The sequence below is a fragment of the Qipengyuania sp. ABI-127-1 genome (assembly GCA_022953095.1).
Taxonomy (GTDB): domain Bacteria; phylum Pseudomonadota; class Alphaproteobacteria; order Sphingomonadales; family Sphingomonadaceae; genus Qipengyuania.
Map to the genome: position 1 here is coordinate 283,432 of JALJCR010000003.1, position 114,378 is coordinate 397,809.

Sequence of the window (114,378 nt, forward strand, 5' to 3'; positions counted from 1 at the left end):
GATCGCGATGTCAGCACGCTGGCGATATGCGACGATGACGGGCGCTTGCAGGGAATTTTTACCGACAAGGATCTGCGCAATCGCGTAGTGGCCATGGGCCATGGTCTCGACCGGCCCGTTGATGAGGTGATGACGCCCAATCCGCGAACCCTGCCGGAAAGCGCCAGCATATCGGAAGCCATGGCGATCATGGCGGCAGGCGGATTCCGGCACATTCCCACCATAGCTCCCGATGGGGAGCTTGGCGCAATCCTCAGCGCGACCGATATCCTTGCCCATCTCGGTGACAGCGCGATCGATACCGGCATGCTGGTTGCCAAGGCCGCCGAACCGCAGGCGCTGATTGCCGCCGCGCGGCGGATCCCGGAAGGGTTTGCACGAATGCAGGCCGGGGGCTTCCATGCCGATCATACGATGCGCTTCACCTCGGCGCTGGGCGAAGCGGTGCATCGCCGAGCCGCCGAACTGGCAGAAGCGGAGCTTGGTCCGCCCCCCGTCCCCTACGCCCTCATGGTGTTCGGTTCGCTCGCCCGGGGTGAACAACTGGTCGGATCTGACCAGGATAACGGGCTGGTCATCGATGATGCCGTCGATGATGCCGGAAGGCGCTATTTCGAGGCTTTGGGCACCCGTATCTCGGATCTGCTGGACCAGGCCGGTTTCGTCTATTGCAGGGGCGGGATCATGGCGAAGAATGCCGAGCAGCGCCTGACCGCAAGCGAATGGCGTACCCGCTATGCGCGCTGGATTCACGATCCCGATGAAGACCGGATTTTGCGCGCCACCATCTTCTTCGACATGCGCGCCGTCCATGGCAAGGTGGACCTAGAGCACAGTGTGCGCAGCGAGGTTCTCGCCCAGGCGCGGGCCAATCCCCTGTTCCTCAGCTATCTGGCACGCGATGCGCAGCGCAGCCGGGTTCCCCTGGGCATTTTCCGCAATCTCGTGCTGGAAAAGGCGGCCGATGGGCATAAGGTTTTCGATGCCAAGGCGCAGGCCATCCTGCCGGTGATCGACATTGCCCGCACATTCGCGCTGGCGGAGGGAATCGACGCTGTAGGCACGCTTGAACGGCTCGAAGCGCTTGCCGGAAGCGGCAAGATGGCGCGGGGCGATGCGGAAAGCCTCAAGGATGCTTTCCTGCTCGTCAACGAACTGCGCATTTCCCACCAGGCCGGACAGATCAGGTCGGGGACGGAACCGGACAACGAAATTGCACCCGATGCCCTGTCTCCGCTGGAACGCGCCTATTTGAAGGATGCTTTCTCGGTCATCAGGGCGGGTCTCGAATCGCTACGGCGCAATCTGGCAGGCGGCATTGCGTGAACGGTTCGGCAGGTGGCGTTTCGAACGCGGGCTCAAATCCTGCCGCGCGGCGGACATCGACCTGTTGCGAACCTATGCCGACGCCGAATGGCCATCGCGCGATGCGCCCATGGACGAAGCGCGGCTCATCGCACTCGATTTCGAACTCGATGGGCTGGGGCCGCGTGCCCATGTCCTCCAGGCCGGCTGGCTCCCCTTCACGACCCGCGGCATCGAGATCGGCGGCGCGTGTTCAATCGATGTGCGCAGTATGCGACGGCTCGATGCGGATGCAGTCACGGTGCACGGCATCGGGGAGCAGCGGGCGCAATCGGGTGAGGCTCTGCAGGATGTCGCAAGTCGGTTTCTCCGTGATCTGGCGGGGCGAGTGGTCGTGGCCCACGGGGCTTCGATCGAAATCGAGGTGATCCGCCGGATCTCGAAGGCGCTGTTCGGCGTCGCGATTCCGGTACGCTCCATCTGCACATTGGCGCTGGAACGGCGGCTGAGCCCCAACCGGATCGGCAATGACGGCTATCGGCTCGCCGCCGCACGCAGACGTTACAATCTGCCCGATTATCAGCAACATGATGCTCTGTCCGATGCCCTGGCGGCGGGCGAACTGTTCCTGGCCCAGCTAACCCGCATGACGCCTGCGCCGCGTCTGGGTTCGCTCGAAGCCTGGTAGCCGCTTGCCCCATTAGACTTATGTCGCGCTCGTTCTCGCGCGGCCATACCCATAGCCTGCTTGCGCGACGCTCCCGAATCTGCGGGCGCTCGAAAACGATATGGAAGGGGGAGGCGATGGCCGACGAAAGCGAAGTCCACGAAACCAGCGAGGCGGAGGGCGCCTACTGGCGCGACAATATCCGATTGCTGGTCAGCCTGATGGCGATCTGGTTCGCCTGTTCCTTTGGCGCGGGGATCCTGCTGCGCGACTGGCTCGATCAGTTCATGCTCGGCGGATACCCGCTCGGCTTCTGGTTCGCCCAGCAAGGCTCGATCTACATCTTCATCGCACTCATCGTCTTCTACGTCGTCCGGATGAAGAAGCTCGAGCGCAAATACGATCTCGACGATTGAGGAGGCGATCATGGATACACAGACCCTGATCTATATTTTCGTCGGAATCAGCTTTGCGCTGTATATCGGCATCGCGATCTGGTCGCGCGCCGGGTCGACGAAGGAATTCTACGTTGCCGGCGGCGGGGTCAACCCGGTCGTCAACGGCATGGCAACGGCGGCTGACTGGATGAGCGCCGCCAGCTTCATTTCGATGGCGGGCCTGATCGCTTTCCTCGGCTATGATGCATCGGTCTATCTGATGGGCTGGACCGGCGGCTATGTGCTGCTGGCGCTGCTGCTGGCGCCCTATCTGCGCAAGTTCGGCCAGTTTACCGTGCCCGATTTCATCGGCACGCGGTACTATTCCAAGGCCGCGCGCGTGGTGGCGGTGATTTGCCTGATTTTCATCAGCTTCACTTACATCGCGGGCCAGATGCGCGGCGTGGGGATCGTCTTCAGCCGCTTTCTCGACGTGCCGATCACGCTGGGCGTCATCATCGGCATGGCAATCGTCTTCGTCTATGCCGTGCTCGGCGGGATGAAGGGCATCACCTATACGCAGGTGGCGCAATATTGCGTGCTGATATTCGCCTATATGGTTCCGGCCTTCTTCCTGAGCTTCATGATAACCGGCAATCCAATCCCGCAGATCGGGCTGGGTTCCACGGTGAACGATGGGTCGGGGCTGTATGTGTTGCAGAAACTCAATCTGGTGCTCACCGATCTGGGCTTCGGGCAATATACCGACGGGTCGAAGAGCATGATCGATGTGTTCTGCATCACGCTGGCGCTGATGGTCGGTACGGCGGGGCTCCCGCATGTGATCGTGCGGTTCTTCACCGTGCCCAAGGCATCCGATGCCCGCAAATCGGCCGGCTGGGCGCTGGTGTTCATCGCGCTGCTTTACACCACTGCTCCGGCCGTCGGTGCCTTCGCCCGCCTCAACTTCATCGATACGGTGAACGAGACGAGCTATTCCGAGGCGCCCGGCTGGTTCAAGAACTGGGAACGCAATGATCTGATCGCTTTCTACGACAAGAACGAAGACGGTGTGATGCAGTATCGCAGCGGAGATTCGATCATCGGTGCCCCCAGCTATGCCGAAACGACGGCGGCTGCGGGTCAGCGCGCGCTCAACAACGAACCCGACATGACCAGCGAAAACGAGGTCTATGTCGATCGTGACATCATGGTGCTGGCCAATCCGGAAATCGGCAATCTGCCGGGCTGGGTGATCGCGCTTGTCGCAGCGGGCGGCCTTGCGGCGGCCTTGTCCACGGCGGCAGGACTGCTGCTGGTGATATCGAGTTCGGTCAGTCACGATTTGCTCAAATCGACCTTCAAGCCGAACATTTCGGAGAAGGGCGAGTTGTTGGCGGCGCGTGTCGCGGCGACGGCGGCGATCGTGGTTGCGGGCTATCTCGGCATCTATCCGCCGGGATGGGTGGCGCAGGTGGTCGCCTTCGCCTTCGGTCTGGCTGCGGCCAGCCTGTTCCCGGCCATCTTCATGGGCATTTTCTCGAAATCCATGAACAAGGAAGGGGCGATTGCGGGCATGGTGACGGGCCTGGCCTTCACCTTCGGCTACATCTTCTACTTCAAGCTGGCGAACCCGGCGGCGAATGTGGCGGAGAACTGGCTCTTCGGCGTATCGCCCGAAGGGATCGGCGTGGTCGGCATGGTGCTGAACTTCGCCGTCGCGATCGCGGTGTCGAAGGTAACGGCGAGCCCGCCAATGGAAATCCGCAAGCTGGTGGATTCGATCCGCGTGCCGCGCGGTGCGGGTGATGCCCACGCGCACTAGGCTCGGGCCGGAGTGAAAGGAGGGGGCGGCGCTTCAAGGTGCCGCCCCCTTCCTTGCATTGCGCGGCGACTGGGATAGTCTGTCTGCGGGAGGGCAATCGGCCATGCTGTTCGGGACGGCGATCGCTGCCGCGACGCTATATCTTGCTGGCCTGTTCTGGCTGGCCGCGCGCCAGGACCGCGCAGCCGATGCGGGCAGGACGCTGCCGCCACGCCAGCGCGACTGGGTCTATGGGCTGAGCCTTGCGGTCTATTGCACCAGTTGGACCTTCTTCGGCGGCGTGGGCACTGCGGCCACTGCCGGCTGGCACTATCTTTCGATCTATCTGGGGCCGATTCTGGTGTTCACGCTGGGGTTCGGCCTGGTGCGCCGTATCCTGGCGCAGGCCAAGGCGCAGCATTCCACCTCGATCGCCGATTTTCTATCCGCCCGCTACGGCAAGAGCGCCGTGGTCGCCGCGCTGGTCAGCCTGATCGCAACGGTAGGTTCGCTGCCCTATATGGCGCTCCAGCTCCAATCCGTCGGTAGCTCTCTGCTCGCTCTCGATCCGGGCCTGGAGGCCAGCGTTACGACCGACGAGCTGGTTCTTCTCGTGGCGGGCAGCATGGCGCTGTTCGCGATCCTGTTCGGTTCGCGTCGCGGTGACCGGTCGGGTGACAATAGCGGTCTCGTGATAACCATCGCGGTCGAATCGATAGTGAAACTCGTTGCCCTGGTGGCGCTTGCCGCCTTTGCGCTGGTTTTGCTGATGCCGACGCCGGAGGCGCCCACGCAGGTGGCATCGCCCTTTTCGGCTTCCCAGCTCGACGCGCGTTTCGCGATCCTGACGCTGATCGCCGCATGCGCTGCCTTATGCCTTCCCCGCCAGTTTCACATGGCATTCGTCGAGGCGCAGACCGATCGGGCGACACCGACCATGCGCTGGCTGTTTCCGGCCTATCTGGTCGTCACATCGCTGGTCATCGTGCCGATCGTACTGGCCGGACTTTCGATCCTGCCGCAATCGACCAATGCGGACATGATCGTGATGGCTCTGCCGCTTGCCGGTGGCAGCGATGCCCTTGCACTGCTGGTGTTCATCGGCGGCTTTTCCGCTTCCACCGGAATGATCGTTGTCGCCAGTGTCGCCTTGTCGACGATGATTACCAACGATCTGATTTCGCCGCTGCTGTTCAGGCGCGAACTGACCGGCAGCGGCGATCGCACTCGCCTTGCTGCACGACTGCTCATGGTCCGGCGCCTGGTCATCGCCGGCCTTCTGTTCTTCGCCTATCTCTTCTATCTGGGGTTCGGAGCAGCGGCCAATCTGGCCGGCCTTGGCACGCTGGCCTTTGCCGCCACGGCGCAGTTCGCCCCGGGGCTGGTGATCGGCATGACCAATCGCCATGGCAACAAGGTCGGCATGGTTTCCGGTCTCGCGGCGGGTTTCGCCTGCTGGCTGGTGCTGCTGATCTACCCTGCGGCGACCGGTCAGGCTCCTATCTTCTCGATCCACCCAGATATGTTGGTGTCGGGTGTTATCCTCAGCCTTGGGGCGAATGTCGCGGCCTTCTGGTTCGGCTCTGCCGTCGGACGCGAAACGCTGGTCGATGCGGCACAGGCCGCAGCTTTCGTCGGCGCAGCCGCGCCAGGTGGGAGGCCTGCCTTCACAACCGCCAAGCGGATCGCCGATATCCGCCTGCTGCTCGCTCAATTCGTCGGGAAAAGGCGCGCGCGGGCTTCGCTCGAGGCCATGGGAACCGGCCTGCGCGACAGCGATCCGGCGAGCCCGGAGATTTTGGGCATGGCCGAACGGCTCATCGCCGGTGTGGTCGGCAGCTCTTCGGCCCGCATGTTGATGACCAGTTGGTCGCAAGGCGACCCCGTGCCGCTCGAACAGGTCGTGGCGATGTTCGACGAAACGAACCGCCGCCTGACTTTCAGCGGCGATCTCCTGCAACTGGCGATCGAGAACATCGATCAGGGGGTGGCGTTGGTCGATGCGGAGATGAAACTGGTTGCCTGGAACAGCCGGTATCAGGAAATGTTCGCCTTACCCGATCATCTGGCCAGCGTCGGCACATCCATTGCCGACCTCATTCGGTATAATCTCCAGCAGAGCGGGATGTCCGAAGTGGAGATCGAGGAGCAGGTTGCCCGGCGCCTCGACCACATGCGCGCCGGCCGCCAGCATCGTCTCGAGCGGGAGCAACCCGACGGGCGGATCATGCGCATCGTCGGCAATCCGGCACCGGGTGGCGGGTATGTGACCAGTTACAGCGATGTCACAGCCGATCGCAGGGCCGAACAGGCGCTGGAACAGAAGGTTGCGGACCGGACGCGCCAGTTGAGCGAAGCGAACGCCGCCCTGGAAGCCGCGACACGCTCCAAGACCCGCTTCCTTGCGGCGGCCAGCCACGACCTGATCCAGCCACTCAACGCCGCGCGTCTGTTCGCGTCCGCGCTAGGCGAAGAGGTGCGCGGACGCGATCAGCTCGTCCGGCTGGTGCGGGATCTCGATGGCTCGATCAGCTCCGCCGATCGCGTCATTCGCACCTTGCTGGATATTTCGAAACTCGATGGGGGCGGCATCAAGCCGCGGCCCGAACCCGTTGCGCTCAATGATATTCTCGACGAAATGGAACGCGAATTCGCCGTCCAGGCACGCGACAAGGGCCTCGATTGGCGGCGTGTGCATACCAGTGCCTGGGTGACAACCGATCGCGGGTTGCTGACCAGCGTGGTGCGCAATCTCACCAGCAATGCCATCCGTTATACGCGCAAGGGAGGTGTTCTCCTGGGCGTGCGGCGCTCTGGCGAGGAGGTGGAGCTATGTGTCTACGACACCGGGCCGGGCATTGCGGAAAACGATGTCGAGCGCCTGTTCGGCGAATTCCAGCGGGGCGAGTCCGGCGATCGCGAAGGCCTGGGTTTGGGCCTGGCCATTGTCAGGCGTATCGCATCTCTGCTCCGCGTCGAGGTGGTGACCCGTTCGGTCCGGGGATCGGGCAGCCGGTTCGCCGTGCGGTTGCCGGTGTTGCGCTGGGGGACGCGCGCGGCGCCCGAACGTATGCGACGGGCATCGACTTTGCTCGATGCGAATGTTCTCGTCGTCGACAACGATCCTTCCGCACTCAGCGCCACCGCTGCATTGCTCGGCAAATGGGGCCTTCGGGTCGTCTGCGCATCGGGCAAGCAGGAGGCGCTGGCGGTTGCGCCCACCGCGCCCGATGTGGTCATCATGGATTTTCGTCTCGATGGCCCCGACCGCGGCGACGGCGTGTTCGAAGAGTTGTGCAAGGTCTGGAAAGCGCGCCCACCGGCTATTCTGCTGACCGCCGAGGCGGGTGAGGAGACGGGGCAGGCCGCCGCGCGCATGGGGGCCAATCGCCTGCTCAAGCCGTCCTCGCCCGCAGCCTTGCGCGCGCTGATTTCCGACTGCGTGGCCCGCCGTTCGGCCACAGGTCAGTCCGAAGCGGGTTCGGCCTTTTCCTGATCGACATCCAATTTGGCGGCCATCAGCACCGCCTGGGTCCGGTTGACCACGCCAAGCTTGCGGAAAATGGCGGTGATGTGGGCCTTCACCGTCGCTTCGCTGATATCGAGCTCATAGGCGATCTGCTTGTTCAGCAGCCCTTCGCTGAGCTGACCGAGAATACGCCTTTGCGCGGGGGTAAGGCTGGCGATCTTCGCCAGATCGTCATCGGTTTGGGCATCGTTCGGCGGAAACCAGGGATCCCCTTCGCGAACGCAGGCGAGTGCTTCGCGCATTCGATCCAGGCTGGCCGACTTGGGAATGAACGCGGCTGCGCCGAGCTGATTGGCAGCCGCATAGACGCGCGGTTCCTCGCTCGCCGAAATGATCGCCACCGGCAGGGCGGGAAAGTCCTGCCGGAAATCCATCAAGGCGGTTAGCCCGTTGGAATCCTCCATATGCAAGTCGAGCAGCAGGGCTTCGGCCCCGGCCTCGACTTCGCGCCGTGCCTCGCTCGCGCTCGAAGCTTCCACGATCGTCGCATCGGGCCAGACCTTTGTCACCGCATGAGTCAGTGCCGTGCGGAACAGCGGGTGGTCATCGGCGATGATGATGCGTTGGGCCATAAACTCAGTTGTTTTGCCTGCCTTCGATCAATCGATCAACCAGGCTGGGGTCGGCGAGCGTCGATGTATCCCCCAATGTGCCGTAATCGTCTTCTGCGATCTTGCGCAGAATCCGGCGCATGATCTTGCCGCTGCGGGTCTTGGGCAGTCCGTCGGTAAACTGGATATGGTCGGGTGAAGCGATCGGTCCGATTTCGCTGCGCACATGGCCGCGCAGTTCCGCATAAAGAGCATCGCCGCCTTCCTCGCCCGCGTTGAGCGTGACGTAGCAGTATATACCCTGCCCCTTGATATCGTGCGGATATCCGACCACCGCGGCCTCGGCGACCTTGGGGTGCAGAACCAGCGCGCTTTCCACTTCGGCGGTACCCATGCGGTGCCCGGATACATTGATGACGTCGTCGACGCGGCCGGTGATCCAGTAATATTCGTCCTCGTCGCGGCGGCAGCCATCGCCTGTGAAGTACTTGCCCTTGTAGGTGCTGAAATAGGTTTGTTCGAAGCGTCCATGGTCGCCATAGACCGTGCGTGCCTGGCCGGGCCAGCTATGCGTGATACACAGATTGCCCTCGGTCGCCCCGTCCAGAACCTCGCCTTCGTGGTCGACCAGTTGAGGGCGTACACCGAAGAAGGGCTTACCCGCACTGCCCGGCTTCATGTCATGCGCCGAAGGCAGGGTCGTGATCATGCAGGCGCCGGTTTCGGTCTGCCACCAGGTATCGATGATCGGACAGCGTTTTTCTCCAACCACATCGAAATACCAGCGCCACGCCTCGGGATTGATCGGTTCCCCGACTGTGCCCAGCAGCCGTATCGAGGAGCGATCATGCGCGGTGACGAAGGCATCGCCTTCGCGCATCAGGGCGCGGATCGCGGTCGGCGCGGTATAGAGGATGTTGACCTTGTGCTTTTCCACCGTCTGCCAGAAGCGCGAATGGTCGGGATAGCTGGGTATGCCTTCGAAAATCACCTGCGTCGCCCCGTTGAACAGGGGACCGTAGGCGATATAGCTGTGGCCGGTGACCCACCCGATATCCGCCGTGCACCAGAACACCTCACCGGGCTGATAATCGAAGATGTAATGAAAGGTGGTGGCGGTCCAGACGCCATAGCCGCCGGTGGTATGCACCACACCCTTCGGCTTGCCGGTCGATCCCGACGTATAGAGGATAAAGAGCGGATCTTCCGCTTTCATAGGTTCGCAGGGGCATTCGGCATCGCTTGCCACCTCGTGATACCAGTGGTCGCGGCCCGCCGTCATGTCGATGTCCGCGCCGGTGTGGCGAACCACCAGCATCCCGTCGAGCGGCGTATCGTGATCCGGTTCGGCCAGAGCGGCGTCGACATTCGCCTTGAGCGGGATGTGCTTGCCACCGCGCAGGCCCTCATCGGCGGTGACCACGAAGCGGCTGCCGCAGCCTTCGATGCGTCCGGCGAGCGCTTCAGGCGAGAAACCGCCGAAGACCACCGAGTGGATCGCGCCAAGACGCGCACAGGCAAGCATGGCGAGCACGCCTTCCACGATCATGGGCATGTAGATCGTCACGCGATCGCCCTTGCCGACGCCGATAGCCTTGAGCGCATTGGCCATGGCAACGACCTCGCGGTGCAATTGCCGATAGGTCAGCGTGCGGCCGGGGGATGCGGGATCGTCCGGCTCGAATATCAACGCGGTCTGATCTCCACGCGTCTCCAAGTGCCGGTCCACCGCATTGTGGCACAGGTTCAGCTCGCCATTGGCGAACCAGGCGATGTCGACCGGATCGAAGGACCATTCGCCCGCCTTGGTGGGAAAGGTCGACCAATCGAGGCGTTTCGCCTGGTCGAGCCAGAATTCATCCGGCTGCTCGACCGATCGCCGGTACAGCTCCTCATACTCTTCCGAGGTGCAGTGGGTTGCATGGCTGGTTTCTAGGCGCTGGACGGAATCGAGCATCGATGATCTCCCTTCATCCTGTTCAATAGCACTCTGCCCCCCATGCGCGCTTTCAGACGAAGGTCTTACGACCATCTGCCCATTCCCGGCCGGTGCCGGGCGCCGCATACTCGCGACAAAATAGCAGCGAGGGAGGTTGGGATATGGCACTGAAGGATATCGGAAAATACACCCGTGCGGCACTGCTTGCCGCGACGTGTCTTACGGCAACGCCGGCGGCGGCCCAGGATGCGAGCGTCGAGGAGCGGCTCGACCGGCTGGAGGCGTTGGTAACAAGCCTGCTCGAACGGATGGATGCCGAACAAGGGCGAATGGATGCCCGCCAGGCCGAAACGCTCGCCGCGACCGAACAGGCGCTCGCCGAAACGCGCGCCTTGCAGGAACGCCAGGTGGAACTGGCCGCGCAGATCGACGAGCCGAAGAAACAGGAAGACAAGGGCTTTCGCGTCGGCAACACCACCATCGCCTATGCCGGATATGTGAAGCTCGATGCGATCTCGCAGCGTACCAGTGGCGGGCAAATCGGCACCGGCAGTATTGTGCGCGATTTCCTCATTCCCGGTGCTATTCCGGTGGGCGGCCCCGCGTCGGGATGGGATAGCGATTTCAGCGCGCGGCAATCGCGCCTGATCTTCAAGACCGCCACCGATGTCGGCAACGGGCACGAACTCAACTCGCAGATCGAGCTCGATTTCATGATTACCCCGGGTGGCGACGAGCGCGTGTCGAACAGCTACCAGCCGCGCCTGCGACAGGCGTTCATAACCTACGACAACTGGCTCTTCGGCCAGACCTGGTCGACTTTCCAGAATGTCGGCGCGCTGCCCGAGAGCCTGGATTTTGTCGGAACCACCCCGGGCACGGTGTTCGAACGCCAACCGATGATCCGTTACACCAAGGGCGGGCTCATGGTCGCCGCCGAACAGGCCGAAACCACTGTCACCGCGCCAGGGGGCGCCCGTGTGCTGGCGGGCGACGATACGCTCCCCGATTTCGTGCTCCGCTACAATCTTGCGCGTGACTGGGGCTCGTTCAGCGCCGCCGGGATCGTCCGCAATCTGCGGATTACCGACGATGATTTCGGCACGGGTACCGACAGCGCCCTGGGTTATGGGGTCAGCCTGTCGGGCAAGGTCAAGCTCGGCGAACGCGACGACCTGCGCTTCATGGGCACCGTCGGCGATGGCCTCGGGCGGTATATCGGGCTGAATATCGTCAACGACGCCGCATTGGACCTCAATGGCGATCTCGACCCGATCTTCACCTATTCGGGATTTGCCGCCTACCGACACGTTTGGTCGGACAAGCTGCGTTCGACGATCGCCGGTTCCTATTTCAAGGCCGACAATCCGGTTCTGCTGACTGGCGGAACCGTGACCGATGAGAGCTGGAACGTGCTCGCCAACCTGATCTTTTCGCCCGTGCGTCCGGTCGATATCGGCATCGAATACATGTATGCGGAGCGCTCGCTCGAAAACGGGCTTTCGGGCAATCTGCAGAAAATCCAGGTGTCGACGAAATACTCTTTCTAGCGCGGGCCAGCCGCCGGTCGATCATCTCATCGGCGACGACTTGGCCAGCCTGGCGGTCACCTTTCGTCGACCGGCGCCAGACCGTCGCTCTCGCTCGGCCAGTCCTCTTCCTCGTCACCGCGTGTCTTCCATAGCGAATAGAGCACACCGGCAGCGATCAGGGCGGCGGTCACACCAAGGCTGACCCAGGCAGGGAATTTCTCTCCGCCGAGCAGGAAATCGGCGACAAAGATCTTGCTGCCGATGAACACCAGCACGGCTGCCAGGGCATATTTCAGATAGTGGAAGCGGTGAACCATCGCGGCAAGCGCGAAGTAGAGCGCCCGCAGGCCGAGGATCGCGAAAATATTCGAGGTGTAGACGATGAAGGTGTCGGTCGTGATCGCGAAGATCGCAGGAACGCTGTCGACCGCGAAGACCAGATCGGCCAGGTTGATTACCACCAATGCCAGCAGCAGCGGGGTTGCGGCGCGGACCATGCGTCCGGTCTTTTCGTCGCGCACCTTGACCAGAAATTTCTGTCCATGGAGTTCGGGCGTCACACGCATGTGGCGGCTGATCCAGCGGACTACCGGATTGTTGCCCACGTCCATGGGCTGATCTCCGGCGAAGAACATCTTGATACCGGTGAAAATGAGGAAGGCGGCGAACAGGTAGAGCACCCAGTAGGCTTCGGCGAGCAGGGCAGCGCCACCCGCGATCATCAGGCCGCGCAGCACGATTACCGCCAGGATGCCCCACAGCAGCGCGCGATACTGGTACTTCGCGGGAATGGCGAAATAGGTGAAGATCAGGCTGATCACGAAGACATTGTCGATCGACAAAGCCTTTTCGATGAAGAAGCCGGTGAAATATTCCATACCCGACTGCTCGCCGCGCTCGAACCAGACCCACACGCCGAACAGCAGCGCGACGCTGATATAGAAGCCCGAAAGCTTGAGGCTTTCGCCGATGCCGAGCTCGCGGTCTTCCTTGTGGAGGAAGCCGAGGTCGAAGGCGGTCAGGACAATGACGATGCCGAGGAAGGCCGCCCAGAACCAGACCGGCGTGCCGAGCCAGTCGGCCAGGAAGAGATCAGGCATGAAGGGGGTCTTTGCCAATGATGCGGCCGACCCGAGGCGTACCGGCAAGTACGGTCATCCCGATCACAGCAGATACCAGCGATCCGGACAATACGCCCATCTTCACGGCATCGACCTGAGCCGGATCGACGAAAGCGAGGCCGCCGATGAACAGGCTCATAGTGAAGCCGATACCGGCCAGACACGACAGGCCATAGACATGCCTCCAGGTCACTTCCGGCGGCAGTGTCGCCATTCCGGTCTTGGCCGCGATCCAGCAGGCCCCGAAGATGCCGATCTGCTTGCCCACCACAAGGCCTGCCGCAATGCCGAGCGAGAGCGGCGCGAGGAGCGCTTCGAGCCCGGCCCCGCCAAAGGATACGCCTGCATTGGCAAATGCGAAAATTGGCAGCACCAGGAATGCGACCCAGGGGTGAAGCGTGTGTTCGAGCCGCTCGAGCGGGCGTTCTTCGCCGGTCGCGATGGGGACGAACATGGCCGTCACAACGCCCGCCAGCGTCGCATGGACGCCCGACTTGAGAACGCAGATCCACAGGAAGGCGCCGAGCAGGAAATAGGGGATGGTTCGCGCAACGCCGAAGCGGTTGAGCAGCAGCATTCCGGCCGCCGGAAGGAGCGCGAGCGCCAGTGCGGAAAGGTTCATGTTCTCTGTGTAGAACAGGGCAATAATCGCGATCGCACCAATATCGTCGATGATCGCGATGGCGAGCAGCAATGCTTTGAGCGCTACCGGCACACGGCTGCCGAGGAGCGCGAGCAGGCCCAGCGCGAAGGCGATATCTGTCGCGGCCGGGATGGCCCACCCACGGATGTTCTCGGGCGATCCGGCATTGATGGCGACGAAAACCAGAGCCGGGACCGCCATCCCCCCGATCGCGGCATAGACGGGCAAGGAAGCCTGCTTCCAATTGCGTAGCTGCCCGGTGATGATCTCGCGCTTCACTTCGAGCCCGATCAGGAAGAAGAACAGCGCCATCAGGCCGTCATTGATCCACAGCACCAAAGGCTTGTCGATCGTGACCAGATCACCGGCGGTGAAGTTCACCGGAGTGGCGAGAAAGCCTTGATACTGGGAGAGGAGAGGCGAATTGGCGATGGCCAGCGCGATTGCGGCGGCCACGATCAGCATGATGCCGCCGGCACTTTCGCTGGAGATGAAGGCGCGGAGGCGCTCGGTGGAGGTTGGCTGGGTCATGAAATGATGGGGCGACGACCGGGGGGGAGGATGGGGATGGGGGTTCCGGCCGCCGCCCTCTGGGTCAGCCTGCGAGGCTGCGCCCGTAGTAATGCCGCTGGAGGGCGATGATCTTGTCCTTGAGGCGCAGACGCAGTCGCTTCAGCGCCTTCAGCTCGTCGCGTGCGATCGCCGATTTCGTAGTGTCGATCAGGCGGTTTAGCTGGCGATGCTCACGCATGAGCTTGCGCAGGTAGGGTATCATGATCGTCTCATCGGGTGACTTGCGAGTCATCTTGCTCTCCATTGTCTTGGACAGAGATATGCGCGATAGCGATGCGATAATCTAATTCAAATCCTGTTCCCTGCTCAATAAGATATGCTAATGGAGGCGCGTGCCTACGCTCAGACAGTTCGAGATCTTCGTCAAATTGGCCGAAACAGGTAATATGGGCGAAGCTGCCGGGGGGCTTGGCCTCACCCAGCCTGCCTTGAGCCAGCAATTGCGTGCGCTTGAGGACAGGCTGGGCCTGCGTCTGTTCGAACGGGTCCCCAAAGGCATGCAGTTGACACCTGCCGGCCGCGATCTTGTCGCCGGGGCGCGTAGCGTGATCGCCGCCGCCCGCGATTTCCGCGATGCTGCGGATCATGTCGCCGCAAAGCCCGCCGGTTCGATCCGCTTCGGCGTCAGTCCGACGATCGGACCTTATCTCTTGCCCGCTGTCATCAAGATCCTCCACGAACGCTACCCCGATCTACGCCTGTTCATGCGCGAAGGTATCCCGACCGCGCAGCATGCGGCGCTCGCGGCGGGCGAGCTCGACATGGTCCTGTCCCCCCTGCCGATCGCCGGGCGCGGGCTGCAGGTCGAACCGCTGTTTCGCGAGCCCTTGCGGATTGTCGCGCCTCCCGACGACCCGCTGCATGACAAGACCTCGCTCGTGCACGAAGACTTCCGCGGTCGGACCTTCCTCACGCTCGATCACCGGCATCACTATCATCGCCAGCTCATGGACATCTGCGACAAATTGGGTGCCTCCGTGCTGTCGGATTACGAGGGCACGAGCCTCGATGCCTTGCAACAGATGGTCGGTTCCGGCGTCGGGCTGGCGATCCTTCCCGAACTTTACATTCGGTCGGATGCAGGGGGGCTGGATATGGTGCGAATTGCCGAACCGGACGACTGGACGGAGTATCGCAGCCTCGCCGCAGCCTGGCGCCCCAGCGCCGCCTATGCCGATCTGTATGCCGAAGTGGCGCAAATCATCGCCGACGAGGCCCGCAAGCGTGCGCGCCTTCAATTGATTTAGGGGTGCCGCGCTGCTGGCTGCACTCTCCGGCACGATCCAATACGATTGACTTCTTTCGGGCAGCCGGACACGCCCGATGTCGATGCGGAAGACCGGACCAGTTCTGCTGCTCGTCGGGGGTGGGCATGCGCATCTCGGGGTGCTGGCGGACTGGATAAAGCATGGCAGCCCGCGCGGCCGGATCATTCTGGTCACGCCGCACCGCCATGCACGCTATTCGGGGATGATCCCCGGAACCGTTGCGGGCGAATATGCGATCGACGAGGGAACCATCGACCTTGCCGCGCTGGCCGAGCGGGCCGGAGTGGAACTGGTGCTCGACCGGTGCACGGCGATCGATCCTTCGCACTGCTCGGTCGAAACGGAAAAAGGCGGTCGCATCGAATTCGACTATTGTTCGATCGATATCGGCAGCGTTGCGCAGGCGCGAGGGGTGCTGGGAGAAGACCTGCGCCTTCTCGACGTCCGACCGATTGCAAGCTTCATCTCGCGCCTTTCCGAAAAATGCGAAGGGGCGGGTTCGGAACCCAACCATATTGCAGTGATCGGGGGCGGTGCCGGAGGCGTGGAGCTGGCTTTCGCCATGCGCCGCCGCTTCGAGGATCGTGGCACGCGCGTGACGCTGATCGCGGGCAGCGCAGGTTTGCTCGACGGCTTTTCCCGCCGCGCCAGGACACTGGCCAGGCGCGCGCTGCGGCGTCATGACATTGCCTTTATTGAACAGGACGCACGCCTGGAGGCGGGCCGCCTGTTCGCCGGGACGCGATTGCTCGAGCCGGTCGACCTTCTCATTGCATCGCTTGGCGGGGCTGCTCCGACATGGCCCGGCAGGGGCGGGCTCGCCGTAAGCCGTGGCGGCCTCATCGTGGTCGATCGCCATCAGCGATCTGTGTCCCACCCGCACATTCTGGCAGCGGGCGACATCGCCATGCGACAGGACAAAGCAGTACCCCGCTCGGGTGTTCATGCGGTGCATAGCGGCCCCGTGCTTGCCGCCAATTTGCGTCGATTGCTGGGCGGCGACGGTGCGCTGCGCAGCTACAGGCCCCGGCCTGCCAGTCTCTACCTTGTCTCCACCGCAGACGGAAAAGCGATAGCCAGCTACGGCCTATTCGCCGCCCATGGCCGCTGGGCGGGATGGCTCAAGCGCTGGATAGACACGCGCTGGATAGCATCTTTCGCCAAGCTGAGCGGGGGAGTGTAACCGGCAGGCAGTGGCGCACGAACAGGCGATCGACGGAAGGAATCCATGAAGAAAATCCTCATCATCCTGGCTCTTGCGGCGCTGATCGTGGCCTATTTCGCGTTCGGTCTCGGCGACTATCTGACAGTCGAGGGCATCAAGCAGATCGCGGATGACGTCGGCGGTTACTACGCGCGCAATCCGGCGCAGGTGATCGCCTTGTTCTTCCTAGTCTATGTCGCGGTGACGGCGGCCTCGCTTCCGGGCGCGGCCGTGATGACGCTGGCGGCAGGCGCGCTGTTCGGCGTGTTCGTCGGCACGGTAGTGGTGTCTTTCGCCTCGACGCTGGGCGCCACGCTGGCCTTCCTCGCCTCGCGCTATGTGCTGCGCGACACTGTCGAGGCGCGCTTCGGCGAGCGGTTGAAAGCGGTCAATCAGGGGCTCGAGCGGGATGGGGCCTTCTACCTCTTCACCATTCGCATGATCCCGCTGTTCCCCTTCTTCGTGGTGAATCTGGTGATGGGGCTCACGCGGATCCGGGCGTGGACCTACGCCTGGGTCAGCCAGGTCGGCATGCTGCTCGGCACGATCGTCTATGTGAATGCGGGGACCCAGCTTGCGCGGATCGACAGCCTGGCCGGGATCGCTTCGCCTGCCGTGCTCGCCTCCTTCGCACTGCTCGGCGTCGCGCCGTGGTTCGCCAAGGCGATCATCGCCTGGATCAAGCGGCGCAAGGTCTATGCGGGCTTCGACAAGCCCAAGCGCTTTGATCGCAATCTGGTTGTGATCGGCGCCGGGTCGGCGGGGCTTGTTTCCGCGCTGATCGCGGCAACGGTGAAGGCCAGGGTCACGCTGGTCGAAGCTGACAAAATGGGTGGCGATTGCCTCAATACCGGCTGCGTGCCGTCGAAGGCGCTGATCAAGAGCGCCAAGGTGGCCGAGCAGATGCGGCATGCCGACCGTTACGGGCTGGAGGCGGTTGAGCCCGAGGTGCCCTTCGGTAAGACCATCGAGCGCGTCATGGGCGCGATCAAGACAATCGAGCCGCATGACAGCATTGAACGTTACGAAGGCCTCGGTGTCGATGTGGTAGAGGGCTTTGCGAAGATCGTCGATCCGTGGAGGGTCGAGATAACGTGCAAGGATGGCGGCGTGCAGCGCCTGACGACCCGGGCGATCGTAATTGCCGCAGGCGCCGATCCCGTCATACCTCCGATCGAAGGCCTGGAAGGTACCGGCTTTCTGACCAGCGATACCATGTGGGATGCCTTTGCGCAGATGGATGAGCCACCTGCGCGCGTCGTCGTGCTCGGCGGCGGTCCTATCGGATGCGAACTTTCGCAGGCGCTTGCCCGGCTCGGTTCGCAGGTGACGCAGCTCGAAATGGAAGACCGCGTCTTGGGCCGGGAGGACACCGAGGTCTCGGCACTTGCGAAGGCATTCCTGGAAGCTTCGGGCGTTCGCGTACTCACCGGCCACCGTGCGGCCCGCGTCGGTAAAGGCCAGCTCGTCGCCGACCACAAGGGCGCGGAAGTGGCCATCCCCTTCGACACGCTGATCGTCGCCGTGGGCCGCGCCGCGCGGCTCAGAGGCTATGGACTCGAGCAACTGGGGATCGATACCGAAAAGACCGTCGTCACCGATGATTTCCTCGCGACGAAGTTCCCGAACATCTACGCTGCGGGGGATGTCGCAGGGCCGTTCCAGCTCACCCATGTGGCCAGCCACCAAGCCTGGTTCGCCAGCGTCAACGCGCTGTTCGGCCAGTTCAAGCGCTTCAAGGCGGATTACCGTGTGATCCCCGCCGTGACCTTCCTCGACCCCGAAGTGGCGCGCGTCGGCATCAACGAGAGCGAGGCGAAAGAGCAGGGGATCGATTACGAGGTCACCCGATACGACCTCGACGATCTCGACCGGGCGATTGCCGAAAGCGAGACCAAGGGCTTCGTCAAAGTGCTCACCCCACCGGGCAAGGACACGATCCTCGGCGCGACCATCGTCGGTGCGCATGCCGGTGAGTTGCTGGCCGAATATGTGCTGGCGATGAAGCACAAGCTCGGCTTGGGCAAGATCCTCGGCACGATCCATTCCTATCCGACCATGGCGGAAGCGAACAAATTCGCTGCGGGCGAATGGAAGAAGAAGCACAAACCGGAAGGCCTGCTCAAGCTGGTCGAGAAATATCACGCCTGGCGCCGCGGATAGCCGCGCCCAGGCCAAACGGAGACTTTGGGATGCTTGCCAAGATGTCGCTTCTGGTCATGCGCATAGGCACCGGCATGCTGCTCGTCCTGTGGGGCAGCGTGCGGCTGCTGGGCGACGGCATGGGTACAAAGCTGGCGGAGAAATACTATGGCGGCGTCGGTGCGGCCAATTCCTTCCAGCTCGCCTTCGCCAGTGTCGAAGTGGTGATCGGCGCGCTCGTAGTCCTGGGGCTGTTTCGCCGCTTTTCGCTGATCGGTTCGGCGATCATTCTCGTCGGCGGAGCCTTTCCGATCTGGCGCCATTTCCTCGACCCGTTCGGGCGCTACCTCTTTGCCAATCCCGACGATGCGAACCTGCTGTTCTTCCCTTCCATCACCGTGGCTGGCGCGGCGCTTGCGCTGATCGCCTTTCGCGAACATGACACGCTGGCGCTGGACAGCCTGTTGCAGCGCAAGGACTGATCGGCGAGGGGCGCACTTGGAGATATTCGACCAGTTTCGCGGGCTTGCCGGCATTGCCTTGCTGGTATTGCTCGCGTGGGGATTGTCGGAGAACCGTTCCGGGCGTCCGTCCTTGGGCTGGATCGCGGGTGCGCTTGCGCTGCAGGCTTTCCTAGCGCTCCTGATCGTGCGGGTGCCGATCGTCTGGGATGCCGTGACCTTGGCGAACGATGCGGTCGCGGCAATCGAACGCGCCACGCTCGACGGCTCGTCCTACATGTTCGGCTATCTCGGCGGCGCGCCGCTGCCATTCGAGCTGAAAGAAGGCACCGAGGCGCCGGTCGTCATCGCTTTCCAGATCCTGCCGCTGGTGATCGTCTTCTCCGCGCTTGCGGCGCTGCTGTGGCACTGGGGTGTGCTGCGCTGGCTGGTGAACGGCCTGTCCTACCTGCTGCGCCGCACGCTTGAGGTCAGCGGTGTGGTCGGTCTGTCGGGCGGGGCGAACATGTTTCTCGGCGTGGTCGAAAGCCCGCTGGTGGTGCGTGCCTATTTCGCCAAGATGAGCCGCGCAGACCTGTTCCAGGTCATGGTGCTGGCGATGGCGACGATCAGCGGCGCGATCCTGATCCTGTACGCGACGACGCTGTCGCGGACCGTGCCCGATGCGGTGGGACATATGATCTCCGCTTCGCTCATCTCTCTCCCCGCCGCGCTGCTGGTCGCGAAGCTGATGGTGCCGGGGGAAGGGGACAATGCCGACAGCGAAGAACCGACCCGCAACGAGGCCGGGCTGAAATACGAATCGAGCATCGATGCGATCATCAAGGGTACGATGGACGGCATGCAGCTATTCCTCGCCGTGATCGCTGTGATTATCGTGGTCTTCGCACTGGTTTCGCTGACCGATCAGGTGCTTTCACTGTTGCCGCTGATCGATGGCGATCCGCTGACGTTGAAACGCCTGTTCGGCTGGGCTTTCGCGCCGCTGATGTGGCTGATCGGCGTGCCCTGGGGCGAAGCGCAGGCGGCGGGCAGCCTGATGGGAACCAAAGCGATCCTCAACGAATATGTCGCCTATCTCGAGCTTGCGGCGCTGCCCGATGGCACTTTCGCGCCGCGCAGTTTGCTGATCGTGACCTATGCGCTGTGCGGCGTGGCCAATCTCGCCAGTATCGGCCTGCTCGTTTCGACCATCGGGACGCTGTGCCCCGAACGGCGCGGGGAAGTCGCCGGGCTTGGCATACGCAGTTGGATCGCGGGCAATATGGCCACGGCGATGACCGGTGCGTGGATCGGCCTGATAAGCTGGGGCTGATACGACCATGTTCGACGCCAAGCTCCGCCCGCTGATCGACCCGCCGCTCAACCGGGTCGGCCTTGCGCTGGCGAAAGCGGGTGTGTCGGCCAATCTGCTGACCTTCACCGGCCTCGCGCTGGGATTGTGCGGTGCACTCGCCATCGCTTTCGGACAGCATGGCCTCGGGCTGCTGCTGATTATTGCCAACCGCCTGCTCGACGGGCTCGACGGGGCAGTCGCCCGCGCCAATGGGCCGACATCGCTGGGCGGCTATTTCGATATCGTCGCGGATTTCGCCTTCTACGTTTCGATCCCGCTCGCTTTCGGCATTTTCGATCCGGCGAATACCCAGGCCGCGCTGGTATTGGTCGCGAGCTTCGTGCTCACCGGAGTCAGCTTCCTTGCGTACGCCGTGATCGCCGCAGAACGCGGCGAGGAAACCGCAGCGCATGGCAGGAAGAGCTTCTTCTATTCGACCGGGCTGGCGGAGGGGGGCGAGACGATCGCCGTCTTCCTTGCCTTCACCCTGTTTCCCGGCTGGTTCGTGCCGATCGCCTATGGCTATGCCGCGCTGTGCGTGCTGACCGTATTCCAGCGCAGCGCACTGGCCGTTATCCAGTTCAGGAATTGAGCCGCGCGGCAACGGCCGCGCGCAATTCCGCAATCCGCGCCGCATTTGCGCCGAGATCGCTGACGCCGACGCGTGAGACCGAGCGGAAATCGATCCGCCCATCGGCAATGCGGGCCACGACATCGTCCTTGAAGCCGAACCAGAAGGTTTCGGCAACGCCTTCAACGCGGCTGTTCGCTATATCCGAAGTGACGTCGTCGAAGCCCATTTCCATCATCGCCGCAGCCACGGCGACCATGGCCTCGTCTTCGCTCGCCGAACCGATCGGCAGGGGCGCGAGGTCGGGATAAGCCTCGACGATCACCTGTGCATGCGACTGATCCGCGAGCGGCGCTTCGCTGTTCACCCACATCTCCAATTCGCCCAACGGTGTGCGATAATCGTTTATCGGATTGGCATCGCTGTTCGCCCGCGCATCCAGCGTTACTTGCGAAAAGGCCGGCGGGTTATCGACATCGGTCGCGATGTCGTGAATCGGTGGGATATCGGCGGCCTGCCCACGGACGTAGGCCAGCGTGCCGAAGATACCCAGCGGGACCAGCAGCGCGAGCAGGGACATCAGCCAGCCGGTCCGCGGTTGGCGGATCAGCACGACGATCAGCGAAACCAGCGCGATCAGGGCGACAATGCCGAGCAATACCGGTCCCGCCTGTATCGTCAGGGTGATCAGGCCCGTGCGCCAGCCCCACAGGCCGAATTTCGTGCCCAGCGCCGCGACGGCAAAATAAACCGGAAGCAAAAGCGCGAGAACAAGGGCGAGACGGCTATGCCAAGGCGAGTGTGTCATGCCGACCTTGTAGCGCGCGGCAGGTGGGCTGCAAACCGGCGCGCACGCGCTTGCTTTCAGGCGAAGGCCGCCGCCTGCGCTCCAGCCTGGCCTCCGGTCCTGCTTTTTCGGCAAGCGACCGCGCCGAGCATGGCGGATCAATGGCTATCCGACGCTGCGAAGCTTGCCGAAGAGGGCGGGGAGGGGTTCGGAGGCGAGGTCTCTGCTCATCGCTTCGACAACGGCGCGGGGCACCGAAATCTGCTCCGAGAGGGCGCGACTCTCGCTGAGCCCCACCGAGATTTCGTAAGCTCCGGGCTCGACGGTGAATTTGCCGTTGGTCTCGAAGTGGCCCAACTGATTGCCGCCAAGTTCGAACATCAGATTGCAGCTCTTCCCGGCGCCCAGAGATATTCGCTGGAAATCCACCAGGGTACGTTCGGCGGCGCCGCGATCGATGGGGCGCCGGAGATAGAGTTGGACCGTCTCCATCCCTTCGCGTTCGCCGACATTATGCAGGATACCGGTCACCACGATACGGTTGTGACCAAGCTCTATTCTCGGCTCTTCGATGCGAAACGTGGAAAAGCCCAGCCCGTGACCCAGCGGGAGACCTTCGCGGGAATTGTCGATCAAGGCGACGGGCAGGCGCCCACGCGGCGCGAATGCCCCGGTCAGCACTTCGGCGATGGCATGGCCGGACATGCTGCCCAATTGCCCCGCATGAAGAACGCATGGCAGTTTACTTCCCAGTATATCCGGATCGAGCGGATGCGATCCGAGAGTGACCAGAACGGTATTGCGATTGGCGGAGCGCAGTCCCTCGAGCAGGCTACGTTGTGCCTCACCCAGCTCTGCCATGGCGCCAAGCACGGCAATCACCGTTTGCGATCGGCGCGCGGCTTCGCTCGCCAAGCCGATCGCCATTCGGTCGGCGGGCGCCAACCGGCCGGAATCGGAACCACCCTGGCGCAATGCCAGGCCGGGAACATATTTATAAGCGATCCCCAGGGCATCGAACCCGTCCGTCAGGCTGGCCCCTTCCCTGCCGGAGGACCCGGTCGGCAGCGCACGATCGGTAGCCGCCGGGCCAACCACCACTAGATCCCCCGAATCGATCCCCAGCGGTAGCAGAGCGGGATCGTTGCGTAGCAACACGATGGCATGGCGCGCCGCGTCCAGCGCCAGCGCGCGGGTTTCCTCCGCCTCTATCGCCCGGTCGGTGTGCCGATCCAGTCCCTCGCTGCTGAACAGGCCGAGATCATATTTGGCCCCGATGACCTTGCGTACCTCGTCGTCGATCTGAAACGGCGCGATACGTCCGTCTTCAACCGCTGCCACCATGGCGCCGTGAGGCAGCCCCTCGAGTGGTCCGGACGCCATTTCGAGACCGGCTGCCGCAGCGATCTTCGACCATCCGGCAAGGTCCAGCCCCTCATAGCCCCCGGGCTCGCCGATCGACAGGGAGTGTTCGCGGGAGCCATCGGCGAAATCGGGGAAGCCATGCGCCATGGCCCCCAGCGCGACACTGCCCGGATTGGAATTGCGCAGGACGCCGGCGATCAGACGAAGTTTGTCGCGCATTCGCCGCGCATCGCGCCGGACAGTCCAGGAAGGATCGTCCAGCCTGAGACAGGCGAGCAGCCCCGGTTCCCGCACATCTTCCGACTGGAAGCCACGCACCCAGGCCGCAGCCATCCGACGGGCGAGCAATTCCACCGATCCCCAGCAATTCGCAAGATCGCTGTCGGCAACACTCGTGCAAAGCGACACATCCGGCCCCAGCAGCCAGTTCCGTCCGGCCGCCTGCGCCTCTCCCGCGATCAAGCGGGCAGCGCGCTCTGCCAGCTCGCAATCCCAGCTCGATGCGAAAGCGAAGGGTGATGGCAATACCGCCGTTTCGCCGCGTCCGGGAACGTCGGCGATGAACAGGGGAATGCCCAGACGGGTTTCCTCCACGGCGATCCGTTGGAAAGCGGCATATTCGCTCGACAACCCCCATCCGACGAAGCCGCCCAGATGTCCGCGCCGCAATTGATCGCGTATCTGGTGATTGTGGCTCGAATTCCCTGCAACCGGCGGACGTTGCAACACGAGCTGACCGACTTTCTCCTCCACCGTCATGATGGCGAGCAAGTCTTCGACGAAACGCTCGCGCTCGGCGGCGTGATCGGAGCGACGGCGGGGCATGACAGCCCCGCATCGCACGCAGTGGTAAATAACCCGTGTGGATGTGCAGGATTATTGTCCAAGCATCTCTATGGGTCGATTTAGCTGAGCTGTGATTTACAGATATAAAAATACCTTTATATCTCCGCCTGGAATGCGAACCGAAACCATCTTTCGTGCCCTTGCCGACCCCACGCGCCTGAGGATCATGCGCCTGCTGGGCTCGATGGAGCTTGCCGTGGGCGAGGTCGCACAAGTGCTCGGCCAGAGTCAGCCCAGAGTTTCAAGGCATATCGGTATCCTGTGCGATGCGGGCCTCGCCGAAAGGCGCCGAGAAGGCAGTTGGGTTTTTCTGCGGGCCTGCGCCAACGCAGTCGAGGTGCCACCGCTCTGCACGGCGATCGCCGAATTGCTCATGGAAGCGGAGCGGGCTGACGCCCAATTCGCCGAAGAGTGCGAACGGGATCGCCGCAAGCTTGCCGAAATCCGGCACCATCGCGAGAGCGAGGCGCAGGCCTATTTCAGCGAGCACGCGCATGATTGGGACGAACTGCGTCGCCTCCATTCTTCCGACGAAGCCGTGGAAGCCGCGTTGGCCGAGGCCCTTGGCGATGGCCCGCTCGGCCGCTTGCTGGACATCGGAACCGGCACCGGGCGCATGGCGGAGCTGTTTGCCGCGCGTGCCGAGCGTATCGTGGCGCTCGACAAGAGCCTGGCCATGCTGCGGGTCGCGCGCGCCAAGCTGCAGCATCTGCCGACCGAGACGGTCGAGCTGGTGCAGGGCGATTTTTCCTCCCTGCCGTTCGCGCCGGACAGTTTCGATACCACCCTGTTTCATCAGGTGCTGCATTTCGCCCAGAATCCCGGATCGGCGCTGGCCGAGGCAGCACGTGTGACGCGTCGGGGCGGCCGGATCGCGATTGTCGATTTCGCCGCACACCAGCGCGAAGAGTTGCGCGACCGGCATGCCCATGCCCGCCTGGGCTTCGAGGACGGCCAGATGGGCAACCTGCTGGATGAAGCGGGTTTCGATGCCCTGGCCCCGACCTCGCTCGGCAATGGGGAACTGGTGGTCAAGATATGGATCGCGCATCGGCGCACCGAAAACAGGAAAGCAGCCTCGTGAGCCCGACAATCGACCAAATGCGCGAGGCCCAGCGCGCGCTCGAAACGCCGCTGTTTTCGGGCCTGTCCGGCGATATCGAAGTGAGCTTCGAGTTTTTTCCGCCCAAGACCGACAAGATGAACGAAACGCTGTGGCACAGCGTTGAAACCCTTGCGCCTCTGGGGCCGCGTTTCGCGAGTGTAACCTATGGTGCTGGCGGGTCCACGCGCGAGCGCACGCACCAGCAGGTCGTGCGGATCCAGAATGAAGCCCACATCCCTGCCGCAGCGCATCTGACATGCGTCGAGGCCACGCGCGAACAGGTCGACGAGGTCGCCCGCCATTATTGGGAGGAAGGCGTCCGGCACATTGTCGCCCTGCGGGGCGATCCGCCCGATGGTGCGAGCAAGTACACGCCGCATCCGGGCGGTTATGCCAATGCCGTCGAACTCATCGCCGGCCTCAAGAAGGTCGCCGATTTCGAGATTTCGGTTGCCGCCTATCCCGAAGTTCACCCGGATTCCCCCGATGCGCAGGCCGATATCGACAATCTCAAGGCCAAGTTCGATGCCGGTGCCACGCGCGCGATCACCCAGTTTTTCTTCGATCCGCAGTGCTTCTTCGAATTTCGCGACAAGGCCGCGGCGGCGGGGATCGAGGGCGAGATCGTGCCCGGCATCATGCCGGTGCTCAGTTTCGCCGCTGTTCAGCGCATGTCGGGGCTATGCGGCACCGCTATTCCGCACTGGATGGAAGGGCTGTTCGACGGCCTCGACGACCGGCCCGAAGCGCGCAAGCTGGTCAGCGCGACCATTGCCGCGGAATTGTGCCGCCGCCTCTATGCGGGCGGTGTGCGCCAGTTCCATTTCTACACTCTCAACCGCGCCGAGCTGAGCTATGCGATCTGCCATATGCTCGGTCTGCGCCCGAAGGTCTGACAATGTCCAAGCGCGAAGACTTCGTATCCGCTGCGAAGCGAGGCATCCTCATCAAGGACGGGCCTTACGGGACCGAGATCCAACGTGCGAAACTTTCGCCCGAGGATTATTCCGCCGGCACCTCGCTGGAGCAGGACCAGAAGGGCAATAACGATCTCGTCAATCTGACCCAGCCGCAGGTGATCCGCAAAATCTGCGACAGCTATATCGATGCCGGGGCGCATATTCTGGCAACCAACACCTTCAACGCCAACCGGATCAGCCAGGCAGATTACGGCGCCGAGGGGCTGGTCCATGAAATCAACGTCGCGGCTGCGCGCATCATTCGCGAAGCGGTCGATGCGCGCACCGATGGAGTGCCGCGCTTCGTCGCCGGGGCCGTGGGGCCGACCAACAAGACGCTGTCGCTTTCGCCCGATGTCGAGGATCCGGGTTTTCGCGAGGTGAGTTTCGACGAGATCGTGGAGGTCTATGTCGAACAGGGCCGCGCATTGGTGGAAGGCGGGGCCGATTTCATCCTGATCGAAACCGTGTTCGACACACTCAATTGCAAGGCGGCGATCATGGCGGTCAGGCAGCTCGAGCGCGAGCTCGGCCGCGACATCCCAGTCATGATCTCGCTCACCCTGACCGACCTTTCGGGACGCAACCTGTCGGGCCACACCGTGGAGGCCTTCTGGCATACGGTGCGCCATGCGAAACCGCTGACGATCGGGCTCAATTGCAGCTTCGGTGCGGAGCAACTCGGGCCGCATGTGCAGCTTTTGTCCGACATCGCGGATACCTGGCTGATGGCCTATCCCAATGCGGGATTGCCGAACGATCTCGGCGAATATGACGAGGTGCCGGAAACCACCGCCGCGCTGACGAAAGTCTGGGCGCAGAATGGCCGTGTGAATGTTCTGGGCGGATGCTGCGGCTCGACGCCCGCTCATATCGCGGCCATGGCCAAGGCCGTCGAAGGTCTCTCTCCGCGCGTGCTGCCAAAGGTCCCTCCCGACATGCATCTTGCCGGCCTCGAACCTTTTGCACTTGCCGCATGACGGCGTACGATCCGACGAAGGCGGTGATCCGCGAAGCCTGTGCCGACGACGTCGGCAGGTTGTCGCTGGTCGCCGATGCCACTTTTCTCGAAACCTTCGCAGGGATGATCTGCGGCGACGCGCTGGTGGCGCATTGCGAACGGGCACATGATCCCGGTTTTCTGCGCGACCTTCTGGCCGCGGGCGCGCGGGCATGGCTGGCGGAAATCGACCGCGCGCCGATAGGTTACGCCCTGCTTACCGAGCCCGAACTCGAAGCCGCGCACGACGGCGATATCGAACTCAAGAAGATCTACCTCCTGTCCCGCTTCCATGGCAGCGGGATCGCCCGCCGGCTGTTCGATGCGGCGCTGGCCGGGGCGGCGGGCCGAAAACGTCTGCTGCTCGGGGTGAAGAACGACAATCATCGCGCGATCGCCTTTTATACCAAACAGGGTTTCCGGCAGATCGCCACGCGCCGTTTCGATGTCGGCGGAACCCTTTATGACGATGTCGTGCTGGCGCGCGCCATCGAGCGGATCTGACACCATGAACGATCTCTCCACTGCCCGTTTCGTCAATATTGGGGAACGCACCAATGTCACCGGCTCCGCCCGGTTCAAGAAGCTCATCATGGCGGACGATTACGAAACCGCCGTGGAAGTCGCGCGCGATCAGGTCGAAAACGGCGCGCAGATAATCGACGTCAATATGGACGAAGGCCTGCTCGACGCCGAAAAGGCGATGACGACCTTCCTCAAGCTGATCGCCGCCGAACCCGACATCGCGCGCGTGCCGGTGATGATCGACAGTTCCAAGTGGGACGTGATCGAAGCCGGGCTGAAATGCGTGTCCGGCAAGCCGATCGTCAATTCGATCAGCATGAAAGAGGGCGAGGAGGAGTTCCTTGCCCATGCGCGGCTGTGCATGGATTATGGCGCGGCGGCCGTTGTCATGGCTTTCGACGAGAGCGGGCAGGCCGACACCAAGGCGCGCAAGGTCGAAATCTGCACCCGCGCTTACGAGCTGCTGACAGGCATCGGCTTCCCACCCGAGGACATTATTTTCGACCCCAATATCTTCGCCGTGGCGACGGGGATCGAGGAGCATGACCGCTACGGCCTCGACTTCATCGAGGCGGTGCGCGAGATCAAGACGGCCTGTCCGCATGCCAAGACGTCGGGCGGCCTGTCCAACCTCTCCTTCAGCTTTCGCGGCAACGAGACCGTGCGCCGCGCGATGCATTCGGTGTTTCTCTATCACGCGATTCCCGCCGGGCTCGACATGGCGATCGTCAATGCCGGGCAGCTCGATGTCTACGACCAGATCGACCCGCAACTGCGCGAAGCCTGCGAGGATGTGATCCTGATGCGGCGCGCGGACGCGACCGAGCGGCTGATCGAGCTTGCCGAAAGCTACAAGGGCAAGAGCGCTGCGGACGAGAAGGCGGCGGAAGAGTGGCGCGGCTGGGACGTCAAGCGCCGACTGGAACATGCGCTGGTCAAGGGCATCGATGCCCATGTCGTGGCCGATACCGAAGAGGCGCGCGAATTGGTGGCAGCCTCCGGCGGGCGTCCGATCGAAGTCATCGAAGGTCCGCTGATGGACGGGATGAACGTGGTCGGCGACCTGTTCGGTTCGGGCAAGATGTTTCTGCCGCAGGTGGTGAAGTCGGCCCGCGTGATGAAGAAGGCTGTCGCGCATCTGATCCCCTTCATCGAGGCGGAGAAAGAAGCATCGGGCCTCGCCGACCAGTCCAAGGGCAAGATCGTCATGGCCACGGTCAAGGGCGACGTTCACGACATCGGCAAGAACATCGTCGGTGTGGTCCTCCAATGCAATGGGTACGAGGTGATCGACCTCGGGGTGATGGCGCCCTGGCAGAACATCCTTGCCGCCGCGAACGAGAACGGGGCCGACATGATCGGGCTTTCCGGCCTCATCACCCCCTCGCTCGACGAGATGGTGACGGTTGCGGAAGAGATGCAGCGCGCCGAAATGACCATGCCTTTGCTGATCGGAGGGGCGACCACCAGCAAGGTCCACACCGCGCTGCGCATCGAACCGGCCTACGAAGGGCCGGTGATCCACGTGCTCGACGCGAGCCGCGCGGTGGGGGTTGCCAGTCGCCTCCTTTCCGACACGCAGCGCGACGAATTCGTCGAAACGACCGCGGCGGAATACGAAAAGGTGCGCGCCGCGCGTGAAGGCAAGGGGCAGAGCGTGCTCCTGAGCCTCGAGGAAGCGCGGGCGAATTTCTTCGATGCCTATCTCAGCGACAAGGCCGCGCCCCCGCTCAAGCCCGGTGTCCATGCCTTCGATGACTGGGACCTCGCCGAGCTGCGCGATTATATCGACTGGACTCCGTTCTTCCGCGCATGGGAACTGCACGGCAATTATCCCGCCATCCTGACCGACGATGTCGTGGGCGAGACCGCACGGCAATTGTTCGACGATGCCAACGCCATGCTCGACCGGATCGTTGCGGAGAAATGGCTGGTAGCCAAGGGGGTGGCAGGATTCTGGCCCTGCGCGCGCGACGGAGACGATGTGACCATTCACCGCGTCCGGCGCGAAGAGCATGTCGTCCTTCCCTTCCTGCGCCAGCAGGTGAAGAAATCGCGCGACCGGGCGAATATGTGCCTTGCCGATTTCATCGACCCGGCCGGCGACTGGATCGGCGGCTTTGCGGTCGGCATCCACGGGATCGAAGACCATTCGAAGCGCTTCATCGCCGATAAGGATGATTATTCGGACATCCTCCTGAAGGCGCTGGCCGATCGCTTCGCCGAAGCCTTCGCCGAGCGGCTGCACCAGCATGTCCGCACCGATCTGTGGGGCTATGCTCCGCAGGAACAGCTTACCAACGAGGCGCTGATCAAGGAGCAGTATCGCGGGATTCGTCCGGCGCCGGGCTATCCCGCCTGCCCCGATCACAGCCTCAAGCCGATCCTGTTCGACCTGCTCGATGCCGAAGCGAACACCGGCATCACGCTGACCGAAAATTTCGCCATGTATCCCACGGCGGCGGTCAGCGGGTTCTATTTCGGCCATCCCGAAGCGGAGTATTTCGGGGTGGCGCGGATCGGGCGCGACCAGTTGGAAGACTATGCGCGGCGACGCGGCGTGGACATGGCGACGGCGGAAAGATGGCTCAGGCCCAATCTCGACTGACGAACGGCGCTTTGCGCCCATATTCGGCCCAGGCTCAGATCGAAGCATAGCGTCCTGGGCCGACGCGCGGGATGGCGGGAGAGCAATGGCCCGGATTATCGTGTCGGACTGCCATTTGCTGTGCTGCGAACCGCGTGCGATCTCAACTCGCGATTGACCGCAGGCGTACAATCGCGCAGGGCATACCGCGTCGGCTGTGGGAGCGATTCTGCGGCGGGCACGCACGGGAGAGATCGGGTGGCAGCGGCCATCCGGCGCCGAAGGAGCAACCGCCCCGGAAACTCTCAGGCTACACGGACCGTGCGGGCCATCGACACTCTGGAAAGCGTCCGGCGTTCGCCGGGCCACCGAAGGGGTAAGCGTGCTCATCTGCGCGTCAGTCTCTCAGGTTTCCCGACAGAGGGGGCATGGGTTTTATGTGCGCGCACCTGCACGGGGCGCACCCATGCTTGCGAGGGACGGGACTTGAGCGACGATACCGAAGACCAGATTGCCGACACCGAAACGCTGCCGCTGGATGCCTGGCATCGCCGCAAGGGCGCGCGCATGGTGCCCTTCGCGGGCTATCACATGCCGATCCAGTTCGAAGGTATCGTGGCCGAACACAATTGGACCCGGCAGCAGGCGGGTCTGTTCGACGTCAGCCATATGGGCCAGTTGCTGGTCAGCGGAGAAAAGGCCGCCGAAGAGCTGGAAAAGTTGCTGCCCGGCGCGATCGCCTCGCTGAAGCCCGGCAAGGTGCGTTACTCGCTGCTGATCGATGAAGAAGGCGGCATCCTCGATGATCTGATGGTGACCAACGCGACCCCCTGGATCGAAGGCGACGAAGAGGAAGGCACCGAAGGGCATTGGGGCGAACCGGCCTATTACCTCGTGGTCAATGGCGCGACCAAATGGGACGATATCGCCCATTTGCGCGAACATCTCGATGACGATGTTACGCTCACCCACATGGACGACCATGCGCTGATCGCGGTGCAGGGGCCGAATGCGGCGACCGCGCTGAACCGGGTGATGCGCAATGTCATCGACGACATGGTCTTCATGGAAAGCGTGGTTCACGATTTCGGCGAATGGCCGCTGCGTATCACGCGTTCGGGCTATACCGGCGAGGACGGTTTCGAAATCTCGGTCCCTGCCGAATTCGCCGAGAGCCTTGCCGACCGTCTCTGCGCCGAAATCGAGGTGCGCCCGATCGGCCTGGGCGCGCGCGACAGCCTGCGCCTCGAAGCGGGCCTGCCGCTCTACGGCCATGACATCACCACCGAAACCGATCCTGTGTCGGCCGATCTTGGCTTTGCGCTGACCAAGCGCCGCCGCGAGGAAGGCGGCTGGATGGGGCATGAGGCGGTGATGAAAGTGCTCGATCGCGGCCCGGTGCAGAAACGCGTCGGTCTCGCCATCGAAGGCCGTATGCCCGCGCGCGAAGGCGCATCGATCTATTCCGGCGATACGCAGGTAGGCCGCGTGACCAGCGGCGGCTTCTCGCCCACGCTCGAACGGCCCATCGCCATGGGCTATGTCGACACTGCGCACGCCGAGGAGGGAACCGAACTCGAAGTCGAGGTTCGTAACAAAAGATTACCGGCGAAGGTGGCCAAGCTTCCTTTCGTCCCCCACCGCTATCACAGAGGAAAGTGAGAGATGGCCCGATACTTCACCGACGAACATGAGTGGATCGATGTCGAGGGCGACACGGCCACCGTGGGCATTACCGATTATGCGCAGGGACAGTTGGGCGATATCGTCTTCGTCGAACTGCCGGGTTCGGGCACCACGCTCAGCAAGGGTGGCGATGCGGCGGTTGTCGAGAGCGTCAAGGCGGCAAGCGACGTCTACGCTCCGATCGATGGCGAAGTCACGGAAGCCAACGAGGCGCTGGAAGACGATCCGGCATTGGTCAACACCGCGCCGGAAAGCGATGGCTGGTTTTTCCGCATGACCATTGGCGACAAGTCGCAGCTCGAAGGGCTGATGGACGAGGGCGCCTATAAGAGCTTCTGCGACGGGCTCTAACATTCGTCATCCCAGCGAAAGCTGGGATCGCTGTCCGCCTGGTCGGACTTCGCTGCACCAGATCCCAGCTTTCGCTGGGATGACGGGATTCTAAAATGCGCTACCTACCCCTGACCGATATCGACCGTTCGGACATGCTCGAGAAAGTCGGCGCGCCCGACATCGATGCGCTGTTTTCGGACGTGCCCGAGGAAGCGCGGCTTTCCGGCCCGATCGAGGGCCTGCCGATGCATGCCAGCGAGATGGCTGTCGAAAAACATATGCGACGGCTGTCGAAGAAGAACCTCGCGGCTTCCGATGCGGCGTTTTTCCTGGGGGCAGGGGCTTACAAGCATCACATCCCGGCCAGCGTCGATCACATCATCCAGCGCGGCGAGTTCCTGACCGCCTACACGCCCTACCAGCCGGAAATCGCGCAGGGCACGCTGCAGATGCTGTTCGAGTTTCAGACGCAGGTCGCGCGGCTTTATGGCTGCGCGGTGGCCAATGCTTCGATGTACGATGGCTCGACCGCCTGCTGGGAAGCGGTGGCGATGGCCGGACGCGTGGCCCGCGGCAAGAAACGCAAGGTCGTGCTCTCCGGCGCGCTTCATCCGCACTATGCCGAAGTTGTGCGCACCATGGCGAAGTTTACCGAGGACGAGATCGCCGATGCCCCGCCGAGCCTGGCGGCGAAGCCCGATGACGACGGTCTGATCGCCCGGATCGACGAGAACACGAGCTGCGTCGTGGTGCAGTATCCCGACATTCTTGGCCGCTTGCCGGACCTCGCCAAAATCGCCGAGGCGGCGCATGAAAAAGGCGCGTTGCTCATCGCGGTCAATACCGAACCCGTCGCCCTGGGCGTGGTCAAGTCGCCGGGCGAACTCGGCGCGGATATCGTTGTTGGCGAAGGTCAGTCTATCGGCGTCGGCCTCCAGTTCGGCGGCCCCTATCTCGGCCTCTTCGCGGTGCGCGACCCAAAACACGTTCGCATGATGCCCGGGCGGCTGTGCGGCGAGACGGTGGACGCGGAAGGCAAGCGCGGTTTCGTGCTCACACTTTCGACCCGCGAGCAGCACATCCGCCGCGAGAAGGCGACCAGCAATATCTGCACCAATTCGGGCCTCTGCGCGCTCGCCTTCAGTGTTCACATGACTCTGCTGGGCGAAAAGGGCCTGCGCCAGATGGCAATGGAAAACCATCGTCTCGCCTGCCTTGCCGCCGACAGACTGGCCAGGGTGCCCGGCGTGACGTTGCTCAACGACAGTTTCTTCAACGAATTCACCATCAGGCTCGGCACGGATGCCCGCAAGATCGTGCGCGCGCTGGCCGATAAGGGTGTGCTGGCGGGCGTCTCGCTCGGTCGGCTCTTCCCCGACAATCCCGAACTCGCCGACGGCCTGCTCGTCGCGGTGACCGAGACCACGAGCGAAGACGATATCGAAACGCTCGCCTCCGCTCTTGAAGGAGAACTGGCATGAACGCGCCCAACGCCTCCGGCTGGAAGCCCGGCACCCCGGTCGAAGGGCACAATGCGATGAGCGGTCCTGACACCGCCACCGGCAACCGCGCGCTGATGCTCGAAGAACCGCTGATCTTCGAGATCGGTCATGCTGAAACGACCGGCGTAGACCTGCCCGAACCGCAGGGCGGCGCGAACCGCCTCGGCGGGTTCGACCGGGCCGAGACCATCGGCTTGCCCGGCCTCTCCGAACCCGAAACGGTACGGCATTACACGCGCCTCAGCCGCCAGAACTATGCCATCGACCTTGGCCTCTTCCCGCTCGGCTCGTGCACGATGAAGCACAATCCGCGCCTCAACGAGAAAGTCGCGCGCATGCCCGGCTTTGCCGATGTCCATCCCTTGCAGCCGGTCGACACGGTGCGCGGTGCGCTCGAAGTCATCAACGAGCTGGCCCGCTGGCTGATCGACCTCACCGGCATGCACGGCGTTGCGATGAGCCCCAAGGCGGGCGCGCATGGCGAGCTGTGCGGCATCCTGTGCATCCGTGCTGCTCTCGAGGCGCGTGGCGATGCGCGCGAGGTCATTCTTGTGCCCGAAAGCGCGCATGGCACCAATCCGGCCACCGCCGCTTTTGCAGGCTACAAGGTCGAGGACATCCCGGCGACGCCCGCGGGCCGGGTGGATCTGGAAGCATTGAAGGCGCGGCTCGGCCCCGATGTTGCCGGGGTGATGATCACCAATCCCAACACGTGCGGCCTGTTCGAGCCCGACATGAAGGCGATCTCCGATGCGGTCCACGAAGCGGGTGGCTTCGTCTATTGCGACGGGGCGAATTTCAACGCCATCGTCGGCAAGGTGCGCCCGGGCGATCTCGGCGTCGATGCCATGCACATCAACCTGCACAAGACCTTCTCCACCCCGCATGGTGGCGGTGGGCCGGGTTCCGGCCCGGTGGTGCTGTCAGAGGCGCTCGCGCCCTACGGACCCCTGCCATTCACGGCGCGTGACGGCGACGGCGTGGTTCATCTCGTCGAGGAAGAGAACGCGGCCGAGTTCGAGCATACCAAGGCGTTCGGCCGCATGACCGCCTTTCACGGACAGATGGGCATGTTCACCCGCGCACTGGCCTATATGCTCAGCCACGGCGCCGACGGGCTGAAGCAGGTTGCCGAGGACGCGGTGCTCAATGCAAATTACGTGCTGCGCAGCCTGGAAGATGTGCTCGACGCGCCCTTTGGCCATAGCGGGCCGTGCATGCACGAGGCGTTGTTCAGCGACAAAGGCTTCGCCGAAGGCCTCTCCACACTCGATCTCGCCAAGGCGCTGATCGACGAGGGCTATCACCCGATGACCATGTACTTCCCGCTGGTGGTGCATGGCGCGATGCTGGTCGAGCCGACGGAGACCGAGAGCAAGGCGGCGCTCGACCAGTTCATCATGGCCCTGCGCAGCGTTGCCGAACGGGTCAAGTCGGGGGATGAAAGCCTCAAGACCGCGCCGCATTATGCGCCGCGGCGCCGCCTCGACGAAACGCAGGCGGCGAGAAAGCCGATCCTGGCCTGGAACGATCCCGACATGGTCTGACGCGAGGGGGCGCGCGGCTGGCGCCCCCTGTCTGCCGCGTTGGGCCAGCAAGGCAGGATCGGTTTGTCCGATCGCCGCAACCCGGGCCGCAACCCGTCCTCGGCCATCCCCTAGGCTTTCGGCGGGAGATCGGCCTTCGGTTTGACGGTGATGGTGATCTGCGAAAGCGAGATGATCGCCACCCAGAAGCCGATCACCGACAGGGCGGAGGAGCCGAGCACGGTGAAGGCTGCACCCTTGGTTCCGTTCCAGCCCATGGCCACATCGAGCAGCGCCAGCCCGATAAGCGTGGGAACCGCACGGATGAAGAATGCCGTCCCCGCCCGGCCCGCGCTGACCAGAAGCGATTCCAGGCTTGCCCCGACCAGTTCGATCGCCCCGGCAATGGCGAGGATGACCATCGTCCAGAATACGCGGAATTCCGGCCCGGCGATCAGAGCCAGGGCGGTCCGGCCGAAGAACAGCGTTACCAGAACCGCGAGCACCCCGGCGATCAGGGCGATGTTCGCCATACGCCGGGCCATGTCGTGCGCGTTATCCTGGGCGTGAACCAGCTCCGGGTAGATGGCCTTCGATACGGTTTGCGCCAGGCTGACGAGCGCCTGTCCCAACTGGCTGGCGACACGGAAGCCGCCCGCGGCCGTTTCGCCGCCTATGGCGCCGACCAGCAGGATCAGGACCTGCTTCGATCCGACGTTGAGACTGCCCGACATATTGGTCGACCAGACAAACCGCCAGGCGCCGGGATGCGCGCGCGGAATGCGGGTGAAGCTGATACGCGACAGGTCGATCTTTTCCTGTTTCGAAGCCGCGATCCACAGCGCCGTCGCCACCGCGATTTCTGCCGCCGCCCAGGCCAGAACGAAGCCCGTGACCGTGGGCATGGCCACCGCCGCGATTCCGGCACCGGCTGCGCGCACAATCGGCTGAACCGATTCCGCCGCCGTAGCCCTTGCATAGGCAAAGCGCAGGCGCAGCAGCCCCGTGGGCGTGGTTCGGATCGACAACAGGGCGACCACGCAATAGCCGAATGCGACCGGAAGCAATTCCGCAGGCAGGGGCAGCCATAATGGGGCGCTCCAGACCAGCGCAGCCGCCAGCACCAGGCCAAGCGCGACCGACAGCATATCGAGCGCGATCGCGAAGCCGGTTGCATCGCCGGGGCCGTCTTCGCCGACGCCCCAGCGCACCACGAATTGCCAGGTCTGGAAATTGGCGAGCCCGGTCACCGTCTGGCCGAGCGCCAGAATGATGGCGAAATAGCCGAAATGATCGAGGCCCAGCGTCCGTGTGGCCAAGGCGAGATAGACGATGCTCAGCACGGCATTGACACCGCGCCCCGTCAGGAGCCAGCCGATATTGCGGATCAGACGGTGCATCGGTCCGGTGTGGGTATCAGGCAGTCGCCAGCCGCTTGACGAGCAGCTTTTCCGTCACTTCGAAGGTGCGTTCGTTATCGACGTCGATCGCACAGTAACCGTGGTTCATCACCAGCGGCTTGAGTTCGAATCCGAACCGGCGCGAGACTTGGGCGAACAGCTTTTCCTTCGTGCCCCAGCCGAGGAAGAAACGGATCAGATTGACCACGCCGAAAGCCTTGGCGATGCGGCCGGGAAATTTCACGAACTGGCCGCCGCCCCGCATGATCTCCGCGGCGGAAAGCGCCTTGGCATTGCCGATCCAGTAGGCGTTGCAGTTCGAATACCCGCCATCGGAGAATTCATAGAACTTGGCCTGTCCCTGCGGATCGGCCGCGATCACGTCTTCCTTGCGCGCCAATGCGGCGGCCGCACCGGCGCCGCTGGCGCTCGCCTTGTCGGCGAACTCGGTAAAATCCTCGGGCAGCCACAGGCAATTGTCGGCCGTGGTGATGAGGATCGGATAGCTTGCGCCCTCGGCTCCGGCGAAAACGCTGTCGACGAGGTTGAAGGCACCCGGCTTGAATACCAGACGGCCTTCATCGACCAGCTTGGCGATCGAGGGAATCGCTGCGATTTCGTCCGGCTCGTGCGCGACCACGCGGATTTCGCCGATGCGCGGGCTGGCCGCGACGTTCATCACCACGCGCTCGATCATTGGCATGCCGCCGACCGGAACCACGCATTTCTGGGCCACGCCGGCACGCTCGGCAAGCGGATCGAGCACACCCGAACGCTTTCCCGCCATGATGAGTGCGGTGACCTTGCCCTTGTTCTCGTCAGTCATGGCCGGGCAGATAGGCCCGAATCGCGCGGTTGTCACGGTCTGGCAGTTGCGGCACGAGGCGCCGATGCGGATCATCTTTTCTCGCAAGGGCTTCGACAGCGCGGCGGGCGGCGGGCCTTCGCCGATCGTCGCTGGCCGTCCGGTGAGCCTGCCGATCCCGGCAGGGGCTGCCTCGCGCACCACTTATGGCGATCTGGGACTGGGCGCATATGCCGCGACGGCCAGCCGCGGGCGCCTGGGCGCGGAGGATTTGTGCCACCACGATCCGATGTTCCTTGCGGACGGCACCTGCCTGTTCGGCCAGTGCGGTGCGGCGCAGACGCATCTGGCCAATCAGGGCGTCGGGATAGGCGATGTGTTCCTGTTCTTCGGCCTGTTCCGCGAGGAAGGCGGTGAGCCGCATCACCGCATATTCGGCTATCTCGAAGTCGAGGAGATTGCCGTGCTCGGCGACGGTGTGCCCGGCCATCTGGTGGAGCATGGCCACCCGCATGCCCTCGCGCTGCACGCTGCCAATGATGTCATCTATGCCGGATCCGGCGAGGAGGCGCACCATGCCAGTGATGGATTGCGACTGACCGTGGCAGGCGGTCCGCCGTCGCTGTGGAACCGCCCCGGCTGGCTGAAACGGGGTGGGCTCAGCTATCACGACCGCGCCGACCGCTGGCTGCGCGGCGGACGCCTCAGAAGTGTCGCGCGCGGGCAGGAATTCGTCGCCGATGTCGGGCGCCGCAAGACCCCGCGCGAATGGCTCGCGCGGGTGCTGGCAGAGATCAGAGCGTCTCGATGATCGCCGAAAAATCGAGCCCGGCGTTTTCCTCGGCAAACCGTTCGTAGAGCTCCTTGGCATGGCGCCCGAGCGGAGTGGAGGCATTGGCGGTTTCTGCCGCTTCCATCGCCAGGCGCAAATCCTTGAGCATCAGCCCGGTGGCGAAGCCGCCCTGGTAATCCTTGTCCGCCGGGCTTTCGACGCCGATGCCGGGCATGGGCGTGTAGGCGTTCAAGGACCAGCAATAGCCCGAGGACTGGCTGGAGATTTCGTAGAATTTCTGCGGGTCGAGGCCCAGTTTCTCGGCCATCTTCATGGCCTCGGCAGTGCCGATCATGCTGATGGCGAGCAGCATGTTGTTGCAGATCTTGGCGGTCTGGCCCGCACCGGCATCGCCTGCATGGATCACCGCCTTGCCCATCGCTTTGAGCACCACCTCGGCGCGAGAGAAGGCTTTTTCGGTGCCGCCGACCATAAAGGTGAGCGTGCCGCCATTGGCCGCCGCGATCCCGCCCGACACCGGAGCATCCACCATGTCGTATCCGGCTGCTTCGGCAGCAGCGATAACCTCTTTCGCGGTTGCCACGTCGATCGTCGAGCAATCGAGCAACACCGCGCCAGCGGGCGCCTTGCCGATCACGCTGCCTTCATAGACCGATTTCACGATCGCGCCATTGGGCAGCATGGTGACCACACCGTCGACACCCTGCACGGCTTCGGACGCATCGGTGAAAGTCGCGCAGCCATTGGACTTGGCGGTGGCGAGCGCCTCTTCTGACAGGTCGAAGGCGTTTACCGCGTGTCCCGCCTTCACGAGGTTCGCGGCCATCCCGCCGCCCATATTGCCGAGGCCGATAAAGGCGATTTTCATTCTCGTTTCCTCTCGCAAACTGTTTATCCGCGCTGCTGTAGGTGACACAAGGTTACACCGGTGTCCGCCAAATCCAACAGCTCAAACCACTGAATTCAAGTATCATTTCCTGCCCAGGGTGACAGGTTGGGCCGATTTGGGCGGGGGGCTGTTCCTCCCATACGCCCCTTAACCCAAGTAGGGCAGGTGCACCGCGAAGCTAGCAGGGGTGGCGCGCTGTAGGAAAGGTCGGACGCCGGATTGCTTCGTCGCTATGCGCCTCGCAATGACGAGGGGAACGGAGTGGGATTACCGCCCCTTCCACTTGCCCTCGCGCTTTTCGACGAAAGCAGCCATGCCTTCGGCCTTGTCCTCGCTCGCGGCAAGGATCTGGAAGATGCGGCGTTCGACGATCAGACCTTGATCCAGGCTGGTTTCGAAGGCGGCGTTGACCATTTCCTTGTTTGCGATCGCGGCCATGGGCGGCATTGCGGCGATCTGCGCTGCGGTCTTCATGGCTTCGTCGAGAAGCTGCTCATGCGGGACGACCCGCGCGACCAGATTGCTGCGCTCGGCTTCCTCGGCGTCCATCATGCGGCCCGTCAGGCACATTTCCATAGCCTTGGACTTGCCCACCGCCTTGGTCAGCCGCTGCGATCCGCCCATGCCGGGGGCCACGCCCAGCTTGATTTCGGGCTGGCCGAATTTTGCGTTCTCGCTCGCGATGATGAAATCGGCCATCATCGCCAGCTCGCACCCACCGCCCAGCGCAAAGCCATTGACCGCCGCGATCCACGGCTTGCGGGTCTTCTTCACGATCTCGCTGGTCCAGGGGGCGAAGAAGTCGTCGAGATAGAAATCCGCTGCCGCCTTCTCGCTCATTTCCTTGATGTCGGCGCCGGCGGCAAAGGCCTTGTCGCCCGACCCGGTCAGCACCGCGCATAGCTGGCTGCTATCCGCCTGATAGGCGGCGAAGGCGTGGATCAGTTCGTCGAGCACCGTGCTGTTGAGCGCATTCAGTGCCTTGGGACGGTTGAGGGTAATCAGCGTAACCGCGTCACGCTGTTCGACGGTGATGGTTTCGTAAGTCATTCAATTCTCCGTCATCCCAGCGAAAGCTGGGATCGTTTTCGGTCGTGTCCGACTAGGCGGACAGCGATCCCAGCTTTCGCTGGGATGACGCTTACTTCAACGGCGTCCATTCCTCGCCATCGGGAAGCGGCGCGAAGATGCTGTCGATCAGCTCCTCGCTGACCTCTTCTGCCGTCGCGGGGTTCCATTTCGGGTCATGCGTCTTGTCGACGATCACCGCGCGCACGCCTTCGGCGAAATCGGGGCGGGTCAGCACACGGCTCGCAATGCGGTATTCCATGCGCATATTGTCGGCGAAATTGGCCAGCTTTTCGCTCTCGGCAAGCTGGCGCAGCGCGACCTTGCAGGTCTGCGGGCTCTTGGTGCGCAGGGTGGCGAGTTCCTTCGCCGCCCATTCGCTGTCATCGGCCTCGAGGCTGGCGAGGATATCCTCGTAGCGATCGGAGGCGAAATGCTTGTTGATCCGGTCGCAATTCTCCTCGACCCGCGCCTTGGGCGGGGTGACGGACAATTCAGACAGGATGCCCCCAATCCGATCGGGGTTTTCGGCGATGCGCGCCTTGGCCTCTGCGAGCTTGTCGGCTGGCAGGTAATGCGTGGCGATCCCGGCAAAATGGCATTCCGCCCCGTCCAGCCGCGCGCCTGTCAACGCGAGGAACTGGCCCAGCCGTCCGCCAAGCCGCGCAAGATGCCAGCCACCGCCGACATCGGGAAACAGGCCGATGCCCGATTCCGGCATGGCGAAACGCGTGTTCTCGGTCGCGACGCGGTATTTGCAGGGCAGGGCAATGCCCACGCCGCCGCCCATTGTGATGCCGTCCATGAAGGCAACGATGGGCTTGGCATATTCGAACATCTGGTGGTTGAGCTGATATTCGTCGTGGAAGAAGGCGCGTCCGCTTGCCCCGTCATCGTTCAGCGCGGAATGGCGCAGCAGGTTGATGTCCCCGCCGGCGCAGAAGCCCCGGCCTTCGGCATGGTCGAGGATCACGGCCTCGATCGCATCGTTGCCGGTCCAGTCGGCCAGCGCCGCGCTCATCGCGTGGCACATGTCGAGCGTCAGCGCATGCAGCGCCTTGGGCCGGTTGAGCGAGATATGGCCGGTGCGGCCATGCGAGTGGATGTTCACTTCGTCAGACAAATCAACCTCCGTTCGTGTCGAGCGAAGTCGAGACACGTTGGCGCGAACGGTTCTCGACTTCGCTCGAACCGAACGGGGACAGGGGGGGCAGCCATGATCACTGGCGCAGCAGGTCCCGGCCAACGATCATGCGCATGACCTGATTGGTGCCTTCGAGGATCGAATGCACGCGCAGATCGCGCCAGAAGCGTTCGATCGGGTATTCCTTGAGATAGCCGTAGCCGCCGAAGAGCTGCAGCGCATTGTTGACGACATTGCTGCCGCTGTCGGTCGCCAGCCGTTTCGCCATGGCGGAGAACTTGCTTTTGTCGGGCGCATTGTCGGTGACCTTGGCCGCAGCGAGATAGAGCAGGGCGCGCGCCGCCTCCAGCTCCGTCGCCATGTCGGCGAGCATGAACTGCGTATTCTGGAAATCGGCGATCGGCTGGCCGAATTGCTGGCGTTCCCTTGTATAGTTCACCGCCTCGTCGAGGCAGCGCTGGGCGCCGCCGAGCGAACAGGCCCCGATATTGAGGCGCCCGCCATCGAGACCCATCATCGCATAGCGGAAGCCGTCGCCTTCCGGGCCGACGCGGTTGGCCACCGGAACGCGGGCATCCTCGAATATGACCTGAGCGGTGGGCGAGGCATTCCAGCCGAGCTTCTTCTCCGGCTTACCGAAGGAAACGCCCGGCGTGTCCTTGTCGATCACCAGGCAGGTGATGCCCTTGGTCTTGTGTTCACCGGTGCGAACCATGGTGACGTAGATGTCGTTGAAGCCGCCACCCGAGATGAACTGTTTGGTGCCGTTCAGAACGTAGTGGTCGCCATCGAGCTTGGCGCTCGTCTTCAGACCGGCCGCATCCGAGCCGCTGCCCGGTTCGGTCAGCGCATAGCTGGCGACCTTTTCCATGGTCACGAGGTCGGGAAGGTATCTCGCCTTCAATTCCTCGCCGCCGAACCGGTCGATCATCCATGCGGCCATATTGTGGATCGAGATGAACGAGCTGGTCGCGGGGCAACCATAGGCCATGGCTTCCATGATCAGCGCCGCTTCCAATCGGCCGAGGCCGATCCCGCCCGATTCTTCGCTGACATAGATCGCGCCGAAGCCCAGCTCGGCGCTCTGTTTGATCACGTCGATGGGAAAGTGCGATGTCTCGTCCCATTCGCCCGCGAAGGGGGTGATGTTGTCGGCGGTGAAGCGCTGCGCCATTTCCTGGATCTGCAGCTGCTCTTCGGTGAGCTGGAACTGTCCTGCATTCGTAGTCATGCCGCGGGCTCTAGCGCTCCGTGTGACGCTAGGGAAGGGGGCGCGGCGGTCAATCCGGCAGGATCGCTTCGGCTTCGATCTCCACCTTCCATTCGGGGCGGCACAGCCAAGCCACGCCCGCCATGGTCGCAGCGGGTTTTGCGTCACCGAAAAAGCGCGCATGGACCGCGCCGACCGCGTCCTGGTCTGCCGGATCGGTCAGCAGCATTCGTGTGCGCACGAGGTCCGCAGCGCTGCCGCCGAGTTCCTCGATGGCGCGCATGATCAGGACGCAACACCGCTCTGCCTGTGCGGCGGCGCCCCCGGTGGTGGAAGAACCGTCATCCTCGACCGGGCCGGTTCCGGCGACAATGATACGATTGCCCTCGCGCACGGCGCGGGAAAAGCCGAACCGGGCTTCGTAGGGCGAGCCGGTGAAGGCGCGGCGGCGGCTCACCCGCAGGTGATTTCGGTGATTGTCATCGCCTCATCATACTGCACGTTCACGCGGTCCGAACGATAGTCCATCGTCCAGACCGAATTGGGCGGACCCCAGCGCAGGGTTTTGGCGCCGCTTTTATCGACGATCTCCTCGCCGATTTCGTCGCTCGCCTCGCGGCCCAGATAGCCCTGCACGGCATCCGCATCGCATGTGCCGCCCGTGAGTTGGCGCATCCGATCGGTCGGTGTTTCGGCGGGCTCGGCATATCCAGCGCAGGCGGCCAGCGGCAAGGCAAGACTGGTAAGGATCGGGATGCGCATGGTACTGCCTCGCTATTCGCATTTCTTCAGGGGCATGGGCTCGAACTGCTCTTCGTCGACTGCCGACGGCGTGAGTGTAGTCTTGTCTTCGGAAAGCGTGAACCTGCGCGTCATCTGCCATTTTTCGCCTTCGCCTTCCATGGCGAGGCTTACGACGATGCGCTGCGGGCTGTCGACTTCGACACGCGTCACTTCGCCATAGGATTCGTAGAATTGCATGCCACGCGGGGTAATTTCCACGCGCAGGTCGGATGCGGGGTTACAGGTGCCCTCGACATAGTCCCAAACCCCGAGAAAGGCGGCGGGGATCGTGTCCGCTTCCACTTCCAGCGGCCCTGCCCCATCGCCGATTCCCCCATCGGGTTCGACGGGTAGCATGGTCTCGCCGGGGGTCGGTTCGGCAGGTTCGCCTGGTTCAGCGGAACATGCCGCCAGAGCAAGCGAGGCCGGTAGAGCGATGAAGAGGTATGTGCGTATCATCATTGCTCTTCAACGCTCCGGCCGCCTTTCCTATCCCATTGTCGGGATGACAAACGCGTTCGAGCCATCGCCGCCGCCATCGGGCCAGCGCTGGGTAATCTTCTTGGATTTGGTCCAGAAGCGCAGGCCTTCCATGCCGTATTGATCGATATCGCCGAAGCCGCTGCGCTTCCAGCCGCCGAAGCTGTGATAGCTGACAGGCACCGGGATCGGCACGTTGATGCCGACCATGCCGACATTCACACGGTTGGCGAATTCGCGCGCGGCATGGCCGTTGCGGGTGAAGATGGCCACGCCATTGCCATATTGATGCTCGCTGGGCAGGCGCACCGCCTCTTCGAAATCCTTGGCGCGCACGATCTGGAGGACCGGGCCGAAGATTTCTTCCCGATAGCTTTCCATGTCGGTGGTCACACGGTCGAGCAGCGTCGGGCCGACGAAGAAGCCGTTTTCATGACCTTGCAGGCTGAAGCCGCGCCCGTCGATGACGACTTCGGCACCTTCCTTCTCGGCCGTGTCGATCCAGCCTTCGACGCGCGCCTTGTGCTCTGGCGTGACGACGGGGCCGTAATGCGCATCCGCGTCGTTCGAGACGCCGACGCGCAGGGCGTTGATTGCGGGGATCAGCTTGTCGCGCAGCTTGTCCGCCGTATCCTCACCCACGGGCACGACGACCGGCAGCGCCATGCAGCGTTCGCCCGCTGAACCGAAGGCGGCCCCGGCAAGATCGTTCACCACCTGGTCCAGATCGGCATCGGGCATGACGATACCGTGGTTCTTCGCGCCGCCGAACGCCTGCACGCGCTTGGCGTTGGCCGAACCGCGCGAGTAGATATATTGCGCGATATCGGACGAGCCGACGAAGCTGATCGCCGGGATATCCGGGTGGTCGAGGATCGCATCGACCATTTCCTTGTCGCCATGGACCACTTGCAGCAGCCCCTCGGGTGCACCCGCCTCCAGGAACAGTTCGGCCAGGCGCACCGGAACGCTGGGGTCGCGCTCCGACGGTTTGAGAATGAAGGCATTGCCCGCCGCGATCGCCATGCCGAACATCCACATCGGGATCATCGCCGGGAAGTTGAACGGGGTGATCCCTGCGCCGATGCCGAGCGGCTGGCGCATCGAATAGACGTCGATGCCTGGGCCTGCGCCCTGCGTGTACTCGCCCTTCAGCGCCTGCGGGATGCCGCAGGCGAATTCGATGACCTCGAGCCCGCGCTGCACATCGCCATGCGCATCGTCGACCACCTTGCCATGCTCGCTCGACAGCAGCTCGGCAAGCTCCTGCTTGTTGGCTTCGACCAGCCGCTTGAATTCGAACATCATGCGGGCACGGCGCTGGGGGTTGGTCGCCGCCCATTCGGGCTGGACTTTCTTGGCCGCCGCGACCGCCTGTTCGAGCAGCGCCGCATCGCCCAGCGCGACCTCGGCCTGGACCTCGCCGGTGGAGGGGTTCCAGATCTTGTGAGTGCGGCCCGTGGCGGGGCTATCGCCGACGATGAAATGGTCAACTTGGCGCATGATAAATCCTCTCGTGTCTTGCCAACGGCCAATAGCCGCGAGGGGTCCGAAATCAACCGGTTTCAGGTGAAACCGGCACGGCTCGCGGCTAGCCGACCGCAGCCATCCATTGCGCGCACAATATCGCGCCATACGTGCCCAGAGCATAGCCGAGCACGGCGAGTAAGACGCCGACCGGGGCAAGGGCAGGGTGGAAGGCGGCCGCAACCACCGGAGCCGATGCCGCCCCTCCGACATTCGCCTTGCTGCCCACCGCGACGAAGAAGAACGGGGCCTTGATGATCTTGGCAACCACCAGCAGCAGAATGACGTGGAACAGCATCCAGATGAAGCCGATCGCCATGAAGGCGGGGGCATCGGCGATCTTGGTCACATCCATCCGCGTACCGATCACCGCGACCAGCAGGAAGATGAACACGACGCCGAATTTGCTCGCCCCGATCCCCTCGAGTTCGCGCGCGCGGGTGAAGCTCGCAAGGAGCCCGGCGGTGGTCGAGATCACCACGACCCAGAAGAATTCGCTCGCCAGCGTCGCTTCCTCGCCCTGCAATTCGGCGAAGAATTCACCGAGCCAGGTGCCGAGCAGGTGCGACAGGCCGACAACCGCGAAAGTCACGCCAAACAGCAGGACATAGTCGTTGGCCTTGGCGACACGCTCGATGCTTTCGGTATAATCCGCCATCTTATCGCGCAGCTTCGCGATGGAGGAACTGTCCGCGCCAAGCCATTTATCGACCCGCTCATGCGCGCCCGCGCCATACAGCAGGAAGATCATCCAGATTTCGGCGACGATGATGTCGACCGCGAGCAGCGCGGCGAAGCCTTCAAGCGGATAGCCATAGACTTCCAGCATCGCGGTCTGGTTGGCGCCGCCGCCGATCCAGCTCCCGGCAAGTGTCGCCAGACCGCGCCATGCGGCGGTATCGCCCGATCCGATGATCGAGGGTTCGAACTGGGCGACGATCCACAGCGCCAGGGGACCGCCGATCACGATGCCGATCGTGGCGGTCAGAAACATGATGATCGCCTTGTTGCCGAGGCCGAGGATGCCCTTGATATCGATGCTCAGCGTCATCAGGAACAGCGCGGCAGGCAGGAAATAATCCTTCGCGGTCGGCCACAGATTGCTTTCCGAGACGTCGATCAGCCCGAACGTGGTCATCAAGCTGGGCACCAGATAGCACACCAGAATGATCGGCACGAAGACGTAGAAACGCTGCCAGCCGGGGCGGTCGCGCGTGGCGAAAACGAATCCGAGCATCAGGGCCAGAAGCCCGAAAATAATCCTGTCGTCGCTGATCATCTGCCCTGCGGTCCCGCCCATCGTTCCTGTTCTGAGCTGGGCCTAGCGCGCCGCGAGGCGAATGCCAATCCGCGCGGCGGTGCCTTACACGGCAGAACTGAAGCGGCGCGCGGAAACCGGCCGATAGGCATCGAAGATTGCCGCGATGGAGCGCGCATAGGGCAGGCCTTCGGGCAGGATTTCGAGCCATTGCCGGTCGATCGACGCCAGTCCGCGCTCGATGAATGGCCGGAGCCGACCCGATGCTTCGTGCATCAAGCAGGCGCCGAGCCGCGCGCGGCCCTGGCATAGCAATTGTTCGATCACCGCGCCGCGATAGCGATCGTCCGCGCTGCGGGCCACGCCCCTGCCAGCCGACAGGAGACCCTGCGAGGACAGCATGCGATAGCGGCCGCTATTCTTCTCGTTCTGTGCCAGAAGCTGCGGGAAGCTGCTGATGGACGATGCGCCGAGTCCGATCAGTACCTCGCTCTGGTCGTCGGTAAAGCCCTGGAAGTTGCGCTTCAGTCGGCCTTCGAAGGCGGCCTTGGCCAGCGGATCGCCGCCCGGTTTCGCGAAATGGTCGAATCCGATCGGGGTGTAGCCGTGAGTCGCGAGATAGGCATAGCCCATTTCCGCCATGGCGAAGCGTTCGGCCTGATCGGGCAGATCGGTGGTATCGATAACGCGCTGGCGCGGGACGATATGCGGGACATGGGCATAGCCGAACAGGGCAATCCTGTCGGCGCCGAGCACGCGGGTACGCTGAAGGGTATCCTCGAGGTCGTGCATGCACTGGCCGGGCAGGCCGTACATGAGATCGAAATTGAGCGAGGTGACGCCCGCATCGCGCAGCCAGTCGACCGTTTCCACGATGCACTCTTCCGGCTGGACCCGGCCGATGGCCTTCTGGCAATGCGCGGCAAAGGTCTGGACCCCCAGGCTGGCGCGCGAAATGCCGTGTTCGGCAATGACGTTCGCCCATTCCGCAGTCATCGTACGGGGATCGAGTTCGATCGAAAGCGTGGGATCGTCCAGCGAGAAACGGCTTCCCAATGCCGCGAAAAGCGACCGGAAATCATCTGGTGTGATGGCGTTCGGGCTGCCCCCGCCGAATGCGATCCGGCCCACACGAACGTCATCCGGCAGCTCGCGCGACACGGTCGCGATTTCGTTGTGAAGGGCGTCGAGATAGGATTCGAGCCGTTGGCGGCGGTTCGCCTTTCCTGTGTTGCAGCCACAGTAGAAGCAGATCTTCTCGCAAAACGGGATGTGCACGTAGAGCGAGACCGTTCCCGACGTTTCCTGCAAGGCCGTGCGATAGGCATCGACAGGTATGTCGGCGAATTCGGCGGCGGTCGGATAGCTCGTGTAACGGGGCACGGGCGTGGCGAGCAGATCAGGATAATATGTCCACATGCCTGCCTTCTGGGCAGGATGGGTCACAGCGTCATTGCGCTGAATCAAATTTCTTGCGGCAGGAACCGGCATGACACCCCTTCGCGGTGCAGGGCGCCTGCGGCTGGGGGTCGCGCTCGATCGGGATTTCTATCGTACTGCCCCCGCATATCTGCGCGGTGATGCTGCGCGCCTGTGCGGGCAAAGGCCCGATCGCCAGCGGAAGCAATGCCATCACGGCCAGCGACAGGGACCGGTTCATTCGCTTTCGCCCTCTTCCTCGTCATCGATGAGGATGCGCTGGGCGGCCCCGTCGAGATCGTCGAACTGGCCCTTGCGCATGGCCCAGAAAAACCCGGCCAGGCCCAGCAGCCCCATGCCCAGCGCGATGGGGATCAGAAAGGCGAGCCCGCTCATCGGGCGGCCCGGGCGAGGCGCAGCGAATTGCCGACCACGACCAACGAGCTGAGCGACATCGCCACTGCGGCGATCAGCGGCGTAACCAATCCGGCCAGCGCGATCGGCAGAGCGAAGACGTTGTAAAGGATGGCGAAAGCGAAATTCTGCCGCACGATCCGCATGGTCTGGCGAGACACATTCACCGCCAGCGAAACCGGCATCAGTGCCTTGCCCAGAAATACCGCATCGGCGGCCTGCTGGCTGACGTCGCTGGCGCTCCCGGGGGCGATCGAGGCGTGGGCAGCGGCAAGCGCCGGGCCATCATTGATGCCGTCACCGATCATCAAGGGGCGATGACCGTCGGCTTTGAGTCGATCGAGCAGTGCCAGCTTGTCGTCGGGAAGCAGGTGTGCGTCCCAGGCGATGTCGAACTCGCGCCCGACGGCCTCGACCGAGGATGCGCGATCGCCCGACACGATACGGCTTTCGATGCCCTGGTCGCGCAAAGAGCCGATCACCTCGCGCACATCGCTGCGCAGCGGATCGGAGAAGGGAATGGCGACGATCGCGTCCCCTATTCGCAAGGCGGTCGAAAGGGTCGCGGTTTCCGTTTCGGACCGTTCGAGCGCGACGCGAACGCCGTCGATGCTGCCCGACACGCCGCGCCCGCCTTCCTCGCGCAGATCGTCGATTGCGGCAGGAACGATATCGCGCTGTCCGAGCGCTTTCGCGATTCCCTTGCTGAGCGGGTGCCTGCTCGATTGCGCCAGCGCCAACGCCACGCGGGCCTCGTGCGGGGAGAGGTGATCGATTTGCGGCACCGGCTCCCCGACCGTCAGTGTGCCGGTCTTGTCGAACAGGGCCATGTCGACTTCCGCCAGCCGTTCCAGCGCGCTGCCGTCTTTCACCAGCAGGCCGCGCTTCGCCAGCGCGCCCGAGGCCACCACCTGCGCCGCGGGCACGGCCAGCCCCATGGCGCAGGGGCAGGTGATGATGAGCACCGCAATCGCTATCACCAGCGACTGGTGCCAGCCAGCGCCCGCCACCATCCAGCCGATAAAGGCCAGCAAGGCGAGCGAGTGGACAGCCGGTGCGTAGAGGCGCGATGCGCGATCCGCGATGCGGACGTAACTGCTGCGCGACTGGCCTGCCTCGTCCATCAGGCGAGCGATTTCGGCCAGCACAGTGTCGGAGGCGGCGGCGCTTACGCGAACCCGTATCGGATTCCCCAGATTGACGGCCCCGGCATACACGCTTTCGCCAGCGGCGACCGGCTGGGGGACGCTTTCCCCCGTCAGCATCGAATTGTCGAGCGTCGACGCGCCCTGTTCTATGACGCCGTCGGCAGCGAGCGCTTCTCCTGCTGCTACCAGCATGAGCATTCCCGGCTCGAGTTTTTCGGCGGCCACCATGCGGCTCGATCCGTTTTCGTCCACCACGGTCGCGCTCTTGCCCATGCGCGATAGCAAGGCACCGATCCCGGCGCGGGTCTTGTCGCGCATGGTCGCATCCAGCGCGCGTCCGGCCAGCAGGAAGAACAGCAGCATCACCGCGCCGTCGAAATAGGCATGCTCGCCGCCGGTGGCCGTCTCGTAGATACTCAGCGCGACGGCCAGCAGCACACCGATGGAGATCGGCACGTCCATATTCGTTCGCCGGTGGCGCAGGGCCATGATCGCACTGGCGAAGAACGGGCGGCCGGCATAGGCGACCACGGGAATGGCGATCAGCGCCGAGAGCCAGTGGAACAGGTCGCGGGTCACGCCGCCGGCCCCGGACCATACGCTGACCGACAGCAGCATGATGTTCATCATGCCGAAGCCCGCCACGGCCAGCGAACGCAGAAGGGCTTTCGTTTCCTTTTCGTCCTTGCCCATCGGATTGTCGGCGACCGCCTGGGCCTCGAAACCGATCCCGGCGATCGCGCGGACAAGGTCTTCCTCGCCGAGCGAGGCTTCGTGGCGCACGGCCACGCGCTTCGACGAGAAATTGACTCGGGCCGATTCCACTCCTTCGAGGCCCGCCAGGCCACGCTCGATCTTGGCAATGCAACCGGCGCAGCGCATGCCCGGTACGGTGAACCGGCTGTCTTCCAGCCGGGCGCCCTCGAGCGTGTCGAGAGGAACCGGGGCGTTCATCGGATCTCGGTTTCGTCGATCCAGCGGGCGCCGCCACCATCGATGGTCAGCCTCACGATCCAGCGCCCGGCGGGAAGCGCGCGAGTGGAGACGTAGCGGTTCTGCCCAGCCTGCTCGAATTGCAGCTCCATGTCCTCGGGCTTGCCGAGGGGGCGCCGAAGATCGGCGGAGAGCAGGGCGGTTTGTGGAACCTTGTCCGTGGTCACGACCAGCCGCCCATCGGCATTACGCGCAAGGGAAGCGGAATAGCCCAGCCGTTCGCTCTCGCGCGCCTGCTCCAGCCAGCCGTTGAACTTCTGGCTCGCGACATAGGAGTTTTCGACCACGACACCGCCAAAGCCGCCAATCGCGCGCGAGGCCATGTAGAAATTGACCGCGATCACGATCCCGAAGCCCACGACCATGATCAAGGCCATGTGCTTGCCGGTGAATTCACGCCGCATCATTCGCTCTCCGGTGCATCGAAACGGGTCTGCACGACATCGCTTTCCCGCTGTTCGTCGAGCGAGGTTACACGGAAAGAGAACTCTTGCGAGGGGGTGCCGGCCGGAACGGCCACATAAGCGCGCACCTGACGAACGAGGTCCGCCGGAACGTTCACGGTCTGCGTCGGCGCGGCGTCTCTGCGATTGACGTTTTCCGTCCACATGACCGCACCGGGCAGTCCCTCGATGGCGATCTCCATGTCGCGCGGGCGGCTTTCCATATTGCGCAGCTTGAGCGTGTAGGCATTGCGTACCGATCCGTCGCTCAGCAGCATGAAGGGCGGATTCCGGTCGGGTGCAACGGTGAGATCGGTATGGCTGCGAACGCCCAGCGCGAACAGCATCGCGCCGCCAATGCCGCCCCAGATCATGAGGTAGACAAGGGTGCGCGGGCGGAACAGCGTGCGCCAGGGCGATTTTGGCTCGCCACCGGCGGCTTCGCGTTCGCAATCTTCCAGCGTCGCATAGTCGATCAGGCCACGCGGGCGGCCGATGTCCTTCATCACCCGATCGCAGGCATCGATACACAGGGCGCAGGTGATACAGCCGATCTGCGGCCCTTCGCGAATGTCGATCCCGGTCGGGCAGACCTGGACGCATTGCTGACAGTCGATGCAGTCGCCGAACGCGCCGGGGTTCTTCTGCGCCTTCTTGATGCTGCCGCGCGGTTCCCCGCGCCAGTCCTTATAGGTAACGAGCAGCGACTGTTCGTCCATCATGGCGGTCTGGATGCGGGGCCAGGGGCACATATATACGCAGACCTGTTCGCGCATGAACCCGCCCAGCGTGACCGTGGTCAGGGTCAGGACGGCGACGGTGCCATAGGCCACGGGTGCCGCTTCGCCCGCGAAGAAATCGCGCAGCAGTGTCGGCGCGTCGGCGAAATAGAGGATCCAGGCGCCGCCGGTAATCAGGCCGATGAAAAGATAGACCGTCCATTTCGACCCCCGGCGCAGAATCTTGCCGAATGTCCACGGGGCCTTGTCCAGGCGGTGCCGGGCATTGCGATCGCCGTCGAACAGACGGTCGATATGCTGGAACAGGTCGGTCCAGACGGTTTGCGGGCAGGCATACCCGCACCACGCGCGGCCTACCGCGCTGGTGATCAGAAACAGGCCGATCCCGGCCATGATGAGCAGGCCGGCGACGAAATAGAATTCGTGCGGCCAGATCTCGATGCCGAACATGTAAAAGCGGCGATTGGCGAGATCGACCAGCACCGCCTGGTCGGGCGCATAGGGGCCACGGTCCCAGCGAATCCACGGCGTGATATAGTAGATCGCCAGAGTGACGACCATCACCAGCCATTTGAAGCGGCGAAACGGCCCGTCGATGCGCTTGTTGTGAACGACCGCGCGCTTTTCGTAGAGCTTTTCGGGGAGATGCGTGCGGGCAGGTTCGTGCGGCTCGTGGCGACGGGTCGCCGCTTCGGGTTCGGCGACCGCGCTGGAAACCGGTTCGTTGGTCTTGGCGACCCCGTCCTCGACGACGACCGACCAGTCGCGGTCGTCGCCGGGTTTGCGTTCGTTAGGGTTGTTCATCTACCTCTGCCTCGGGGTTCTCCGCGACCTCCACGAAGTCTTCGCCTCCCCCGAGCGAATGGACATAGGCGGCCAGCATCTTGATGGTCACCGGATCGAGCCTGCCTTCCCATTTGGGCATCATGCCCATCCGGGGCTGCAGGATTTGGCGCTTGATCGCCTCGCGGCTGCTTCCGCGCAACCAAATGGCGTCGTTGAGCGTCGGCGCACCCTGTGCACGGTCGCCGCCGCCAGCGGGGCCATGGCAGGCCGCGCAATTGTCGGCATAGATCCGGGCGCCCGTGGCGTTGGTTTCCGCCTTGCCGCTCAGCGACAGCACATGGTCGACGAGCGCGTCGAGCTGCGCGGTGTCGAAAGCACCTTCGAACGGCGGCATCACGCTCATGCGGGTTTCATCGTCCCCCGCCTGGCGAATGCCGTGAACGAGCGTGTATTCGATCGCCTTCAGATCGCCGCCCCACAGCCAGTCATCGTCATTGAGGTTGGGATAGCCCAGTTCCTGGCTGCCGGCGGCACCGGAGCCGTGGCACTGGACGCAATTCACCCGGAATGCGGCTGCTCCGCCGGCCACCGCCTGCTGCATCAGGCCGCTTTCTTCGGGCAGCCGTTCGATCGGTATGCGGGCAAGTTGCTCGCGGACGGTCGCCCGCGCCTGATCGGCGGCGGACATGTCCTTCGCCAGCTCTCCCCGGCTGGACCAGTTGAGCATGCCCACGGTCGCCCGGTCGATCATCGGCCAGGCCGGATAGGCGATAACGTAGCCGATCGAGAAAATGATCGTCAGGTAGAAGGTCCACAGCCACCATCGCGGAAGCGGCGTGTTGAGTTCCTCGATACCGTCCCATTCGTGGCCGACTGTTTCGGTGCCGGTCGGTTCGTCGATGCGCTTATTCGCCATCGTCTTGTCCCTTGAAAATCATCGTCGCGGCGTGGTGGTTGCGCTTTCCGGCGCCGGGCCGAAAAGGCCAGGCACACAGCCCGACAAACAGAACCAGCATGGCTATCAATGCGTAGCTGTCGGCAAAATGGCGCAGGGTTTCGTAGAAGCTCATCGACCCTTCTCCTCGGCCAATTCTTCCAAGGGCGCAGCGCTGTCGAAATCGACCAGCGTGCCGAGCATCTGAAGATAGGCGATCAGCGCGTCCATCTCGGTCAGGCGATCGGGATCGCCGTCGAAATCGCGAATCAGCGCCTTGGGGTAACGCTCGGCCAGATCGCCCGGATCGGCATCGGGATCGGCCTGCGCGAGCATGTCGGCTTCGGCCTGTTCGATGTCGTTGTCGCTATAGGGCACTCCGACGCGGCGCAGCGCGGTCAGCGTGGCGGCCGGATCGCCGATCTCGAGATCGGTTTCCTTGAGGAAGCCATATTGCGGCATCACGCTTTCGGGCACCACGCTTTGCGGGTTTTCGAGATGCTGAACGTGCCATTCGTCCGAATAGCGGCCGCCCACGCGTGCCAGATCAGGCCCGGTACGCTTGGAACCCCACTGGAACGGGTGGTCGTACATGCTTTCCGCCGCGAGGCTGTAGTGGCCATAGCGTTCCACCTCGTCGCGGAACGGGCGGACCATCTGGCTGTGACAGGTATAGCAACCCTCACGGATATAGATGTCGCGCCCGGCCTGTTCGAGCGGGGTATAGGGGCGCACGCCCTCCACTTCCTCGATCGTGTTCTCGAGATAGAACAGCGGCGTGATCTGGACGAGGCCGCCGATGGAGACGGTAATGAACGTCGCCACGGCCAGCAGGGTGATGTTGCGTTCGAGCCGCTTGTGGCCCTTGACGGTTTCTTCGACGACGGGGTCTGACATGGTCGTGCGATCCTATTCGGCCGGAACGGCTTCGGGGCGGGGCTGGACGATGGGGCGGTCGGCCTGCGGGTCGTAGGCTGCATCGCGGAGCGGTGCCTCCTCCCGCTGCTTCCCGGCCAGGGTCATCCAGATATTGTAGCTCATGATGATCGCGCCGCTGAGATACATCAGCCCGCCAGCCATGCGCATGACATACATCGGGAACATCGCGGCGACACTGTCGGCGAACGACCACACCAGATAGCCGTCAGGCCCGTATTCGCGCCACATGAGGCCCTGCATGATGCCCGAGACCCACATGCTGGAGGCATAGAAAACGATGCCGAGCGTCGCGAGCCAGAAGTGCCAGTTGATCATGCGCAGCGAATACATCCGCCCACGCTTCCACAGACGCGGAACCAGGAAGTAGACGCAGGCGAAGGTAATCATGCCGTTCCAGCCCAAGGCGCCGGAGTGGACATGGCCGATGGTCCAGTCGGTATAGTGCGACAGGCTGTTGACGCTCTTGATCGACAGCATCGGCCCTTCGAAAGTGCTCATGCCGTAGAAGGCCAGCGCCATCACCATCATGCGGATGATCGGGTCGGTGCGGACCTTGTCCCATGCCCCGTTCAGGGTCATCAGGCCGTTGATCATACCGCCCCAGCTCGGCATCCACAGCATGACCGAGAAGACCATGCCCAGCGTCTGCGCCCAGTCGGGCAGCGCGGTGTAGTGGAGGTGGTGCGGGCCGGCCCAGATGTAGAGGAAGATCAGCGACCAGAAGTGGATGATCGACAGGCGGTAGCTGTAAACCGGACGTTCGGCCTGCTTGGGGACGAAGTAATACATCATCGCCAGGAAGCCTGCGGTCAGGAAGAAGCCGACTGCGTTATGGCCGTACCACCACTGGGTCAGCGCGTCCTGCACACCGGCGAAAGCCGAATAGCTCTTGGCGCCCAGCAGGCTCACCGGCATCGCCAGATTGTTGACGATGTGGAGCATGGCGATCGTCACGATGAAAGCGAGGTAGAACCAGTTGGCCACGTAGATGTGCGGTTCCTTGCGCTTCGCAAGCGTGCCGACGAAAACGATGAAATAGGCCACCCATACGATCGTCAGCCACAGATCGACATACCATTCGGGCTCGGCATATTCCTTGGACTGGGTGATGCCGAGCAGATAGCCGGTGGCCGCCAGCACGATGAACAGCTGATACCCCCAGAACACAAAGCGGGCGAGACCCGGAAAGGCGAGCTGCGTGCGGCAGGTGCGCTGGACGACGTAGAAACTGGTCGCCAGCAGTGCATTGCCGCCGAATGCGAAAATCACCGCGCTGGTGTGAAGCGGACGGACGCGACCGAAATTGAGATAGGGTTCGAAATTGAGCTGCGGAAAGGCAAGCTGCGCGGCGATGAAGACACCGGCGAGCAGCCCGGCGAGACCCCAGAACATGGTCGCGATCACGCCCCAGCGAATCACGTCGTCATCATAGCGGGACGGGCCATCGGGCATCTTGAAGAAGCCCTGCGCCTTGCCCATCGGATCGAAGCGCGACGCGCTCATCCAGATCATCGCAAAGGCGACGATGGCGATTATCGTGGCATGCGCGGCAAAACCGGCGTCAGCGGCCGCTACCGCCGACGCGATGGCCGCAAGCATGATTATGAACCATAGGCCAATCCGGCCCAGTGCGGCTTCAGCGTGCATAAGGGTCTCCGTCCGTTCAAGAGCGGCCTAGGCGGCCACCTCGGCAGTCGCATTGATCTGGATCAATTTGGTGAAAGAATTCATGCTGCATCACGCAGATAGCCGGCGCGTGCCTTCAGCATTCCCATCTCGCGCAGAACGATGCCCGATCGCCCCGTCGTCTCGATCACGTGTGCCTCGCGCAGCAGGCTGAGCTGGCGGCTCACCGTTTCGATCGTAAGACCAAGACTTTCCGCGATATCGCGGCGCGACATCGGCAATTCGAGAAGAACCGTTCCGTCCTGTTCCATGCCGATTCGCTCGCTCATGGCCAGCAGGAAAACCGCGACTCGTTCTGCAGCGGTCTTACGGCCGAGGGCGATCGTCTTTTCGCGGCAGCGTCGCAAGGAGCCGGTCGTATTATCGAGCAGGTGGCGCAAGATCCCCGCTTCGCTGGCCGCGAGGTTGAGAAAATCGTCTGCCGGGAAGGTCAGCAGGCTGCAATCGCGCAAGGCGCATACCGAATAGGAATAATTGTCCTGTTCGGGCACCGAAAACACCTCGCCGCCGAAATGGAAGGCGACGATCTGGTCGCGTGCCTCGGACGCATGGGCAACCAGCTTGGTCGCGCCGTGGCCGACGAATATAAGTTGCGAGGAATTTCCGTCGAAATCGAGCGAGCGGTCCTTTTCCAGCGCGACCTGCCGGGCCAGCGCCTGAAAACGGAGATGCGCCGCGTCGGACAGGTCCGGCGACAGGATCTTCAAGGCAAAGCTTTCGAAGGCTTCGGGGAAACTCGTCATGCCGTATCTCTCGCAATTCGCGACCTGCAAATCTTTGATCGAGATCAATGAAGGCCGAATATTCGGCCTCCAAATAGGGCTCAAGCGCTGCAACCATCCTGAGTCGCACGGGGCGACCGCTGCAGCGCCATGAGGACAAAGACCATGAAGAAGCTGCTTGCAGCCGCTCTCGCCGGTGTAGCGATGATTGCCGCCCCTGCTCAGGCGCAGGACAATGACGGCAAGATCCAGGTCAAGGTGCTTGGCACCTATGTGGCCCCCGATGGCGAGATCACCGATCTGCGCACCGATATCGTCGGCCTCCCGGCAGGAACGCAGACCGAAGCGAACGACAACTTCGTGCCCACGCTGGCCATCGAATACTTCGTCAGCCCGAATGTTTCGATCGAAACGATCTGCTGCGTGACCCAGCACGATGTCGATGCCGTGTCCGGCCTTCCCGGTGCCGAACTGGTTTCCGACGCCAAGCTGATCCCGGCGACTTTTACCGCGAAGTATCACTTCGACGTCGGCGGCGCGAAGCCTTATCTCGGTGCGGGCGCCACCTATTTCTGGTGGATCGATGTCGAGCCGGGTGCGGCGACCATCCCGCTGGGTGTCACCGAAACCACTCTGTCGGATGAATTTGGCTTCGTTCTCCAGGCTGGCATCGACGTGCCGATCAACGATAGCGGCCTCGGCTTCACCCTCGATGCGAAGCGTTACTTCGTCGACACCACGGCCCGCTGGTATGCCGGCAATACGCTGGCCATCGAGACCGAGCACAAGCTCGATCCCTGGGTCCTGAGCGCAGGCTTCGCCTACCGCTTCTGATCGCAGCGATGCGCCAAGGAAAAGCGACCTCCGGCGGATAGGCCGGGGGTCGCTTTTTATGTCCTGCCCATTGACCTGGCGCGCGCCCCAAGCCAATGGCGCCACCACCATGCGGGTGTAGCTCAATGGTAGAGCAGCAGCTTCCCAAGCTGACGACGAGGGTTCGATTCCCTTCACCCGCTCCACAATTCTGAATTAGCCGCAGAAAACCGCCGTTCCGGAGGCGGTAGTGCGCACACCTTCACCCATAGTTTCTCACACGGCTTCTCACATCACGGCCGTCGCGGCGATGGCCATACCGAACGCGTTCGGCGTACGAGTTCGCTAGTATGCGGCAGAACAGCTACCTTGTTCGCCGCGGCGCGCGATATCACTTCCGCCGCAGAAATCCGGCCGTTTTCCCTTGCAACCGTCCTATAAGTATCGCGCTGGGCACAGCTGACCCGGTCGAGGCGCGTCGCCTTGTCCGTAGGCTGGCCGCGAGATGGGACGAGTTACTTATGTTGATGATGCCGAAAATCGAGCGCGGTCATCTGACGATTGATGAACAGGAAGCTCTCTTCCGAAAAGGGCTGAAGGATGAGCTCGCAAGAGCGACCGCGCATTTCACGGCCCCCATCGGTGCCGAACAACCTCACGCAGGGACGCACAAGATCATGGAAGCGGCCTATCGCATCGTGGCCCGAGTGCCACATGATGCCGCTGTCATCAATCTAGAGACCTTCGAAGCCGAGGTTGACGACAGCTGGACAGAGAATGAAATCCTGTTGCTCTGGAAGACGCTGCATATGCTCGTCACGCCGATGAGCATTAGTCGCACCGAAGCATTGGAGGCGGTGGGCGACCTAGGTGGTCCGCTCAACGATGGCACAGCGAAGGAAGCACGTGCACAGCTGTTGCGTGGACATGCCGAAGCGCACCGCCGTGCATCCCTGATTGACAGCGACGAGGTGAGATCATCTGGCCGGGGGATCGTGGCTCTTCTCGATGACGACATCATCGGGCGGGCTTGGTCGGCTCAGAGTAAGCCTGGTAAGCCAGACGACTGTGCCGGTGAAGCCGTAAGGCCGGATGCCCCATCTATGACCGAGCCGGTGCAGGATAGCATCTACGCGTTCCCGAGCGATCTACGCTTCAGCGAGGTGATGAAGGACGTTCTTGCGGAGCTGATGGAAGAAAAGGGGTGGGAGAAAGACAATGGCCAGCGCGAAGCGGTATGTGAACGTGCCGCATGGATATGCGGTGATAAACGGTTAAAGGACTGGAGCGCGGCCGATGCGAAATACTTTGCAAAAACCGTCGCCAGATTCCCCAACAAATTTTCGTGGGGTAAGCTGAACAAATCAGGGGCAATGGCCGTCCCATTCTGCGAGGATGCCATTCCCTCAAACAAGGGAATGAAGCGCAGCCCGAGGACAATAAACCGCGACCTGAGCATTCTCCAGAACGTGTCGAAACGGCTGGCCAAAACGCACTGGCGCCTGAAATACGGCGACAGGCTCGAAGTTGATTTTCTCGAGTATACGATCCGAGTCGAGGACGACCCCGAAAATCCCGATCGGATGCCATGGACGCCAGACCATCTGAAAACGCTTTACTCGCTGCCTCTTTGGCAGGGTGGCGGCGGAAGCATTGAACGTCTCAAGCCCAGCGGCCGGCCGATGGTTTACATGGACGCGGCATACTGGCTCCCGCTCATCGCGACTTATACGGGCATCTGTCGCGAAGAAGGCTCCGGGCTCGAAATCGATGACTTCAATTTCGCTTGCGAGGTGCCTTACCTAGTCGTGAAGAAGAACAGCCTTCGCCGCCTGAAGACTATGGCACGCGCCCGGGTGATGCCGTTGCATCCTCAGCTTCTTGAGCTGGGATTGCAGAGATACGTCGAGGCAATCGCGAAGGAACAGGGTCATCAGGTGGGCACATGCACCCCGATTTTCCCTGAGCTCTGGTGCAAAGAGGCAAAGTATCGCGGTGACGGCAAGAAGGTGCCTGCGATCGGCGGTCGCAGGTTCTATGCCATCGCATGGCGGTATATTGCCGACGCCACTCATGGCGTAATGCCGCTGCCCGAAACGAGCGATGGCAAGAAGGCTGACTTCCACTCGCAGCGGACTTACAATCACAGTGTTCTCGCTTCGCCGACCGTAGCGCAGAAGATCCTCGATATGCATATGGGCCATACGTCTCAGGGGACCGGGCAGAAGAAATACAACCGGCGCGCTCTGGCGCTGGGAGAGGTCAAGGAGCTGCGTGAGCGCCTAGACGTGATGGTGCGCGAAATGCCCAACGTGACGTCACATATACCGCGGCAAACGAACATTAGTCTGCTGCCCCTCAGAAAGCGCTCGCGCGTTGGATCTGCTCCCGGCCGCGATGCACAGCGAAAATTTTGTCAGTAGTTCTACAGACCTAGGCGGAGAAAAAATACGGTCGCAACGCCGAGAACAAGAACAGTCATACATTCCAGCTAAGGCAATCCTGTCTGGCGGACTTGTGATGTCGCAGAATTGAATTGATAATGCTCAAGGACCGTCGTGCCGACGCGCATTCAGGCAGCGGTGGGACATGGATCACGGCTTCGAGACGTCGAGGCGGTTCTGGAACGCTAGACGGCTGACCGGGGATCAATTCCTCCACGTCCTGCCTTCAGTGCGAAAACGTAACCCTGTGACGCACAGTGCCTAACTGCGCCGGGCCGATAAAGTCCGAATTTTTCCGGCCCGGCGCAAACGAGGATAACGTTTAAGCAGCGTTAGCTAAGCCGACGGCGATCCTGCCGTGCAATTCATTGGCGTATGATTGCAAACCGGCAGCAAGCTTATGGTCCGGGCGTCGTCGCAAGAACCCTTCCACCAACGTCATGATGGCAGTCTCGAGACTCAGGCCATTCGTGCCCTGGGCGGCCAGCCACCCAATCTTCGCGATGGCGAGCAGAAGACAGTCCAGCTCGACATGATCGCGCACGTTCTGCCAGGCTCCATCGCTGGCCGGCCGCGGGACAGTGGACTTCGCCGCGACCAGATCGAACGGCACGCCCATGCGCAGCAATAGCTGGCTGAGATGGGTCCAGGTCCGGCCACCTCCTTTCAGTTGCAGCGCAAGGTCGAGGTGGGGTCGTGGGCCTCGTCTGCCGGGCTGATCGACCAGCTGCGGAGGCAGGCGCAGTCCGTGAGAAATTCCGGCCAGAAGAAGAACCGGCACGTCAACCGCCAGACCGCCAAAGGTAACGATCGGCTTGTTTTCGTGCGCACGCAGGTAGTCGAATATTTTTCGGACCACACCTTTTTCGCTGCCCCAGTCGCGTTCACTCCAGCTGCCGATCTCGCCAGTACTCACCCGGCCATCTTCGTCGATGGTGAACTGGAAGACGGCCGCCGCCATGACCTTCTTCACGGCAACCGCATGTCGCTGCGATTTGGGATCCATTGCCTTGTGTAGTTCATGCAGGTCCCGGTCCCAGTAAAATTCCGCGTCGAGCGCGATGAACGTTTTTGCCATTGTGCTTTTCCTTTCTCTAGCTGTTCGTATCTTCACGCTTCGTCAGAAGGAAAGCGGGCGGGCCCGCTCAATTTCTCGCCATGCCTGCCAAGCGGCGGCGAACGATTTGGACTGAAGCGGTGAGCACTGGGACCACAGGAATGCTGCCCACAGGCACTGCGCTTCGTCCGGCGCCCTGCGCGATCGTGACAGGACGTTCGAGCCGGGACCGGCTCGCTCGATCCGGTATGCTGCCGCAATCTCTTCCAGCACGCTGTTCGCGCATTCCAGCGGCATGATGTCGAGGTCTGGGCGGCTCCGCTGAAGCAGTTGCAGGTCAGCCGGCGGGAGGGGGCCGCCACTTGCAAACGCGTGTCGGAAGTAATGCTGCGGCGTGCGGGACGCGCGCGAGATTACGGTCGCTCCTTTCGGAATGCGCTTGGTCAGTCCGGCCAGAATGTCGGCCCGGTTTGCATTCCGGTCGAAGGCGCGGTGATCGATGGCGAACCGCGCTCCGCTTTTTTGCTCACGTGTCACGGTGAAGAGTGAGGTCGAACGGATAGCGGAGCGCGGACTGTTTTCGCCGGGATCGCGGATGATGGCGAGCGAACACAGCATCCGCGGATGGCGCATGTGGGACTGTGGCATGATAGATTCCTGTTCTGCAAAACGAGACAGGCGGCGCCTCCGGGTGGAGACGACGCCTGCTTGAGTGATGATGGTTGGAGTGAAGCCGGTCAGGCCATGAAGTCGGCGAAGGCCTGCGCATCGGTGAACAGGCTGAAATAGCTGGCTTGCCACTGCTCAGGATCGACATCGACCGTGCTCATCGCTGCACGGATGTCAGCCCATGCGCGTTCGACGCCGCGCTCGACCTTCGCACGCGATGGCACAGCGCAGGATCGCAGCACGCACCGCTTATCGAGGCGGAACGCTTGGCGCAGATCCGTGGTGACGAGCATGATCGGTTTGCTACGGCTCAGGCGGCAGGGCTCGACCTGCATGATCTGCGCGCCATCCCTCGTCCGGTAAATTAGCGCGAGGCCGCCGCAGATGCTGGTCTGGTCATTGGCGAACATGGCCAGCAGGGAGTCTTGCCTTGCCTGTATCGTGGCCCGGGCGACCACTTGAAGCGCGGGTTCGGATGGATAGTCCATGGTGCCGATTGTCAGCGCATCGGTGCCAGCGCCAGGGTCAGTGGGCAGACCCAGCGCTTGCGACAGGGCACAGGTCAGCGGCTGGCGGGGGCATGCCCCGCCGATATCGAGATCGATCATTCGTCATTCCTTGTTGTGTGGTTGGCGGCCTGTTGGCCGGAGCCTTTTTCCGTTCAGCCGGATGGCTCACATTCCTTGCCTTCTTGAGGTCTACGCCTCTCAAGCCGGGGTCCAGGTCGTATGGAAGCGATACCGCTCGCTTGCTGGCAGCGGAACGATCACCGGTTCCTTCCCGATGGTCGACACGTACCAGTCGAGCTCGGCCTGATAGGCTTCGGCGCGCACGTGTTTGTGCCACAGATCGTGCAGCCTTCCCCACGCCCAGCGATAACGCTGGTCACGCAGATCGTGGCGGTATCCGTAAGGCGCACCCTGCGCCTCGAACCGCCAGGCTGGTGCCTTCATTGACGCCAGAGTCTTGGCCATGATGGTCTCGCCATCGTCGCAGACGTGATCGAGCAGTTGGATTAGCGCGAGGACGTCATCCTTCGCTCGATGAACTCGCGGCATGTAGTAGCCGGCCTGGTTGAGCAGGTAGCCTTGCGGTCCCGGCTCAAACGTAATCTCACGCCACGGCACATCCGCCATCGCGCAGCCCCACGGCACTGCCACGTGGCGGTTGATCATCTTTTCGAGGAAGGGCCTGTCGAACCCCGCGTTGTATGCGATTACACCTTCGCAGGATGCCAGTATCTTTGTGACCTGTTCCTCGTCGATCGACCGCCCGTCCAAATCCTGGTCGGTCAGCCCGGTCAGTTCGGCAATTTCCGCTGTCAGTGGATGGCCGGGATCTATCAGTCCGCTCCTGACGACTTCTACAGCGACAATCCGTCCGACTTCGTTCACCAGCACGATCGCCACGCACAGTTCGATGATCTGGTGGCGCTCGACCGCAAGGCCGGTGGTTTCGCAGTCGATAACGGCCACACGCCGGACTGCCTCTCCTTCTGCTGCTGTGCGGGGCCAGTCGTTGCGGCCGCGGATTGGGTGAAGCACACGCCTGTCGTCATTGCCGGTCTCTTCCGACTGTTCATTCAGATTGTTCATTTTTTGCCTCGTGTCATGAGGCCGGCCGAAGGGCTTTTCCCCTCATCCTACCGACCTCGAACAGCGACGCTGGCCGGACGGACTTTTCCTAGTGTGGTGGCAAATGCAGGCAGTCGAAAGTCAAGATTTGCGTAACTGCTTCGCACCTGATTTCCGGTCATCCTGTAAATTGATCGACGCGCCCTAAAGCTGACGTCGGAACAGGACGCTCGACTTGGTCGCGAATGATGAGGAAGATGATCTTATGCGCTGACTGGAAAACATCATCACTTCGCTCATGAAGAGAAACGCCGGAACCGGTTAGGCAAGTCACCGATGCGCTACTCTGCACTTACTACTAGATAGAAGGTGGGTCGATTAGATTGCACGTATCACACTCGATCCCATAATATTGTCGGAACTGGTGCTTGGCCAGCGCGATGAGAGCGGCATTGTCGCTTTTCCCGGTGAGCCATTTGAAGTCGTAGCGGAACGGCCCCGGTTGCAGGGTCCATTGTAGCGCCAGATCGTACACGAGCATGCCAGTGAAGAAGGTCTGCACGAGCATTTTGATGTTCTGATCGCTGCGGCCGGACATCGCGCGCGGATAAATCTGCTCAGTATCCGCTCGGTCCTGAAAGAGGGACAGATGATCCACAAAAAGGGCGCTCTCCTCTGGTGTCACCTTATCGCCGGCCAGCCACATACCGGGCCAGCAGAAGAATTCAGGTCGCTTCAGCTTGTCGCGACAGAAAGAGATATAATGCGCGACCATGACTCGCACCGGCGTGTTGACGGCCTGGAAGCCGAATGTGCGATGCTCCTCCATCAACGCATCGACCGGACCACCATCTCCGAGAAGACTGACGACCGCTTCAAGGGCCGCACGCGGATGGTCATAGCCGCAACGGTCGGTCAGCCGAGTCGCGATATCATTATATTCGAGGGCGGAGTAGGTCTGCACGCCCTTCGCAAGTTCCGGCGCCTCCGCCGCAGCGAGGCACAGAAGCGTGAAACGGGCGCCGACATCCACGTCGCTGATGAGGTCGTCGAAACGCTCGATATCCAGCGGAAAACCACGCGTAGGGTTAATCGCCAGATCGCAGATCAAAAGGAAGAGACCGACCAGTGGGTCGTCGTAGCGTTCCGGCCATTGCGTGACCGTCAACTTGAGGAACAGCTCGAAGGCATCCCGGTAGAGCGGTGCGAAATAGCCTTCGTCACGATAGGTCTGAAGCAGTTCCGGGCCGCCGGCCGACGCCAGAAACTGGATCTGACAAAAGCGGGCCTGGCCTTCAAAGATGTGCCGAAGGCCGATTTCCGCGTAGGGCGGCCGCGGACCATAAGGAAAGCCTTCGCTGCGCTCGGCATGCAGGCGACGGGTTTCCGCATCCCAGCTCTCAGGATTGGGGAATTGGCCGTCAGCGAAGTCGCACGAGCGGTTGATGGCGCTGACGGTGTCGCCATAGGCCTTGAGATAGCTGTGTCCTACACCGAGGAAGAACGGCGAGCGCTCATGCTCCAGCACCGACTTGGGAAAGAAAGCGAGCTGCTTTTAGTAATTGATATCGAGTGCGTTGTTAACGGCGACGTTGCCGGCAACGAGTCCTGGATCGAGTGGCGACGTGCCGTCGATCAAAGCGCGATCTGCCCATGCCTTGACCGGCTTCACGGCGCCTACCTCGCGCGCAAAATCTGCGAGGAAGCCCATGCTGCTGTACACCTGCGCAGGATAGGCTAGGCTCAGGATCAGGCCTGCCGTCGAGCCCACATGCTGCCACCAGTGGATCGTTTCATGCAGATACGTGGAATAGGCCTGATACAATTCGGCCGTGTCATAGCCGTCTGTTTCCTGCCGGGTGATGGCATCGACCAGCTCGTGCGTACGGGGGCTCAAGCGCAGAACGAAATGCTCCGTCGTGTATGTGCCGAGCGCATTGATGGTCGCCTCGAATACCGATTGATCGCTACTGGGATTGAGCAGTGTCGGGTCCAATTCGGAAAACCGAAGCATCGGGCTAATCCTTAGCTCGTAAAAATGGCGGCTGGATACTCGCGGAAGATCCACTCGCCGCCGCCGCCTTCCTCACTCAGGAACCGGACGGTGTTCTCGACCATGTCCGGATTTCCATGGCCGGTCGGCATAGGGAACTGGCGCACGAGGAAGGTGGCGGGAATGCGAATGGCGCCGTCATGTTCCCATTGATGGATGCGCTCCATATACGCACGGGTGCGATTGTCGGCCACATCGGCGCGCGCGCCCTCAGGATAGGCGATATAGACCAAGCCGAATTCCCCGCGCGGCACCTGCGTTACCGCTTTCGCGAATAGGCCTAGTGGTGCGCGGCTCCGCTTAGTGATCGCCGCCTCAGCGTCGACTCGCCAGGCGAGCCCCACGGGCGAGCGCACTTGGTCTACGGCTACAGCGGGTGGCCCGTCGATCTGACAGATGAATCCATCCCAGCTGGGCATCTCCAATTTCCAACCGAACACTTCATCCAGCATGATCGGGCTGTACGCCTTCGTCACCTCGTCGAGGTCGACGCGATTTGGCAACGGTCGAAACGCAACGCTGCCCCATGCATAGTCGAGTGGCCGCTCGGGATGCGCAGCAAGCCGCTGCCGAAGGCACGTTGCGACGACATCCGCGATGTCGACCGCGCTGGCCTCAATTTGGAACGCAACCTCATAGGTGCCAAATTGGCCGCGCGCCATGGCACCAGCCCTGAGCAGGCGAAACATGCTGCGTATCTGGGTTTCCTCATCGACTTCATAGACCGTAAGCGCCGAGCTGCGCTTGCACTCGACGACCATGTTGAATGCGTCGGTACAGCGCAGATCAGGCGATTTGACGCTGGTTGGCTCGACGAATTCCATGGCTCTGCCTTTCGCCGAGCAAGCAGCAGCGACGAGAAGTTCGAACACGGTCGCATCGGTTTCGGCGCCGGAAAAGAGGGCGTCGATCCTCTCCTGGGAGCCATGGACTGCCCGCAGCGCCTCGATCTGCCGCCCGAGCTGCGCGAGCTGGGTTACGGCCAGCGCGCCACCGAAATGGTCGTAGCGCGGATCGTTGGCGAGATAGTCCTTCGCCAGTGTCATGGCTTGGCGAAGTCGGTGTCCCTTCGGCCGTTCGCTTTCCAGTCGCACACCTTTCACAATGGAGACGGGCTGTTCGTCGGCCACCGATGACAAGCGAAAAATGTCGGCAGGCTCCCGCTCAAACCAGCCGTTTGGCGCGTGGCGTTCGATCAGCTCGATTGCGTCGGGCAGAAAGTCCTCGACGTAAGCAGTCGCAGCCGGTGCCTCGTCCACAATCGATGCCCGGCCGAGCCTCGGAAAGGGATCGCCTACCGGTTCTCTTTCCTCGACAAGATCGTCCGGATCGATACCGGCGGCCTCGCGCATGGCTGCCACTGCGGCATCGAGATCGACACGGACCCGTTGTGCGCGCTCGATCGCCGCTTCCATCTCCAATTTGGCAGCGTCGGTCCGCTCGACGAAATATCGGCGACGCAATTCCATGACCTTCGGCCATTCCGCATCGAAGGCCTGTTGGCGGCGATCCAATTCTTCCACGAGCACTCTCAGATGCTCGGGCATATCATCGGGGAGTGGGGGAAAGGCCGACATTAGGTTACGCGCTAGCCTTCCGACGATGAAAGGGCCCTTTTCAGCGCCGGACTCACCATTGTGTCAAGCCGGACTCTCGCCCATTTCGCCCGCGATGTCTTTGGGTTCAACACTGTCAGAATGAACAGGGCCTGCGAAAGGCGGTTCAACAAGGGGGCCGATCCGTCTTCACAAGCCTCATCGAGCCACTCGTCGGCATTGTCCTGCTCGCGCTCGAGAAAGCGCAGAAGCGAGAACGTGACTGGCTCGATGATCCCATCTTCGCGGCAAGTGAGTTGGGCACCGCTAGGGCCGTCATGGGTGTGGTGGCCGGAGCGTGAGGGATCTTCAGGCACGCGGCGCAGAAGGATCGGACTGGTGCCGACCAGCGCCAAAATCGCTGGGTCTATGAGGCCGACAATCCGGTCCTCGTCGGTCGCCAGCGCGCCGATCCGAACGCTCGCGAGATGCGAAAGGATCAGCCAGGCGTCGAGATCGGCATAGGTCACCGCGGCTTCACCGGCGGGCAATTCGATACCTTCCCTCCAGCCGGGCTTCTTGATCACGGTCACGCCGTCGGCACGCGTCGTCATTTGGAGCTGGCCTACGCTCGGCATCCAGACGACGGCGCGCGTGCCTGGCTTGATCGGGCGGACCTTCGGTGCCCGCTGCAGCAATCTGTTCAGGAAAGCGACCGAGATGCCGTTGCGCCATGAGATCAGATCTACTAGCGCCTGCGCGCCGATCACGTCGCCAAAGGGCAGACGCGCGGTCGTCGCGACCAACCAGTCGGCGGCGTCAGCGTCGGTATCCGCCTCCTCGTCACCCATGCGCTTGGCCAATTGCTCGGCGATCTGCCGGGCGAGTTCGGACGCGATCAGTTCGGGAATGCGTCCCGTGACCAGAGGCCGATTACCGATGTCGAGCGCAGTTCCAGTGAGGCCGGACCGCACCATCGCCGCTAGTTCGTGGCTATCGGCATGGTCGCGCATCGTCGCCTTGCGAACCATGAAGCTGTGCATCGAACGCAGGATAACGTCGGGGGACCGATCGCTTCGGCCATAATCATCTAACACTGCGCGTGCGAAGGTCGCCGTTTGCTCGGTAAGTTCATCCTGAATGAAATGAGCGCGGGTATAGAGGAAGAGGTCCAGGCTGAGCAGCGGTGGCAGAACCGCCGTCATGCCCTCGGTCCGCTCCGGCGCTTCGATCACGCCGGCCGCCATCGATCGCAGGAGCCAAGGTTGACGATATTCGTCGGCCCTGTCGGCGCCGTGCATGAATGTAACATCGTGCCGCTGAAGCACATTCAGCGCCTTGCCAAACTCGTCGTCGTCGAGCCGATCGACCAGAATGCGCTCGCCGCGGCGGGCGAAGACGGTGTCCTTGCGCCGCGTCTCCCCCTTCCAGAGGCGGTCGACGACCGAGGTGTCAGCCTCGATGACGAATTTCACCTTTGGCCCCATCGATTGAGCCGACAGCGCTTCGAGTTCCCGGCGGATGCCGTCATGCTCGAGGCCCAAGCCATCAATGGCGATCACGAGCTGCGGACCATCTGATTTCGCAAGCCGTTCGAGCCAGCACCGCGCTTCGCCGGCTGAAATGTGCCAGCCGACCGCGCCGGACACGAGCCGAGCGACCTCGTCCGCGATCCCCATCGCGGCGGTGCCCGATGCCTCGACGAGGAGCACCGCGATCTCGTCCGACTCCGTCGTGCCGATCGCAAGTTCGCGAAGGACATGGCTCTTGCCGATCAGGGGGGCGCCCTCGATCGCAATGACGCGGCGCGTGCCGCGCAGGACCGTCATCGCTTCAGCCGATGCTTTGCGGGAGATGTGGAAATCGGGCGTGAACGGCGTGCGGACATCGCTCCAGCCGCCTGTCAGCTCGTCGAGCGTCTGCTCGGTCGCGGCCCGGATGGCGGCCATCCAGACGTCCGAGCCCGGCCCCATGAGCGTTGCGATGGCATCCTGCAGCCCGGCGTGGGCATTCGCCATCGCGGCGTCCATCAATGCGGCGAAGGCCTGCTCATTCGCTAGCCCGTCTCTCAGAAGATCACCCGTTTCGGTCGCATAGGTGCGGGTTTCGGTCCCGTTCGAGACGATTACGATCGGGGGTCTGGGATGCAGCACGCGGGCGTAGGATAGCCCCTGATCAACATCGTCCGCATCGAGCGGCTGCCCCGGCTTCTTCAGTTCGAGCACCGCCAGTCGTTTACCAGCGCTTTCAATCAGCATATCGAGCCGACCCCGTCGGCTTGAGGCTTTGGCGCCGTTGATCTCGACAGTCTTATGACCCAGTTTAAAGGAGAAGGTCAGCTGATGCTTTATCGCAGCGACATCGAGCCAAGGCAAAGCGATTCGTAGTGCGGAGTTCGCGTGGACTTCAAGGTCGGTTTCGGTCATGCCAACCGTTGTTTGGGTAACTGTCATTTTTCCGTTTTACACCGGCGGGCTTCCAAACTGCACTATTTTAGTGTTCTGCTGACGAGATATTCGATCGTTACCTAATCGCGTTTCAATCCATATGGCAGGATATTGACACCTCTTTCACGGTGGAATGCAATCGCTGGCCGGAAACCGATCTCTTGCTGACAGTCTGATGCTGCTCCAATAGGTATCCGATCGGTAGCGGGGGGATGAAATGGAGATCGCCAGCCTTAAGATCGAGAATTTTCGGGGCGTGCAACACGGCATCGTCCGTTTCTCGCCGCATACGGTGATCGTCGGTGCAAATAACTGCGGCAAGACCACAGTGATCGAGGCGCTGGCGCTATTGTTCGGCCGCGACCGAATGATCCGCTCTTTGACCGAGCATGACTTCCACGGCAGCAATCCCCAGCCAGCAGATCGCATTCGGCTGACCGCAACGGTGATAGGCTTCCACGACGACGATCCGGCCCAGCATCCGGACTGGTTCCGGGACGACAGGGGCATCGTCAAATGGTGGAACGCGGCGACCGGCACAGTCCATCCCGCACGTAACAATCCGGCATGGAATCTCGCCTGCCAAATTGCCTTCTCAGCGCGGTTCCATCGGCCCTCGCTCGAGGTAGAGACGCTACGCTACTTCCACGACGACGACAGTGTCGGCGATGTGTTTGACGACGAGACGGCAACTCCGCTTCCCGCCCGTCTGATCCGCGAACTCGGCTTTTTCTTCGTGCCTGCAGCGCGGACGTGGGACCGAACCGTATCGTTCGGTTCCGAGCTGTTCCGCCGCGTAGTCGCGGCTGGCGACGGACAGCCTTCAGAGTCGGTTCTTGCCGAGCGCGACCGTTTGCGCGCGCCTGATGCGAGTCTTGAGCAGGACGAACGGCTCTCGCCGATCGTCGACCGGCTTAATCAGGAGCTGAGCGGCTTCTTTCGGACAAACCCGACATTGCATCTGCGGGTGACGCCCACCGATTCTAACGGGCTGCTCGAATCCATCGTATCGCACTACGCTCATAACGGGGCGGACCTACCGCTCCCGGCGAAGCGACATGGCAGTGGGCTTTTGTCGCTGCAGCATCTGTTGTTGCTGCTGCAGTTCGGGCGACTGCGGGTCGAAGCCGACGAGAATTTCTGGATGGCGCTGGAAGAGCCCGAACTGCATGTCCCGCCGGCATTGCAGCGGCGGCTAGTGCATCGCATACAATCACTGTCACGCCAGACCTTGGTTTCGACTCACTCGCCAATGGTCGCCGCTCTGGCGGACCCCAGCGGCGTCGCGGTCCTGCGCAATGAAGGCGGCATCCTGACTTCGGTGGCGCTCCTTCAATCGACCCTGCCAGCGGACACACCCAATAGTGTCCGGAAGCTGTTCCAGGTAAACCGTGTTGAGACGATCGCGGCAGTCATGCACGAATTCGTGTTAATCCCCGAGGGCAGGACGGACTTTGAATGGCTGCGCCTGCTCGTAAGGGCCGTCGATCTTCACCAGAGCTGGGCCGCGGGCGATGAATGCCGGTTCGACGCTTTGGTGGGCGTCATCCCAACTCATGACGGGTCTGTTGTGCGCACGGTTGCAGCGATGTCCCCGCTACACCCGCGCGTAGTCGCACTGGTAGATGGCGATCCGGACGGCGTGGGCTATGCTAATGCGCTCGCCGCGACGGACGCTCCGAATTCGGGGATCATTCTGCGCTGGGCCGACGGCCAAATGCTCGAGGATGTGATCGGCTGGATCATCGATGCTGACGGGGCCGCTTGCCTGCCGACGATTCCCATCGACAACCCTCCCGCAAATGTCGGCAATCTCGTCGCCCGCCTCAAAGACGAGTCGCGAGCGACAGGCGGGCTCAAGAAGGATAGTTCAAGCTACGAGGCGATTGCGGGCGCGATCGGCGCAAACGACGCGTGTTGCGGGCGAGCGCGATCGCTCCTCAACGCGGTCACTGAAGTCGCCCAGGGTAACGAGCATCCATTGTTTGTGGCGGATCCGAACCATCCGACGATTAAGGTCTTCACGCCTTGACTATCCAAGCTGTCGAAGGCGGTGCCGGATGCGGGAAAACATATCGGCTCATGGAGATGCTCGCTGAACGGCTTGAAACTCACCCTTTGAACGACGGTCAGCGTGTTCTCGCGCTCACCTTCATGCACGGGTCGCGGCGGCGCCTTTCCGAGCGGCTGCGCGCGGTCGCCGATCTTCGCGGACGCGTGGAATGCTGCACGATCGATGCCTTTGCGTGGCGCATCTATCGCCGATGGCGGGGTTTGGCAGGCGCGCTCGCCATCGCTCCTGCGACCGAGGGCGAGTTCGATCGCGTCTGCGAGGCAGCTGGATTGCTGCTGGAGCAGCCGCAAGTTCGCGCTTGGGTCGCGACTAGCTTCCCAATTGTGCTGGTCGATGAAGGTCAGGATCTTAAGCCCGAGCGCCTGCGCATGCTTAAGGCGCTTGCGGGCACCGTCCATGCACTGATTGCCGCCGACGAGTTCCAGTGTCTAGATCAGGCTCTTCGCCCCAATCCATTGGTTGCATGGCTGCAACAGGATGCAGAACCGGAGTCATTGATTCAGGTGCGTCGCACGAATGCGCCGGGTTTGCTGGCGGCAGCGACCGCAATTCGCGAGGGGAATGCGCCGGTCAACGGCGCCGGATTCAAGCTGCTGCCACCAGGAGCTAGCGTGCCGCTCGCTACGACGTTGCTCGCAAATGCCATCGCTTGGCGGCAGGGCGGCGATGTCGCGGTAATCACACCGGCGCTGCAAGGCGGGTTTGCCACGTCGGTTGTCGCCCGGCTTGCTATGGGCCCATGCGGCAAACGTAGAAACGGGCCTTACACTGTGCACTGGGAAGGCAATGACCGCGACGAGGCGCAGGCAATCATCGCAGATCTCGACCTTGCGGCCAATGCGCCGGCTGCTGTTGCCTGCGCAGCGCTGCGAGCGATGCCACGCAACGGACCCTTGCGTGGGACACTGTCGTGGGTCGAAAACCAGGTCCACGCCTGCGGCCGGGTAAATTTCACCCGCGCGGAGATCGAGGCCATGATTACGCGACAGGTATCGCTGCGACGGCAGCATGGTAGCGGCGCATCGTATCAATTGGCGGCGATGACAGTGCAGCAGGCCAAGAACAGGGAATTCGAGGGCGTCGTGGTCATCTGGCCCTATCAGGTGGGCGGTGATGCAGAACACAAGCGTCGCCTGCTTTACAACGCGATTACTCGGGCGAAGCGATGGTGCAATGTCATCGTCCAAGGCCAAAATATCCTCGGTGCTGCGCCGTTCGCCTGAGTGTTCACCCCTGAACAAATTGCGAACAAAACCATAATCGCGCTTGCCAACTGGGAAGAGCAGCGACATTACGTCGTAAATTGACCCAGAGGTTTTATGCTTAACGAATTTGCCGCTCTACGCGTCCGTGCCGGTCTTTCTGTCGACGATGTTGCCAAATTGACCGGTTATAGCGTTCGGCACGTACAACGCTGGGAAGCGGGGGACGGAAAACCGAGAGAGGCAGCCGTCAGAGTGCTGCAATCTATGGCTTCTGTGGGTCCTGTGAAGTCAGGCAGCCGGTTCAACTTCATCGACCTCTTCGCAGGGATCGGCGGAATCCGGAGGGGCTTCGATGCTATCGGCGGGCACTGCGTGTTCACTTCCGAATGGAACAAATTCGCGCAGGAAACCTACGCTGCAAACTTCCGCGACAATCATCCCCCGCATGGCGACATCACAGCCATTGAGACTGACGAAATTCCGGATCACGATGTGCTGCTGGCGGGCTTCCCGTGTCAGCCGTTCTCGATCGCGGGTGTTTCGAAGAAGAATTCGCTGGGGCGCAAGCACGGGTTTCTTGATGAAACGCAGGGCACGCTTTTCTTCGATGTAGCCCGCATCATAAGGGCAAAGCGGCCTGCCGCGTTTCTTCTCGAGAACGTGAAAAACCTCAAGAGCCACGACAAGGGCCGTACCTTCGATGTCATCCTGCGCACGCTGACCGAGGAACTGGGCTACAAGGTCTGGCATCAGGTGATAGATGCGCAGCACTTCGTGCCGCAGCACCGTGAGCGGATAGTGATTGTCGGTTTTCGCGAAGCCGTTCCGTTCAACTGGGGCGATCTGCAACTCCCGCCAAAGAGAAGCGTCCGGCTGAACAACATTCTCCATCCGGAAGACGGCTCGGAGAAGGCAGAGGCTCCATACACGCTTGGCCCGGATGCTATTGTGAACAGCAAGTACACACTGACCGATAAGCTCTGGCAGTACCTGCAGGGCTATGCAGAAAAGCACAAGGCAGCGGGCAATGGTTTCGGCTTCGGGCTGGTGACAGGTGATGATGTGGCGCGGACGCTTTCAGCCCGGTATTACAAGGACGGGTCGGAAATCCTCGTCAGCCAAGGACCGAAAAGCAATCCTCGTCGCCTGACGCCCCGCGAATGCGCCCGGCTCATGGGCTATGGTGACGACTTTCGCATTCCCGTTTCTGACACACAGGCCTACAAGCAATTCGGCAACTCGGTGGCAGTGCCGGTCTTTGAAGCGGTTGCCCGCGTTATGCAGCCCCATATTCAGGCTCTGGTCGAGCCTGTCAGGGGAAGCAAAGCGGCCTGACGCGTGGCCGACGTTCACGACGTTGCCACACGCAGCCGGAATATGGCGGCGATCAGAGGTGCCAACACGAAGCCGGAACTTCAGGTCCGCCGGGCGTTGCATGCGCTCGGTCTGAGGTTCCGGCTCCATGCGAAGGAATTGCCCGGCAAGCCGGATCTCGTATTCCCGCGTCACAGGGCGGTGATCTTCGTGCATGGCTGCTTCTGGCACGGGCATGATTGCCACCTCTTCAGGATGCCCGCCACGCGACAGGAATTCTGGGCGGATAAGATCGGCCGCAACGTTGCCAACGACGCAAAAGCTGCTGCGGCGCTGCAGGCTGATGGATGGCGCGTCGGTGTGATCTGGGAGTGCGCGCTTAAGGGCAGGACGAAGCCAGATTTCGGTGAAACTATGCAGTCACTCGCCTTGTGGGTAAGATCGGCTGAACCGTCGATCACGCTCAGGGGTAAATAGTTGGCCGGGTCACTCGCGCAATTGCTGGACCTCCTGCGTCACCACGGCGCGACCCGTATCTATGCAAAGCGCCTCGCACCGAACGACAATTCAAAAAACCAGGTTTATCTTGGCGGCGACTTTTCCGCTCTCAACATCATCCCGCATGGCGAGATCTATAGCGATGATACTGACGTTGCCGGGGCTGTGCGCGACCGCGCCAAGGCACCTGTGGACTTTCACTGGGTGGACGGGGACAGCCTTCACCATGCGCCAAATACGGGCCTGATCCTTTATCCCAAATATCCCGAAGTTCGCATGTCGGGTTTCCTTCTCGGCTGCAAAGCAGCACCTTCGGATATCATGCGGGTGAGGGATGAAGGCCGCGCGTTATTCTTTGGCATCACGCGCACCGGTTCGGTCGTGGGCTATGCGGTATCTGCCGACGACCCGGTGGCGAGGGAGCTGGTCGCGCGCGAGTGGCCAATGGTCGGCGTCTTCCTTGAACTGCCTCTTTCACTAGATGATGCGAGGGACCCGCGCGAGCAGCTGCTTGTCGAGCTGCGCCGGATCTATCGGCTCAACTGGATCGCATCGCAGAAGCTGGCGGCTGACGGAAGCAAGGCTCCCTATGCTGCCCGCAACGGCGGTGGCTACACACTAGAAGCGGAACTCGGCGTTACGCCCAACGGCTATGCAGAGCCGGACTATCTGGGCTGGGAAGTGAAACAATATGGCGTGCGCGACTTCCTGTCCTTCAAGGCGAAGTCGCCGGTCACGCTGATGACGCCTGAGCCCACCGGAGGCATTTACCGCACAGAGGGTGTCGATGCGTTCATGCGGCGCTTCGGATATCCCGATCAGTCCGGGAAAGCGGACCGCATCAACTTTGGTGGCCGGTACGACTGCCAGCGCACGCGCCATCTGCTGACTGGGCTACGTATGACGCTGTCGGGTTATGACGAGATGACCGGGAAGATCACCGATCTTGATGGTGAACTGGTTCTCATCAGCGACCGGGATGAAATAGCAGCGACCTGGAGCTTCAAGGGGATGATGGCCCACTGGAACCGCAAGCATGCGCAGGCCGCCTATGTGCCGTCACTGTTCCGCACTCCGCCTCCTGAATACTGTTACGGCCCTAAGGTGCTGCTATGTGAGGAAACAGACTTCCTGATGTTTCTTCGGGCTTTTGCCAGAGGACAGATCTACTACGATCCCGCCATCAAGCTGGTGAACGCGTCCACGATGGCACCTGAGATTAAGCGCCGAAGCCAGTTTCGCGTTTCGCACAACGATCTAACCGGACTTTACAAGCGATCCGAAAAAGTCAGCCTGTAATCTTCGAATGCAATGGATAAGGGCATGTTAGCAGGGGGCATCCGAAAATCGAAAATGCCACTGATCAGGAGCCGCTCTACCGGATATTCTGACCCGACTTGACCTTCCCACGTGCGGCCTGAAAGCCGACAAAATCATGTTAGAAAAAAAATTCCGCCCGACATTGCGATGAATGGAGGCAGAAGAGAGCCGAGTTGAGTGAGACTCGTTTGGCATCCCCCCAAAACTGATTCCTATAAGCCCTGTTGCCTTATGAAAAAATCATAGGGTCCGACTTGTGCCCCACAAGACCGGCTAAGAACACCCACGGTTGGGACCGTGCTGGGACTGTATCATGGCAAGCAGGAAAGCGCCAACTTACGAAGTGGTGTGCGAGGAACTTGACCGTCACTTCGTGAAAACTCATCAGGTTCCGACCACCCGACAGTTGAAGACAGCGTGTGGCGGTAGTGGCAGTAACGAGACTTACCACGACTATATCGCTCGCTGGCGGGCGGACAGGGTAGAGCGGAGCGGTGCGCTCTCTACGCTGCTGTCCATCCGGAACCACGTAGACAGTTCAAAAAAGATGATGGACTTGCTGGTGGACACCTTGTCCCAGCAGCTCGCGATGTGCCCGGTTGATCTCAACGATGCATCTGTCGGGGCAGACGGTGGCGGAGATGGGTCATCGGTAGAAGAGCCAGTTGGCCAGGATGACCGGAAAAGCGCTGATCAGGGTGCTATTCCGCCTACAGAACAAGATCGTCAGATCGAGATCGACCGACTTGCAGCCAATGCAGCGCGAGCAAGCGAAGCAAGGTTTCACAGCGAAGAGATGCCCTTCGCACCCGAGCGGGCGTATCGTACCACTCCGGTCGAAACGCCTGACCGAAATGGCGAGCCGAAATCGCCATTTTCTCCTGAAGAGAAAGACACCTCCCTCTCTCGCGCCGACACGGGCAGCCAGCAGGCTGCCCTACCGCTCGGGGCGAACCAGTCCGGAACGGGCGAGAGGGAGACAAGACATGACGGGGGAGCAAGCTGATGCGCACTCCACCGTCATTACGCGGCGGCCGTCAGGCCGCCGCTGCCCCGGGGCGCAACGCAAAAGGGGCAATTGCACGCCGGGCAACGCTCCGGCTGCGAACGGGGGGTAATAGGCACTATTACCCCAGAGTGAGTGTAGGGCTAATTCCTGTCACTTATGACGACCTGTCTGGTGAACGCGTTCGCCATGACTGAGAAACCCAATTACGCGATCATGCGGATCGGCAAGATCCATACCCGCACCGTCCTCGATGCGGTCGAATGGCACAACACCCGCAAAGGCCCGGCGCGCGTAGTCGAGGGCCTTGGTCTGCCGGAAGAATGGGTGGACCGGAAAGGGTCGTATCGGAACCGTGCTGACGCCATTCTCGAAGAGGTTGGCGCCACTCATGACGAAGGAAAAATACTTGCCGTAGAGGTGATGGTCAGCACATCGCCGGAGTGGTGGGACACCGCGACAGATGAGCAGAAGCGGGAATGGTGGTTGGCGCAGTACGCGTATGCCAAACATCTCTTTGGGCCTGGCTTGCTGGCCTTCACGCCTCATCTCGATGAGTCCTCGCCGCACGCGCAGTTCGTCGGTCTTCCGCTCTATCATGCGGTGGCGAAAACACGGGGCCGTAAGCCGAAGGACCCCGAGAAATTGCGTAAGCGCCTCGAGGAAGAAGCGACGGGCAAGAAGATCTGGCGGCTGTCGCACGATGCCGTTTTCGGCGGGGGTCCCGAAGGCTTAGCTGCGCATCAGACGGCGTACCATAAATTCGTGGCGCATCTCGGACTTGCTCGAGGGCGCGACACCGTTGGCCTGGGAATCAAGCACATCCCCCTGAAGAGATATGCTGAGCTTCTCACGAAAATGGATCGCGATCTGCGACGACAGGCGGAGGAACTGGCGAATGAGCGCCAGATGCTGGCGCATTACGATCAGCAGCTGCGCGATGGCTTCGAAAAGCAGCGTTTGCAACGTGAAGAGCTCGAAAAAGATGAGCTGGAACTGTTTGCGAAGCAGAACAAGTTCGATGAACGCGAACGGCGGATAATCGCTGCCGAACAAGCAATAGCCGCGCAGCGCGAAGCGTTATCCCAGCAAGAAAATCGGATCCTAGAAAAAGAGAATTCCCTCGCGAAGGAAGAGGAAAACCTGGAGCGAAAAGCGAGATCTCACCAGCATGCTGTGGAGCGCCTAGAAGCCAGGCGATCGCTGCTCGAAACCGTCGCACAGAACCAGAGGAGCAAGGAAGACAGCCTTTCGAAACGGGAAAATCAGGCTCAAAGCCGCGAAGAAAGCATCGCCCGGCATGAGACAAAGCTTAACGAGAAGGCGGCTGTTGTAGACGCCAAGCACGGTGATGTGGAACGAACCCTCAGCCAGATCAGCGTCCTGACCGGTGTTTTCTCCGGTCGATTGGCGGTCACGTGGGATGAAGAAAAACAGCCCGCACTGCATGGCGGTAGTGCGACGCCTGAGGAGCAGTCGGCGCTTTCATCGCCATGGCCACAGCTTCTTGGGACGGCGCTACGTCACGCCATGAGTATGACCACCTCCCGTAAGCGACTAGCGGACAGGATGCGGTCGATGCTCGCAAAGTTGAGGACGCGTCGAAACGCAGTGAGAACGACGGAATTGGGTGCCCATGCTGCGCAGGAGGCCGCAAGACAGCGCGCGCAGGACGCTGACCACCGGACAGCGATAGCCGAAAGGAAAGAGAGAGAGGCACAGAAGGCCGAAGAAGCTGCGATCAAAGCGCAGGAGAATGCTGGCGCGGATCGCCTTGCAGCCGATGCTCTGATCACACGTGCCGACGCCGTTTCGGCGCGTCTCAGTGACAAGCAGGCCGAGCTAGGAAAATTGGATGACGCGATTTCCATGAAGAAGGTGGATCTCGCTGACGTGGAAAATGCCATCGTCAGATCTCGGAGCGAACTCGATACCGTGCGCAGCGAAGGAGAATCGTTGCGCGAGGAGAATGTCGCACTGTCCGCCGGGAAGGCTGCTCTTCAATCCGAGGTCGATGGCCTCGAAAAACGACAGGCCAAGCTCGCGGCAGATCAGGCCGAGATCGATACAGAACGTGCCAATCTGGATTCAGAGAAGAAGAAGTGGGGTCGGTCAATGGAAGTCTGGCAGCGCGCTGCAGCGTCCGGTGCGGACATCGAGACGACCGAGCGAGGCACGGTCATCCGGATCAACGTTGGCGATGGGCAGCCCCGTCTGGCGGTCCCGGTAGAAGATATCGATCCCGCGGTGGTTAGCTTGGTGAGTCAACGCAATGCGCTTGTGAAGGCCATGACGGAAACCGGGGAGTTGGCAAGCAATCTGGACGAACGTCATCGCCAGCTCGCAGAACGTTTCCCTGAGCACGAGGCAGCGATCGAAGCGGACCGCGCAAAGGATCGCAAGAAGGTCGAGGAGGCGTGGTCGCGCATTGCTGGCGATGGCGAAGAGCGTTGATCGCATTTGTCGAACGCGTTCGGTCAGGATCGAAATGCTGTACGCTTGACCTTCTCACATAGTGGGCTACACACCTTCTCACAGACCAGAAAACCCAAGGTTTCCTGCGGCTTTCAGAGGTGCGGTGTTGAGGGTTGGAATCCCTTCACCCGCTCCAATCGTGCCGTTGCTTTCGATCGCTAGCGGGGGGCTATGCGCGACAGGATCGATACCTTCTACATGGCCGATCTCTATGGCGAGTTGCAGCTTTCGCCGATGGCGGAGAGCCGTAGCTGGCATGCCCCCGTCCCCGGTTTGCTGCTGGTTACGATCGCCGCTTTGGCGGCGTTGTGGCTGAGCGACCATTATGGCGCGCCGCAGATCCTGCTGGGGCTTCTGCTCGGCTTTGCCCTGAACTTCGCAAGTGCCGACGAACGGCTCAGGCCCGGGCTCGACATGGCTTCGCAGACTTTGCTGCGCGTCGGGATCGTCCTGCTGGGCCTGCGGGTCACCTTCGGCGAGATCGCCGCACTGGGGCTGATCCCCTTCCTGGGCCTCGTGGCGATCATGGCGGCGGTGATCGGGGCGGGGATGGTTGCGGCGCGCTGTGCCCGGCTCGATCTCCGGTTCGGGCTTCTCGCGGGCGGCGCGACGGCTATCTGTGGCGTCTCGGCCGCGCTCGCGCTGTGGAGCATCATCGGGTCGAAAAGGGTGAGCCAGGAGGGCTTTGCCATCACCGTGCTCGGCGTTACGCTGGCTAGCGCGCTCGCTCTGGCGACCTATCCCGCGCTCGCCGCCATGCTCGGTTTGACCGACACGCAGGCCGGATTTCTCATCGGTGCCTCGATCCATGACGTGGCGCAGGCCATCGGCGGCGGTTTCGCAGTATCCGACAAGGCTGGCGAGGTGGCGACGGTGGTGAAACTGTCGCGCGTCACGCTGCTGGTCCCGCTGCTGCTGCTCGTCGCACTGTTTCTCGGGCGGCAGGGCGGGGGTAGCCGGTTCTCGCTGCGGCAGGGCGTGCCCTGGTTCATCGCGGCTTTTGTAGCTGTGGTCGCACTCAACAGCTTCGTCCAAATTCCCGCTGCGGTGGAGAAGGCGGGTGCTTCGACCGCAAGCTTCTTTCTGCTGCTCGCGGTGACGGCGGCAGCGATCAAGGCCGATCTTTCCGGCATTCTGTCGCATGGCTGGAAAGCCTTCGTGCCCGTCGCGGCGTCCACCTTGACTGCCTTCGCCCTCGCGCTCAGCGTGGCGTGGGCGCTCTGATCAACTTACAGGATCATCTGCCATGTCGATTTTTACCGACCACCCGCATTCGATCGGCGAGAGCTATTTCGAGCATTTCGTCAGCGCATCGCGTTTCGGTGCGAAGTTGATCGGTGCCGGCCTCGCCTGCATCGTCCACGGGGTGTTCCCCTTCTGGTGCAAGACGACCGGCAGCAAAGCGGTCAAGCAATTGTCGGCCGATATGATTCACGGGCGTGAGAAGTTCGGCCCCGGCGACCGGCGCCAGGGCGAACAGCGCGACTGGTGCATTTAGCGGTCATCGATGCGCTACCGCTTCGCTACTTGAGCGCGGGCGTCGGTTTTTCGGTGCGCTATCGCTTCGCTATTTGAGCGCGGGCGTCGGTTTTTCGGTGCGCTATCGCTTCGCTATTTGAGCGCGGGCACTATTTCGGCGGCATCCGGATTGCGCCATCCAGCCGGAACTGGTGCCCGTTAATGTAGCTGTTGCGCGCAATTTCGCAGATGAGGGAGGCGAATTCTTCGGGGTGGCCCAGCCGCTTGGGGAAGGGGACAGACGCGTTGAGCTGATCCCACATCTGCGGGTTGCGATCCTTCATGCCCAGCATCAACGGCGTGGCGAAAATGCCCGGCATGACCGAATTCACGCGAATGCCGATGTCCATGAGATCGCGCGCCATGGGCAGGACGAGTCCATTTACCCCCGCCTTGCAGCTCCCGTAAATGACCTGGCCGATCTGCCCGTCCTGCGCCGCCACGCTGGCGGTAAGCGTGATGCAGCCGCGTTCGCCGTCTTCGTTGAGCGGTTCGGCATTGGCCATGCCGAGCGCCGAGTGGCTGGCGACGCGATAGGATGAGACGAGAATCCCCTCCGCGCCGAAAGCGTAATCCTCCGTCGCCAGGCGTTTGTAGCGCCCGTTTTCCTTGTCCCAGCCCAGCGTCTTCCCGCGGCGGCTGGCCATCGCGCAATGGACCGTCACGCGCTCCTGCCCGTGGGCTGCGCGGGCTTTGTCGAACCCTGCGACCACCGATTGTTCGTCGGTGATGTCGACGCGCGCGAATGTGCCGCCGATGGCCTTTGCATGGGCTTCGCCGGCCTCTTCGTCGATATCGAAAATCGTGACCTTGAGGCCCGCCTCGGCCAGCGCTTCGGCGCTCGCCTTGCCCAATCCCGATGCGCCGCCGGTGACCACCGCAGCCATGCCTTGCGTGAATTCCATATCCGCTCTCCCCTGTGTTTCTCGCGCCAGCGTGCTATCGCAGGTGTCCGGGCATGAGAAGGGGAACCGGTCGCGCCATGACATCGCTATTGTTCGCCATGGTCGCCAGCTTTCTTGCCGCCACCGGCGCGCGCGATCAATTGCTCGTCGCGCGCCTGTCGGCCGCGCTCGGCCCTTCGACGGCCCTACTCGCCATTGCTCTGGCCAGTTCCGCGATCACGGCGGGCCTTGCCGCATGGTTCGGCGCACGGCTGGCGCAGACGATGTCCGAAAATGCAGCGACCATGTTCGTGGCGATTGCCCTGCTGCTGGCCGCGTTCGAATGCGCCTGGCCGAACCGCGAAAAGGCACCCAAGGAGCCCACACGCTCGCTCGGCGCCATCGCCATCGTGCTGTTCGCGCGGCAACTGACCGATGCCTCGCGCTTCCTCATCGCGGCTTTCGCGGTCGTCTTCGCGTCATGGCCCTTGACGGGCTTCGGCGGGGCACTTGGCGGCGGGGCGGCGGTTGCGATCGGCTGGGCCATGAATTCGGCATTGGAACAGCGTCTACCACTGCGGGCCATCCGGATCGGCCTGGCGCTGGCGCTGTTCGTGCTTGCATCGATTACCGGGCTTACCGCGCGGGGAATAATCGCCTAAATCGATCACTGCGACCTGCCATAGCCGTGAAACCTTACGCCGTGACCTTCGTTAGTGTGTTGAGTAACCAAATAACGGAAAGGGGTAATTTCATGGCCGAAGTCGGTGACAATTCGAAAGCCGGTCTCGTGAGCGCACTTAACGGCGCCTTGGCGGATACGGTAGCACTCTATTTCAAGACGAAAAACTTCCACTGGCACGTGGCCGGGCCGCGGTTCCGCGATCTTCACGTGCTGTTCGACGAGCAGGCCGCCCAACTGATCGGCATGGTCGACGATCTCGGGGAGCGCGTCCGCAAAAACGATGAATTCACCCTGACTTCGATCGGGAGCGTCCAGAAACAGACGCGGATCGAGGATCAGGACGATGTGACGCTCACGGCCGATGCGATGGTCGTCGAACTGCGTGACGACAACAAGAAGCTGCATCAGCGTCTGGGCGAGGTAAAGGATGCCGCCGAAGAGGCCGGAGACAACGCCACCAGCGGTATCGTCGATGACTGGATCGACCAGTGCGAGGAACGCATCTGGTTCCTCAACCAGACCAGCAAATAAACCCATCGCCATGCGAATGCGCATCGGGGCCGCCTTTCCCCTTGGGGATGGGCGGCCTTGGTGTATCAGGTAGCCATGGAAAACGTCACCATCGTCGAGGGATCCAGCGACAGCGCGATTGCGGACTGGCTGGCAGTGCAACTGGGCCGCTCGCTCGACGCTTGCGAGGGGTTGGTTCCGATTACCGTGCCGGGCGGCTCCACGCCTTTCCCGATCATGGAAGCTTTGCTGGAACACGATCTCGACTGGACCAGGCTGGTCGTCTGGCCTGGCGATGATCGCCTGGTGCCCGAAGATCACTTGGCTTCCAACACAGGCAAGTTGCGGGACATGTTCGAACCGGCCGGCGCCGAAGTGGTCACGTTGAGCGAAACGTCAGCGGTGCCGCATTTCGCGCTCGCCTGGCTGGGGATGGGCACAGACGGACACATTGCGTCGCTCTTTCCCAACACCGATCCCCAGATAGGCGAGCCGCGCAAGGTCGTGCTTCTCACCCCGGATCCGCTGCCTGAGGAGGCGCCGTTCGACCGGATCAGCCTGACGATCCCTGCACTGCTCGCGAGCGACGGGATCGTGTTCGTCATCCGTGGGGATGAGAAACGGGCGGTGTTCGATCAGGCAGTTGCGGGAAAATCCGATCTCCCGGTTGCGCGGTTGCTGGCTGCGGCTAGACAACCGGTAACATGTTTCATCTGATCCCAAGGCCAGTGCACAAGCTGGCGCTCAGATTCGGTCATCGATTGCGCCATCACTGGCGCCGGATCACCGGCAGAACCGGACGGGGTGTGAGCATCATCGGCCACGACCTCGATGGCCGGATATTGCTGGTGCGGCACAGTTACGGTCCGGACGGCTGGTATTTCCCCGGCGGCGGGATCAGGCGGAATGAGACGGCCGAGCAAGCCGCGTACCGCGAAATGCGTGAGGAGACGGGCTGCGCCATCGTGAGCCTGACGCCGGTCGGCGTGATCGAAGAGGAACTCTCCGGCGCGCCGCACACGGCTTATCTCTTTGACGGAGTGGTTGATGCGATGCCCAGTCCCGACGGACGTGAGGTGATCGAGGCGCGTTTCTTTCCCACGCATTCGCTACCCGAACCGCTGAGCCCGCGCACGAAAGAACGGCTTAAACTGTGGCAGGCGAGGAGGAGCTAGAGCGCCTCTCCGGGCCTCTGACCGGGCTTCGGCATCGTTGCCGAAGACGCTGGTTCTTCGCGACGTCATAGGAGCGAAAGCTGGGTGTCGGGACGCTTAGGCTCCTCCCCGCCCTCCCGCTCGAGCTTGGACAGTGTCAGCCCCATCAACCGGATCGGCATCGGCAGGGGCAGCACTTCCTCGAGCAGCGTGCGGGCAATGGCGGCGAATTCCTCTTTGGAGGCGATGGGGCGGTCGACCGTCTTCGCCCGGCTGAAAATCTGAAAGTCGTTATATTTCATCTTGAGGGTGACAGTCCGGCCCGTCGCTTCGGCGCGCTCGATATAGCCCCAGACGATATCGATGATGTCTTCCATGGTCTCGCGCAGTTCGCTGCCCGAGGACAGATCGCGGCTGAAGGTCCGTTCGCCCCCTACCGACTTGCGGGTGCGGCTGGAACGTACGGGGCGCAGGTCGATCCCGCGCGCGGCTCGGTAAAGATAGTCGGCAAAGCTGCCGAAATGCGCGCGCAGCCATTCGATATCCTTCGTCGCCAGATCGCCGCCCGTTGCGATCCCGAGCTTTGCCATTTTCTCCGCCCCCTTGGGACCGACGCCATGGAACCGCCTGATCGGCAGGTCGGCGACAAAATGCGAGCCTTCGCCCGGACGAATGACGCATAGCCCATCCGGCTTGTTCTGATCGCTGGCGATCTTGGCGAGGAACTTGTTGTAGCTGACACCCGCGCTCGCCGTCAGGCGGGTCTTCGCGCGGATTTCCTGACGGATCAGCTCGGCGATTCGTGTCGCGCTGCCGATGCCGAGCTTGTCCTCGGTCACATCGAGATAGGCTTCATCGAGGCTCAGCGGTTCGACGAGATCGGTATGGTGACGGAAGATTGCGCGGATTTGCTGCGAGACTTCGCGATAGACGTCGAAGCGGCTCTTGCAGAAGATCAGGTCGGGACACAGGCGTTTCGCCGTTACACTCGGCATGGCGCTGCGTACGCCGAACTTGCGTGCTTCGTAACTTGCGGCGGCCACCACGCCGCGCCCGCTCGATCCGCCAACGGCCACCGGCTTGCCGCGCAGTTCGGGGTTGTCGCGCTGTTCGACGCTGGCGAAGAAGGCGTCCATATCGACATGGATGATCTTGCGTAGGCCCTCGGCCTCGCCATCGTCGTCCGTGTCTTTCGGGTCACTCATCGTCGCACCAGCATAAAGGCACGGGTTGCAAAGCGGAACCTTGTCCGTCACCTGCCATTTCGTGCAAATGCGAAACGATCAGCTTGCCAGCGGTGAAAGGCCGCCATCCGACCGGGCGCGCCGCCCGCATATCGGCGAACGCGAGCTGATTTGGATGATGGCGCTGCTGATGGCGTGCAACGCTTTCGGAATCGATGCCATCCTGCCCGCTCTCGATGAGCTGGCCGGAAGCCTCGGTGCGCAGGGAAATGACCGGCAGTTCGTGGTCGGGGTTTATCTGCTGGCGGCGGGTTTCGGCACGCTGATCCCGGGCTCTTTCGCCGATCGCTTCGGCAGGCGGCCGGTGCTGTTTGCGGCGCTCGGCGCGTACATCGTGCTGTCACTGGCCTGTGCTGCTGCCACAAGCTTTACGCAGTTGATCGTCCTCCGGGCGCTCCAGGGCTTTTTTGCGGCGGGCATCATCGCCTTGCCGCCCGCGATCATCCGCGACCGCGTGGGCGGCGACAAGATGGCGCGGATGATGAGCCTTATCTTCGTGATCTTCCTCCTGGTACCGGCGGTGGCGCCGAGTATCGGGCAGGGTGTTCTGCTATTGCTGGGCGACTGGCGCTGGATTTTCGTCGCGATGGCCTTGCTCGGCGTGACGATGACGGTCTGGGTGTATGCGCGCCTGCCCGAGACGCTGCATGACGATGATCGCCAGGCGATCAACATCTCGGTCATCGGCCGGAACATGCGCAGGGCGGTCACTCTGCGATCGACCATCGGCTATACGCTGGCGAGCGCGCTGGTTTTCGGCGGGTTGTTCGGCTTTATCAATTCCTCGCAGCAGCTCATCGGCGAAGCCTTCGGCGCGGGCGATATGTTTCCGCTGCTCTTCGCCTTCTGTGCGGGCAGCATGGCGCTCGCCAACTGGTCGAACAGCCGTATCGTCGAACGCTTCGGCGCGCGCCGGGTAAGCCATTCCGCGCTCTTCCTGTTCATCGTGGTGTCCGCCCTGCAATTGTGGTTCGCGACTCAACCGGACGAAAGCCTGTGGACCTTCGTGCCGCTGATGGCCGCCAATATGAGCCTGCTCGGCTTCATCGGCGCGAATTTCGGCTCGATCGCCATGCAGCCTTTTCGCCACATCGCGGGAGCGGCTTCGAGTGCACAAAGCTTCCTGAGGATGACCACTGGCGCGACGTTAGGGGCAGCGGTGGGCTATGCCTATGACGGCACGGCGCGCCCTTTGGCACTGGCCCTGCTCGTTTCCGCGGTCATGAGCCTGCTATTCGTGCTTTATTCCGAGCGCGGCTCGCTGTTCGGGCCGCCGGAGCCCGAGGTGGAATAAGATCTCCGCAGGAGAACGGGCAAGAGCAGCAGGGCCGGTACGGATAGGGGATACTGGCCTATCCGCCTTCCAGTTTCCGCCATGCCAGCCCGGCAAATTCGCATAGCAGCGGGCGCGTATCGCGCGGGTCGATGATGTCCTCGACATTGAAGCGTTCGGCGCTGCGAAACGGTGAAGTGACCTTGTCGAGCCGAGCGCGAATTGCTTCGAGCTCCGCCGCAGGATCTTCGGCGGCTTCCAACTCCGATTTGTAGGCCACTTCCAGCCCGCCCGCGATCGGCAGGCTGCCCCAGTCGCCGCTCGGCCAGCAATAGCGATACTGGTAGGTTTCGGCATTGCTCATCGCGCTTCCCGCAATACCATAGGCACGGCGCAGGACGATCGAGGCGAGCGGGACACTTGCCTTGTAGATCGCGTTCATCGCCTGCACGCCGTAACGGATAGTCCCCGCCATTTCCGCCTCGCGCCCGATCATGAAGCCGGGATTGTCGACCAGGTGGACGATGGGTAGGCGGAACTGGTCGGCGAGCTTGACGAACCGCTCGACTTTCTCGCTCGATTTGGCGTCCCATGATCCGCCGAGATAGCTCGGATCGCTTGCCAGAACCGCTACGGGCCAGCCATCGAGCCGTGCGAGCGCGGTGATGCAGGCGCGGCCCCACATGCGGCCGATTTCGAACACTGTACCCTGGTCGAAGACCATCTCCATACAGCGCCGCATCGAATAGACCTGCTTGTCCTCGCGCGGGACGAGCGAGAGCAGCGCTTCCTCGCGCCGGTGGACCGGATCGGTACAGTTGGAGCGGCGCGCGAGCTGGCCGACATGCTCGGGCATGAATGACAGGAAATGCCGCGCGCGGGCGAAGGCTTCGGCCTCGCTGGCGACTTCGTCGTCGACCACGCCATTGCGGGTGTGGATGCCGCTGCCGCCCAGGTCTTCCTTGGCTTGGCTGTGGTCGTTGGAGCCCCTGTAGCTTTCACCCAGCCCATCGACCACGGCAGGCCCGGCGGCGAAAATCTGGCTGAGGCCCTTGACCATGATCGAATAGTGGCTGGCGACGGTGCGTGCCGCGCCGAGCCCTGCGGTGGGGCCGAGTGCGAGCGCGACGACCGGCACCGTATCGAGGTTTCTCACCACGTCCGACCACCCCGGCACGGCAGGGATATAGGTCGCGCCGATCTGTTCGAGCGTCTTGACGCTGCCGCCGCCGCCCGTGCCGTCGATCATGCGGACGAGCGGGAGTTTCAGCTCATGCGCCATCTTCTCGGCCTGCACCATCTTGCGGCTAATCCCGGCATCCGCCGCACCGCCGCGGATGGTGAAATCGTCTGCCGTGGCGACTACGGGGCGGCCGTTTATCAGCGCCTTGCCGAAGAGAAAGGGGGCGGGAAGGACGCTTTCGAGATTGCCCTCCTCGTCATAACTGCCCTTGCCGGCGATCTTGCCGATTTCGCGAAAGCTTCCGTCATCGACCAGCGCCGCAAGCCTTGCGCGGGCATCCATCTTGCCGCGACCATGCTGCCGTGCAACCTTCTCCTCGCCGCCCATCTGCTCAGCGAGTGCCTCGCGTCGGCGCAGTTCTTCGAGTTCTTTTTCCCAAGTCACAAATCTCTCCCCACACGTCATTGCGAGGAGCCGCAGGCGACGCGGCAATCCAGACAGCGCGGGACTGGATTGCTTCGCTACGCTCGCAATGACAGGGAGGTTTGTGAAGCCTTATTCTTCTTTGGGCTCCACAACCGCCAGCACCGCCTCGACTTGCACTTGCCCGCCTTCGCTGGCGGAAAGCTCGGTCACGGTCCCGTCGAACGGCGCGGTGAGCGCGTGTTCCATCTTCATTGCCTCGAGCACCATCAGACGCTGGCCAGTGGTTACGGTATCGCCCTCGGCCACATCGACCGCGATGACCTTGCCCGGCATTGGGGCAAGGATGGCGCCGTCACCCGCCGCTCCGCCACCCGAACCGCGCGCTTGGCGTTCGAAGACGAAGCTCTGACCGTAGGCGAAGACAACTGTGCGTTCGGGGTCAACGAAGCCGGTTGCATGGCTTTCGGCATGCGTACGTGCAGCAGGAATACTGCGCGTGTCGCCCTTGTGGGTGAGCACCGCGTCGAGCACGCCCGGCGCGTTGAGGCGCAGACCGATGGGCAGGTCGTCGTGCTCCTCGGTCTCGGCCAGTGCGACGAAGTCGGCAGCGGTCTGCCAGATCTCGGCATCCGCCTCGTCGGACGACACGAGCACATCGATCTTGGATTCGATGAAGCTGGTGTCGAGATTGGCTTCCTCGAAATCCTCATCGCGCAGGCAATTGGCGATGAAGGCTGCGTTGGTCTTGACCGGCCATATCTCGACGCTTTCGGCGATATCGGCGAGCTGGTCGATCGCCTCGGCGCGGGTCTCGCCCCAGACGACGAGTTTGGCGACCATCGGGTCATAGTAGGGCGAGATCATATCGCCTTCCTCGACTCCGGTTTCGATCCGGCCTTCGACGCCTAGGTCGAAATGTTCGAGCTGTCCGGTTGAAGGCAGGAAGCCTCCGGTCGGGTCTTCGGCATAGAGGCGCGCCTCGATCGAATGGCCGTCGATGAAGAGTTCGTCCTGCGTGGCCGGGATCGGCTCGCCGCCCGCGACGCGTAGCTGCCATTCGACCAAATCGACCCCGGTGATTTCCTCGGTCACCGGGTGCTCGACCTGGAGCCGGGTGTTCATCTCCATGAAGAAGATGCGGTCGGCGCGCAGGCCTTCGCTGGCGTCGGCGATGAACTCGATTGTCCCTGCGCCCTCGTAATCGACCGCCTTGGCGGCGCGCACGGCGGCGGCGCAGATTTCTTCGCGGGTCGCCTCGTCCATGCCGGGGGCGGGGGCTTCCTCGATCACCTTCTGGTGGCGCCGTTGCAGCGAGCAGTCGCGTTCGAACAGGTGGACGACATTGCCGTGGCTATCGCCGAAGACCTGCACCTCGATATGGCGGGGCGAGGTGATCCACTTTTCGAGCAGCACTTCGTCGTTGGAGAAGCTGGCCTTGGCCTCGCGCCGGCAGCTTTCGAGGCTCGCCTCGAAGTCTCCTGCCGCATCGACCTTGCGCATGCCCTTGCCGCCGCCGCCGGCGACCGCCTTGATCAGCACCGGGTAACCGATGGCGTCGGCCTCTTGTTTCAGCCGCTCGACCGACTGGTCCTCACCCTCGTAGCCTGGAGTGACGGGTACGCCCGCCTCTCGCATCAGCTTCTTGGCGGCGTCCTTCAGGCCCATCGCCTCGATACTCGACGGCTTCGGGCCGACCCAAATGAGGCCAGCGTCGATGACTGCCTGCGCGAAGCCCGCATTCTCCGATAGGAACCCGTAGCCGGGATGGATCGCTTCGGCGCCGGTCTGCTTGGCCGCGGCGATGATCTTCTCGCCTACCAGATAGCTCTCCGCGGCGGGGGAGGGACCGATATGCACTGCCTCGTCGGCGCCGCGCACGTGGAGCGCCTTGGCGTCGGCATCCGAATAGACCGCGACGGTGGCGATCCCCATCTCGCGCGCGGTGCGGATGATGCGGCAGGCGATTTCGCCGCGATTGGCGATAAGGAGCTTCTGGATCATGTGGGCGGGTTAGTCCGCCGAGCGCGAAAAGAAAACCGTTCGTGTCGAGCGTAGTCGAAACACATTGGCAGCCAGTATCTCGACTGCGCGCTTTCGCGCCCCGCTCGATACGAGCGGAGTCTTGCAGCTACCACCCGGCGACGGGCCGGAAATCGTGGCGGCTCCAGATGATCGGCTCTTGCGGGCCGCTGGGGCGGTTCCAGACCGCCTCGCCGAAAGCGGCGGCGATGTGCCACAGCTTTTCCGGCCCACTTACCCGTGTGCGTGTGTCCCATGCGACCTGCCCGCGCGTGAGGACCTTGCGCCCGATCGCCCCATAGATGCGCGCGGCGGCGAGCACCGCCCAGCGCTGGCGGAACCGCAGCCGTTTCGCGCCGAGTTTGGAAGCGGCTTCGTGCTTTTCCATCAGCGCGATCATGCGGGGCATCAGGCTGGCGAGCTTGAAACGGTTTTCGGGTAGCGCATGCTCGCCCTGTTCCCAGCCCATCTCGTCGAGCCAGACCTTGGGCAGATAGCAGCGCCCGGCCTGCGCATCTTCCACGATATCGCGCGCGATATTGGCGATCTGGAAGGCCAACCCCAGATCGCACGCCCGATCGAGCGTTTCGCCATCGTCCCGCGGCACGCCCATGATCCGGGCCATCATAATGCCGACCGCCCCGGCGACGTGATAGCAATACCGCATCATGTCCTGTTCGGTCGTGGGGCTCCAGCGCGTGGCGTCCAGCGCGAAACCGGCGATGACGTCGTTCGCTTCTTCCAGCGTCAGACCGCATTCGTGGGCGACGAGACCGAACGCATCGAAGGCCGCATCGGCGGTCGGTTGTTCCTCGAAGGCGCGCTTGGTCAGCACGCGCAGCGCCTGCACCCGGTCCTCCGCATCCTTGGGTGTGCCCTGGTCGCCCAGCGGACCGCCCTTATCCTGATTGTCCGCGATATCATCGCAGCGGCGGCACCAGGCATAGAGCAGCCAACTGCGTTCGCGCGTGGCCTTGTCGAACAATTTCGAGGCGGCGGCGAAGCTGTGCGAGCCCTGCTCGATCGAATCGAGCGATTTCTCGACCAGCATAGCCCGGTCCCGCCCGCCGCCGGCCCTGGCCGGGGTGGGCCGCAAATAGCGCGACGGGGCGAGAGGGCGGGGCTTGTTCAGAGGTCGTCCGCCTTCATCTGGAAGATCGGGGTGTGCGGCTGATAGGCGGCCATCCGGTCGAGCAGCCCTGCTAGACTGGTATCGTGGACCAGAATGCCCTGGTGGACGGGGCGGACGAACCCTACACTGGCCATCTTGCGGTTGAAGGCGATCAATTCGTCATAGAAGCCGAAAGCGTTGAGCAGGCCGACCGGGTTGTTGTGATAGCCCAATTGTGCCCAGCTCATGGCCTCCCACAACTCGTCCATGGTGCCGACGCCGCCGGGAATGGTTATGAACCCATCGGACAAGTCGGTGAAGCGCTGCTTGCGCTCGTGCATGCCGCCGACGGTGTAAAGCTCGGTACAATCGTGATTGGCGACTTCGGAATGAGCCAGCGCATCGGGAATGACGCCGATCACCTCGCCGCCCGCTTCCAGTGCGCCGCGCGCGGTGGCGCCCATCAGCCCCAGCCGCCCGCCACCGTAGACGACACCGATCCCGTTTTGGGCAAGACCCTTGCCGACATCGTAGGCGAGTTGAATATAGCGCGGGTCATCCGGCGAAGCCGATCCGCAATAGATGGCAAGTCGTTTCATGTCGCGGCTCATACCGCCAAATCCTCCAACATAAGTCCCGCAGTCGCCTTGGCGCTGCCTACCACGCCGGGAATACCGGCGCCGGGATGCGTCCCAGCACCGACGAGGTAGAAATTGTCAAGCACATCGTCGCGATTGTGCCCGCGGAACCAGGCGCTCTGCGTCAGCACCGGCTCCAGACTGAAGGCGCTGCCCATGTGGGCGTTGAGGTCCATCGCAAAATCGCGCGGCGCGTAGTGGAACTTGGTCACGATCCGCGAATGGATATCGGGGATCAGGCGCCGCTCGAGTTCATCGAGGATGCGTTTCTCGAGCAGCGGACCCATCTCCTCCCAATCGACCGCCAGCTTGCCCATATGGGCCACGGGCACCAGCGCGTAGAAGGTGCTCATACCCTCGGGCGCCATGCTGGCGTCGCTCACCGTCGGGTGGTGGAGATAAATCGAGAAATCCTGCGGCAGCACGCCGTGATCGTAAATATCTTCGAGCAGGCCTTTGTAGCGTGGTCCGAACAGGATCATGTGGTGCGGGATGCCCGGCCAAGTCCCCTCGATCCCGAAATGGACCACGAACAGGCTGGGGCTGAAGCTTTTGCGCGACAGGCTGCGGGCGTAATCTGCGCCGCGCTTCGATCCTGAAAGCAGGTCCTTGTAGCTGTGCATGATGTCGGCATTGCTGGCGATCGCATCGAAGCGTTTGCGCCAGCCCGAATGGGTTTCCACCTCGGTCACATGCTTGCCCAGCGTGTGAATGTGGACCACCGGATCGTGCAGCCGCACGGTCCCGCCGATCCGCTCGAAATGCTTGACCATGCCGGCGATCAGGCGGTTGGTGCCGCCCTTTGCCCACCATACGCCGCCATCCTTTTCCAGCTTGTGGATCAGCGCGTAAATGCTGCTGGTCTTCATCGGATTGCCGCCGACGAGCAGCGTATGGAAGCTCAGCGCTTCGCGCAGTTTCTCGTTCTCGACATAGCTCGAAACCATCGAATAGACGCTGCGCCAGGCCTGCTGTTTGGCCAGCGCAGGCGCGGCCTTGATCATCGACTTGAAATCGAGAAACGGGACATGGCCGAGCTTGACATAGCCTTCTTCGTAGACGGCTTCGGAATATTCGAGGAAGCGCTGATAGCCCGCGACATCGGCGGGGTTGAGCTGCGCGATTTCGCGGAAAAGCTGTTCCTCGTCGTTCGAATAGTCGAACTGGGTGCCGTCGGGCCAGTGCAGGCGGTAAAACGGCATTACCGGCATCAGATCGACGTCTTCGGCAATGTCGTGTCCGGTAAGCGCCCACAATTCCTTCAGGCAGTCGGGATCGGTGATGACCGTCGGCCCGGCATCGAAGGTGAACCCGTCCTGTTCCCAGAAATAGGCCCGACCGCCGGGTTTGTCGCGCGCTTCGACCACGGTAGTCTGGATACCGGCAGATTGCAGCCGGATGGCCAGCGCGAGACCGCCGAAACCGGCGCCGATCACGCAGGCGGTCTTGCCCGTGGCGACGGGATCGACGGGCTGTTCGCCGGAACCTGCGGCGGTGGGGGTGTTGAGTTCGGCGTTCATTGCGACCTTTCATGAACGAGCGGGTTGCCCTTGCCAAGCAGCGCCCGGATTGCGGCTGTAACAGCTACGGGCGGTTTGCCCGACAGGATGCGCAGCTTGTCCGCGAGCGTTGGACGCCCGGCATAGAAGCGTTCGACCAGCGGTTCGCGCAGGCGATAGAAGCGTTCGAACACGCGATATCGTTCCCCCGGCTTCGCGGCATCGAACAACATCCGTCCCAGCCGGCGATAGAAGCGGGTGGCGCGCCAGTGATCGTGGGCGCGCTTTTGGAACAGCGCGGCGATCTGGGGTCCCGGCCTCTCCGCCACGCGGGCCAGCGCCAGGGCATTGGCAACGGCGAAGGGCAGAGTGTAACTGGTCAGCGGATGCGTGAAGCCGCCGCGTGCCCCGGCGCGGACTATGCCAGCTTGGCCCAGGCCGCGGCGGTATGCGGTAAAGTCGCCGCCCGTGATTACCGGCAGGATTCCGGTTTCCCCGCCAAGAATGTTTCCCCGCCACCCCATTTCCTGGCAATAGCGATCGATCCGTTCCGACAGCACATCGCGATCGAGCACGGGGGCATCGGCGTAATAGGTGTCCTCTACGAAAAGCTCATTCGCGGTCAGCGGCAAAGTATAGACGAACCGGTACGCGTCATGCTGCTTTACCCGCGCATCCATCACGATCGGACAGGCAAGCCCATGCGGGGTGTCCGTCCGCAGATGCCGTCCCATGAAGACCTGCCAACCGCCGTGCAGATGCGCGGAAGGTTCGAAATCGCGGCAATCGACCACGACCGGGGCGGCCAGGCTCGCGCCGTTTTCAAGTGTGATACCATCCGGCGTCAGTTCGACGGCGCGCGAATTGGTAAGGATCGCACCCTGCGGCAGTTCGCGGCGCAAAGTGGCGTCGAAATCGCGGCTTGCAAGCGATCGATAGGTCGAGCCGAGGCGGCGCTCATGGCCCGGAAAGAAGACATCGTATCCGGCATCCCATTCGGTCTTTGCGAATGGGGCCAGCAGGGCAGCGCCATCATCGTCGAGATCGCTGGTGAACCAGCTCCACCGGTGATTCCCGCCAAAGGCATCGCCCGCTTCCACCAGGGCGATCCGCATCTGGGGATGGCCCTTGCTGACGGCCAGCGCGGCCAGCCCGCCTGCCAGCCCACCGCCCACGATGGCCATATCGATCGTGCGCCCGTTCATCGTGGTCAGGGCTTAGGGATGAAGTGCGGTTGCGGCAATCGCGTAGTTCCCGCCCTGGACCTAGTGCAGCCGAGTTTCGCCGCATTCGATATGGCAACAAAGGCGGGAACATGACATTGTTACAAGTGTTGGACGACAAACAGGGAAATCCAAGGATATACTTATGAAATCGATGCTCGCCGCCACCGGCTTGCTGGCGCTGCTGGGTGCTGCGCCCCTGCATGCACAAAATGTCGAGAACCTGCCCGCCGAAGAGGAAACGGTGTTCGATGGCGACTGGTTTTCCATTGGCGTGGGAGCTGTCTATTCGGCAAGCTACAACGGTTCTGACGACTATGTTTTCAGCCCGATTCCCATCGTGCAGGGGAAAATCGGCGGCGTGCGCATCAATCCGCGAGCGGGCGGGGCAGCCCTGGATTTCGTCAACGACCAGAGCGAAGGAGCGAAAATCTCGGCCGGGATCGCGGCGCGCCTCAATCGCAATCGTGCAACTCAGATCGAAGACACGGTGGTTTTGAGCTATGGCGAACTCGACACGGCTTTCGAGGTCGGCCCCAGTGTCGGGATCAGCTTTCCCGGCGTGATGAACCGCTTCGACAGTCTCAGTTTCAATGTCGATACTCTGTGGGACGTTGCAGGCGCCCATGACGGCGTCGTTGTCAGGCCCATGGCGACATATTTCACGCCGCTCAGCCGCGGCATGGCAATCTCGCTTTCTGCCGGCGGCAGCTATGTCGACGACGATTATGCGCGATATTATTATTCCGTCCCTGCTGGCGGGGCATTGCCGCAATTTCAGGCCGAAGGGGGTTGGGACAGCGTCGGGGTGAACCTGCTCGCCGGGATCGATCTCAACGGCAATCTCGCCGATGGCGGTCTCGCACTGGTGGTGCTTGGCGGTTACTCGCGCCTGCTGGGCGATGCCAAGCAGACCCCCTTTACGTCCATTCGCGGTGATGCGGATCAATGGATGGGCGCCCTCGGGATCGGCTACACCTTCTAACCTGGGACCGTTCTGCCTTTTGATACGGATCAATGCATCGATCTTCTCTCTCATGCGATGGTTTCGCGCGAGAGAGGAGAGGTTGATGAACATTGTCGGCAATATAGAGAGCGATACGGCGATCCATGTGGACGTGCTGATCGTGGGGGCTGGAATTTCGGGGATTGGCTCTGCCTATCACTTGCAGGAGCAGTGCCCTTGGGCGCGTTACGCCATCCTGGAGATGAAAGACACGTTCGGGGGCACCTGGGATACGCACAAATATCCCGGCGTGCGGTCCGACAGCGATCTCTACACCTTCGGTTATCGCTTCAAGCCCTGGGTCGGCGCGCCGATCGCCAGTGCCGGGGAGATCCTCAAATATATGGGCGAGGTGATCGAGGAGAACGGCATCGGCGAGCATATCCGCTACGGCCACCGCATCACATCCTGTGCCTATGCGCGCGATACCGGCCTCTGGACCGTCACGGCGACCCGGCTGGAAGACGGTGCCGAACTGACCTTCACCTGCAATTTTCTGTGGATGTGCCAAGGCTATTACGATCACGAAAACCCCTATCTCCCGCCCGAGTGGCAGGAAAAGGGGCTCGGCAACTTCCAGGGTGATTTCGTCCACGCGCAGGAATGGGACCCGGATTACGATTACGAAGGCAAGCGGATCCTCGTGATCGGATCGGGTGCTACCGCGGCCACCGTGGTTCCGGCCTTTGCCGAAAAGGCCGCGCATGTGACTATGTTGCAGCGCTCGCCGACCTATTTCTTCTGCAGCGAAAACAAGAACGAACTGGCCGACCGTCTGCGCGAAATCGGTGTCGACGAGCCGACCGTGCACCGCATCGTGCGCCAGCAGATCATGTACGATCAGGATCAGCTTACCCGTCGCTGCCAGAAAGAGCCCGATGTTGTGTTCGAGGAACTCAAGGAACTGGTGCGCGCCTTCACCGGCAAGCCCGATTTCGAGTTCGAACCGCATTTCACACCGAAATACCGGGTCTGGCAGCAGCGCCTGGCATTCTGCCCGGACGGCGATGTCTTCAGGGCGGCGGTCGATGGCAATCTGACCGTGGTGACCGATACGATCGAGCGCTTTACCGAGACCGGTGTCACGACCTCTTCGGGCGAGGAGATCGAAGCAGACCTTATCGTTGCCTGTACCGGGTTCAACCTGCTGGTCATGGGCGGCATTCCGTTCACGGTCGATGGCGAACGTGTTGATTGGTCGGACACGGTAACCTACCGCGGGATGATGTTCACCGGCGTTCCGAACATGGCATGGGTGATGGGCTATTTCCGCGCGAGCTGGACCTTGCGCGTCGACATGATGGGCGATTTCGTTTGCGGGATGCTCAACCACATGCGGGACAGGGGCGTCGACCGTGTCGAAGTGCAGTTTCGGCCAGAGGACCAGGAAATGGACATTCTGCCCTGGATCGAGGCGGAGAATTTCAACCCCGGATATCTGATGCGCGGGCTCGATGCGATGCCTCGGCGCGGCGACAAATCCGAGTGGCGACACAATCAGGATTACTGGCGCGAGCGTGAGGAGATCCCCCAGATTTCCTATGACGCGCCCGAGTTCGTCTATTCCGGCGAACGATCGATAGGCACGAAGAAAAAGGAGCAGGCGATCCCCGCCTGAGACAAAAGATGGACGCGTTCGATCCCACCGCCTGGAGCGCCGCGTTGCTCGGCCTGTTCTGTATCGCCGTCGCTATCGGCGCATTGCGCCAGCCCGGTCTGTGGCGCCAGATGGTCGACGAGATCGACGGTTCGCCCGCGCTCCAGCTCATCAGCGGGTTTTGCGAGCTCTCCGTCGGGGCGGCCATCTTTCTCCTCAACCCGTGGATTCAGGGCGATCTGCTGGCCATGATCGTGAAGACGATCGGCGGATTGATGATGGCCGAGGCGCTTGTCGTCATGGCGATGAGCGACATCTATTTCCACTTCTGGCTGAAAAATCTCGCCGCTTTGCATCGGCTATGGCCGCTCTTCACACTGATGGCCGGGCTGGCGCTTGCCGTTGCGGGCATGATGCGGCTCGCCTGAACGAAGCCGCCCGTCGATGGGAATCGCACGGTCGTCGGACGGCATGGTTGTGCCGCATCCGCGGTTCTGTATTGCATGGGCAATACAGATGTCAGGGGAATATCCATGAAATTCGCACGCCACGCGCTCGCCTCGGGCGCCGCCCTCTCGCTTATCCTTGCCGCCGGTCCCGCATTGGCGCGCGATAGCAAGGAGGCGACCCAATCCGCATCCGAGGCGAGCGAGCATGACAAGCTGTTTACCCTTTTCGCCGAATCCGACGCGCGCAGCCTCGCGCTCAACCCGATCGGTCGCTTGTTCCGCGGCGACGACACCAACGCCGATCGCCTCGGCGACTATTTCACTGACTCGATGTTTCTTGCCGCGCGGACCGATACCCAGCTCAATCTCGCGCTGCTTGCGCAGATCGACCGGGCGAAGCTGAGCGAAACCGATCAACTCGCCTATGACGTGTTCAAATATCAACAGGAATCCACGCTCAGGGGTCAGAGCGACGAGATGCGCGAACTGACCGAAACGCGACCGATCAACCATTTCGCCGGCTTCCACACCTTTTACCCGAACTTCGCCAGTGGCGATAGCGCGGCGCAGTTCGAGACGATCGCCAATTACGAGGACAACCTCAGCCGTCATGACGACTATATCGCCATCACCCACCGGGCGATCGCACGATCGCGCGACGGTATGGAATCGGGGGTGGTCGAAACCAGGCTGACCATCGACCGCGTCGTAAAGCAGCTCGATACGCTATTGGCGGTTCCGCTGGCGGATTCAATGTTCATGAAACCGGTGAAGAACTTTCCCGAGAGTATCTCTGCCGCGGACAAGGCGCGGCTGACGGCGGCCTATGAAGCCAAGACTAGCGAGCTCTACGCCACCCATGCGTTGCTGCGCGATTTCCTGCGCAATGAATATCTGCCGGTAGCGCGCGAGAGCGTCGGTCTGAGTCAGATGAAGGGTGGCGAGAAGCTCTACGCCCACATGATCGAACAGACCACCACGCTGCCGCTGACTGCCGAATACCTGCACAATCTTGGCCTTAACGAAGTGGCGCGGATCAAAAATGGGCTAGAAGAGATCAAGGCCGAAGTCGGCTTTGTCGGCACGCTCAACGAATTTTTCGACTACGTGCGTACCGATGCTCGGTTCAAGCCGGAAAGCCGTGAGGCGCTAACCCAGAGCTATTACGATATCGGGAAAGAGGTCGATGCAAAGATCGGCCAGTATTTCTCGGTAATTCCCAAGGCCCAGCTCGAGATCAAGCCCTATGACGAATCGATCGAACAATTCCAGGCTGGAGGTTCCTATCAGTCGGGTCCGCCAGATGCCTCGCGCCCGGGTACGTTCTATTTCAATGCATATGACTTGCCCAGCCGCCTGACGACCGGCAACGTCACCCTCTACCTCCACGAAGGCGCGCCGGGTCATCATTTCCAGATCAGCTTGGCGCAGGAAAACGAGGATCTGCCTGCCTTCATGCGCTTCGGGGGCAACACTGCCTATGTCGAGGGCTGGGCGCTCTATTCGGAAACGCTGGGCTACGAGATGGGCTTCTTCGCCGATCCCTGGAACCGCTATGGCACGCTGCAAGACGAACAACTTCGCGCCATGCGGCTGGTGGTCGATACCGGCCTCCACGCCAAGGGCTGGACCCGCCAGCAGGCGATCGACTTCATGCTGGAAAATTCGGGCATGACCGAGACCGAGGTGGTGGCCGAGGTAGAGCGCTATATCGCGATCCCGAGCCAGGCGCTCGCCTATAAGGTCGGCGCGCTGAAGATCCAGGAATTGCGGAAGAAAGTCGAAGAACGGCTTGGCGCCGGTTTCGACATTCGCGAATTCCACGCCCAGGTGCTCGATACGGGCAGCCTTCCGCTGCCGGTGCTGGAGGCCAAGATCGACCGCTGGATCGCTTCCAAGGCCGGGTAGGCCGCAGCACGGGCGGGGATTGCCACCCGCCCGATCTGGCTAGCTCTCCACCGGCGCGCTAATTGCGTTGCAACCTTGTGTGGTGAAGGGGCAGGCGCGATGGATTGGCTACGCAATGCCGACTGGCTGACGCGCGAGCGGGTGCGGGGGTATGCGCTGCTCCTCGCGCTCGTCAGCCTCGGGGTGCTGGCCATCTCCTATATGAACGCAATGGCACCTGCGGGCACCGATTTCCTCGCCTTCTGGGGGGCAGGTCGAGCCGTGGTGGGAGGCGATCCGGCCGCCGCCTACGACCTTGCGCTGCAAGAGCGCATCCAGACGGCGACGGGGAGCGAGGGATGGTTCGCCTTCGTCAATCCGCCGCCCTTCCTGCTTGCCGTTACGCCCTTTGCTACTCTACCTTTTCCGCTCGCCTGGACCGCCTGGGTGGTGGTTACCTGGGGCTTGTGGGCCTGGGCCGGCATTCGTGCGTTTCCCCGCCTCTGGCCCCTCGTTATTGCCTATCCCGGCGCGCTGATCGCGGCGGGCCACGCCCAGACCGGCCTCCTGACAGGCGCCTTGCTGGTGCTGGCCGCGCATGAACTGGGCAAACGCCAGGCGGTATCGGGGGCGGCAATCGGTGCCTTGGTGATAAAACCGCATCTCGCAGTGCTGGCGCCGTTTTGGTTCGGTGCGGGGGGCAAATGGCGCGCTTTCATAGGCGCCGGAGGCACCGCATTGGCTCTGATCGCAATCTCGTGGGCTGCTTTCGGCAGCGAAACCATCGCGGCCTATACCACAAGCTGGCGCGCGAGCGGTGCCCTGCTGGATGGTATCAATCCCGATTTCCTGCTGCGCATGACAACGTTCTATTCCCAGGCACGTCTATTGGGAGGCGACATCGCGGGTCTGGTGCTGGGTGTCATATCCGGACTGGCGGCTTGCGCGGCGGCCCTGCTTGCTTCCCGCCGCTTCGGGGGCGATGCGCGTGCATCGGGGGCCGCGGTGCTCGCCGCGACCGCGCTCGCCTCGCCCTATCTCTTCAGCTACGATCTGCCTTTTCTGATCTTCCCGACGCTCTGGTTGGTCATGCAGGGGCTGGAGCACGGTTTTCGCCCCTACGAAAAGCTGGCGCTTGCGGTGCTCTATTTCGCGCCCTACGCCACCCGCGCATTGGCCTTTCCCCTGGGGATCAACCTTATGCCGTTCGCCGCGCTGGTACTGCTGGCGCTGGTCTGGAGCCGTGGCGGGACAAGCGGGCCGGGAACCTCTCGCGCACCCTAGTGTTTTTACTCATCAGGACGGAGGGCAGAAGTTTCATGGAGGTACGCCATGTCGAGTTTGTCCTTCCGCAGCAGCCGCCCCGATGGCTGGGTGCAGCCGAAGCCTTATAGCGACAGTTCGCTGCGCTATCGGATGCACGGCAAGATCCAGCCGATGGAACAGCCGGGCTTCCTGGCTCGTCTGTTCGGGCTACGCTGAGGGTTCAGTCGCAAATGGACGGGGCCGGAGGTCATATCGACCTCCGGCCCCAATTCTTTGGTATCGGCCCGGTTTCAGTATTCTTCGGGCTCTTCGGGGGTGTCGGCCGTATGTGTCGGCCCCGCGTCTTTCTGGCCCTGCGCCAGCTTGAATACCACCCCGCTGAGTAGGGCAAGGGCGAGAAGGTTCGGCAGGGCCATGGCGGCATTGGAGATGTCGCCCAGTCGCCAGACCAGCTCGCTCGGCTGTGCCGCGCCAAGGAAGATGACCACGCACCACAATACGCGCCAAGCCATATGCAGCTTTTTCTCGCCCGAACGGCTGGAGCCTTTCACACGGTCGTACAGGAAGGTGATCGCCCGTTCGCCGTAATAGCTCCATGTCAACAAGGTGGTGAAGACGAACAGGATCAGTGCGATCGAGGCCACTAGCGTACCGATCGGAACCGAGGCAATCTCGACCGGGAAGGCCGCCGCGAAAGCGCCGCTGGTCATTTCGAAACCGACGCGATCGGATTGCCACGCGTGGGCCACGGCTTCGCCGCCTGCCGTGAAATCGCCGCGCACGGTAAGGATGACCAGCGCGGTCATGGTGCAGATTACGATCGTGTCGATGAAGGTCCCGAGCATGGCCATGCGGCCCTGCGTTTCGGGATCGTCGGTCTGCGCGACGGCATGGGCGATGGCGGTCGAGCCCTGGCCGGCTTCGTTGGAGAACAGGCCCCGTGCAACGCCAGCACGGATCGCGAGGATGATCGCCGCCCCCACGAAGCCGCCGCTGGCCGCCTGCGGGTTGAAAGCCCCGTGGAAAATCAGGCCGAAGGTTTCACCCAGATCGCCGAAATTCAGAATCAGCGCGATGACCGCCATGACGATGTAGGTGGCCGCCATGAAGGGCACGATTTTCTCGGCAACATTGCCGATCGACTTGATGCCGCCGATGATGACGATGAAAACGAGGATCGCGACGATCAGCCCGCCGAGCCATTCCTCGATGCCGAACAGTTCGTTGAGGCCGTCCGCCACGGCATTCGCCTGAATCGAGTTACCCGTTACCAGCGCGGAAAACAGCGTGCCGAGGCAGAAAACCACGGCGAGCCAGGTCCATTTCTTGCCCAGGCCCATCATGATGTAGGTCATCGGCCCGCCGCGCAGCACGCCATCACTCGTACGCTCGCGGTAGCGGATGGCAAGCGAGCCTTCGGCGAAGGCCAGCGCCATGCCGAACAGGGCCGTAACCCACATCCAGAAAATCGCCCCGGGACCGCCCAGCGCGATAGCGGTCGCGACACCGGCTAGGTTGCCCGTCCCGACCTGACCGGACAATGCTGTAGACAGTGCCGCGAAAGGGGAAATTTCGCCTTCGCCCTGGCTCTTGCGACCGGCGAAGAGGTTCTTGAAGGCGCTGCCGAGTTTGATGATGGGGTAGAATTTGAGCCCCACCATGATCCACAGGCCAATGCCCAGCAGGATGATGGTCATGGGTGGGAAGGGGAGCACTTCCACCCCGTTCCATGTCCCGCCCCAAATGAAATCGGATAGATTGGTGACCGGCTGAATCAGCCGCTCGCCCAGACTCGGTGCCTGGCTTGTTGCCATCGCGTAAATTCCCCTCATGCGTCCCTTGACCGGAAAGCGCGTAGGCTAGTCGCGGGCAACACACTTGCAAAGAGGAGATTCGCGCGAGTCCACCGCTTGCCTTTTCGGGTTCGCGGGACTAGTGCGGCTGTGTCTTCCGACATTGGGAATCGAGAAAAGCCCCTCCCGGACTTGAACCGGGGCGGCGAGAGACCCTACCTGAAAGGGACGTGGCGGAAGGCGGCACGATTTTTACGCGAGAGACGTGAACGATGGCAGACGAAAAGAAAACCAGCCCGGCGGAATTCCTTCGCCAGGTGCAGGCCGAAGGGCGCAAGGTCGTATGGCCGACGCGCGAGGAAACGGTGCGCACGGCGATCTTCGTGTTCATCATGACCGTCATCCTTTCGCTTTTCTTCCTTGGCATCGACTCGCTTTTCAGCGCCGTGGTGCGCTGGCTGCTGACGCTGGCCTGATGTTTCTGGCCTGAGCCGCATTTCGACAGGATAATAGAGAAAACATGGCACGCTGGTACATCATCCACGCCTATTCCGGTTTCGAGAACAAGGTTCGCGACGCAATTATCGCCGAAGCCGAACGGCTGGGCCTTTCCGAGGGTGTCGAGGAAGTCGAAGTTCCGACCGAAACCGTAACCGAAGTGAAGCGCGGCAAGAAGGTCCAGGTCGAGCGTAAGTTCATGCCCGGTTACGTGCTCGCCAAGCTGAACATGACCGATGACGTCTATCACCTCGTCAAGAACACGCCGAAGGTGACCGGCTTCCTGGGTACCAACAACAAGCCGCAGCCGATTTCCGAAAAGGAAGCGGCGCGCTATTTCGGCGGTGTGGAAGAAGCCCGCGCGGCGCCGAAGAAGGAAATCAGCGTCGATTACGAGATCGGCGATCAGGTCAAGGTGCTGGACGGCCCGTTCGCAAGCTTCAACGGCCTTGTGGAAGAACTCGATTTCGACAAGCAGAAGGTCAAGGTCTCGGTCTCGATCTTCGGCCGCGCTACCCCGGTCGAACTCGATTTCGAACAGGTCGAACTGGTCAAGTAAGGCTTCGACTACAGGCTTTCGAAAGGCCCCGCCGGGATATGCCCGGTGGGGCCTTTTCGATTCAGCATTGCTCCTTTCGCCAAACCGGGCCGCGGAAAACCGGGCCGCAGACTATCGCTTGGCCTTCGCGAAAAGGTTGACCAGCTCCTCGACCTTGGTGTGCTGTTCGCGCGTATCTCCCGAGGCAATCGCTTCGGCCACGCAATGCGAGGCGTGTTTCTTGAGGATTTCGTCCTCGGCACGGGCGAGCGCCGATTTCACCGCCTGCAATTGATGCAGGATATCGATGCAATACCGATCGTCCTCGACCATCTGTGTAACCCCGCGCACCTGCCCTTCGACCCTGCGAAGGCGATCGACGATACGTGCCTGTGCTGATTTTTCGGCCATCGGAACTCTCGCTTGAAAGATACCCTGTGGGGGTATACTGCGCCCGAAACGGAGAAATGGCAAGCCAGATGCAAGTTTCGATCAATACAACCCGCAGATCGCTCATCAGAAGTGCAGTTGCCATTGGCGGTCTCGCGGCCATGCCCGCGTGGGCGCGCGGGGTGTCGCATGGCCCGATCCGCCAGGGCTTTGACGAAGTATCGGGCCGCGTCATCGATCTTGCGGTCGGTGAAGGGCCGGTTGCAGTCGCCGGTCGGCGCGGTCATGCCTTTGCGGTCAATGGCAGCATTCCGGGGCCGCTTGTCCGCCTCAGGGAAGGCGAGCCGGTTACGCTGCGGGTTGCCAATCACCTGGCTGAAGATACGTCGATCCACTGGCATGGCTTGTTGCTGCCGTTCCAGTTCGATGGCGTGCCCGGCGTCAGTTTTCCGGGTATCAAGCCAGGCGAGACCTTTGTCTACGAGATCCCCGCGTTGCGGCAGGCCGGCACATATTGGTGGCACAGCCACTCCGGCCTGCAGGAACAGGCCGGGCATTACGGCCCGCTGATCGTCGACCCTGCGGGAACCGATCCGGTCGAGGCAGATCGCGACTATGTGCTGATGCTGAGTGAATTCACCCCGCTGCACCCCCATACGATCATGGCCAAGCTCAAGAAAGGCGAGGAATATTTCAACCGCCAGAAGACGAGCTGGACCGACGATTATCCGCTGAGTGGTGCGGATCGCAGGATGTGGGCGGGTATGCGGATGATGCCCACCGACATCGCCGATGTGACCGGTTCGACCTACACCTATCTCGCCAACGGCCATGCACCTTCGGACGGTCTCGAATATCTGTTCAAGCCCGGTGAACGCGTGCGCCTGCGCGTCATAAACGGCAGTGCGATGAGCTTCTTCAACCTGCGCATCCCAGGTACGCGGATGACGGTGGTACAGGCCGACGGGAAGAACGTTCGTCCGGTCGAGGTGGACGAATTCCAGATCGGCACGGCGGAAACCTATGACATCGTTGTCGAGCCGACGGGCGAGGCCCACACGATCGTTGCCGAGGCGATGGACCGCTCGGGCATGGCGGTGGCAACGCTTGCCTCGCGTCCCGGCGCCCGCGCGCCGGTTCCGCCTTTGCGCGATCCGGTTCTGCTGACGATGAAAGACATGGGACACGGCGGGATGGACCATTCCGGCATGGACCATGCCGCGATGGGTCATGATATGCCGATGGGCGAGATGGACCACGGCGCGATGAACATGCGCGACACATCCAAGCTGCCGACCGACGTCAAGGTCGGCCCCGGTCTCGATATGGTCAGCGCCGACCCGGTCGACCGCATGGGCGATCCAGGCCTGGGGCTCGACAAGGTTGGCCACAGGGTGCTCACCTACAAAGATCTCGCGGCGCTAGAGCCAAATGACGATCCGCGCAGCCCCAGCCGGTCGATGGAAATCCATCTCACCGGCAATATGGAACGCTATATGTGGTCGTTCGACGGGACAAAATACAACGCGGTTGCCGACCGGCCGATCCGCTTTGCCTTCAACGAGCGTGTGCGGGTCAAGCTGGTCAACGATACGATGATGGCGCACCCTATTCATTTGCACGGCCATTTCTTCGAACTGGTCAATGGCGCGGATCGGATGCACCAGCCGCAGAAACACACAGTCATCGTACAGCCGGGCGGCAGTGCGACTTTCGACGTGACGATGGACGAGCCGGGCGACTGGGCCTTTCACTGCCACCTGCTCTATCACATGCATGCAGGCATGTTTCAGGTGGTCACTGTCGCCTCGCCGGAGGGCGCGGCATGAGGACAGTGATCGCGCTTGCAATCGTCGCTGTTCCCGTGCCCGCCCTTGCGCAGCACGAAGGGCATGGCCAGCCCGAAGGCGAAAAGCCGACCGACCACTCGACGATGGACCATTCTCAGATGGATCACGGTGCCGCTGCCGCGACCTCGGGCGGTCCGGTTTTGCAGGGCCTCAAGCTTGATATTCCCGAGCCCCCCGAGGCACCGCCACCGGCGGCCGCCGGTAGCGGGCCGCCCCGCGCGGCCGACGCGATCTGGGGTGCCGAGGCGATGCGCGAAAGCCGTGAGGCTCTGGCGCGCGAAAACGGGGGAATGACGCTGTTCTGGGTTCAGGGCGACCGGCTCGAACTGCGCAGCCGCGAAGGACATGACGGTTTCCTGTGGGACATGCAGGGCTGGTATGGCGGCGATATCGACAAGCTTTGGGTCAAGACGGAGGGCGAGGGCGAAGTGAGCGGCCCGCTCGAGGATGCGGAAGTGCAGGCGCTGTGGTCGCACGCCATCGGCCCGTGGTTCGACTTGCAGGCAGGCGTCCGGCAGGACCTTACCGGTCCCGACCGAACCCATGCGGTGATCGGAGTACAGGGCCTCGCCCCCTATCTCTTCGAAGTGGATGCCGCGGCCTTCGTGTCGAACAAGGGCGATATTACCGCGCGGATCGAGGCCGAACTCGATCAGCGGATTACGCAAAGCCTGATTCTCCAGCCGCGCATGGAACTGGCGCTATCGGCGCAGGACATTCCGGAGCTGGGTGTGGGCGCGGGGATCGACCATTTCGAGGCGGGGCTGCGCCTGCGCTACGAACTCGCGCCCGAATTCGCGCCCTACATCGGAATCGAGCAGGAATGGAAGCTCGGCGACAGCGCCGATTTCGCGCGTCTCGAAGGCGAAGATCCCTCGGTTACCAGCGTCGTCGTGGGTGTGCGGTTCTGGTTCTGACCGCCGCTGCCTGTTTCACGCGCCGACGACCGGCGACAACTGACGCAAGTGATCCAGCACCAGTCCCGGACGCTGAAACAATGTGAACCCGCCAGCACCCGCTATCGGTCCGATCGCCTCGAAGCCATGCGCGTTGCAATGGGCGAGTTGCGTGGGAAAATCGTGAATCGTGTCCTCTTCGCCGACCAGCACACGCACCGGCGCGCCTTGTGCATCGAGCCAGCGTGACCAGTCCTGCAGGATCAGCAGCAGCCCCATCGTCATCCCCCGCGCGGCACGGTCGGGACGCGAAACAAAAGCTCTCCGTACCGCTGCCTGCACGTCGGGCCTGCGCAGCGTTTCGCGGTCCAGGGGGCTTTTCTCGAGCAACCGGTCGAAATAGCGATAGGTCTCGCCGCGCATGGACAGGCGCACGACGGCGCGCACCAGCAGTTGGAGGAAGGCCGGGCTCGTGCGTGCCAGCAGCAGCGGTGCGCGCCACAGGGGATTGCGTGTGGCAGTGTCCCTTCCGTCTCGCATGGGAATGGGCGATCCGGTCAGCACCACGCCCGATATACGGTCCCCGAGATGGGCCCGCACCGCCAATCCGTAGGCTGACGAAAAGCTCGTCGCCAGGACGACGCATCGTTCGATACCCAGCGCATCGAGGAGCATTCCCGCTCGGCGGGCGAACTGATCGACCCCGGTCACCACGTCTTCGGACGCTTCTCGCGCGGTGTAGAACGGCATCCACGGAATGACGAGATCGAACGCTTCCGTCTTCGCTCGCTGTTCGAGATCGGGGATGAGGATGGGACCTTCGATAGCACCATGGAGCATAAGCACCGGCGTCCCGCCCCGCACCCCGCATCGTTCGAAAGGCATTTCGCTGCCATCGGCCAGAACCGCTGCCGGTTGGCGGATGCTTCCGCTTTTCAGGCCACCGGTCGGACCCATCTGACGCAGCCGCCACGCTTCCGAAAACCCTGCATAGAGCGCGACCAGCTCGCTCTGCGAAGCCACGCCCAGCTTGCGCATGGTCGCCTTGAGCTGATTGCGTGCGGTACCGATGGAACGGTCGCGATCGGCAGCGAAATCGGTCAGGCTCCGGCCTTCGACCAGATAGCGCATCAATTCACTTTCCGCTGTGCTCAGGCCCATTGCAATGGCGAATTCGGTCGCGACGGGATCGACCCATGATAGGCTCAGGCGGCGCAGGTCGATCAACCGCCGGCCCTCTTTTTCGCGAACCGTGGCGACCATCGGAACGCCGCGTTCGTCTTCCGGCGTTCGCTGGATGCGCAGGATCATCGATTGCCGGGAATCCCGTCCTTCGACGAATTGCCTGAGCCGCTGGCGCCGATCGGCATCGAAGCCGGTCGCGAAATCCGGCAGCGTGTCACCGGGGACCCATGAGGGGTCCTGGCCACCATCGACCAAGCGCAAGGAGCTATCGATGGTAAAAGCGATGGCATTGTCGAGGCCGTGCTTTCCGCTTGGCGGCCCTAGGGATAACCCGGCAAAATCGGAGTCGTCCGCGAAATGCACCCGATCGAATATCTCGCCGACCTGTTCGATGTGCGGGGCCAGTATCTGGGGGGCGTCACTGCCCTTATCGGCTGCCTTCGCCACCTGGAGTTGCAGGTCGAAAAGGTGCTCCGGGTCGGCCACGACCTCATAGGCTTCGCGTATCAGCCGGTTGCGAAACACATCGTCCAATTCGCCAGCCGCTTCCCATTCTGCGTCATTCACCGGCTGTGTATTGCGGTTGCGCTTTGCTTTTCCAAGAAAAAAGCGGGAACGGTTCGGGACCGCCCCCGCCTGTCAGTCGGCCACCGTGCCGCATGGCGTTTTGGGAAGCCCTCGCGCCGTGCGGATGTGGCTGTTCAGGGGGACCGATCGGAACCGGTCACTCGGGTCGCCCTGGAGAAAGGGATGACGCGGCCCGCAATTACCTGATTGGGACCTAGGACGGGTGCGGGCCGCGTCGGCCGCGTGGTTCAGCGCCTCGTGGCGCCGCGGCGATAGGCGAAGGCAGCGACACTCTCGCCCGAAGCGACATTGTAATACTGGCAATAGAAGTCGGTGCCCTTGTCATTGTGTAGGTCGGGCATGTTGAAACCGAGCATGTGTTTGCCGCGACGCTTGAGATCGTTGTCCCAGGCGCGCGAGCGGTCGGAATTGCTGCCGCTGGCGGTCGGTTCGTAGCCCAGCGAATTGCCGGTGTGCAGCATGATGTCCTTGCCGGCGATATTGCTCCACCGGGGGAAGGCTGCGGGATTGGCATTCTGGCCGGTGTCCATCTCGATGCACTGCATTTTCCAGCCACCCTTCATCGAGGCCCACCGATTGGCGGGCACTTCCATGTAAAGCACATCGCCCGAAGCCATCGAGGGCATGATACAGCCATTGCTGGCGCTGACCGGCTCGCGGTCGATGATGCCGCCGCGCTTCTCCTGCGAGAGGCCCTGCTGGAAGGTATAATCGCCGAACTTGCCGACAAAGGCATTGCTGATCGGCAGCCCGGCGCATTTGGTCATCGAAGTGAACTTGGCCGAAGGTGTCGGGGCGCGGCCCGCATATCCCGGACGCTTGGCGGTGCAACGACCGGTCCCGCCGGTCGCGTCGCAACCGCTGCGACTGGCGGCGCTTGCCGCGACGCCGGTGGCGATGGCTGCATTGCGCCCGCCAGCCACGGCAGCGGCCGCACCCACGACGTTGCGGCCCTTGGTGCGGCGGGTTTCTTCGACCACCTCGACGGCGGTGTTGGCATCTTCTGCCGCTTTCTCGACCTTCTTGACGGCCTTCTTGAGTTTGTCGAACGGACCCGCGCTAACGGGAGTGGTGGCGATTCCGGTGGCGGCAACGGCCAATCCGGCGGCGATGAGAATTTGATGTTTCATGGTCACGATCCCTTGATTCCAAAAGGTTCGTGACGATTACAGGCGCCCTCTTTCCGCCTGAATGTCCCATCTGGTACATAGCCCGCGAAGAACCGGGCTCAGCGCGAACAGGCTCGCTCATCGGTAGCCCGAATTCGCGAGGCAACAGTGGTGGTCCGCAGGCGAAGCAGCGATCGCTGGCATTTCTTGAGTTGAAACCGGACTTTGCGGTCCTTGAAATCCAGCGAAACCCGGCGGAAATTCTCCATAAGATCGGTGCCGAGCAGGAGCGAGGGTTCGTCCTGGAGGCCGAAGACTTCGAAAGGCGGAATGTCGGCGAAAGCGATTGGTACGTTGCGCAGGGCGACTGGCCCGAGCTTGAGTTCCTGGATCACCATGAAATCCAGATCCAAAGCCTTCCCAGTAACGCCATAAACGGTGATCTTTTGGAGCTTGTCCTTGCGCCTGAGCGTCAAACGCTCGCGCAGCGCCGTATTGCCGATGGTGATTTCGGACCCGGTATCGACCACTGCGTCGACCGATACACGGCCTGCCTTGACTTCGGTCAGGATCAGTTGGCCGCTCTGAAGACGCCCCTTGACGATAATCACGCCGCCTACCAGCGGAGCCGGGGTGAAACCATCGTCCACGCTGATGTGCCGTTTCTCGAAATCGATGAGGAGGCGCTGTTCGACCAGGGCGTCCAGGCCGATCATGCCATCGCCGCCAAGGTCCCGTTCGTCGAGCACCGGTAGTTCCAGATCGGTCGTCGCAGTCGGACCAAGTACGAGTTCGTCGACGAAGACGCGGTCGACCATCTTACTCTCCGTCACCCCGTGCAGCATCGTCGGCTCGACTGGGGGCATGGCCAGTTTCCCGGCAAGCCGTTCGCCGACCACCGATGTGTCGGCCCCGCTGTCGACGACGAATTTGTGCGGCCCGGTGCCATTGACCATGACGTCTACCGTCATCCGGCTGCGCAGTTTGCGCGCGTCTATTTCTTCGCCGCCGATAGCCAGCGTTTCGTCGAATTCGGCTGACGGAATGGCGGGTAGTCGCGTATTGGCGGGTTCCGGCGATTGCGGAGCGGGTTCCACCTGCGCAGAGGCGGCCGTGGCAATGCACAGCAAAGCCGAAAGAGCAATCGTCGGGACACATCTGCTCATTCTCGATGCAATACACGCCCATCGGGCGACGAGCGAATCATCATCGACAAGGAACAAACCCGGTCCGACCGGAGAGGCGCGCGCGCCAGCTACACCTATTCGAAGGTCTCGTCGACGAGGCGGGCAGCGAGAGCAACGCTATCCGCATCCTGAGGATTGGAGAGCACGGCCGAGGCGGGCACTTCTAGACGATATTCGAGTCCGTCATCGGTATAGGAACGCGACGCTTCGCCCCGCAGCATTTGCGGCACGATGCGGGTCAGCAGTTTGGTTCCAAAGCCGCCTTCGGCAAGCGTCTTTCCGCCGGGTTCGTCTTCAAGGGTTACGGTCTCGCGCCATACGAGCGTGAAGAGTTGGTCTCGGTTCGAGCCGGTGATGTCCCAGGAGATATCGACCCGGGCTTCGGGGGTGCCGGGAAGGCTGTATTTCTGGGCGTTGGTCGCCAGTTCGTGGATTGCGAGCGAAATTTGCTGTGCCGCTTCGCTGACGATCTGCGTGTCCGGCCCGTCGATGACAACCTGTTCGCCATAGGCCAGCAAGAGCGGATCGAGCTGCTGGCGGATGATCGTCGCCAGATCTCCGGACTGGTTGTCGTCGCCCCGAAGCACGGTCGAGGTTGCCCTCGCCAGGGACTGTATGCGACCGAGCAGTGCTTCGACGAACTCTTCGGTCCGCTCGTGGCCGTGTGCCGTCTGCCTCGTGAGCGAAGTGACGACCGATAGCAGATTGCCGCTGCGGTGGACGGCTTCGCGCGTCTGCACCGCAAGCTTGGCATTGGCGGCATGAAGCTCCTCGGTTCGCGCTGCCACCAGGTCTTCCAGCTTCGCTAGCGTTTCCTCATGCGCCCGTGCTTCGGCCTGGAGTTTCCGGTTGGCTTCGGCGAGCTGGGCAGGGGAGGGCAGGGAAACCAGGATCGGAATCAGGCGGAACAGCACGATGGCGGTAGCGGCGGAGACAAATCCGGTCGCCAGTTTCAGCAAACCGACCCAGGGATAGATCGGGTACCACAGGGTTGCGATTCCCATCATATGGGTCAGCCCGCACAGCAGGATGAAACTGGCGAACAAAACAACCAGTCCCGAATAGGGAATGTCCTTGCGCCTGCGCAGCACCGTGAGCAGCGCCACCGGGATTGCCGTATAGGACAGGAAGATCAGCAGATCGCTGCCGGCCCACAGGAAAACCAGCCACGGTTGCCACAGCAGGCACATGCCGTGGGGCATATATTGCCAGATATCGACAAAGTTCTGCATGCGCGCTCCCCTTAGGAAGGGCACTCCTAGCACAGTCCGGTCAAAGCGATAGACGCGAGGGTCTATTTTGTTGTTCTCAAGAGGAAAACGTCGTGAGCCGCCTGCAGGACGGCTTGCGTCGAGGCCGGTAAGGGAGGAAGAAACCCGCCCCTTGCAGCCACCGACAATAGGGGCGAATCGCTTGCATTCGGTCGCAAAATCGCTATGTGCGCGCCTTCCCAAGACATCCTCGGGAACCCGTGCGGGAGGTCCGTCCAGTCGGACCGCTTGACCGCTTACCATGAGCCCCGGTTCGAAAGTGCCGTGGCGATAGTGAGAAAGGAGGCCAATTATGGCCAAGAAGATCGACGGCTATATCAAGCTGCAGGTGCCTGCCGGCACCGCCAACCCCTCGCCGCCCATCGGCCCTGCGCTGGGTCAGCGCGGCGTGAACATCATGGAATTCTGCAAAGCCTTCAATGCCGCCACCGGCGACATGGAAAAGGGCATGCCGATTCCGACCACCATCACGGTCTATGCCGACCGTTCGTTCACCTTCGTGACCAAGACGCCGCCGGCCAGCTTCCTCATCAAGAAGGCTGCCAAACTGAAGTCGGGCTCGAAGGAGCCGGGCAAGGTTTCGGCCGGGTCCATCAAGCGGTCGGCTCTGGCGGAAATCGCCGAGCAGAAGATGGCCGACCTGAATGCAAACGACATCGAACAGGCTACTAAGATCATCGAAGGCAGCGCGCGTTCGATGGGCCTCGACGTGGTGGAGGGCTAAGATAATGGCTAAGCAGACCAAGAAGCAGCAGCTCGTCGCCAAGCTCGACAGTGAAAAGCTCTACACCGTGGACGAAGCACTCGCCACGCTGCGCGAGCACAAGGCGAAGTTCGACGAGACCGTCGAAGTCGCGATGAACCTCGGCGTCGACCCGCGCCACGCCGACCAGATGGTCCGCGGCATGGTGTCGCTTCCGAGCGGTACCGGCAAGGACGTCAAGGTCGCCGTGTTCGCCAAGGGTGACAATGCCGACAAGGCCCTAGCCGCCGGTGCCGACAAGGTCGGTGCGGAAGATCTCATGGAAGACATGCAGAACGGCAACCTCGACTATGACCGCGTGATCGCCACGCCTGACATGATGGGCGTCGTCGGCCGTCTCGGTAAGGTGCTGGGTCCCAAGGGCCTGATGCCGAACCCGAAGCTCGGCACCGTGACCCCGAACGTGGAACAGGCCGTGAAGGACGCCAAGGGCGGCCAGGTCGAATTCCGCGTCGAAAAGCAGGGCATCATCCACTCGGGCATCGGCAAGCTCTCGTTCAAGGACGAGGACCTCAAGGCCAATTTCAAGGCCATGACCGACGCCATCGTCAAGGCAAAGCCTTCGGGTGCCAAGGGCAAGTACGTCCGCAAGGTCACGCTGACCTCGTCGATGGGTCCGGGCCTCAAGGTCGACCTGGCTGAAGTCGAAGGCGCGTAAGCCCAGCTTCGCAGCCGTCGCCAAGACATACGAAAGGGCCGGTGGGTGCAGACCCGCCGACCCTTTTGCGTGGGCGAGCGCAGGGCCATTCCCTAGCGCAAAAGTCGCCGCAGGGTGCCCTCGACGCCGGTTTGCCGTGCAAGCCGTTTGACGGATTTCAAGGCGCCATCGAAGCCGCCGAGGCTCGCAACCAGGGCGCGATTGGCCCAGGTTGGGCGAAGCATCAGGAAACTGGCGCAATCCACGCTGTCGGTTCCGAACAGCGCCTTGTGCGCGCCTTCGCCCTCGGTGAAGTCGAAATACTGGTAGCGTCCCTCGGCGAAGAGGCTCTCGAGCGCTGCCATCTGCAGCACCGTGCCGGGCGACAGGCCGGCATGGCCGGGATCGAAGCCGAGATAGGCATAGACCAGCGTCTCGCGCTCCACCGGAAGGTAGAGATAGGCGACCGGAGCGTTGTCGAGGAAAAGCAGGAAAGCGCGCAGACGGTCCTCTGCCGCCAGATCGTGTCTCTCCGCCTGGGCGGCTTCGCCTTCGGGCAAGCCCGCGTCGAGCAGGCGTGCCTGATAGGTTCTGCGCGATAGCGGCTGGGCCAGCGCTGTGAACGTGTCGATTTCCTCGGGTGTGCGATAGGCACGCAGATCGAGCGAGCCGCCCGCCGCCTTTTCGAACTTGCGGCGTTTGCGGCGCAGCGTCGAACGGGTCTTGGCCGAGAAGCGTGAGAAGTAGTGTTCGTAGCTGCCCGCCATGTCGATGAAGTATCGCGCATATTGC

General features: G+C 62.4%; 102 protein-coding genes, 1 tRNA gene, 1 pseudogene and 1 riboswitch (2 of these 105 cut by a window edge). Of the genes and pseudogenes, 52 read left to right on the forward strand and 52 right to left on the reverse strand.

Features of this window, described 5'->3' with window-relative positions:
• The 5 genes from MUY37_RS14040 to MUY37_RS14060 form a co-directional block, all read left to right on the forward strand.
• Nucleotides 1-1,326, forward strand: the 3' portion of a protein-coding gene (locus MUY37_RS14040) for a DUF294 nucleotidyltransferase-like domain-containing protein (RefSeq protein WP_499195986.1). It extends 540 nt beyond the left edge of the window; only the last 1,326 of its 1,866 coding nucleotides appear in the window; its start codon lies beyond the left edge, outside the window; the stop codon is at nt 1,324-1,326.
• Nucleotides 1,319-1,993 (forward strand): exonuclease domain-containing protein, encoded by a 675-nt coding sequence (locus tag MUY37_RS14045; protein ID WP_499195987.1) that lies wholly within the window; start codon nt 1,319-1,321, stop codon nt 1,991-1,993. Before MUY37_RS14040 ends, MUY37_RS14045 begins: the two co-directional genes overlap by 8 nt.
• 116 nt (nt 1,994-2,109) lie before the next feature.
• Nucleotides 2,110-2,388 (forward strand): DUF4212 domain-containing protein, encoded by a 279-nt coding sequence (locus tag MUY37_RS14050; RefSeq protein WP_115415901.1) that lies wholly within the window; start codon nt 2,110-2,112, stop codon nt 2,386-2,388.
• A 10-nt stretch (nt 2,389-2,398) separates the two neighbouring features.
• Nucleotides 2,399-4,174 carry a sodium:solute symporter family protein gene (locus tag MUY37_RS14055; protein WP_499195988.1) on the forward strand — a complete coding sequence of 592 codons (1,776 nt, stop codon included), beginning with the start codon at nt 2,399-2,401 and terminating at the stop codon, nt 4,172-4,174.
• Nucleotides 4,175-4,277: 103 nt separating this feature from the next.
• A complete protein-coding gene (locus tag MUY37_RS14060; protein WP_499195989.1) occupies nt 4,278-7,649 on the forward strand; it encodes a hybrid sensor histidine kinase/response regulator in 3,372 nt (1,123 codons plus the stop codon).
• Here MUY37_RS14060 and MUY37_RS14065 read toward each other — a convergent pair.
• Complete coding sequence (locus MUY37_RS14065) at nt 7,619-8,254, reverse strand: response regulator transcription factor (protein WP_499195990.1); 636 nt, start codon at nt 8,252-8,254, stop codon at nt 7,619-7,621. The genes MUY37_RS14060 and MUY37_RS14065 overlap by 31 nt on opposite strands.
• A gap of 4 nt (nt 8,255-8,258) precedes the next feature.
• Complete coding sequence (gene acs, locus MUY37_RS14070; protein WP_499195991.1) at nt 8,259-10,190, reverse strand: acetate--CoA ligase; 1,932 nt, start codon at nt 10,188-10,190, stop codon at nt 8,259-8,261.
• A gap of 143 nt (nt 10,191-10,333) precedes the next feature.
• On the opposite strand from acs, the gene MUY37_RS14075 reads away from it, so the two are divergent.
• Complete coding sequence (locus MUY37_RS14075) at nt 10,334-11,722, forward strand: DcaP family trimeric outer membrane transporter (RefSeq protein WP_499195992.1); 1,389 nt, start codon at nt 10,334-10,336, stop codon at nt 11,720-11,722.
• Nucleotides 11,723-11,778: 56 nt separating this feature from the next.
• Here the strand turns inward: MUY37_RS14075 and MUY37_RS14080 are convergent, their stop codons facing one another.
• The 3 genes from MUY37_RS14080 to MUY37_RS14090 form a co-directional block, all read right to left on the reverse strand.
• Nucleotides 11,779-12,804 carry a TerC family protein gene (locus MUY37_RS14080; protein ID WP_499195993.1) on the reverse strand — a complete coding sequence of 342 codons (1,026 nt, stop codon included), beginning with the start codon at nt 12,802-12,804 and terminating at the stop codon, nt 11,779-11,781.
• Nucleotides 12,797-13,999 (reverse strand): Na+/H+ antiporter NhaA, encoded by a 1,203-nt coding sequence (gene nhaA, locus MUY37_RS14085; protein WP_499195994.1) that lies wholly within the window; start codon nt 13,997-13,999, stop codon nt 12,797-12,799. The genes MUY37_RS14080 and nhaA overlap by 8 nt, the downstream gene beginning before the upstream one ends.
• 64 nt (nt 14,000-14,063) lie before the next feature.
• Nucleotides 14,064-14,273, reverse strand: a complete 210-nt coding sequence (locus tag MUY37_RS14090; protein WP_499195995.1) for an HP1242/YdcH family protein — start codon at nt 14,271-14,273, stop codon at nt 14,064-14,066.
• A gap of 100 nt (nt 14,274-14,373) precedes the next feature.
• On the opposite strand from MUY37_RS14090, the gene MUY37_RS14095 reads away from it, so the two are divergent.
• The 6 genes from MUY37_RS14095 to MUY37_RS14120 all read left to right on the forward strand — a co-directional run bounded on the left by MUY37_RS14095 (nt 14,374) and on the right by MUY37_RS14120 (nt 21,044).
• A complete protein-coding gene (locus tag MUY37_RS14095) occupies nt 14,374-15,288 on the forward strand; it encodes a hydrogen peroxide-inducible genes activator (RefSeq protein ID WP_499195996.1) in 915 nt (304 codons plus the stop codon).
• Between the two features lie 76 nt (nt 15,289-15,364).
• Entirely contained in the window at nt 15,365-16,492 is a 1,128-nt protein-coding gene (locus MUY37_RS14100) for an FAD-dependent oxidoreductase (RefSeq protein WP_499195997.1), read from the forward strand.
• A gap of 45 nt (nt 16,493-16,537) precedes the next feature.
• Nucleotides 16,538-18,676, forward strand: coding sequence for a dihydrolipoyl dehydrogenase family protein (locus MUY37_RS14105; protein ID WP_499195998.1), 2,139 nt, complete (start codon nt 16,538-16,540; stop codon nt 18,674-18,676).
• A gap of 29 nt (nt 18,677-18,705) precedes the next feature.
• Nucleotides 18,706-19,137: a hypothetical protein gene (locus MUY37_RS14110; RefSeq protein ID WP_499195999.1), complete on the forward strand. Its 432-nt coding sequence runs from the start codon at nt 18,706-18,708 to the stop codon at nt 19,135-19,137.
• 16 nt (nt 19,138-19,153) lie between these two features.
• Complete coding sequence (locus MUY37_RS14115; protein WP_499196000.1) at nt 19,154-20,431, forward strand: NupC/NupG family nucleoside CNT transporter; 1,278 nt, start codon at nt 19,154-19,156, stop codon at nt 20,429-20,431.
• A 7-nt stretch (nt 20,432-20,438) separates the two neighbouring features.
• On the forward strand, nt 20,439-21,044 hold the full coding sequence (locus tag MUY37_RS14120) for a CDP-alcohol phosphatidyltransferase family protein (protein ID WP_499196001.1): 606 nt from the start codon (nt 20,439-20,441) through the stop codon (nt 21,042-21,044).
• Here the strand turns inward: MUY37_RS14120 and MUY37_RS14125 are convergent.
• Both MUY37_RS14125 and MUY37_RS14130 read right to left on the reverse strand, forming a co-directional pair.
• On the reverse strand, nt 21,034-21,831 hold the full coding sequence (locus MUY37_RS14125; RefSeq protein ID WP_499196002.1) for a DUF1499 domain-containing protein: 798 nt from the start codon (nt 21,829-21,831) through the stop codon (nt 21,034-21,036). The two genes, MUY37_RS14120 and MUY37_RS14125, sit on opposite strands and share 11 nt — an antisense overlap.
• Before the next feature lie 144 nt (nt 21,832-21,975).
• The gene (locus MUY37_RS14130) at nt 21,976-24,000 is read right to left on the reverse strand and encodes a glycoside hydrolase family 3 C-terminal domain-containing protein (RefSeq protein ID WP_499196003.1); all 2,025 of its coding nucleotides are present in this window, start codon (nt 23,998-24,000) and stop codon (nt 21,976-21,978) included.
• 133 nt (nt 24,001-24,133) lie between these two features.
• Between MUY37_RS14130 and MUY37_RS14135 the strand changes: the two genes are divergently transcribed.
• From MUY37_RS14135 to gcvPB, 9 genes are all read left to right on the forward strand, one after another.
• The gene (locus MUY37_RS14135) at nt 24,134-25,105 is read left to right on the forward strand and encodes an ArsR/SmtB family transcription factor (protein WP_499196004.1); all 972 of its coding nucleotides are present in this window, start codon (nt 24,134-24,136) and stop codon (nt 25,103-25,105) included.
• A gap of 17 nt (nt 25,106-25,122) precedes the next feature.
• The gene (gene metF, locus MUY37_RS14140) at nt 25,123-26,022 is read left to right on the forward strand and encodes a methylenetetrahydrofolate reductase [NAD(P)H] (RefSeq protein WP_499196135.1); all 900 of its coding nucleotides are present in this window, start codon (nt 25,123-25,125) and stop codon (nt 26,020-26,022) included.
• 2 nt (nt 26,023-26,024) lie between these two features.
• Nucleotides 26,025-27,065, forward strand: coding sequence for a homocysteine S-methyltransferase family protein (locus MUY37_RS14145; protein ID WP_499196005.1), 1,041 nt, complete (start codon nt 26,025-26,027; stop codon nt 27,063-27,065).
• Nucleotides 27,062-27,589 (forward strand): GNAT family N-acetyltransferase, encoded by a 528-nt coding sequence (locus tag MUY37_RS14150; protein WP_499196006.1) that lies wholly within the window; start codon nt 27,062-27,064, stop codon nt 27,587-27,589. Before MUY37_RS14145 ends, MUY37_RS14150 begins: the two co-directional genes overlap by 4 nt.
• A 4-nt stretch (nt 27,590-27,593) precedes the next feature.
• Nucleotides 27,594-30,218: a methionine synthase gene (metH, locus tag MUY37_RS14155; RefSeq protein WP_499196007.1), complete on the forward strand. Its 2,625-nt coding sequence runs from the start codon at nt 27,594-27,596 to the stop codon at nt 30,216-30,218.
• A 214-nt stretch (nt 30,219-30,432) separates the two neighbouring features.
• Nucleotides 30,433-30,529: riboswitch (glycine riboswitch) on the forward strand.
• A gap of 154 nt (nt 30,530-30,683) precedes the next feature.
• A complete protein-coding gene (gene gcvT, locus MUY37_RS14160) occupies nt 30,684-31,859 on the forward strand; it encodes a glycine cleavage system aminomethyltransferase GcvT (RefSeq protein ID WP_499196008.1) in 1,176 nt (391 codons plus the stop codon).
• A 3-nt stretch (nt 31,860-31,862) separates the two neighbouring features.
• Complete coding sequence (gcvH, locus tag MUY37_RS14165) at nt 31,863-32,234, forward strand: glycine cleavage system protein GcvH (protein ID WP_499196009.1); 372 nt, start codon at nt 31,863-31,865, stop codon at nt 32,232-32,234.
• A gap of 95 nt (nt 32,235-32,329) precedes the next feature.
• The gene (gene gcvPA / locus MUY37_RS14170) at nt 32,330-33,697 is read left to right on the forward strand and encodes an aminomethyl-transferring glycine dehydrogenase subunit GcvPA (RefSeq protein ID WP_499196010.1); all 1,368 of its coding nucleotides are present in this window, start codon (nt 32,330-32,332) and stop codon (nt 33,695-33,697) included.
• Nucleotides 33,694-35,265 (forward strand): aminomethyl-transferring glycine dehydrogenase subunit GcvPB, encoded by a 1,572-nt coding sequence (gene gcvPB, locus MUY37_RS14175; protein ID WP_499196011.1) that lies wholly within the window; start codon nt 33,694-33,696, stop codon nt 35,263-35,265. Before gcvPA ends, gcvPB begins: the two co-directional genes overlap by 4 nt.
• A 110-nt stretch (nt 35,266-35,375) precedes the next feature.
• Here the strand turns inward: gcvPB and MUY37_RS14180 are convergent, their stop codons facing one another.
• Together MUY37_RS14180 and MUY37_RS14185 are read right to left on the reverse strand one after the other, a co-directional pair.
• Nucleotides 35,376-36,644: a lipopolysaccharide biosynthesis protein gene (locus MUY37_RS14180; RefSeq protein ID WP_499196012.1), complete on the reverse strand. Its 1,269-nt coding sequence runs from the start codon at nt 36,642-36,644 to the stop codon at nt 35,376-35,378.
• Between the two features lie 16 nt (nt 36,645-36,660).
• Entirely contained in the window at nt 36,661-37,470 is an 810-nt protein-coding gene (locus MUY37_RS14185; RefSeq protein WP_499196013.1) for an NTP transferase domain-containing protein, read from the reverse strand.
• Here MUY37_RS14185 and MUY37_RS14190 point away from each other — a divergent pair.
• Nucleotides 37,469-38,260, forward strand: a complete 792-nt coding sequence (locus MUY37_RS14190) for an Nmad3 family putative nucleotide modification protein (RefSeq protein WP_499196014.1) — start codon at nt 37,469-37,471, stop codon at nt 38,258-38,260. The genes MUY37_RS14185 and MUY37_RS14190 overlap by 2 nt on opposite strands.
• On the opposite strand, the gene mmsB is transcribed toward MUY37_RS14190, so the two are convergent.
• The 20 genes from mmsB to MUY37_RS14290 all read right to left on the reverse strand — a co-directional run bounded on the left by mmsB (nt 38,244) and on the right by MUY37_RS14290 (nt 56,846).
• Nucleotides 38,244-39,110, reverse strand: coding sequence for a 3-hydroxyisobutyrate dehydrogenase (gene mmsB, locus MUY37_RS14195; protein WP_499196015.1), 867 nt, complete (start codon nt 39,108-39,110; stop codon nt 38,244-38,246). The two genes, MUY37_RS14190 and mmsB, sit on opposite strands and share 17 nt — an antisense overlap.
• A gap of 288 nt (nt 39,111-39,398) precedes the next feature.
• Entirely contained in the window at nt 39,399-40,181 is a 783-nt protein-coding gene (locus MUY37_RS14200) for an enoyl-CoA hydratase-related protein (RefSeq protein ID WP_499196016.1), read from the reverse strand.
• A gap of 91 nt (nt 40,182-40,272) precedes the next feature.
• Nucleotides 40,273-41,322: an enoyl-CoA hydratase/isomerase family protein gene (locus tag MUY37_RS14205; RefSeq protein WP_499196017.1), complete on the reverse strand. Its 1,050-nt coding sequence runs from the start codon at nt 41,320-41,322 to the stop codon at nt 40,273-40,275.
• A 97-nt stretch (nt 41,323-41,419) separates the two neighbouring features.
• Nucleotides 41,420-42,574: an acyl-CoA dehydrogenase family protein gene (locus MUY37_RS14210; protein ID WP_499196018.1), complete on the reverse strand. Its 1,155-nt coding sequence runs from the start codon at nt 42,572-42,574 to the stop codon at nt 41,420-41,422.
• A gap of 49 nt (nt 42,575-42,623) precedes the next feature.
• Entirely contained in the window at nt 42,624-43,010 is a 387-nt protein-coding gene (locus MUY37_RS14215) for a RidA family protein (RefSeq protein ID WP_499196019.1), read from the reverse strand.
• Complete coding sequence (locus MUY37_RS14220; RefSeq protein WP_499196020.1) at nt 43,007-43,315, reverse strand: I78 family peptidase inhibitor; 309 nt, start codon at nt 43,313-43,315, stop codon at nt 43,007-43,009. Before MUY37_RS14220 ends, MUY37_RS14215 begins: the two co-directional genes overlap by 4 nt.
• Before the next feature lie 12 nt (nt 43,316-43,327).
• Nucleotides 43,328-43,798 (reverse strand): hypothetical protein, encoded by a 471-nt coding sequence (locus tag MUY37_RS14225; RefSeq protein ID WP_499196021.1) that lies wholly within the window; start codon nt 43,796-43,798, stop codon nt 43,328-43,330.
• 27 nt (nt 43,799-43,825) lie between these two features.
• Nucleotides 43,826-45,319, reverse strand: a complete 1,494-nt coding sequence (locus MUY37_RS14230; protein WP_499196022.1) for a CoA-acylating methylmalonate-semialdehyde dehydrogenase — start codon at nt 45,317-45,319, stop codon at nt 43,826-43,828.
• An 88-nt stretch (nt 45,320-45,407) separates the two neighbouring features.
• Nucleotides 45,408-46,643, reverse strand: coding sequence for a DUF819 family protein (locus tag MUY37_RS14235; RefSeq protein ID WP_499196023.1), 1,236 nt, complete (start codon nt 46,641-46,643; stop codon nt 45,408-45,410).
• Between the two features lie 63 nt (nt 46,644-46,706).
• A complete protein-coding gene (hemN, locus tag MUY37_RS14240; protein ID WP_499196136.1) occupies nt 46,707-48,020 on the reverse strand; it encodes an oxygen-independent coproporphyrinogen III oxidase in 1,314 nt (437 codons plus the stop codon).
• A gap of 31 nt (nt 48,021-48,051) precedes the next feature.
• The gene (locus MUY37_RS14245; RefSeq protein WP_499196024.1) at nt 48,052-48,261 is read right to left on the reverse strand and encodes a hypothetical protein; all 210 of its coding nucleotides are present in this window, start codon (nt 48,259-48,261) and stop codon (nt 48,052-48,054) included.
• Complete coding sequence (gene ccoS, locus MUY37_RS14250; RefSeq protein ID WP_499196025.1) at nt 48,258-48,416, reverse strand: cbb3-type cytochrome oxidase assembly protein CcoS; 159 nt, start codon at nt 48,414-48,416, stop codon at nt 48,258-48,260. Before ccoS ends, MUY37_RS14245 begins: the two co-directional genes overlap by 4 nt.
• Nucleotides 48,413-50,536, reverse strand: a complete 2,124-nt coding sequence (locus MUY37_RS14255) for a heavy metal translocating P-type ATPase (RefSeq protein ID WP_499196026.1) — start codon at nt 50,534-50,536, stop codon at nt 48,413-48,415. The genes ccoS and MUY37_RS14255 overlap by 4 nt, the downstream gene beginning before the upstream one ends.
• Complete coding sequence (locus MUY37_RS14260) at nt 50,533-50,982, reverse strand: FixH family protein (protein ID WP_499196027.1); 450 nt, start codon at nt 50,980-50,982, stop codon at nt 50,533-50,535. The genes MUY37_RS14255 and MUY37_RS14260 overlap by 4 nt, the downstream gene beginning before the upstream one ends.
• A complete protein-coding gene (ccoG, locus tag MUY37_RS14265) occupies nt 50,979-52,562 on the reverse strand; it encodes a cytochrome c oxidase accessory protein CcoG (RefSeq protein ID WP_499196028.1) in 1,584 nt (527 codons plus the stop codon). Before ccoG ends, MUY37_RS14260 begins: the two co-directional genes overlap by 4 nt.
• Complete coding sequence (gene ccoP / locus MUY37_RS14270) at nt 52,549-53,460, reverse strand: cytochrome-c oxidase, cbb3-type subunit III (protein ID WP_499196029.1); 912 nt, start codon at nt 53,458-53,460, stop codon at nt 52,549-52,551. Before ccoP ends, ccoG begins: the two co-directional genes overlap by 14 nt.
• Nucleotides 53,450-53,614, reverse strand: coding sequence for a cbb3-type cytochrome c oxidase subunit 3 (locus MUY37_RS14275; protein ID WP_115415939.1), 165 nt, complete (start codon nt 53,612-53,614; stop codon nt 53,450-53,452). The genes ccoP and MUY37_RS14275 overlap by 11 nt, the downstream gene beginning before the upstream one ends.
• A complete protein-coding gene (gene ccoO, locus MUY37_RS14280) occupies nt 53,611-54,375 on the reverse strand; it encodes a cytochrome-c oxidase, cbb3-type subunit II (protein ID WP_499196030.1) in 765 nt (254 codons plus the stop codon). The genes MUY37_RS14275 and ccoO overlap by 4 nt, the downstream gene beginning before the upstream one ends.
• 12 nt (nt 54,376-54,387) lie before the next feature.
• Nucleotides 54,388-56,064, reverse strand: coding sequence for a cytochrome-c oxidase, cbb3-type subunit I (gene ccoN, locus MUY37_RS14285; protein ID WP_499196031.1), 1,677 nt, complete (start codon nt 56,062-56,064; stop codon nt 54,388-54,390).
• A gap of 80 nt (nt 56,065-56,144) precedes the next feature.
• The gene (locus MUY37_RS14290; RefSeq protein WP_499196032.1) at nt 56,145-56,846 is read right to left on the reverse strand and encodes a helix-turn-helix domain-containing protein; all 702 of its coding nucleotides are present in this window, start codon (nt 56,844-56,846) and stop codon (nt 56,145-56,147) included.
• Nucleotides 56,847-56,990: 144 nt separating this feature from the next.
• Here MUY37_RS14290 and MUY37_RS14295 point away from each other — a divergent pair, with 144 nt between their 5' ends.
• From MUY37_RS14295 to MUY37_RS14310, 4 genes and pseudogenes are all read left to right on the forward strand, one after another.
• A complete protein-coding gene (locus MUY37_RS14295) occupies nt 56,991-57,659 on the forward strand; it encodes an OmpW/AlkL family protein (protein ID WP_499196033.1) in 669 nt (222 codons plus the stop codon).
• Between the two features lie 111 nt (nt 57,660-57,770).
• A tRNA-Gly gene (locus MUY37_RS14300) sits at nt 57,771-57,844 on the forward strand.
• 144 nt (nt 57,845-57,988) lie between these two features.
• Nucleotides 57,989-58,156, forward strand: a pseudogene (locus tag MUY37_RS14305) (DUF6538 domain-containing protein); the annotation flags it as partial.
• A 3-nt stretch (nt 58,157-58,159) separates the two neighbouring features.
• A complete protein-coding gene (locus MUY37_RS14310) occupies nt 58,160-60,061 on the forward strand; it encodes a site-specific integrase (RefSeq protein WP_499196142.1) in 1,902 nt (633 codons plus the stop codon).
• Nucleotides 60,062-60,404: 343 nt separating this feature from the next.
• Here the strand turns inward: MUY37_RS14310 and MUY37_RS14315 are convergent, their stop codons facing one another.
• From MUY37_RS14315 to MUY37_RS14350, 8 genes are all read right to left on the reverse strand, one after another.
• Complete coding sequence (locus tag MUY37_RS14315; protein ID WP_499196034.1) at nt 60,405-61,160, reverse strand: 3'-5' exonuclease family protein; 756 nt, start codon at nt 61,158-61,160, stop codon at nt 60,405-60,407.
• Nucleotides 61,161-61,202: 42 nt separating this feature from the next.
• The gene (locus MUY37_RS14320) at nt 61,203-61,757 is read right to left on the reverse strand and encodes a hypothetical protein (protein WP_499196035.1); all 555 of its coding nucleotides are present in this window, start codon (nt 61,755-61,757) and stop codon (nt 61,203-61,205) included.
• A gap of 119 nt (nt 61,758-61,876) precedes the next feature.
• The gene (locus MUY37_RS14325; protein ID WP_499196036.1) at nt 61,877-62,416 is read right to left on the reverse strand and encodes a hypothetical protein; all 540 of its coding nucleotides are present in this window, start codon (nt 62,414-62,416) and stop codon (nt 61,877-61,879) included.
• Nucleotides 62,417-62,515: 99 nt separating this feature from the next.
• Nucleotides 62,516-63,403 carry an exonuclease domain-containing protein gene (locus MUY37_RS14330; protein ID WP_499196037.1) on the reverse strand — a complete coding sequence of 296 codons (888 nt, stop codon included), beginning with the start codon at nt 63,401-63,403 and terminating at the stop codon, nt 62,516-62,518.
• Between the two features lie 337 nt (nt 63,404-63,740).
• Nucleotides 63,741-64,910 (reverse strand): hypothetical protein, encoded by a 1,170-nt coding sequence (locus MUY37_RS14335; RefSeq protein ID WP_499196038.1) that lies wholly within the window; start codon nt 64,908-64,910, stop codon nt 63,741-63,743.
• Nucleotides 64,911-64,937: 27 nt separating this feature from the next.
• Nucleotides 64,938-65,396, reverse strand: a complete 459-nt coding sequence (locus tag MUY37_RS14340) for a hypothetical protein (RefSeq protein WP_499196039.1) — start codon at nt 65,394-65,396, stop codon at nt 64,938-64,940.
• 11 nt (nt 65,397-65,407) lie between these two features.
• A complete protein-coding gene (locus tag MUY37_RS14345; RefSeq protein WP_499196040.1) occupies nt 65,408-67,012 on the reverse strand; it encodes a hypothetical protein in 1,605 nt (534 codons plus the stop codon).
• A gap of 11 nt (nt 67,013-67,023) precedes the next feature.
• A complete protein-coding gene (locus MUY37_RS14350; protein ID WP_499196041.1) occupies nt 67,024-69,396 on the reverse strand; it encodes a type I restriction endonuclease in 2,373 nt (790 codons plus the stop codon).
• 238 nt (nt 69,397-69,634) lie between these two features.
• On the opposite strand from MUY37_RS14350, the gene MUY37_RS14355 reads away from it, so the two are divergent.
• The 9 genes from MUY37_RS14355 to MUY37_RS14395 all read left to right on the forward strand — a co-directional run bounded on the left by MUY37_RS14355 (nt 69,635) and on the right by MUY37_RS14395 (nt 80,807).
• Nucleotides 69,635-71,449, forward strand: coding sequence for an ATP-dependent nuclease (locus tag MUY37_RS14355; RefSeq protein WP_499196042.1), 1,815 nt, complete (start codon nt 69,635-69,637; stop codon nt 71,447-71,449).
• A complete protein-coding gene (locus MUY37_RS14360) occupies nt 71,446-72,714 on the forward strand; it encodes an ATP-binding domain-containing protein (RefSeq protein WP_499196043.1) in 1,269 nt (422 codons plus the stop codon). Before MUY37_RS14355 ends, MUY37_RS14360 begins: the two co-directional genes overlap by 4 nt.
• A 96-nt stretch (nt 72,715-72,810) precedes the next feature.
• Entirely contained in the window at nt 72,811-74,031 is a 1,221-nt protein-coding gene (gene dcm / locus MUY37_RS14365; protein ID WP_499196044.1) for a DNA (cytosine-5-)-methyltransferase, read from the forward strand.
• Between the two features lie 3 nt (nt 74,032-74,034).
• Nucleotides 74,035-74,487: a very short patch repair endonuclease gene (locus MUY37_RS14370; protein WP_499196045.1), complete on the forward strand. Its 453-nt coding sequence runs from the start codon at nt 74,035-74,037 to the stop codon at nt 74,485-74,487.
• Complete coding sequence (locus MUY37_RS14375; RefSeq protein WP_499196046.1) at nt 74,488-75,807, forward strand: MvaI/BcnI family restriction endonuclease; 1,320 nt, start codon at nt 74,488-74,490, stop codon at nt 75,805-75,807.
• 334 nt (nt 75,808-76,141) lie between these two features.
• Nucleotides 76,142-76,834 carry a hypothetical protein gene (locus MUY37_RS14380; RefSeq protein WP_499196047.1) on the forward strand — a complete coding sequence of 231 codons (693 nt, stop codon included), beginning with the start codon at nt 76,142-76,144 and terminating at the stop codon, nt 76,832-76,834.
• Nucleotides 76,835-77,023: 189 nt separating this feature from the next.
• Complete coding sequence (locus tag MUY37_RS14385; protein ID WP_499196048.1) at nt 77,024-79,288, forward strand: hypothetical protein; 2,265 nt, start codon at nt 77,024-77,026, stop codon at nt 79,286-79,288.
• A gap of 192 nt (nt 79,289-79,480) precedes the next feature.
• On the forward strand, nt 79,481-80,533 hold the full coding sequence (locus tag MUY37_RS14390; protein ID WP_499196049.1) for a YeiH family protein: 1,053 nt from the start codon (nt 79,481-79,483) through the stop codon (nt 80,531-80,533).
• Nucleotides 80,534-80,555: 22 nt separating this feature from the next.
• The gene (locus MUY37_RS14395) at nt 80,556-80,807 is read left to right on the forward strand and encodes a DUF6356 family protein (RefSeq protein WP_499196050.1); all 252 of its coding nucleotides are present in this window, start codon (nt 80,556-80,558) and stop codon (nt 80,805-80,807) included.
• Between the two features lie 130 nt (nt 80,808-80,937).
• Here the strand turns inward: MUY37_RS14395 and MUY37_RS14400 are convergent, their stop codons facing one another.
• A complete protein-coding gene (locus tag MUY37_RS14400; protein WP_499196051.1) occupies nt 80,938-81,732 on the reverse strand; it encodes an SDR family oxidoreductase in 795 nt (264 codons plus the stop codon).
• 77 nt (nt 81,733-81,809) lie between these two features.
• Between MUY37_RS14400 and MUY37_RS14405 the strand changes: the two genes are divergently transcribed.
• The 4 genes from MUY37_RS14405 (at nt 81,810) to MUY37_RS14420 (ending at nt 84,081) form a co-directional block, all read left to right on the forward strand.
• On the forward strand, nt 81,810-82,373 hold the full coding sequence (locus MUY37_RS14405) for a TMEM165/GDT1 family protein (protein WP_499196052.1): 564 nt from the start codon (nt 81,810-81,812) through the stop codon (nt 82,371-82,373).
• Nucleotides 82,374-82,465: 92 nt separating this feature from the next.
• A complete protein-coding gene (locus tag MUY37_RS14410) occupies nt 82,466-82,927 on the forward strand; it encodes a Dps family protein (RefSeq protein WP_499196053.1) in 462 nt (153 codons plus the stop codon).
• Nucleotides 82,928-83,002: 75 nt separating this feature from the next.
• On the forward strand, nt 83,003-83,623 hold the full coding sequence (locus MUY37_RS14415) for a 6-phosphogluconolactonase (RefSeq protein ID WP_499196137.1): 621 nt from the start codon (nt 83,003-83,005) through the stop codon (nt 83,621-83,623).
• A complete protein-coding gene (locus MUY37_RS14420; RefSeq protein WP_499196054.1) occupies nt 83,611-84,081 on the forward strand; it encodes an NUDIX domain-containing protein in 471 nt (156 codons plus the stop codon). Before MUY37_RS14415 ends, MUY37_RS14420 begins: the two co-directional genes overlap by 13 nt.
• A 65-nt stretch (nt 84,082-84,146) precedes the next feature.
• On the opposite strand, the gene dinB is transcribed toward MUY37_RS14420, so the two are convergent.
• Nucleotides 84,147-85,265: a DNA polymerase IV gene (dinB, locus tag MUY37_RS14425; protein ID WP_499196055.1), complete on the reverse strand. Its 1,119-nt coding sequence runs from the start codon at nt 85,263-85,265 to the stop codon at nt 84,147-84,149.
• A gap of 67 nt (nt 85,266-85,332) precedes the next feature.
• Between dinB and MUY37_RS14430 the strand changes: the two genes are divergently transcribed.
• The gene (locus tag MUY37_RS14430; protein WP_499196138.1) at nt 85,333-86,598 is read left to right on the forward strand and encodes a multidrug effflux MFS transporter; all 1,266 of its coding nucleotides are present in this window, start codon (nt 85,333-85,335) and stop codon (nt 86,596-86,598) included.
• A gap of 58 nt (nt 86,599-86,656) precedes the next feature.
• Here the strand turns inward: MUY37_RS14430 and MUY37_RS14435 are convergent, their stop codons facing one another.
• The 6 genes from MUY37_RS14435 to crtY form a co-directional block, all read right to left on the reverse strand.
• Nucleotides 86,657-88,204: an acyl-CoA carboxylase subunit beta gene (locus MUY37_RS14435; RefSeq protein ID WP_499196056.1), complete on the reverse strand. Its 1,548-nt coding sequence runs from the start codon at nt 88,202-88,204 to the stop codon at nt 86,657-86,659.
• 111 nt (nt 88,205-88,315) lie between these two features.
• Entirely contained in the window at nt 88,316-90,187 is a 1,872-nt protein-coding gene (locus MUY37_RS14440; protein ID WP_499196057.1) for an acetyl/propionyl/methylcrotonyl-CoA carboxylase subunit alpha, read from the reverse strand.
• A gap of 127 nt (nt 90,188-90,314) precedes the next feature.
• Entirely contained in the window at nt 90,315-91,256 is a 942-nt protein-coding gene (locus MUY37_RS14445; RefSeq protein ID WP_499196058.1) for a phytoene/squalene synthase family protein, read from the reverse strand.
• Nucleotides 91,257-91,333: 77 nt separating this feature from the next.
• Entirely contained in the window at nt 91,334-91,915 is a 582-nt protein-coding gene (locus MUY37_RS14450; RefSeq protein WP_499196059.1) for an LOG family protein, read from the reverse strand.
• Nucleotides 91,916-91,923: 8 nt separating this feature from the next.
• Nucleotides 91,924-93,474: a phytoene desaturase gene (locus tag MUY37_RS14455; protein WP_499196060.1), complete on the reverse strand. Its 1,551-nt coding sequence runs from the start codon at nt 93,472-93,474 to the stop codon at nt 91,924-91,926.
• Nucleotides 93,471-94,658 (reverse strand): lycopene beta-cyclase CrtY, encoded by a 1,188-nt coding sequence (gene crtY / locus MUY37_RS14460; protein WP_499196061.1) that lies wholly within the window; start codon nt 94,656-94,658, stop codon nt 93,471-93,473. The genes MUY37_RS14455 and crtY overlap by 4 nt, the downstream gene beginning before the upstream one ends.
• Before the next feature lie 163 nt (nt 94,659-94,821).
• Here crtY and MUY37_RS14465 point away from each other — a divergent pair, with 163 nt between their 5' ends.
• The 6 genes from MUY37_RS14465 to MUY37_RS14490 all read left to right on the forward strand — a co-directional run bounded on the left by MUY37_RS14465 (nt 94,822) and on the right by MUY37_RS14490 (nt 101,097).
• A complete protein-coding gene (locus tag MUY37_RS14465) occupies nt 94,822-95,661 on the forward strand; it encodes a MipA/OmpV family protein (RefSeq protein WP_499196062.1) in 840 nt (279 codons plus the stop codon).
• A gap of 85 nt (nt 95,662-95,746) precedes the next feature.
• Nucleotides 95,747-97,300 carry a flavin-containing monooxygenase gene (locus MUY37_RS14470; RefSeq protein ID WP_499196063.1) on the forward strand — a complete coding sequence of 518 codons (1,554 nt, stop codon included), beginning with the start codon at nt 95,747-95,749 and terminating at the stop codon, nt 97,298-97,300.
• A gap of 8 nt (nt 97,301-97,308) precedes the next feature.
• Nucleotides 97,309-97,707, forward strand: coding sequence for a hypothetical protein (locus MUY37_RS14475; protein WP_499196064.1), 399 nt, complete (start codon nt 97,309-97,311; stop codon nt 97,705-97,707).
• A gap of 105 nt (nt 97,708-97,812) precedes the next feature.
• Entirely contained in the window at nt 97,813-99,636 is a 1,824-nt protein-coding gene (locus MUY37_RS14480) for a DUF885 domain-containing protein (RefSeq protein WP_499196065.1), read from the forward strand.
• Between the two features lie 99 nt (nt 99,637-99,735).
• Nucleotides 99,736-100,899 carry a glycosyltransferase family 87 protein gene (locus MUY37_RS14485; RefSeq protein WP_499196066.1) on the forward strand — a complete coding sequence of 388 codons (1,164 nt, stop codon included), beginning with the start codon at nt 99,736-99,738 and terminating at the stop codon, nt 100,897-100,899.
• 48 nt (nt 100,900-100,947) lie between these two features.
• Nucleotides 100,948-101,097: a hypothetical protein gene (locus tag MUY37_RS14490; protein ID WP_174223723.1), complete on the forward strand. Its 150-nt coding sequence runs from the start codon at nt 100,948-100,950 to the stop codon at nt 101,095-101,097.
• A 74-nt stretch (nt 101,098-101,171) separates the two neighbouring features.
• Here the strand turns inward: MUY37_RS14490 and MUY37_RS14495 are convergent, their stop codons facing one another.
• A complete protein-coding gene (locus tag MUY37_RS14495; protein WP_499196067.1) occupies nt 101,172-102,695 on the reverse strand; it encodes an alanine/glycine:cation symporter family protein in 1,524 nt (507 codons plus the stop codon).
• A 251-nt stretch (nt 102,696-102,946) separates the two neighbouring features.
• Here MUY37_RS14495 and secE point away from each other — a divergent pair, with 251 nt between their 5' ends.
• A complete protein-coding gene (gene secE / locus MUY37_RS14500; RefSeq protein WP_115415962.1) occupies nt 102,947-103,150 on the forward strand; it encodes a preprotein translocase subunit SecE in 204 nt (67 codons plus the stop codon).
• Between the two features lie 44 nt (nt 103,151-103,194).
• Entirely contained in the window at nt 103,195-103,731 is a 537-nt protein-coding gene (gene nusG / locus MUY37_RS14505; RefSeq protein WP_115415963.1) for a transcription termination/antitermination protein NusG, read from the forward strand.
• Nucleotides 103,732-103,842: 111 nt separating this feature from the next.
• On the opposite strand, the gene MUY37_RS14510 is transcribed toward nusG, so the two are convergent.
• Nucleotides 103,843-104,121: a metal-sensitive transcriptional regulator gene (locus tag MUY37_RS14510; protein ID WP_499196068.1), complete on the reverse strand. Its 279-nt coding sequence runs from the start codon at nt 104,119-104,121 to the stop codon at nt 103,843-103,845.
• Nucleotides 104,122-104,189: 68 nt separating this feature from the next.
• Between MUY37_RS14510 and MUY37_RS14515 the strand changes: the two genes are divergently transcribed.
• Both MUY37_RS14515 and MUY37_RS14520 read left to right on the forward strand, forming a co-directional pair.
• Nucleotides 104,190-105,929, forward strand: a complete 1,740-nt coding sequence (locus tag MUY37_RS14515; protein WP_499196069.1) for a copper resistance system multicopper oxidase — start codon at nt 104,190-104,192, stop codon at nt 105,927-105,929.
• Entirely contained in the window at nt 105,926-106,867 is a 942-nt protein-coding gene (locus MUY37_RS14520) for a copper resistance protein B (RefSeq protein WP_499196070.1), read from the forward strand. Before MUY37_RS14515 ends, MUY37_RS14520 begins: the two co-directional genes overlap by 4 nt.
• 15 nt (nt 106,868-106,882) lie before the next feature.
• Here MUY37_RS14520 and MUY37_RS14525 read toward each other — a convergent pair whose 3' ends face one another.
• From MUY37_RS14525 to MUY37_RS14540, 4 genes are all read right to left on the reverse strand, one after another.
• A complete protein-coding gene (locus MUY37_RS14525; RefSeq protein WP_499196071.1) occupies nt 106,883-108,598 on the reverse strand; it encodes a hypothetical protein in 1,716 nt (571 codons plus the stop codon).
• A gap of 248 nt (nt 108,599-108,846) precedes the next feature.
• Nucleotides 108,847-109,749: a hypothetical protein gene (locus MUY37_RS14530; RefSeq protein ID WP_499196072.1), complete on the reverse strand. Its 903-nt coding sequence runs from the start codon at nt 109,747-109,749 to the stop codon at nt 108,847-108,849.
• 98 nt (nt 109,750-109,847) lie between these two features.
• A complete protein-coding gene (locus MUY37_RS14535; protein ID WP_499196073.1) occupies nt 109,848-110,894 on the reverse strand; it encodes a retroviral-like aspartic protease family protein in 1,047 nt (348 codons plus the stop codon).
• 95 nt (nt 110,895-110,989) lie between these two features.
• A complete protein-coding gene (locus MUY37_RS14540) occupies nt 110,990-112,147 on the reverse strand; it encodes a sensor histidine kinase (protein WP_499196074.1) in 1,158 nt (385 codons plus the stop codon).
• 331 nt (nt 112,148-112,478) lie between these two features.
• Here MUY37_RS14540 and rplK point away from each other — a divergent pair, with 331 nt between their 5' ends.
• Both rplK and rplA read left to right on the forward strand, forming a co-directional pair.
• Complete coding sequence (gene rplK, locus MUY37_RS14545) at nt 112,479-112,910, forward strand: 50S ribosomal protein L11 (RefSeq protein ID WP_050600910.1); 432 nt, start codon at nt 112,479-112,481, stop codon at nt 112,908-112,910.
• A gap of 4 nt (nt 112,911-112,914) precedes the next feature.
• Nucleotides 112,915-113,607: a 50S ribosomal protein L1 gene (gene rplA / locus MUY37_RS14550; protein WP_499196075.1), complete on the forward strand. Its 693-nt coding sequence runs from the start codon at nt 112,915-112,917 to the stop codon at nt 113,605-113,607.
• Nucleotides 113,608-113,699: 92 nt separating this feature from the next.
• Here rplA and MUY37_RS14555 read toward each other — a convergent pair whose 3' ends face one another.
• Nucleotides 113,700-114,378: the 3' portion of a GNAT family N-acetyltransferase gene (locus tag MUY37_RS14555; protein WP_499196076.1), read on the reverse strand. It continues 230 nt past the right edge of the window; 679 of the gene's 909 nt are visible here — the last part of the coding sequence; its start codon lies beyond the right edge, outside the window; it ends in the stop codon at nt 113,700-113,702.

What these genes read in the sequence shown, in the direction of transcription:
- MUY37_RS14050 (WP_115415901.1), top strand. Translation starts at nt 2,110, where the DNA reads ATGGCCGACGAAAGCGAAGTCCACGAAACCAGCGAGGCGGAGGGCGCC.
- MUY37_RS14055 (WP_499195988.1), top strand. Translation starts at nt 2,399, where the DNA reads ATGGATACACAGACCCTGATCTATATTTTCGTCGGAATCAGCTTTGCG.
- MUY37_RS14060 (WP_499195989.1), top strand. Translation starts at nt 4,278, where the DNA reads ATGCTGTTCGGGACGGCGATCGCTGCCGCGACGCTATATCTTGCTGGC.
- MUY37_RS14065 (WP_499195990.1), bottom strand. Translation starts at nt 8,254, where the DNA reads ATGGCCCAACGCATCATCATCGCCGATGACCACCCGCTGTTCCGCACG.
- acs (WP_499195991.1), bottom strand. Translation starts at nt 10,190, where the DNA reads ATGCTCGATTCCGTCCAGCGCCTAGAAACCAGCCATGCAACCCACTGC.
- MUY37_RS14075 (WP_499195992.1), top strand. Translation starts at nt 10,334, where the DNA reads ATGGCACTGAAGGATATCGGAAAATACACCCGTGCGGCACTGCTTGCC.
- MUY37_RS14080 (WP_499195993.1), bottom strand. Translation starts at nt 12,804, where the DNA reads ATGCCTGATCTCTTCCTGGCCGACTGGCTCGGCACGCCGGTCTGGTTC.
- nhaA (WP_499195994.1), bottom strand. Translation starts at nt 13,999, where the DNA reads ATGACCCAGCCAACCTCCACCGAGCGCCTCCGCGCCTTCATCTCCAGC.
- MUY37_RS14090 (WP_499195995.1), bottom strand. Translation starts at nt 14,273, where the DNA reads ATGACTCGCAAGTCACCCGATGAGACGATCATGATACCCTACCTGCGC.
- MUY37_RS14100 (WP_499195997.1), top strand. Translation starts at nt 15,365, where the DNA reads ATGTCGATGCGGAAGACCGGACCAGTTCTGCTGCTCGTCGGGGGTGGG.
- MUY37_RS14105 (WP_499195998.1), top strand. Translation starts at nt 16,538, where the DNA reads ATGAAGAAAATCCTCATCATCCTGGCTCTTGCGGCGCTGATCGTGGCC.
- MUY37_RS14110 (WP_499195999.1), top strand. Translation starts at nt 18,706, where the DNA reads ATGCTTGCCAAGATGTCGCTTCTGGTCATGCGCATAGGCACCGGCATG.
- MUY37_RS14120 (WP_499196001.1), top strand. Translation starts at nt 20,439, where the DNA reads ATGTTCGACGCCAAGCTCCGCCCGCTGATCGACCCGCCGCTCAACCGG.
- MUY37_RS14125 (WP_499196002.1), bottom strand. Translation starts at nt 21,831, where the DNA reads ATGACACACTCGCCTTGGCATAGCCGTCTCGCCCTTGTTCTCGCGCTT.
- MUY37_RS14130 (WP_499196003.1), bottom strand. Translation starts at nt 24,000, where the DNA reads ATGCCCCGCCGTCGCTCCGATCACGCCGCCGAGCGCGAGCGTTTCGTC.
- MUY37_RS14135 (WP_499196004.1), top strand. Translation starts at nt 24,134, where the DNA reads ATGCGAACCGAAACCATCTTTCGTGCCCTTGCCGACCCCACGCGCCTG.
- metF (WP_499196135.1), top strand. Translation starts at nt 25,123, where the DNA reads ATGCGCGAGGCCCAGCGCGCGCTCGAAACGCCGCTGTTTTCGGGCCTG.
- MUY37_RS14145 (WP_499196005.1), top strand. Translation starts at nt 26,025, where the DNA reads ATGTCCAAGCGCGAAGACTTCGTATCCGCTGCGAAGCGAGGCATCCTC.
- MUY37_RS14150 (WP_499196006.1), top strand. Translation starts at nt 27,062, where the DNA reads ATGACGGCGTACGATCCGACGAAGGCGGTGATCCGCGAAGCCTGTGCC.
- metH (WP_499196007.1), top strand. Translation starts at nt 27,594, where the DNA reads ATGAACGATCTCTCCACTGCCCGTTTCGTCAATATTGGGGAACGCACC.
- gcvH (WP_499196009.1), top strand. Translation starts at nt 31,863, where the DNA reads ATGGCCCGATACTTCACCGACGAACATGAGTGGATCGATGTCGAGGGC.
- gcvPA (WP_499196010.1), top strand. Translation starts at nt 32,330, where the DNA reads ATGCGCTACCTACCCCTGACCGATATCGACCGTTCGGACATGCTCGAG.
- gcvPB (WP_499196011.1), top strand. Translation starts at nt 33,694, where the DNA reads ATGAACGCGCCCAACGCCTCCGGCTGGAAGCCCGGCACCCCGGTCGAA.
- MUY37_RS14180 (WP_499196012.1), bottom strand. Translation starts at nt 36,644, where the DNA reads ATGCACCGTCTGATCCGCAATATCGGCTGGCTCCTGACGGGGCGCGGT.
- MUY37_RS14190 (WP_499196014.1), top strand. Translation starts at nt 37,469, where the DNA reads ATGGCCGGGCAGATAGGCCCGAATCGCGCGGTTGTCACGGTCTGGCAG.
- MUY37_RS14185 (WP_499196013.1), bottom strand. Translation starts at nt 37,470, where the DNA reads ATGACTGACGAGAACAAGGGCAAGGTCACCGCACTCATCATGGCGGGA.
- mmsB (WP_499196015.1), bottom strand. Translation starts at nt 39,110, where the DNA reads ATGAAAATCGCCTTTATCGGCCTCGGCAATATGGGCGGCGGGATGGCC.
- MUY37_RS14200 (WP_499196016.1), bottom strand. Translation starts at nt 40,181, where the DNA reads ATGACTTACGAAACCATCACCGTCGAACAGCGTGACGCGGTTACGCTG.
- MUY37_RS14210 (WP_499196018.1), bottom strand. Translation starts at nt 42,574, where the DNA reads ATGACTACGAATGCAGGACAGTTCCAGCTCACCGAAGAGCAGCTGCAG.
- MUY37_RS14220 (WP_499196020.1), bottom strand. Translation starts at nt 43,315, where the DNA reads ATGCGCATCCCGATCCTTACCAGTCTTGCCTTGCCGCTGGCCGCCTGC.
- MUY37_RS14225 (WP_499196021.1), bottom strand. Translation starts at nt 43,798, where the DNA reads ATGATGATACGCACATACCTCTTCATCGCTCTACCGGCCTCGCTTGCT.
- MUY37_RS14230 (WP_499196022.1), bottom strand. Translation starts at nt 45,319, where the DNA reads ATGCGCCAAGTTGACCATTTCATCGTCGGCGATAGCCCCGCCACGGGC.
- MUY37_RS14235 (WP_499196023.1), bottom strand. Translation starts at nt 46,643, where the DNA reads ATGGGCGGGACCGCAGGGCAGATGATCAGCGACGACAGGATTATTTTC.
- hemN (WP_499196136.1), bottom strand. Translation starts at nt 48,020, where the DNA reads ATGTGGACATATTATCCTGATCTGCTCGCCACGCCCGTGCCCCGTTAC.
- MUY37_RS14245 (WP_499196024.1), bottom strand. Translation starts at nt 48,261, where the DNA reads ATGAACCGGTCCCTGTCGCTGGCCGTGATGGCATTGCTTCCGCTGGCG.
- ccoS (WP_499196025.1), bottom strand. Translation starts at nt 48,416, where the DNA reads ATGAGCGGGCTCGCCTTTCTGATCCCCATCGCGCTGGGCATGGGGCTG.
- MUY37_RS14255 (WP_499196026.1), bottom strand. Translation starts at nt 50,536, where the DNA reads ATGAACGCCCCGGTTCCTCTCGACACGCTCGAGGGCGCCCGGCTGGAA.
- MUY37_RS14260 (WP_499196027.1), bottom strand. Translation starts at nt 50,982, where the DNA reads ATGATGCGGCGTGAATTCACCGGCAAGCACATGGCCTTGATCATGGTC.
- ccoG (WP_499196028.1), bottom strand. Translation starts at nt 52,562, where the DNA reads ATGAACAACCCTAACGAACGCAAACCCGGCGACGACCGCGACTGGTCG.
- ccoP (WP_499196029.1), bottom strand. Translation starts at nt 53,460, where the DNA reads ATGGCGAATAAGCGCATCGACGAACCGACCGGCACCGAAACAGTCGGC.
- MUY37_RS14275 (WP_115415939.1), bottom strand. Translation starts at nt 53,614, where the DNA reads ATGAGCTTCTACGAAACCCTGCGCCATTTTGCCGACAGCTACGCATTG.
- ccoO (WP_499196030.1), bottom strand. Translation starts at nt 54,375, where the DNA reads ATGTCAGACCCCGTCGTCGAAGAAACCGTCAAGGGCCACAAGCGGCTC.
- ccoN (WP_499196031.1), bottom strand. Translation starts at nt 56,064, where the DNA reads ATGCACGCTGAAGCCGCACTGGGCCGGATTGGCCTATGGTTCATAATC.
- MUY37_RS14290 (WP_499196032.1), bottom strand. Translation starts at nt 56,846, where the DNA reads ATGACGAGTTTCCCCGAAGCCTTCGAAAGCTTTGCCTTGAAGATCCTG.
- MUY37_RS14295 (WP_499196033.1), top strand. Translation starts at nt 56,991, where the DNA reads ATGAAGAAGCTGCTTGCAGCCGCTCTCGCCGGTGTAGCGATGATTGCC.
- MUY37_RS14310 (WP_499196142.1), top strand. Translation starts at nt 58,160, where the DNA reads ATGTTGATGATGCCGAAAATCGAGCGCGGTCATCTGACGATTGATGAA.
- MUY37_RS14315 (WP_499196034.1), bottom strand. Translation starts at nt 61,160, where the DNA reads ATGGCAAAAACGTTCATCGCGCTCGACGCGGAATTTTACTGGGACCGG.
- MUY37_RS14320 (WP_499196035.1), bottom strand. Translation starts at nt 61,757, where the DNA reads ATGCTGTGTTCGCTCGCCATCATCCGCGATCCCGGCGAAAACAGTCCG.
- MUY37_RS14325 (WP_499196036.1), bottom strand. Translation starts at nt 62,416, where the DNA reads ATGATCGATCTCGATATCGGCGGGGCATGCCCCCGCCAGCCGCTGACC.
- MUY37_RS14330 (WP_499196037.1), bottom strand. Translation starts at nt 63,403, where the DNA reads ATGAACAATCTGAATGAACAGTCGGAAGAGACCGGCAATGACGACAGG.
- MUY37_RS14340 (WP_499196039.1), bottom strand. Translation starts at nt 65,396, where the DNA reads ATGCTTCGGTTTTCCGAATTGGACCCGACACTGCTCAATCCCAGTAGC.
- MUY37_RS14345 (WP_499196040.1), bottom strand. Translation starts at nt 67,012, where the DNA reads ATGTCGGCCTTTCCCCCACTCCCCGATGATATGCCCGAGCATCTGAGA.
- MUY37_RS14350 (WP_499196041.1), bottom strand. Translation starts at nt 69,396, where the DNA reads ATGACCGAAACCGACCTTGAAGTCCACGCGAACTCCGCACTACGAATC.
- MUY37_RS14355 (WP_499196042.1), top strand. Translation starts at nt 69,635, where the DNA reads ATGGAGATCGCCAGCCTTAAGATCGAGAATTTTCGGGGCGTGCAACAC.
- dcm (WP_499196044.1), top strand. Translation starts at nt 72,811, where the DNA reads ATGCTTAACGAATTTGCCGCTCTACGCGTCCGTGCCGGTCTTTCTGTC.
- MUY37_RS14380 (WP_499196047.1), top strand. Translation starts at nt 76,142, where the DNA reads ATGGCAAGCAGGAAAGCGCCAACTTACGAAGTGGTGTGCGAGGAACTT.
- MUY37_RS14385 (WP_499196048.1), top strand. Translation starts at nt 77,024, where the DNA reads ATGACTGAGAAACCCAATTACGCGATCATGCGGATCGGCAAGATCCAT.
- MUY37_RS14390 (WP_499196049.1), top strand. Translation starts at nt 79,481, where the DNA reads ATGCGCGACAGGATCGATACCTTCTACATGGCCGATCTCTATGGCGAG.
- MUY37_RS14395 (WP_499196050.1), top strand. Translation starts at nt 80,556, where the DNA reads ATGTCGATTTTTACCGACCACCCGCATTCGATCGGCGAGAGCTATTTC.
- MUY37_RS14400 (WP_499196051.1), bottom strand. Translation starts at nt 81,732, where the DNA reads ATGGAATTCACGCAAGGCATGGCTGCGGTGGTCACCGGCGGCGCATCG.
- MUY37_RS14405 (WP_499196052.1), top strand. Translation starts at nt 81,810, where the DNA reads ATGACATCGCTATTGTTCGCCATGGTCGCCAGCTTTCTTGCCGCCACC.
- MUY37_RS14410 (WP_499196053.1), top strand. Translation starts at nt 82,466, where the DNA reads ATGGCCGAAGTCGGTGACAATTCGAAAGCCGGTCTCGTGAGCGCACTT.
- MUY37_RS14415 (WP_499196137.1), top strand. Translation starts at nt 83,003, where the DNA reads ATGGAAAACGTCACCATCGTCGAGGGATCCAGCGACAGCGCGATTGCG.
- MUY37_RS14420 (WP_499196054.1), top strand. Translation starts at nt 83,611, where the DNA reads ATGTTTCATCTGATCCCAAGGCCAGTGCACAAGCTGGCGCTCAGATTC.
- dinB (WP_499196055.1), bottom strand. Translation starts at nt 85,265, where the DNA reads ATGAGTGACCCGAAAGACACGGACGACGATGGCGAGGCCGAGGGCCTA.
- MUY37_RS14430 (WP_499196138.1), top strand. Translation starts at nt 85,333, where the DNA reads ATGCGAAACGATCAGCTTGCCAGCGGTGAAAGGCCGCCATCCGACCGG.
- MUY37_RS14440 (WP_499196057.1), bottom strand. Translation starts at nt 90,187, where the DNA reads ATGATCCAGAAGCTCCTTATCGCCAATCGCGGCGAAATCGCCTGCCGC.
- MUY37_RS14445 (WP_499196058.1), bottom strand. Translation starts at nt 91,256, where the DNA reads ATGCTGGTCGAGAAATCGCTCGATTCGATCGAGCAGGGCTCGCACAGC.
- MUY37_RS14450 (WP_499196059.1), bottom strand. Translation starts at nt 91,915, where the DNA reads ATGAAACGACTTGCCATCTATTGCGGATCGGCTTCGCCGGATGACCCG.
- MUY37_RS14455 (WP_499196060.1), bottom strand. Translation starts at nt 93,474, where the DNA reads ATGAACGCCGAACTCAACACCCCCACCGCCGCAGGTTCCGGCGAACAG.
- crtY (WP_499196061.1), bottom strand. Translation starts at nt 94,658, where the DNA reads ATGAACGGGCGCACGATCGATATGGCCATCGTGGGCGGTGGGCTGGCA.
- MUY37_RS14465 (WP_499196062.1), top strand. Translation starts at nt 94,822, where the DNA reads ATGAAATCGATGCTCGCCGCCACCGGCTTGCTGGCGCTGCTGGGTGCT.
- MUY37_RS14470 (WP_499196063.1), top strand. Translation starts at nt 95,747, where the DNA reads ATGAACATTGTCGGCAATATAGAGAGCGATACGGCGATCCATGTGGAC.
- MUY37_RS14475 (WP_499196064.1), top strand. Translation starts at nt 97,309, where the DNA reads ATGGACGCGTTCGATCCCACCGCCTGGAGCGCCGCGTTGCTCGGCCTG.
- MUY37_RS14480 (WP_499196065.1), top strand. Translation starts at nt 97,813, where the DNA reads ATGAAATTCGCACGCCACGCGCTCGCCTCGGGCGCCGCCCTCTCGCTT.
- MUY37_RS14485 (WP_499196066.1), top strand. Translation starts at nt 99,736, where the DNA reads ATGGATTGGCTACGCAATGCCGACTGGCTGACGCGCGAGCGGGTGCGG.
- MUY37_RS14490 (WP_174223723.1), top strand. Translation starts at nt 100,948, where the DNA reads ATGTCGAGTTTGTCCTTCCGCAGCAGCCGCCCCGATGGCTGGGTGCAG.
- MUY37_RS14495 (WP_499196067.1), bottom strand. Translation starts at nt 102,695, where the DNA reads ATGGCAACAAGCCAGGCACCGAGTCTGGGCGAGCGGCTGATTCAGCCG.
- secE (WP_115415962.1), top strand. Translation starts at nt 102,947, where the DNA reads ATGGCAGACGAAAAGAAAACCAGCCCGGCGGAATTCCTTCGCCAGGTG.
- nusG (WP_115415963.1), top strand. Translation starts at nt 103,195, where the DNA reads ATGGCACGCTGGTACATCATCCACGCCTATTCCGGTTTCGAGAACAAG.
- MUY37_RS14510 (WP_499196068.1), bottom strand. Translation starts at nt 104,121, where the DNA reads ATGGCCGAAAAATCAGCACAGGCACGTATCGTCGATCGCCTTCGCAGG.
- MUY37_RS14515 (WP_499196069.1), top strand. Translation starts at nt 104,190, where the DNA reads ATGCAAGTTTCGATCAATACAACCCGCAGATCGCTCATCAGAAGTGCA.
- MUY37_RS14520 (WP_499196070.1), top strand. Translation starts at nt 105,926, where the DNA reads ATGAGGACAGTGATCGCGCTTGCAATCGTCGCTGTTCCCGTGCCCGCC.
- MUY37_RS14530 (WP_499196072.1), bottom strand. Translation starts at nt 109,749, where the DNA reads ATGAAACATCAAATTCTCATCGCCGCCGGATTGGCCGTTGCCGCCACC.
- MUY37_RS14535 (WP_499196073.1), bottom strand. Translation starts at nt 110,894, where the DNA reads ATGAGCAGATGTGTCCCGACGATTGCTCTTTCGGCTTTGCTGTGCATT.
- MUY37_RS14540 (WP_499196074.1), bottom strand. Translation starts at nt 112,147, where the DNA reads ATGCAGAACTTTGTCGATATCTGGCAATATATGCCCCACGGCATGTGC.
- rplK (WP_050600910.1), top strand. Translation starts at nt 112,479, where the DNA reads ATGGCCAAGAAGATCGACGGCTATATCAAGCTGCAGGTGCCTGCCGGC.
- rplA (WP_499196075.1), top strand. Translation starts at nt 112,915, where the DNA reads ATGGCTAAGCAGACCAAGAAGCAGCAGCTCGTCGCCAAGCTCGACAGT.